Origin of the sequence: Pseudomonas helleri (genome assembly GCF_001043025.1) — a bacterium.
Classification (GTDB): domain Bacteria; phylum Pseudomonadota; class Gammaproteobacteria; order Pseudomonadales; family Pseudomonadaceae; genus Aquipseudomonas; species Aquipseudomonas helleri.
On sequence record NZ_JYLD01000006.1, the window covers coordinates 115,344 to 230,686 of the forward strand.

104 protein-coding genes and 2 pseudogenes (2 of these 106 cut by a window edge) are annotated in these 115,343 nt (G+C 59.8%); 57 read left to right on the top strand and 49 right to left on the bottom strand.

What is annotated here, in order from left to right:
* Nucleotides 1-836 carry the 3' portion of an MFS transporter gene (locus TU84_RS11470; protein ID WP_048369198.1) on the top strand. It extends 508 nt beyond the left edge of the window, so 836 of the gene's 1,344 nt are visible here — the last part of the coding sequence; its start codon lies off the left edge, out of view; the stop codon is at nucleotides 834-836.
* A 4-nt stretch (nucleotides 837-840) separates the two neighbouring features.
* Here the strand turns inward: TU84_RS11470 and TU84_RS11475 are convergent, their stop codons facing one another.
* Both TU84_RS11475 and TU84_RS11480 read right to left on the bottom strand, forming a co-directional pair.
* A complete protein-coding gene (locus tag TU84_RS11475; RefSeq protein ID WP_048369199.1) occupies nucleotides 841-1,794 on the bottom strand; it encodes a LysR substrate-binding domain-containing protein in 954 nt (317 codons plus the stop codon).
* 35 nt (nucleotides 1,795-1,829) lie between these two features.
* Nucleotides 1,830-3,233, bottom strand: coding sequence for an FAD-binding oxidoreductase (locus tag TU84_RS11480; protein ID WP_048369201.1), 1,404 nt, complete (start codon nucleotides 3,231-3,233; stop codon nucleotides 1,830-1,832).
* 755 nt (nucleotides 3,234-3,988) lie between these two features.
* Here TU84_RS11480 and TU84_RS11485 point away from each other — a divergent pair.
* From TU84_RS11485 to kch (TU84_RS11535), 11 genes and pseudogenes are all read left to right on the top strand, one after another.
* Complete coding sequence (locus TU84_RS11485; protein ID WP_048369202.1) at nucleotides 3,989-4,291, top strand: urease subunit gamma; 303 nt, start codon at nucleotides 3,989-3,991, stop codon at nucleotides 4,289-4,291.
* A gap of 51 nt (nucleotides 4,292-4,342) precedes the next feature.
* A pseudogene (locus tag TU84_RS26750) lies at nucleotides 4,343-4,753 on the top strand (urease subunit beta); the annotation flags it as partial.
* Between the two features lie 191 nt (nucleotides 4,754-4,944).
* Nucleotides 4,945-6,663 (top strand): annotated as a pseudogene (locus TU84_RS11495) (urease subunit alpha).
* Nucleotides 6,664-6,767: 104 nt separating this feature from the next.
* Nucleotides 6,768-7,445: an urease accessory protein UreE gene (gene ureE / locus TU84_RS11500; protein WP_048369203.1), complete on the top strand. Its 678-nt coding sequence runs from the start codon at nucleotides 6,768-6,770 to the stop codon at nucleotides 7,443-7,445.
* Nucleotides 7,446-7,466: 21 nt separating this feature from the next.
* Complete coding sequence (locus TU84_RS11505) at nucleotides 7,467-8,153, top strand: urease accessory protein UreF (RefSeq protein WP_048369204.1); 687 nt, start codon at nucleotides 7,467-7,469, stop codon at nucleotides 8,151-8,153.
* Between the two features lie 28 nt (nucleotides 8,154-8,181).
* Nucleotides 8,182-8,838, top strand: coding sequence for an urease accessory protein UreG (gene ureG, locus TU84_RS11510; RefSeq protein ID WP_048369205.1), 657 nt, complete (start codon nucleotides 8,182-8,184; stop codon nucleotides 8,836-8,838).
* Nucleotides 8,835-9,797, top strand: coding sequence for an urease accessory protein UreD (locus TU84_RS11515; protein ID WP_048369206.1), 963 nt, complete (start codon nucleotides 8,835-8,837; stop codon nucleotides 9,795-9,797). The genes ureG and TU84_RS11515 overlap by 4 nt, the downstream gene beginning before the upstream one ends.
* A 60-nt stretch (nucleotides 9,798-9,857) precedes the next feature.
* Nucleotides 9,858-10,841 (top strand): urea transporter, encoded by a 984-nt coding sequence (gene yut, locus TU84_RS11520; RefSeq protein WP_088500380.1) that lies wholly within the window; start codon nucleotides 9,858-9,860, stop codon nucleotides 10,839-10,841.
* Nucleotides 10,842-10,864: 23 nt separating this feature from the next.
* Nucleotides 10,865-11,923 carry a HoxN/HupN/NixA family nickel/cobalt transporter gene (locus TU84_RS11525; protein ID WP_048369208.1) on the top strand — a complete coding sequence of 353 codons (1,059 nt, stop codon included), beginning with the start codon at nucleotides 10,865-10,867 and terminating at the stop codon, nucleotides 11,921-11,923.
* 93 nt (nucleotides 11,924-12,016) lie between these two features.
* Nucleotides 12,017-13,189, top strand: a complete 1,173-nt coding sequence (gene kch / locus TU84_RS11530) for a voltage-gated potassium channel protein (protein ID WP_048369209.1) — start codon at nucleotides 12,017-12,019, stop codon at nucleotides 13,187-13,189.
* A gap of 136 nt (nucleotides 13,190-13,325) precedes the next feature.
* Entirely contained in the window at nucleotides 13,326-14,501 is a 1,176-nt protein-coding gene (gene kch, locus TU84_RS11535) for a voltage-gated potassium channel protein (protein WP_048369210.1), read from the top strand.
* 66 nt (nucleotides 14,502-14,567) lie between these two features.
* Here the strand turns inward: kch (TU84_RS11535) and TU84_RS11540 are convergent, their stop codons facing one another.
* From TU84_RS11540 to TU84_RS11550, 3 genes are all read right to left on the bottom strand, one after another.
* On the bottom strand, nucleotides 14,568-15,197 hold the full coding sequence (locus TU84_RS11540; protein ID WP_048369211.1) for a hypothetical protein: 630 nt from the start codon (nucleotides 15,195-15,197) through the stop codon (nucleotides 14,568-14,570).
* Between the two features lie 96 nt (nucleotides 15,198-15,293).
* A complete protein-coding gene (locus tag TU84_RS11545) occupies nucleotides 15,294-15,674 on the bottom strand; it encodes a RidA family protein (RefSeq protein WP_048369212.1) in 381 nt (126 codons plus the stop codon).
* A gap of 31 nt (nucleotides 15,675-15,705) precedes the next feature.
* Nucleotides 15,706-16,737: a Fic family protein gene (locus TU84_RS11550; RefSeq protein WP_048369213.1), complete on the bottom strand. Its 1,032-nt coding sequence runs from the start codon at nucleotides 16,735-16,737 to the stop codon at nucleotides 15,706-15,708.
* 369 nt (nucleotides 16,738-17,106) lie between these two features.
* Between TU84_RS11550 and TU84_RS11555 the strand changes: the two genes are divergently transcribed.
* Nucleotides 17,107-18,036, top strand: coding sequence for a DHH family protein (locus tag TU84_RS11555; RefSeq protein WP_048369214.1), 930 nt, complete (start codon nucleotides 17,107-17,109; stop codon nucleotides 18,034-18,036).
* A 229-nt stretch (nucleotides 18,037-18,265) separates the two neighbouring features.
* Here TU84_RS11555 and TU84_RS11560 read toward each other — a convergent pair whose 3' ends face one another.
* The 8 genes from TU84_RS11560 to TU84_RS11595 all read right to left on the bottom strand — a co-directional run bounded on the left by TU84_RS11560 (nucleotide 18,266) and on the right by TU84_RS11595 (nucleotide 29,321).
* Nucleotides 18,266-19,168: an EamA family transporter gene (locus tag TU84_RS11560; protein ID WP_048369215.1), complete on the bottom strand. Its 903-nt coding sequence runs from the start codon at nucleotides 19,166-19,168 to the stop codon at nucleotides 18,266-18,268.
* A gap of 726 nt (nucleotides 19,169-19,894) precedes the next feature.
* On the bottom strand, nucleotides 19,895-21,469 hold the full coding sequence (locus TU84_RS11565) for an ABC transporter ATP-binding protein (RefSeq protein WP_048369216.1): 1,575 nt from the start codon (nucleotides 21,467-21,469) through the stop codon (nucleotides 19,895-19,897).
* Nucleotides 21,462-22,493, bottom strand: a complete 1,032-nt coding sequence (locus TU84_RS11570; protein ID WP_048369217.1) for an ABC transporter permease — start codon at nucleotides 22,491-22,493, stop codon at nucleotides 21,462-21,464. Before TU84_RS11570 ends, TU84_RS11565 begins: the two co-directional genes overlap by 8 nt.
* Nucleotides 22,493-23,563: a microcin C ABC transporter permease YejB gene (locus tag TU84_RS11575; RefSeq protein ID WP_048369218.1), complete on the bottom strand. Its 1,071-nt coding sequence runs from the start codon at nucleotides 23,561-23,563 to the stop codon at nucleotides 22,493-22,495. Before TU84_RS11575 ends, TU84_RS11570 begins: the two co-directional genes overlap by 1 nt.
* A complete protein-coding gene (locus TU84_RS11580) occupies nucleotides 23,550-25,400 on the bottom strand; it encodes an extracellular solute-binding protein (RefSeq protein WP_048369219.1) in 1,851 nt (616 codons plus the stop codon). The genes TU84_RS11575 and TU84_RS11580 overlap by 14 nt, the downstream gene beginning before the upstream one ends.
* 17 nt (nucleotides 25,401-25,417) lie before the next feature.
* On the bottom strand, nucleotides 25,418-27,772 hold the full coding sequence (locus TU84_RS11585; protein WP_053225216.1) for a TonB-dependent siderophore receptor: 2,355 nt from the start codon (nucleotides 27,770-27,772) through the stop codon (nucleotides 25,418-25,420).
* An 89-nt stretch (nucleotides 27,773-27,861) separates the two neighbouring features.
* Nucleotides 27,862-28,812, bottom strand: a complete 951-nt coding sequence (locus tag TU84_RS11590; RefSeq protein WP_048369220.1) for a FecR domain-containing protein — start codon at nucleotides 28,810-28,812, stop codon at nucleotides 27,862-27,864.
* Entirely contained in the window at nucleotides 28,809-29,321 is a 513-nt protein-coding gene (locus TU84_RS11595) for a sigma-70 family RNA polymerase sigma factor (RefSeq protein WP_048369221.1), read from the bottom strand. The genes TU84_RS11590 and TU84_RS11595 overlap by 4 nt, the downstream gene beginning before the upstream one ends.
* A gap of 439 nt (nucleotides 29,322-29,760) precedes the next feature.
* Between TU84_RS11595 and TU84_RS11600 the strand changes: the two genes are divergently transcribed.
* Nucleotides 29,761-30,549 carry an IclR family transcriptional regulator gene (locus TU84_RS11600; protein ID WP_048369222.1) on the top strand — a complete coding sequence of 263 codons (789 nt, stop codon included), beginning with the start codon at nucleotides 29,761-29,763 and terminating at the stop codon, nucleotides 30,547-30,549.
* 12 nt (nucleotides 30,550-30,561) lie between these two features.
* Here TU84_RS11600 and TU84_RS11605 read toward each other — a convergent pair whose 3' ends face one another.
* Together TU84_RS11605 and TU84_RS11610 are read right to left on the bottom strand one after the other, a co-directional pair.
* Nucleotides 30,562-32,040 (bottom strand): class I adenylate-forming enzyme family protein, encoded by a 1,479-nt coding sequence (locus tag TU84_RS11605; protein ID WP_048369223.1) that lies wholly within the window; start codon nucleotides 32,038-32,040, stop codon nucleotides 30,562-30,564.
* A 2-nt stretch (nucleotides 32,041-32,042) separates the two neighbouring features.
* Nucleotides 32,043-33,068, bottom strand: a complete 1,026-nt coding sequence (locus TU84_RS11610) for an alcohol dehydrogenase catalytic domain-containing protein (RefSeq protein WP_048369224.1) — start codon at nucleotides 33,066-33,068, stop codon at nucleotides 32,043-32,045.
* Nucleotides 33,069-33,214: 146 nt separating this feature from the next.
* On the opposite strand from TU84_RS11610, the gene TU84_RS11615 reads away from it, so the two are divergent.
* From TU84_RS11615 to TU84_RS11630, 4 genes are all read left to right on the top strand, one after another.
* A complete protein-coding gene (locus TU84_RS11615; protein ID WP_048369225.1) occupies nucleotides 33,215-33,916 on the top strand; it encodes an enoyl-CoA hydratase/isomerase family protein in 702 nt (233 codons plus the stop codon).
* A gap of 92 nt (nucleotides 33,917-34,008) precedes the next feature.
* Complete coding sequence (locus TU84_RS11620) at nucleotides 34,009-36,513, top strand: TonB-dependent receptor plug domain-containing protein (RefSeq protein WP_053225217.1); 2,505 nt, start codon at nucleotides 34,009-34,011, stop codon at nucleotides 36,511-36,513.
* Between the two features lie 6 nt (nucleotides 36,514-36,519).
* On the top strand, nucleotides 36,520-37,884 hold the full coding sequence (locus TU84_RS11625; protein ID WP_053225218.1) for an MFS transporter: 1,365 nt from the start codon (nucleotides 36,520-36,522) through the stop codon (nucleotides 37,882-37,884).
* Nucleotides 37,877-39,061 (top strand): acyl-CoA dehydrogenase family protein, encoded by a 1,185-nt coding sequence (locus TU84_RS11630; protein WP_048369226.1) that lies wholly within the window; start codon nucleotides 37,877-37,879, stop codon nucleotides 39,059-39,061. Before TU84_RS11625 ends, TU84_RS11630 begins: the two co-directional genes overlap by 8 nt.
* A 72-nt stretch (nucleotides 39,062-39,133) precedes the next feature.
* On the opposite strand, the gene TU84_RS11635 is transcribed toward TU84_RS11630, so the two are convergent.
* A complete protein-coding gene (locus TU84_RS11635) occupies nucleotides 39,134-39,955 on the bottom strand; it encodes an AraC family transcriptional regulator (RefSeq protein WP_048387062.1) in 822 nt (273 codons plus the stop codon).
* Nucleotides 39,956-40,121: 166 nt separating this feature from the next.
* On the opposite strand from TU84_RS11635, the gene TU84_RS11640 reads away from it, so the two are divergent.
* Complete coding sequence (locus TU84_RS11640) at nucleotides 40,122-41,270, top strand: MFS transporter (protein ID WP_409348703.1); 1,149 nt, start codon at nucleotides 40,122-40,124, stop codon at nucleotides 41,268-41,270.
* A gap of 78 nt (nucleotides 41,271-41,348) precedes the next feature.
* On the opposite strand, the gene TU84_RS11645 is transcribed toward TU84_RS11640, so the two are convergent.
* Nucleotides 41,349-42,239: a LysR family transcriptional regulator gene (locus TU84_RS11645; RefSeq protein WP_048369229.1), complete on the bottom strand. Its 891-nt coding sequence runs from the start codon at nucleotides 42,237-42,239 to the stop codon at nucleotides 41,349-41,351.
* Between the two features lie 135 nt (nucleotides 42,240-42,374).
* On the opposite strand from TU84_RS11645, the gene TU84_RS11650 reads away from it, so the two are divergent.
* Genes TU84_RS11650 through TU84_RS11660 form a run of 3 tightly spaced genes read left to right on the top strand, consistent with a single transcriptional unit; the run spans nucleotide 42,375 to nucleotide 44,990 of the window.
* A complete protein-coding gene (locus tag TU84_RS11650; RefSeq protein WP_048369230.1) occupies nucleotides 42,375-43,073 on the top strand; it encodes a CoA transferase subunit A in 699 nt (232 codons plus the stop codon).
* A 49-nt stretch (nucleotides 43,074-43,122) separates the two neighbouring features.
* A complete protein-coding gene (locus TU84_RS11655) occupies nucleotides 43,123-43,782 on the top strand; it encodes a CoA transferase subunit B (RefSeq protein WP_048369231.1) in 660 nt (219 codons plus the stop codon).
* 26 nt (nucleotides 43,783-43,808) lie between these two features.
* Complete coding sequence (locus tag TU84_RS11660; RefSeq protein ID WP_048369232.1) at nucleotides 43,809-44,990, top strand: acetyl-CoA C-acetyltransferase; 1,182 nt, start codon at nucleotides 43,809-43,811, stop codon at nucleotides 44,988-44,990.
* 112 nt (nucleotides 44,991-45,102) lie between these two features.
* On the opposite strand, the gene TU84_RS11665 is transcribed toward TU84_RS11660, so the two are convergent.
* Nucleotides 45,103-45,993 (bottom strand): LysR family transcriptional regulator, encoded by an 891-nt coding sequence (locus tag TU84_RS11665; protein WP_048369233.1) that lies wholly within the window; start codon nucleotides 45,991-45,993, stop codon nucleotides 45,103-45,105.
* A gap of 105 nt (nucleotides 45,994-46,098) precedes the next feature.
* Between TU84_RS11665 and TU84_RS11670 the strand changes: the two genes are divergently transcribed.
* Nucleotides 46,099-46,542: a GFA family protein gene (locus tag TU84_RS11670; RefSeq protein ID WP_048369234.1), complete on the top strand. Its 444-nt coding sequence runs from the start codon at nucleotides 46,099-46,101 to the stop codon at nucleotides 46,540-46,542.
* Here TU84_RS11670 and TU84_RS11675 read toward each other — a convergent pair.
* The 7 genes from TU84_RS11675 to TU84_RS11705 all read right to left on the bottom strand — a co-directional run bounded on the left by TU84_RS11675 (nucleotide 46,529) and on the right by TU84_RS11705 (nucleotide 50,654).
* On the bottom strand, nucleotides 46,529-47,278 hold the full coding sequence (locus TU84_RS11675) for an HvfC/BufC N-terminal domain-containing protein (RefSeq protein WP_048369235.1): 750 nt from the start codon (nucleotides 47,276-47,278) through the stop codon (nucleotides 46,529-46,531). The two genes, TU84_RS11670 and TU84_RS11675, sit on opposite strands and share 14 nt — an antisense overlap.
* Nucleotides 47,275-48,126 (bottom strand): MNIO family bufferin maturase, encoded by an 852-nt coding sequence (gene bufB / locus TU84_RS11680; protein ID WP_048369236.1) that lies wholly within the window; start codon nucleotides 48,124-48,126, stop codon nucleotides 47,275-47,277. Before bufB ends, TU84_RS11675 begins: the two co-directional genes overlap by 4 nt.
* 121 nt (nucleotides 48,127-48,247) lie before the next feature.
* The gene (gene bufA2 / locus TU84_RS11685) at nucleotides 48,248-48,520 is read right to left on the bottom strand and encodes a BufA2 family periplasmic bufferin-type metallophore (protein WP_048369237.1); all 273 of its coding nucleotides are present in this window, start codon (nucleotides 48,518-48,520) and stop codon (nucleotides 48,248-48,250) included.
* Nucleotides 48,521-48,555: 35 nt separating this feature from the next.
* Nucleotides 48,556-49,323 (bottom strand): alpha/beta fold hydrolase, encoded by a 768-nt coding sequence (locus TU84_RS11690; RefSeq protein ID WP_048369238.1) that lies wholly within the window; start codon nucleotides 49,321-49,323, stop codon nucleotides 48,556-48,558.
* 32 nt (nucleotides 49,324-49,355) lie between these two features.
* Complete coding sequence (locus TU84_RS11695) at nucleotides 49,356-49,784, bottom strand: DoxX family protein (protein WP_048369239.1); 429 nt, start codon at nucleotides 49,782-49,784, stop codon at nucleotides 49,356-49,358.
* Nucleotides 49,781-50,053 (bottom strand): BufA1 family periplasmic bufferin-type metallophore, encoded by a 273-nt coding sequence (locus TU84_RS11700; RefSeq protein WP_048369240.1) that lies wholly within the window; start codon nucleotides 50,051-50,053, stop codon nucleotides 49,781-49,783. Before TU84_RS11700 ends, TU84_RS11695 begins: the two co-directional genes overlap by 4 nt.
* A gap of 196 nt (nucleotides 50,054-50,249) precedes the next feature.
* Nucleotides 50,250-50,654 carry a COG3650 family protein gene (locus tag TU84_RS11705; RefSeq protein ID WP_048369241.1) on the bottom strand — a complete coding sequence of 135 codons (405 nt, stop codon included), beginning with the start codon at nucleotides 50,652-50,654 and terminating at the stop codon, nucleotides 50,250-50,252.
* Between the two features lie 116 nt (nucleotides 50,655-50,770).
* Here TU84_RS11705 and TU84_RS11710 point away from each other — a divergent pair, with 116 nt between their 5' ends.
* Nucleotides 50,771-51,226, top strand: a complete 456-nt coding sequence (locus TU84_RS11710) for a hypothetical protein (protein WP_048369242.1) — start codon at nucleotides 50,771-50,773, stop codon at nucleotides 51,224-51,226.
* Between the two features lie 50 nt (nucleotides 51,227-51,276).
* Here the strand turns inward: TU84_RS11710 and TU84_RS11715 are convergent, their stop codons facing one another.
* The gene (locus TU84_RS11715; RefSeq protein WP_048369243.1) at nucleotides 51,277-51,768 is read right to left on the bottom strand and encodes a DUF1543 domain-containing protein; all 492 of its coding nucleotides are present in this window, start codon (nucleotides 51,766-51,768) and stop codon (nucleotides 51,277-51,279) included.
* Nucleotides 51,769-51,874: 106 nt separating this feature from the next.
* On the bottom strand, nucleotides 51,875-52,495 hold the full coding sequence (locus TU84_RS11720) for a helix-turn-helix domain-containing protein (RefSeq protein WP_048369244.1): 621 nt from the start codon (nucleotides 52,493-52,495) through the stop codon (nucleotides 51,875-51,877).
* Between the two features lie 169 nt (nucleotides 52,496-52,664).
* On the opposite strand from TU84_RS11720, the gene TU84_RS11725 reads away from it, so the two are divergent.
* From TU84_RS11725 to TU84_RS11735, 3 genes are all read left to right on the top strand, one after another.
* Nucleotides 52,665-53,801 (top strand): NAD(P)/FAD-dependent oxidoreductase, encoded by a 1,137-nt coding sequence (locus TU84_RS11725; protein ID WP_048369245.1) that lies wholly within the window; start codon nucleotides 52,665-52,667, stop codon nucleotides 53,799-53,801.
* 24 nt (nucleotides 53,802-53,825) lie between these two features.
* On the top strand, nucleotides 53,826-54,203 hold the full coding sequence (locus tag TU84_RS11730; RefSeq protein WP_048369246.1) for a RidA family protein: 378 nt from the start codon (nucleotides 53,826-53,828) through the stop codon (nucleotides 54,201-54,203).
* 89 nt (nucleotides 54,204-54,292) lie between these two features.
* On the top strand, nucleotides 54,293-55,348 hold the full coding sequence (locus tag TU84_RS11735; RefSeq protein ID WP_048369247.1) for a YkvI family membrane protein: 1,056 nt from the start codon (nucleotides 54,293-54,295) through the stop codon (nucleotides 55,346-55,348).
* 31 nt (nucleotides 55,349-55,379) lie between these two features.
* On the opposite strand, the gene TU84_RS26055 is transcribed toward TU84_RS11735, so the two are convergent.
* From TU84_RS26055 to mdlC, 4 genes are all read right to left on the bottom strand, one after another.
* Nucleotides 55,380-55,547 (bottom strand): hypothetical protein, encoded by a 168-nt coding sequence (locus TU84_RS26055; protein WP_153326517.1) that lies wholly within the window; start codon nucleotides 55,545-55,547, stop codon nucleotides 55,380-55,382.
* A gap of 716 nt (nucleotides 55,548-56,263) precedes the next feature.
* Entirely contained in the window at nucleotides 56,264-57,727 is a 1,464-nt protein-coding gene (locus tag TU84_RS11740) for an aldehyde dehydrogenase family protein (RefSeq protein WP_048369248.1), read from the bottom strand.
* Nucleotides 57,728-57,739: 12 nt separating this feature from the next.
* Nucleotides 57,740-59,068 carry an MFS transporter gene (locus TU84_RS11745; protein ID WP_048369249.1) on the bottom strand — a complete coding sequence of 443 codons (1,329 nt, stop codon included), beginning with the start codon at nucleotides 59,066-59,068 and terminating at the stop codon, nucleotides 57,740-57,742.
* Nucleotides 59,069-59,148: 80 nt separating this feature from the next.
* Complete coding sequence (gene mdlC / locus TU84_RS11750; RefSeq protein ID WP_048369250.1) at nucleotides 59,149-60,735, bottom strand: benzoylformate decarboxylase; 1,587 nt, start codon at nucleotides 60,733-60,735, stop codon at nucleotides 59,149-59,151.
* A gap of 124 nt (nucleotides 60,736-60,859) precedes the next feature.
* Here mdlC and TU84_RS11755 point away from each other — a divergent pair, with 124 nt between their 5' ends.
* Nucleotides 60,860-61,756, top strand: coding sequence for a LysR family transcriptional regulator (locus TU84_RS11755; protein WP_048369251.1), 897 nt, complete (start codon nucleotides 60,860-60,862; stop codon nucleotides 61,754-61,756).
* 56 nt (nucleotides 61,757-61,812) lie between these two features.
* On the opposite strand, the gene TU84_RS11760 is transcribed toward TU84_RS11755, so the two are convergent.
* Genes TU84_RS11760 through TU84_RS11770 form a run of 3 tightly spaced genes read right to left on the bottom strand, consistent with a single transcriptional unit; the run spans nucleotide 61,813 to nucleotide 64,299 of the window.
* Nucleotides 61,813-62,316: a RidA family protein gene (locus TU84_RS11760; RefSeq protein ID WP_048369252.1), complete on the bottom strand. Its 504-nt coding sequence runs from the start codon at nucleotides 62,314-62,316 to the stop codon at nucleotides 61,813-61,815.
* A gap of 44 nt (nucleotides 62,317-62,360) precedes the next feature.
* On the bottom strand, nucleotides 62,361-62,756 hold the full coding sequence (locus TU84_RS11765; protein ID WP_048369253.1) for a c-type cytochrome: 396 nt from the start codon (nucleotides 62,754-62,756) through the stop codon (nucleotides 62,361-62,363).
* A 13-nt stretch (nucleotides 62,757-62,769) separates the two neighbouring features.
* A complete protein-coding gene (locus tag TU84_RS11770) occupies nucleotides 62,770-64,299 on the bottom strand; it encodes a flavin monoamine oxidase family protein (protein WP_048369390.1) in 1,530 nt (509 codons plus the stop codon).
* Between the two features lie 930 nt (nucleotides 64,300-65,229).
* On the opposite strand from TU84_RS11770, the gene TU84_RS11775 reads away from it, so the two are divergent.
* A complete protein-coding gene (locus TU84_RS11775) occupies nucleotides 65,230-65,868 on the top strand; it encodes a LysE family translocator (protein WP_048369254.1) in 639 nt (212 codons plus the stop codon).
* A 29-nt stretch (nucleotides 65,869-65,897) separates the two neighbouring features.
* Here TU84_RS11775 and glcC read toward each other — a convergent pair whose 3' ends face one another.
* Nucleotides 65,898-66,665, bottom strand: coding sequence for a transcriptional regulator GlcC (glcC, locus tag TU84_RS11780; protein WP_048369255.1), 768 nt, complete (start codon nucleotides 66,663-66,665; stop codon nucleotides 65,898-65,900).
* Nucleotides 66,666-66,899: 234 nt separating this feature from the next.
* Here glcC and glcD point away from each other — a divergent pair, with 234 nt between their 5' ends.
* The 9 genes from glcD (at nucleotide 66,900) to TU84_RS11825 (ending at nucleotide 77,100) form a co-directional block, all read left to right on the top strand.
* A complete protein-coding gene (gene glcD, locus TU84_RS11785; protein ID WP_048369256.1) occupies nucleotides 66,900-68,399 on the top strand; it encodes a glycolate oxidase subunit GlcD in 1,500 nt (499 codons plus the stop codon).
* A complete protein-coding gene (gene glcE / locus TU84_RS11790; RefSeq protein ID WP_048369257.1) occupies nucleotides 68,399-69,463 on the top strand; it encodes a glycolate oxidase subunit GlcE in 1,065 nt (354 codons plus the stop codon). Before glcD ends, glcE begins: the two co-directional genes overlap by 1 nt.
* Before the next feature lie 3 nt (nucleotides 69,464-69,466).
* A complete protein-coding gene (gene glcF, locus TU84_RS11795) occupies nucleotides 69,467-70,684 on the top strand; it encodes a glycolate oxidase subunit GlcF (RefSeq protein WP_048369258.1) in 1,218 nt (405 codons plus the stop codon).
* 24 nt (nucleotides 70,685-70,708) lie between these two features.
* Nucleotides 70,709-71,110: a heme-binding protein gene (locus TU84_RS11800; RefSeq protein WP_048369259.1), complete on the top strand. Its 402-nt coding sequence runs from the start codon at nucleotides 70,709-70,711 to the stop codon at nucleotides 71,108-71,110.
* Between the two features lie 23 nt (nucleotides 71,111-71,133).
* Nucleotides 71,134-73,314, top strand: a complete 2,181-nt coding sequence (locus TU84_RS11805; RefSeq protein ID WP_048369260.1) for a malate synthase G — start codon at nucleotides 71,134-71,136, stop codon at nucleotides 73,312-73,314.
* A 209-nt stretch (nucleotides 73,315-73,523) separates the two neighbouring features.
* Nucleotides 73,524-73,916, top strand: coding sequence for a VOC family protein (locus TU84_RS11810; protein WP_048369261.1), 393 nt, complete (start codon nucleotides 73,524-73,526; stop codon nucleotides 73,914-73,916).
* Between the two features lie 129 nt (nucleotides 73,917-74,045).
* Nucleotides 74,046-74,603, top strand: a complete 558-nt coding sequence (locus TU84_RS11815) for a twin-arginine translocation signal domain-containing protein (RefSeq protein ID WP_048369262.1) — start codon at nucleotides 74,046-74,048, stop codon at nucleotides 74,601-74,603.
* A 12-nt stretch (nucleotides 74,604-74,615) separates the two neighbouring features.
* Complete coding sequence (locus TU84_RS11820) at nucleotides 74,616-76,181, top strand: GMC family oxidoreductase (RefSeq protein ID WP_048369263.1); 1,566 nt, start codon at nucleotides 74,616-74,618, stop codon at nucleotides 76,179-76,181.
* A gap of 130 nt (nucleotides 76,182-76,311) precedes the next feature.
* Nucleotides 76,312-77,100, top strand: a complete 789-nt coding sequence (locus TU84_RS11825; RefSeq protein ID WP_048369264.1) for an ABC transporter ATP-binding protein — start codon at nucleotides 76,312-76,314, stop codon at nucleotides 77,098-77,100.
* A 3-nt stretch (nucleotides 77,101-77,103) separates the two neighbouring features.
* On the opposite strand, the gene TU84_RS11830 is transcribed toward TU84_RS11825, so the two are convergent.
* Nucleotides 77,104-77,889, bottom strand: coding sequence for an IclR family transcriptional regulator (locus TU84_RS11830; protein ID WP_088500384.1), 786 nt, complete (start codon nucleotides 77,887-77,889; stop codon nucleotides 77,104-77,106).
* 257 nt (nucleotides 77,890-78,146) lie between these two features.
* Between TU84_RS11830 and TU84_RS11835 the strand changes: the two genes are divergently transcribed.
* From TU84_RS11835 to TU84_RS11890, 12 genes are all read left to right on the top strand, one after another.
* Entirely contained in the window at nucleotides 78,147-80,237 is a 2,091-nt protein-coding gene (locus TU84_RS11835) for a TonB-dependent receptor (protein WP_048369266.1), read from the top strand.
* Between the two features lie 67 nt (nucleotides 80,238-80,304).
* Entirely contained in the window at nucleotides 80,305-81,624 is a 1,320-nt protein-coding gene (locus tag TU84_RS11840; protein WP_048369267.1) for an NtaA/DmoA family FMN-dependent monooxygenase, read from the top strand.
* Nucleotides 81,617-82,513, top strand: coding sequence for a Fe2+-enterobactin ABC transporter substrate-binding protein (gene fepB, locus TU84_RS11845; RefSeq protein ID WP_048369268.1), 897 nt, complete (start codon nucleotides 81,617-81,619; stop codon nucleotides 82,511-82,513). Before TU84_RS11840 ends, fepB begins: the two co-directional genes overlap by 8 nt.
* 96 nt (nucleotides 82,514-82,609) lie before the next feature.
* Nucleotides 82,610-83,557, top strand: a complete 948-nt coding sequence (locus TU84_RS11850) for a FecCD family ABC transporter permease (RefSeq protein ID WP_082148710.1) — start codon at nucleotides 82,610-82,612, stop codon at nucleotides 83,555-83,557.
* Entirely contained in the window at nucleotides 83,554-84,597 is a 1,044-nt protein-coding gene (locus tag TU84_RS11855; protein ID WP_048369270.1) for a FecCD family ABC transporter permease, read from the top strand. The genes TU84_RS11850 and TU84_RS11855 overlap by 4 nt, the downstream gene beginning before the upstream one ends.
* 293 nt (nucleotides 84,598-84,890) lie before the next feature.
* Nucleotides 84,891-85,745: a MurR/RpiR family transcriptional regulator gene (locus TU84_RS11860; protein ID WP_048369271.1), complete on the top strand. Its 855-nt coding sequence runs from the start codon at nucleotides 84,891-84,893 to the stop codon at nucleotides 85,743-85,745.
* Nucleotides 85,746-85,782: 37 nt separating this feature from the next.
* Nucleotides 85,783-86,334: a D-alanyl-D-alanine dipeptidase gene (gene ddpX / locus TU84_RS11865; RefSeq protein ID WP_262123637.1), complete on the top strand. Its 552-nt coding sequence runs from the start codon at nucleotides 85,783-85,785 to the stop codon at nucleotides 86,332-86,334.
* A gap of 181 nt (nucleotides 86,335-86,515) precedes the next feature.
* Complete coding sequence (locus TU84_RS11870) at nucleotides 86,516-88,087, top strand: ABC transporter substrate-binding protein (RefSeq protein ID WP_048369392.1); 1,572 nt, start codon at nucleotides 86,516-86,518, stop codon at nucleotides 88,085-88,087.
* A 76-nt stretch (nucleotides 88,088-88,163) separates the two neighbouring features.
* The gene (locus tag TU84_RS11875) at nucleotides 88,164-89,180 is read left to right on the top strand and encodes an ABC transporter permease (RefSeq protein ID WP_048369272.1); all 1,017 of its coding nucleotides are present in this window, start codon (nucleotides 88,164-88,166) and stop codon (nucleotides 89,178-89,180) included.
* 1 nt (nucleotide 89,181) lies between these two features.
* A complete protein-coding gene (gene ddpC / locus TU84_RS11880; RefSeq protein WP_048369273.1) occupies nucleotides 89,182-90,066 on the top strand; it encodes a D,D-dipeptide ABC transporter permease in 885 nt (294 codons plus the stop codon).
* 2 nt (nucleotides 90,067-90,068) lie between these two features.
* The gene (locus TU84_RS11885) at nucleotides 90,069-91,058 is read left to right on the top strand and encodes an ABC transporter ATP-binding protein (RefSeq protein WP_048369274.1); all 990 of its coding nucleotides are present in this window, start codon (nucleotides 90,069-90,071) and stop codon (nucleotides 91,056-91,058) included.
* The gene (locus TU84_RS11890; protein ID WP_048369275.1) at nucleotides 91,058-92,017 is read left to right on the top strand and encodes an oligopeptide/dipeptide ABC transporter ATP-binding protein; all 960 of its coding nucleotides are present in this window, start codon (nucleotides 91,058-91,060) and stop codon (nucleotides 92,015-92,017) included. Before TU84_RS11885 ends, TU84_RS11890 begins: the two co-directional genes overlap by 1 nt.
* Before the next feature lie 103 nt (nucleotides 92,018-92,120).
* Here the strand turns inward: TU84_RS11890 and lpdA are convergent, their stop codons facing one another.
* From lpdA to TU84_RS11945, 11 genes are all read right to left on the bottom strand, one after another.
* Nucleotides 92,121-93,512, bottom strand: a complete 1,392-nt coding sequence (gene lpdA, locus TU84_RS11895) for a dihydrolipoyl dehydrogenase (protein WP_048369276.1) — start codon at nucleotides 93,510-93,512, stop codon at nucleotides 92,121-92,123.
* A gap of 10 nt (nucleotides 93,513-93,522) precedes the next feature.
* Nucleotides 93,523-94,737: a pyruvate dehydrogenase complex dihydrolipoamide acetyltransferase gene (locus TU84_RS11900; protein ID WP_048369277.1), complete on the bottom strand. Its 1,215-nt coding sequence runs from the start codon at nucleotides 94,735-94,737 to the stop codon at nucleotides 93,523-93,525.
* Nucleotides 94,737-95,222: a glyoxalase/bleomycin resistance/extradiol dioxygenase family protein gene (locus tag TU84_RS11905; protein WP_048369278.1), complete on the bottom strand. Its 486-nt coding sequence runs from the start codon at nucleotides 95,220-95,222 to the stop codon at nucleotides 94,737-94,739. The genes TU84_RS11900 and TU84_RS11905 overlap by 1 nt, the downstream gene beginning before the upstream one ends.
* Nucleotides 95,219-97,411, bottom strand: coding sequence for an alpha-ketoacid dehydrogenase subunit alpha/beta (locus TU84_RS11910; RefSeq protein WP_048369279.1), 2,193 nt, complete (start codon nucleotides 97,409-97,411; stop codon nucleotides 95,219-95,221). Before TU84_RS11910 ends, TU84_RS11905 begins: the two co-directional genes overlap by 4 nt.
* 63 nt (nucleotides 97,412-97,474) lie before the next feature.
* Nucleotides 97,475-98,287: an SDR family NAD(P)-dependent oxidoreductase gene (locus TU84_RS11915; protein ID WP_048369280.1), complete on the bottom strand. Its 813-nt coding sequence runs from the start codon at nucleotides 98,285-98,287 to the stop codon at nucleotides 97,475-97,477.
* Nucleotides 98,288-98,413: 126 nt separating this feature from the next.
* Nucleotides 98,414-99,655, bottom strand: a complete 1,242-nt coding sequence (locus tag TU84_RS11920) for an OprD family porin (protein ID WP_048369281.1) — start codon at nucleotides 99,653-99,655, stop codon at nucleotides 98,414-98,416.
* A gap of 119 nt (nucleotides 99,656-99,774) precedes the next feature.
* Entirely contained in the window at nucleotides 99,775-100,497 is a 723-nt protein-coding gene (locus TU84_RS11925; protein WP_048369282.1) for an ABC transporter ATP-binding protein, read from the bottom strand.
* Nucleotides 100,494-101,249 (bottom strand): ABC transporter ATP-binding protein, encoded by a 756-nt coding sequence (locus tag TU84_RS11930; RefSeq protein WP_048369283.1) that lies wholly within the window; start codon nucleotides 101,247-101,249, stop codon nucleotides 100,494-100,496. Before TU84_RS11930 ends, TU84_RS11925 begins: the two co-directional genes overlap by 4 nt.
* On the bottom strand, nucleotides 101,246-102,523 hold the full coding sequence (locus TU84_RS11935) for a branched-chain amino acid ABC transporter permease (RefSeq protein ID WP_048369284.1): 1,278 nt from the start codon (nucleotides 102,521-102,523) through the stop codon (nucleotides 101,246-101,248). The genes TU84_RS11930 and TU84_RS11935 overlap by 4 nt, the downstream gene beginning before the upstream one ends.
* Before the next feature lie 3 nt (nucleotides 102,524-102,526).
* Nucleotides 102,527-103,468: a branched-chain amino acid ABC transporter permease gene (locus TU84_RS11940; protein WP_048369285.1), complete on the bottom strand. Its 942-nt coding sequence runs from the start codon at nucleotides 103,466-103,468 to the stop codon at nucleotides 102,527-102,529.
* A 59-nt stretch (nucleotides 103,469-103,527) separates the two neighbouring features.
* Complete coding sequence (locus TU84_RS11945) at nucleotides 103,528-104,769, bottom strand: branched-chain amino acid ABC transporter substrate-binding protein (protein ID WP_088500383.1); 1,242 nt, start codon at nucleotides 104,767-104,769, stop codon at nucleotides 103,528-103,530.
* A gap of 280 nt (nucleotides 104,770-105,049) precedes the next feature.
* On the opposite strand from TU84_RS11945, the gene TU84_RS11950 reads away from it, so the two are divergent.
* From TU84_RS11950 to TU84_RS11960, 3 genes are all read left to right on the top strand, one after another.
* Nucleotides 105,050-105,763 carry a FadR/GntR family transcriptional regulator gene (locus TU84_RS11950; protein WP_048369286.1) on the top strand — a complete coding sequence of 238 codons (714 nt, stop codon included), beginning with the start codon at nucleotides 105,050-105,052 and terminating at the stop codon, nucleotides 105,761-105,763.
* Between the two features lie 88 nt (nucleotides 105,764-105,851).
* Nucleotides 105,852-106,679: a shikimate dehydrogenase family protein gene (locus tag TU84_RS11955; protein WP_048369287.1), complete on the top strand. Its 828-nt coding sequence runs from the start codon at nucleotides 105,852-105,854 to the stop codon at nucleotides 106,677-106,679.
* A gap of 27 nt (nucleotides 106,680-106,706) precedes the next feature.
* Nucleotides 106,707-107,447 (top strand): SDR family NAD(P)-dependent oxidoreductase, encoded by a 741-nt coding sequence (locus tag TU84_RS11960; protein WP_048369288.1) that lies wholly within the window; start codon nucleotides 106,707-106,709, stop codon nucleotides 107,445-107,447.
* Nucleotides 107,448-107,537: 90 nt separating this feature from the next.
* Here the strand turns inward: TU84_RS11960 and TU84_RS11965 are convergent, their stop codons facing one another.
* Together TU84_RS11965 and TU84_RS11970 are read right to left on the bottom strand one after the other, a co-directional pair.
* Nucleotides 107,538-108,893: an amidase gene (locus TU84_RS11965; protein ID WP_048369289.1), complete on the bottom strand. Its 1,356-nt coding sequence runs from the start codon at nucleotides 108,891-108,893 to the stop codon at nucleotides 107,538-107,540.
* A gap of 13 nt (nucleotides 108,894-108,906) precedes the next feature.
* A complete protein-coding gene (locus tag TU84_RS11970) occupies nucleotides 108,907-110,235 on the bottom strand; it encodes an MFS transporter (RefSeq protein ID WP_048369290.1) in 1,329 nt (442 codons plus the stop codon).
* A gap of 210 nt (nucleotides 110,236-110,445) precedes the next feature.
* Here TU84_RS11970 and TU84_RS11975 point away from each other — a divergent pair, with 210 nt between their 5' ends.
* From TU84_RS11975 to TU84_RS11990, 4 genes are all read left to right on the top strand, one after another.
* Complete coding sequence (locus TU84_RS11975; protein ID WP_048369291.1) at nucleotides 110,446-111,483, top strand: LacI family DNA-binding transcriptional regulator; 1,038 nt, start codon at nucleotides 110,446-110,448, stop codon at nucleotides 111,481-111,483.
* Between the two features lie 333 nt (nucleotides 111,484-111,816).
* Nucleotides 111,817-113,757 (top strand): flavin monoamine oxidase family protein, encoded by a 1,941-nt coding sequence (locus TU84_RS11980; RefSeq protein WP_048369292.1) that lies wholly within the window; start codon nucleotides 111,817-111,819, stop codon nucleotides 113,755-113,757.
* A gap of 171 nt (nucleotides 113,758-113,928) precedes the next feature.
* Complete coding sequence (locus TU84_RS11985) at nucleotides 113,929-114,816, top strand: nitrilase family protein (RefSeq protein ID WP_048369293.1); 888 nt, start codon at nucleotides 113,929-113,931, stop codon at nucleotides 114,814-114,816.
* Between the two features lie 13 nt (nucleotides 114,817-114,829).
* Nucleotides 114,830-115,343 carry the 5' end (the start) of a hypothetical protein gene (locus TU84_RS11990; protein WP_082148696.1) on the top strand. The gene runs 677 nt beyond the window's last position, so 514 of the gene's 1,191 nt are visible here — the first part of the coding sequence; it begins with the start codon at nucleotides 114,830-114,832; its stop codon lies beyond the right edge, outside the window.

The window sequence follows — 115,343 nt, forward strand, 5'->3', positions numbered from 1 at the left end:
CCGGTTTCATCATGCAGTACATGCATGGCGTGGCAGGTTACGCAGGCTGGCAGTGGCTGTTTGTGATCGAAGGCTTGCCGGCGGTGGCGCTGGGCATGGCGGTGTTTTATCTGTTGCATGACCGCATCGCCGATGCCAAGTGGCTGACGGCCGAGGAAAAACAAGGCATGCAGGCCGCCATCGAGCGCGACAACCAAGGCAAGCAAGGACACTCGATACGCGAAGGGTTGCTCAACCCGAAAATATGGCTGCTGGGCGGCGTGTATTTTTGCCTGGTCATGGGCCAGTACATCATCAGCTTCTGGATGCCGACCATTATCCGCAACAGCGGCATCGAGCAACCGTGGGTGATCGGCATGCTTTCGGCGATTCCGTTCACCGCAGCGGCGGTGGTCATGGTGCTGGTGGGGCGCAGCTCAGACCGCCATCGTGAGTACCGCTGGCACCTGGCAATTTGCGCCACCCTGGGCGCCGCCGGGGTGCTGTTTGGCACACTGTTCGGCGGCAATCTGCTGCTCGGCATGATCGGCTTGACCATTGGCACGGCGGCCATGGTCAGCAGCCTGCCGGTGTTCTGGAGCATGCCCACCGCAGTGGTCGGCGGGGCTGCCGCAGCGGCAGGTATCGCGCTGATCAACTCCATGGGCAACGTCGCAGGCTTCTTTGCCACCATCGTGGTCGGCTGGATCACCCAAGTCACCGGCAGCACCCAAGCCTCGATGTACATGATGGCGGCGGTGCTGGTGCTGGGCGGCGTATTGGGCCTCTGTGTGCCCAAGGTCAAGGCCGATATCAGCGGGCTGGCCCAGGCCAACCCGCTGCCTCAGCAACCCTGACCGCTCAGGCAGGCCCGGCGGTCAGCACATGGCTGCCGGGCCATTGATCCTGCAGGCACATGTCGCTGACCACCTGACGTATCAGGTCGGCCACGGCCTGCCGCGCCGGGGTCGATGGCATGCGCGTCGACACGCACAACCCTACACGCCGATTCAACCCGGGGCAGTCTATGCGCCGCGCAATCAACCGCCCCTCGTCGACTTCGCGGCGAGCCAGATTGAGCGGCATTATTGTCGGCCCGATCCCCGCCTCCACCGCACTTTTAAGAATGTGTACCGAGTTGACCTCAAGGGCCACCGACTCAACGAACGCACCCTGTTTGGCCAGCGCAGCCTCAACCAGCGCCCGCGTGCAATGCCCGTGGGCCAGCCCCGGCCACACCAGCGGGCGCGCCAGTGCCTGCTCAAGCGTGAGGGCGCCGGTGCCCGGAGGCTGTGGATCGGTCGCCGCGCTGAGCCAGTAAAAGTCCTCTTGCAGCAGCGGGCTGAAGGCGATTTCGGCAGGCAAGCCGACATCGGTAAACAACGCCAGGTCAATGCGCCCGTACAGCAGTTGCTCAAACAGATTGCCGGTCAGTTCTTCATTGAGGTTCAGGCTGATATGCGGATAACGCGCCGCCACCGCACGCAGCAATGGCAAAGCCAGCGGGCTGGCGACGCTCTGCGGCAAGGCCACCACCACCGAACCGCTGAGGGTTTGCGCCGAGTCGAGGACCGCCACGCGGGCGTCCTGCAGATGCTTGAGAATGCCTTGGGCGTACTCGTAGAAGACTTTGCCCGGATCCGTCGCGCTGACGCCGTTGCGGCTGCGGTGCAACAACTGCACCCCGAGTTCTTTTTCGAGTTCCAGGACCTGTTTACTCAGGGCCGATTGGGCCACAAAGACTTCGCGGGCAGCCCCCGAGAGGCTGCCGCAGTCGATAATCGCCACAAAATATTTGAGCTGTCGAATTTCCATGCTGGCGATTCTACAGCCCTTGAGGCGCCCAGGCGTCAGCCAAAAATCTTGCCGGGGTTCATCAAGCCTTTGGGGTCTAGTGCGTGCTTGATTGAACGCATGACATCCACCGCATTCTGGCCATGCTCGACCGCCATGTAGTCCCGCTTGGTCAAGCCAATGCCGTGCTCACCGGTGCAACTGCCTTCGTAGGCAATGGCCCGCTCAGCCAGGCGGTGCGCCACCGCTTCGGCGCGGGCCACTTCATCGGCATTGTCGGGGTCGACGAGGATCAAGGCGTGGAAGTTGCCATCGCCCACATGGCCAAAAATCGGCGCCAGCAGGCCATTTTCTTCAAGGTCTGCGGCGGTCGCTTCAATGCACTCGGCCAGGCGCGAAATCGGCACCACCGAGTCGGTGGTCAAGGATCGGCAGCCGGGACGCAACGCCACCGAAGCAAAGTAGGCATCGTGCCGCGCTTGCCACAGCCGGGTGCGGTCTTCAGGGTTGACCGCCCATTCAAAGTCCTGGCCGCCGTGTTCATCAGCCACCAGGCGCACGGTTTCAATCTGCTCTTTAACCCCGGACTCCGAGCCATGCAATTCAAAAAACAAGGACGGCGCTTCACGCAGTGAGGTCTTGCTGTAAGCGTTGATCGCCCGCACGGTCAGCGCATCGATGAGCTCGATGCGGGCAATCGGCACGCCCAACTGAATGGTCTGGATCACCGCCTGCACGGCTTGATCCACTGAAGGGAAGGTGCAAATGGCCGCCGACACGGCTTCAGGCAAGGGGTGCAATTTAACCGTCAACTCGGCGAAGGTCGCCAACGTACCGCCCGAACCCACCAGCAAGTGCGTCAGGTCATACCCGGCCGAAGACTTGCGGGCCCGGCCGCCGGTCTGGATCACTCGACCGTCCGCCAGTACTGCGGTCATGCCCAGCACGTTCTCGCGCATGGTGCCGTAACGCACAGCGTTGGTGCCCGACGCCCGGGTCGAGGCCATGCCGCCCAACGACGCATCGGCCCCCGGATCAATTGGAAAAAACAAACCGGTGCCGTGCAAAGCGGCGTTCAATTGTTTGCGCGTTACACCCGGCTGCACCGTCACGTCCATGTCGTCCGGGCGGATCTGGATAATCTGGTTCATGCCCGACACATCGATGCACACCCCGCCCTGCACCGCCTGCAGCCAACCCTCAAGTGAGGTGCCGCTGCCGTAAGGAATCATCGGCACATCGTGGGCATGGCACAGGCTCGAGACGCTGATGATCTCCTCAAGGCTCTCGACAAACGCAACCGCATCCGGCGGGACCGGGCCCAACGACGAAATATCGCTGCCGTGGTGCTCGCGCACACTGGCCGACGTCGACAGCCGCGTGCCCAAAAGTTGCCCCAGTGCGAGCAATAAAGACTCGGGCAAGGGCTTGCGGTTCAGCAGCGTTGGAATTGCGTTCATCAGGCCATCCTCGATTATTTTTTTGGCACCACGCGAGCATCTTAAACGCAGCAGGCGCCCTCCTCGCCATTCCAAATACAGAGGGTACTATCTGCTTAAAGCATGGCACATGGTCAATCGCGCCAGCCTGAACTACGGTGGCTGCCCGATCCTTCGCCGTCGTGGGGCTCTCTATGCAATTGGGTAAAGCAACGTACTGGCGGGACGGTATACATGCCGCGCTCTATCGAGAACACGTAGCTGCTCATCGACGTTGAGCGCAAAAAAAACTAAAGACAATTCCTACTTATTAAGTAGGAATTAACCTACTTAAAACTAAGATTCTTTACCGTCTCGTGATTTTTTATAACAACGCGAATTCACGATGAACGCTCTGAAAAAGTCACGAGAAAATAACTAACTGATTGTTTTAAATCAAAAAAAATAAAAAACAAAAACACTCCCTGCCAACACGCTCTGGCAACCCCTGTGCCCAAATAATTGCTCGTGCGCTCACCCCTCAAAAAATATGGTCTAGGCTCAGATCGCCCCCACCGCAATGGATTTGAACGGTCGAGCCGATGAAACACACCTGCATCGGGTATTACGTGCCTACGGCCCGTCAATCGGGGTGGGTAGCCCCTGTAAAACCCTCATTTATTGTCACCACGCCTGAACGGCTCAGCCCGTTACCGGCCTTTTTGTGTGGGCGCAGGTTCATGCCCTGCCCTACACGCCGAACACTCATTTTTACCGCACTGTAGACAGGAGGGCTTATGCAACTCACCCCCAGAGAGATCGACAAACTCATGGTTTACACCCTCTCGGACGTGGCGCTGCGCCGCAAGGCGCGTGGCTTGAAGCTGAACTACCCGGAGGCCGTTTCAATTATCACCGTCACGGCCCTGGAAGGCGCCCGGGACGGCAAGTCGGTTGAAGACGTCATGACAGAAGCCAGCAAAGTGCTGACCAAAGACGATGTGATGGAAGGCGTCAGCGAGCTGATTCCGAACGTTCAGGTTGAGGCGATTTTTACTGACGGCAGCCGTCTGGTGACCGTTCACGACCCGATCAAATAACGGCCTGGCTTGATCGCTCAACGCACACAGCCCTGTTTTGAGGAGCCCGTCATGACCCGCAAAAAAACTGCCGCACCCGCCAGCCCGCACCAGGACACGCATCCTGAGCACAGCATCCCCAACGCCAAAGACCCCGGTGGCGTGCCCAAAAGCCAGGAGGACGATGTACCACTGGGCGGCATTGTCTACGCCAGCACACCGATCACCTTCAACGAAGACCGCCCGGTGACCCAGATCAAAGTGCGCAACACCGGCGACCGCCCGATTCAGATCGGCTCGCATTACCACTTTTTTGAAGTGAACCGCGCACTGGAATTCGACCGGGCTGCCGCCTTTGGCAAACGTCTGAACATCACTTCGACCACGGCGATCCGTTTTGAGTCGGGCGATGAAATTGAAGTGTCGCTGATCCCTTACGGTGGCAAACAGACTGTGTACGGCTTCAACAATCTGGTCGACGGCTGGGCGCCAGACAACACCATCGCCCTGCATGAGCGCGCGGAAAAACTGCAAGCCATACAACTTGCCACCGAGCTGGGTTTCAAGTTTTCCAAGACCGATCCGTAGCCCGCACAGCCCCTCATGCACTCACTTTTTTTGCACCTGCGCAGTGACGCCTTCAGCGCCAGCGCGGCATTAGCAAGGAGCCACCGATGCCCACCATTTCACGCAAAGAATACGCAGGCCTGTTTGGCCCCACCACCGGCGATAAAATCCGCCTGGGCGATACCAACCTGTTCGTCGAAATCGAAAAGGACCTGCGCGGTTACGGCGAAGAATCGGTCTACGGAGGGGGTTAATCCCTGCGCGACGGCATGGGTCACAACAACCATCTGACCCGCGACAACGGCGTGCTGGACCTGGTGATCACCAACGTCACCATCATTGACCCGATTCAGGGCGTGATCAAAGCCGACGTCGGTATTCGTGACGGCAAGATTTGCGGCATCGGCAAAAGCGGCAACCCGGACGTGATGTCCGGCATCAGTACAGACATGGTGGTCGGCGTCAGCACCGATGCCATCTCGGGCGAGCACTTGATCCTGACCGCCGCCGGGATCGATACCCATATTCACCTGATCTCGCCGCAACAGGCTTATCACGGCCTGTCCAATGGCATCACCACCTTTTTCGGCGGTGGCATTGGTCCCACGGATGGCACCAACGGCACCACCGTGACCCCCGGCCCGTGGAACATCCGCAAGATGCTGCGGGCCATTGAAGGCCTGCCGATCAACGTCGGTTTGCTGGGCAAAGGCAACTCTTATGCCCACGCCCCGTTGGCCGAACAAATCATTGCCGGGGTCGCTGGCCTCAAGGTCCACGAAGACTGGGGCGCCACCTCCAATGCCCTGCGTCACTCGCTGCGCATTGCCGATGAAATGGACGTGCAGGTCTCGGTTCACACCGACAGCCTGAACGAAGGCGGCTACGTCGAAGACACCATTGATGCCTTTGAAGGCCGCACCATTCACACCTTCCATACCGAAGGTGCGGGTGGCGGCCACGCCCCGGACATTATCCGCGTGGCCAGCCAGCTCAACGTACTGCCGAGTTCGACCAACCCGACCCTGCCCTATGGCGTCAACAGCCAGGCAGAGCTGTTCGACATGATCATGGTGTGCCACAACCTCAACCCCAACGTGCCCGCTGACGTGTCGTTTGCAGAAAGCCGGGTGCGCCCGGAAACCATCGCCGCCGAAAACGTGCTGCAGGACATGGGCGTGATCTCGATGTTTTCCAGCGACTCCCAGGCCATGGGCCGCGTCGGTGAGAACTGGCTGCGAGTGATGCAAACCGCCCACGCGATGAAAGCCTCTCGCGGCAAACTGCCGGAAGACAGCCCGGATAACGACAACTTCCGGGTGCTGCGCTACGTCGCGAAAATCACCATCAACCCAGCCATTGCCCAAGGTGTGAGCCATGTTCTGGGCTCGGTCGAAGTCGGCAAAATGGCCGATCTGGTGCTCTGGGACCCACGGTTCTTTGGGGCCAAGCCAAAAATGGTGATCAAGGGCGGGATGATCAACTGGGCCGCCATGGGCGACCCCAACGCCTCTCTGCCCACGCCGCAACCGGTGTACTACCGCCCCATGTTCGGCGCCTTCGGCAAAACCCTGCAGGACACCTGCGTGACCTTTGTGTCGCAAGCCGCGCTGGAGGACGGGGTCAAGGAAAAAGCCGGGCTGGACCGCCAGGTCATGGCCATACGCAACTGCCGCACCATCTCCAAAAAAGACCTGGTGCGTAACGACCAAACGCCAAAAATCGAAGTGAATCCGGAAACCTTCGAGGTCAAGGTCGACGGCGTGCACGCCACGTGCAAACCCATCGACGTGGCCGCCATGAACCAGCGCTACTTCTTCGGCTAAGCCACCATCTGACTGTAGGAGCGAGCTTGCCTCGCGATCTTTTAAACGATCAAAAGATCGCGAGGCAAGCTCGCTCCTACAGGGTTCAATAAGGAGTTTTTGACGTGATTTTGATTGAACACATTCTGGGCAATGCCAAGAAAGACCCGGCCTGGAAGCAAAAACTGCAAGGCGCCAACATTGATGTGCTGGTCCTCGATCAGCGTGAAGCGCAAAAAAGCCGCTGCCGCCGCACCAGCGTCGGCGGGCTTGACCTCGGGATCTCGCTGGATCGCAACGTGGTGCTGGCTGACGGCGACGTACTGATGTGGGATGAGCCCACCCGGCATGCCGTGGTGGTGCAACTCAACCTGCGCGACGTGATGGTCATTGACTTGAGAGAACTCAAGCAGCAACCCTTGGACGTACTGATCAAGACCAGCTTCGAACTCGGGCATGCCCTGGGCAACCAGCACTGGAAAGCGGTGACCAAAAACAACGAGGTGTACATCCCGCTCACGGTGGAAACCAAGATGATGGATTCAGTGATGCGCACCCACGGCTTTGAGCACCTGCCCTACGCCTTTATCAGCGGTGCCGCCGTGCTGCCCAACCTCACCCCTTCTGAAGCGCGCCTGCTGTTTGGTGGCGCCGAAGAAACCGCCACCCACGTTCATGTGGCCAGCCCCCAGGACAAACTGGAAGCCGCCGCCCTGCAGATCAAAGGCCAATACCTGCATGACCCGCACAGCCATAGCCATGACAACGGCCTGACGTTTCACAGCCATGACTCTAAGCACTAAACCCGGCATAAGGCGCTTTGGATGAACGCATCAGACCTGATTCGCATCATGCAGTTTGGCGACTCGGTATTGCCCGTCGGCGCATTTTCGTTCTCGAACGGCGTGGAGTCGGCGATTCAGACCGGCATCGTGCACGATGTCGACAGCCTCAAGGGGTTTGTCCTCACCGCCCTCAAACAGGCCGCCAGTTGTGACGGCATGGGCGTGGTCGCGGCGCACCGGGCCGCCGTGGCCGATGACCGTGACGCGATCCTGCGCGCCGACTGGGCGGTGAACAACCGCAAGCTCAATGAAGAAAGCCGGTTAATGGCCACCCGCATGGGCAAAAAACTCGCCGAAATGTCGATCCATGTGGTGGAAAAACCACTGGTGCGCTGGTGGCTCGAACACATCAAAGCCGGTCATGCCGCTGGCACCTACCCCGTCACCCAGGCCGTGGTCATGTCGACCCAGGGCATCGGTGCCCGAGAAGTGGTGGTGATGCACCAGTACGGTGTGGCCATGACCATCCTCAGCGCGGCCATGCGCCTGATGCGGGTCACCCACCTCGACACCCAGCGCATTTTGTTTGAACTGAACCATGACATCGAAACCTTCTGCGACATCGCAGAAATCGGCGACATCGAGCAAATGTCGTCGTATGTCCCCATCGTCGACGTGCTGGCGGCGGTCCACGTCAAAGCCCATGTGCGTTTGTTCATGAACTGAATCCGTTGCACTTTCCAAGGAAGAGCCTGTGAAAAAGATTACCCGTATTGGTATTGGCGGCCCGGTCGGCTCCGGCAAAACCGCCGTCATTGAAGTGATCACCCCGATCCTGATTCAGCGTGGGTACAAGCCGCTGATCATCACCAACGATATCGTTACCACCGAAGACGCCAAACAGGTCAAGCGCACGCTCAAGGGCATCCTCGACGAAGACAAGATCCTCGGCGTTGAAACCGGCGCTTGCCCGCACACGGCGGTACGCGAAGACCCGAGCATGAACATCGCCGCGGTCGAAGAGATGGAAGAGAAGTTCCCGGACAGCGACCTGATCATGATCGAGAGTGGCGGCGACAATCTGACCCTGACCTTCAGCCCCGCCCTGGCCGACTTTTATATCTACGTGATCGACGTCGCCGAAGGCGAGAAAATCCCCCGCAAAAACGGCCCCGGCCTGGTCCAGGCGGACATTCTGATCATCAACAAGATCGACCTGGCGCCTTACGTCGGCGCGAGCCTGGAGGTCATGGAAAGCGACACCCAAGTGGTGCGCAGTGGCCGCCCTTACATCCTCACCAACTGCAAAACCGGGCATGGCATCGAAGCGCTGGTGGACATGATCGAACACATGTTCCTGTTCGCCCACAAACCCTCTTCCCCGGCGACCCAGGCTGAGGTTACGGCATGACCGCGCAGAGCCAGATCGTGAACAACCCTTCACGGCTTCGTGCTCATTCACTCGGCAACGACGCCCCGGAACTCGCGCAGTACCAGGACGAACCCGCGCAGATGCACAGCGGCGCCGTCGGCAAAAGCGGCTACCTGCGCCTGGGTTTTGAACAACGCGGCAAGCGCAGCGTACTGGCAGACATGGAGCGGCGCGTGCCGTCATTGGTGCAACGGGCCTTGTACTGGGACGAAGCACTGCCGCAACTGCCCTGTGTGACCATGATCTCGACCTCGGGTTGCGTGCTCCAGGGCGACCGTCTGGCCACGGATGTGAACGTGGGCGTGGGCGCCTGCGGGCATGTCACCACCCAGTCGGCGACCAAAGTGCACTCCATGAACGCCAACTACGCCACGCAGGTTCAGCACCTGCGAATCGAAGAAAACGGCTACCTGGAGTTTATGCCCGACCCGCTGATCCCTCATCGCGATGCGCGGTTTATCACTGACACGCGCATCAGTATCCACCCGACGGCAACGGCCCTTTACTGCGAGACCCTGATGTCGGGGCGCAAGTATCACCATGTCGATGAGCGTTTCGGCTTTGATGTGTATTCCTCCCGGGTGTCCGCCGAAACCCTCGAGGGCAAGGAGCTGTTTGTCGAGAAATACGTGCTGGAGCCGAAAAAGCAAAGCCTGGACGCCGTCGGCGTCATGCAAACCTTTGACGTGTTCGCCAACGTGGTGTTGCTCACGCCCCAGGAACATCACGACCGCATTGTCGAGCGCATCCCGGCCGTATTTGACAGGCAGGCGGGACTGGCCAGCGGTGTCACACGTTTGCCCAATCAGTGCGGCTTAATCTTCAAAGTACTGGGCAATGACAGCGGCACCGTGAAAGCGCAAATCCGCGCGTTCTGGGCCGTCGCCCGTGAAGAGATCTTGGGCGTGACCTTGCCACCGCCCTTTTTGTGGAAATAAACGCCGCTGACGGGAGCAGGTGAACACGGCTCCCAGCGGGGTTCGATGGAGACAGTCACTATGCACGCGGCGTTATCCAAGTGGTCGCAACTGGCAAACAGCAACGCACTGCTGGGGTTTATTGACGTCACCCTGCGCGGCTGCGCGCAGGTGATGTTCCAGAACAACCCGCTGACCGGCTTGCTGTTTTTTGCCGCGATATTTGTCGGAGCCTTTGCCGAAGGCAATCCGGCGGTCGCATTTGGCAGCGTGCTGGGCACCGTCGCAGCCACGTTTACCGGCATGCACCTCAAGGACCAGACGTCATGGAAAGCCGGTCTGTTCGGCTACAACGGCTGCCTGGTGGGTGTTGGCTTGCCGACGTTTCTGGAGGTCACGCCCATCGTCTGGCTGTGCATCATCCTCGGCGGCGTGGTCTCGGTGATCGTCACCATCTGCATTGCCGACATTCTGAAAACCTGGAAAGTCGCGGCCCTGACGGCGCCCTTCGTTCTGGTGACCTGGACCATGCTGTTGGCCAGCTATGCCTTTGGCGGCCTGAACAGCCACGCACTGCCCCTGCCCAACCTGCCCCACGATCTGGTCGCGCATACACCAGACCTGCTCGACGGCATCGACGTGTTCCATGCCACGTTCTACGGCATCTCCGAAGTGTTTTTGATGAGCACCGTGGTCGGCAGTTTATTATTTTTGGCCGGTCTGGCAGTGTCTTCGTTGTGGGCAGCGCTGTTTGGGCTGGTGGGTTCATTACTGGCGGTGCTGGTGGCAAGCCTGTTGCAGGGCGAGCAGTCGGCCATCAACAACGGCTTGTATGCGTTCAGTGCCGTACTGACCGCCATCGCGCTGGGCTCAACCTTCAACAAGCCGCGCTTGCGGGTACTGATCTACACGCTGATCGGTGTAATTTTCACTGTATTTGTGCAGGGTGCTTTGAATACTGTGTTGGCCCCTGTGGGCATCCCGACCCTGACCATGCCTTTTGTGCTCGCGTCGTGGTTATTTCTGGTGCCGAACAAGGACGTTATGCCCTCTCATCGTCAATAAGTGCAGTGTTTTGAGGAACAACAATGACCCCTGTCGCTCACCCTTCCAGCCTTTCTGACACCAGCGCTACCACTAGGCGGGCCATTTATTTACTGGTAGGCCTGGTGGTCGCCAACCTGCTCGCGTGGGCCTGGGCGTTTATCGAGTTCGGCAGCAACCCGGTACTGATGGGCACCGCGTTGCTGGCCTACGGCTTCGGGTTGCGCCATGCGGTGGATGCTGACCACATCGCGGCCATTGATAACGTCACGCGCAAATTGATGCAGCAAGGCAAGCGACCGATTGCCGTCGGTACGTGGTTCTCCCTCGGACACTCAACCATTGTGGTCCTCGCCTCTTTTGCCATCGCCGCCACCGCCATGGCCTTCAAGGACGACATGGAGTGGTTCCATGAAACCGGCGGTTTGATCGGCACCCTGGTGTCCTCGGTGTTCCTGCTGCTGTTCGGCGTGCTTAACCTGGTGATCCTGCTGTCGGTGTACAAAAAGTTCAAACAGGTCAAGGCGGGCCACACCTTGCCCGCCGAAGAACTGGACCTATTGGTGGCCAACAAGGGCGGGCTGATGGCGCGCATCTTTGGCCGCCTGTTTAACCTGGTCAATAAAAGCTGGCACATGTACCCGGTGGGGTTTCTGTTCGGCCTTGGCTTTGACACCGCCACCGAAGTCGGGCTGCTGGGTATCAGCGCCACCAGCGCCTCACAAGGCATCAACCTGTGGTCAATCATGGTGTTCCCGGTGCTGTTTGCCGCCGGTATGGCGCTGATCGACTCGCTCGATAACTTCGTGATGATCGGCGCCTATGGCTGGGCCTTCTCCAAGCCCGTGCGCAAGCTCTACTACAACATCACCATCACCGCCGCGTCGGTGTTTGTCGCGTTGTTTATCGGCGGCGTCGAAGCGCTGGGCCTGATCGCTGACAAGCTGGACCTGAGCGGCGGAATATGGGCGCCGATTGCGGCGCTTAACGACAACTTTGGAGAAATTGGCTACTGGATCATCGCCCTGTTCGTGCTCTGCTGGCTGATCTCGGGGCTCAACTACTACTTGCGAGGCTATGACCGACTGGGTGCCAGCGTCTAAGGGCACTTGTTAAACTGCGCGAAGCCAGAAAGGTCAGGTGTATTAACCTGACCTACACTCTTGAAACCGCTAAATAGACACGTCGTAGGAATTATGACTTTATTACAGGAAGTTAAATCGCGACTCTCGTTTGCGTATGGGGTAGCCCTGGTGGCTGCCATCAATGGGATGGCCCTGATTCTGCCGGTGCTGCAACGCGGCATCGCCCACTCCGATGCGGCGGGCGGTGTCTTTAACTCGTGGAAGGACGCCTTAAGCTTTTTAGCCTTGCTGGAAATCCCCGGATTTGTCGTCGGGTTTTTGCTGGTGCTGATGTCGATCGGTCTGTTGCTCAAGTCACGCATCAGTTGGTTTTTTTCGCTGCTGTTATTGATCGCCACGGTCTGCGTCGATTTTTTCATCGTGAAAAATCCCAACGGCGTGGCCTACTACTCGTTGTTCACCATCGCCCTGCTGATTTTTTACTGGCGCCGCTTTGATCACCACAGCCTGGCCACCGGCAGCTTCTTTGCGATCGTCAGTATCGCCTCGCTGATTGTCTACAGCACACTGGGCACGCTGTACCTGGGCGATCAGTTCACCCCCGAGGTCAACGACCTGCCTTCGGCGTTCTATTTCTCCATTGTGGTGATGTCGACCGTCGGCTTTGGCGACATCGTGCCGCACAGCACCGATGCCCGGCTCTTCACCGTCACGGTGATTATTCTGGGGATCACCATCTTCGCGGTGTCGGTGGCGTCGATTGCCGGACCTCTGATCAGCAACAACATTCAACGCATTGTCAAAGGCAGGATTACCCACATGGCCCGTAAAAATCATTACATCCTGGTCGGCACTGGCTCACTGGCGCAAAACGTCTATACCGGCCTGATTGATCGTGGCGAGCACGTCACCGTCATCAATGTTCCTGGCACCCAGCACGAACTGCCGGAAACCGCCGACATTATCGAGGGTGATCCGTCTTCAACCGCGACCCTCAAACTGGCCGGTGCCGACGAGGCCAAATACATCGTCACCTTGCGTGAAAACGATGCAGAGAATGTGTTCACCATTCTCGCTGCCAAGGAAGTGGCCGGCGACACCACCAAAATCATCGCGCTGGTCAACGAAACCGACAACATCCCCAAGGTCAAACGCGTGGCTCCGAACATGGTGTTGTCCCTGCCGTTGCTGGGCAGTGAACTGCTGGTGCGCACCCTGCAGGGCGACCAGATCGATAACAACCTGATCACCGAAATCTTCTTCGGCAAGCGCACGTCGCTGTAACCAAACGCCCTTTCGTTTTGCCCCGCAATGGTCTGGAACAAGGCCATTGCGGAGCCCCTCGCCCTGCCAGCGTAAAACATAAAACCTGTCCTACACTCCCCCGAACCTCATAACGGACATGTGGTAGGTGGGAACCATGGCTTTATTACAGGAAGTTAAATCGCGACTCAGTTTTGCCTATGGCGTCGCGCTGCTGGTGGCAATCAATGGCTGTGCAATGGTCCTGCCCGTGTGGCTACGCTGGCTCGCGCAGGCCGAAGCTGCGGGCAACTCGTTTCACTCATGGAAAGAAGCCCTGGGCTTTTTCGCCTTGCTGGAAATCCCCGTGGTCATCACAGGCTTTGTGCTTGTACTGATGTCATTCGGGCTGCTGATCAAGTCACGGATCAGTTGGTTCTTTGCTCTGCTGTTACTGCTGGCGGCGGTCTGCATCGACTTTTTCATCGAGAAAAAGCCCAGCTACGTCACTTACCTTTCGTTAGTCAGCATCGCCGTGCTTTTTTATGACTGGCGACGTTTTGACCACTACAGCCTGGCCACCGGCAGCTTTTTTGCAATCGTCAGCCTGGCCTCGCTGACCGTCTACAGCACGCTGGGCACGTTGTACCTGGGGGAGCAGTTCGCACCGCCGGTCACCGACCTGACCACGGCGTTCTATTTCGCGCTCGAGGTCATGACCACCGTTGCCTTTGGCGACATCCTCCCGCACTCCACCGTGTCCCGGTATTTTTGCCTGACGGTGATTGTGCTGGGCATCACTCTGTTTGCCATTTCCCTGGCGTCCATTGTCGGGCCGCTGATCAGCAACAATATCCAGCGCATCATTAAAGGCCGGATGACCCACATGGCGCGCAAAAAACACTACATCCTGGTGGGCGCCAGTTCATTGGCCCACAACGTCTACAAAGGCCTGACAGCACGTGGCGAGCATGTCACGGTGATCTGCGCTCCGGGCAGCCAGCACGATCTGCCAGACAAGGCCGACATCATCGAGGGGGACCCGTCGGCCACCGCGACCCTCAAATTGGCGGACGCCGGTGCAGCCAAGTACATCGTCACCCTGTCGGACAGCGATGCACAAAACGTATTCACCATTTTGGCGGCCAAGGAAGTGGCCGGCGAAAACACCAAGATCATTGCGCTGGTCAACGACACTCAGAACATCTCCAAGGTCAAACGCGTGAACCCGACCCTGCTGTTGTCACTGCCGCTGCTGGGCAGTGAATTGCTGATACGCACCCTGCAAGGCGACACCATCAACAACGATCTGATCACTGAAATGTTTTTCGGCAAGCGCACGTCACTGGCGTAAAACGTGTGTTCGCTGAAGAGTAAAGCGAGGCTATGACACCCGTCACAGCCTCGCCCTGCAAGCGGATTAAAGCTTCTTCAGGGTTTCCTGAGTAATGGCCTCAAGACCCTCTTCGGTGATGTTCTTCCAGACCGAGTCGGTCACCACCTTAGCGTTTTCGGTGACCAGGGTTTTCACGCTGTACTCAGGCGCGCCTGCGGGTTTGATCTGCAACAGCGACTGATTGCGTACGCCCTTGTCCAGCACCCCGTCGACACCTGACCATGACCAGAACTCAATAATGCGCACCTGCACCTTGTGCACATTACTGCCCGTTGGCGTGCTCACGACCTCATAACCGGCCTGACGGTAAGCACTGGCCACCGCATCACTCACCAACCCGGCCACCGTGCGGCCTTTGGGCAGCAGCACATCGCCAATGGCCCAATTGAAGTTGTTGCGTTTGCGCGCAATCGCCCGTTCGGTAATCGACTTGTCGTCAATATCGTCGTACTTCAGGGAAGGGATATCGAAACTGTCTGGTTTGATCTGAAAAACTCGCTCATCAACGGCACTGACAAACACCTTCTTGCCATTGCTCGGGGCAGACGTTTGCGTATTGCCCGGCGGCAAGACATCCACATCCACTTCTGCCCGATTAGTGGCGCAACCGGCCAGCAATACCAACGCTACAACGCCCAAAAATCTGCGAACCATCTTCATTGCTCCCTTTCTTAGTGTGCCTTCATTGGCACGGCCAAAAACTGGCCAAAAGGGAGTGTAGAAGACCGATCGCAGTTGGGCGTTATTGACTCAGGCCTTGGCCGCCATGGCGGTCACTTCTACACGCATGCCTTCAACCGCCAGAGCCGCTACGCCAACAGCGGCGCGCACCGGCCACGGCTTGGCGAAAAAGCGCTTGTAGACTTCGTTGAACGCCGCGCGGTCGGCCATGTCCGTCAGGTAAATCGTCAGGTGCAACACCCGGTCCATCGAACTGCCGGCCTTTTCCAGGGCAACCTTGAGTGCCTGCAACGTGCACTCGCTTTGCTCAGTGATCCCACCCAGCTCCAGACTGCCGTCAGCGCGGGTCGGGATCTGCGTGGAGACCAGAATCCCGGCAAAACCGGCAACATCCGAAGAGATGGAATCGGCGTCTGGATCAGGGGTGAAGGTAATGTCTTGGTGGGCCATATGAATCTCTGGGTCAGGGTGAATAAAATCTTCAGGTCTTGCTCATGCCCAGGCAATTGAGGCCTTGGGCAGTCAGTCGGTATTTCTGTACCGGGCTGCGCGGCGAAAGCGGATCCGTCATTTCAACGAGCCCGGCTGTCAACGCAGGTGACAAATAGTTACTGCGAAAGGTTGCCCGATGAGTCAGCCGCAACAGAGGCATCAGCTCAGCCGTTTTCAACCCCGTGCTGCCTTTTAATGCGTCAAGCAAGCGGATTACATGACTGCTTACTTGGTCGGTTACTTGATCGGTTACTTGGTCGGTCTGTTCTGCATTCAACAAGGCCTGCTGCAAGGCTTGCAGCATAAACTCCACAAAGGGCGTGGCCTGCGCTTGTTGATCGGCAGCCAGTAGCGCGGCGTAATAAGCCTCTTGCTGTTCGCAAATCACGCTTTCCACCGGTAGCCAGGCCAACACCGGGCGCCATTGACTGAGGATCAGTGTTTGCCATAAACGGCCCATACGACCGTTGCCATCAGCGTACGGATGAATAAATTCAAACTCGTAATGAAAGACGCAACTGGCAATCAAGGGGTGAAGCTCCGTCACCTCAAGCCAGGCCAGCAGATCATCAATGAGTGTTGCCACCCGACTCGGCGGCGGCGCCATGTGTACCAGCTTGTCACCGCGGTAAATCCCAACGCCACCTCGACGAAATTGGCCTGCGTCGTCAATCAACCCCAGCATCAACAACCGATGAGCCGCCAGCACATCAGCACGCGATGACGGACGCCAATCAGGCATGGCTTCATAGGCCGCAAACGCATTGCGGACCTCCTGAATTTCACGGGGCAAACCCAACACGCGTTTACCTTCCAGTACGGCCGTGACTTGCTCGACACTCAGGGTGTTGTTTTCAATCGCCAACGAAGCCTGGATGGTGCGGATCCGGTTACCCCGCCGCAGCTGCGGAGTCAGGGTCGCAGCGTGCAACGCCGACAACCGGCCAATCTGCTCGCTGATCTCGGCCACCAGCCCGAGCATCGGGAGAGTCAGCGACAGGGGTGGCTGGTAGCGGCTCATTGTTGATCCATCATGGGAGTATTCCGGTAAGCAATACGTGGCCTCATTAAAAACTAAAAGCCCGCCTCACGTCTGGCTAACTTAACCAACCGCCGCGCTGGCTTGTTCTACGGCGGGGGCGAGTTTAACACTGGGACGCGCTGCAGGCGGCAATCGACGGGCCGGGCAGAATGCGCCCAGAGCAAGATCTGCACACGCAATAAACCGTAGGAGCGAGCTTGCCTCGCGATCTTTTGATGTTGATCGCAGCCTTCGTGCCTCGTCAGCGACTACAGTCGCTGGAGATCACAAAAGCTGAAACACCGCTGACATCTCTTTGGGCTAAGTTGGCGGGCCTCTATCTTGCTGCTCCCGGACCTGCCCTCGCCCATGATTGTTGTCACCAGCGGCTCTGCCTACCTCGATATCGATGCTTACGCGGGGTGTATTGCTTTCGCCCAGTTGCTTAACCTGCAAGGCCTTGAGGCCAAGGCTATCAGCAGTGCCCCGCTCAACCAGAGCATCAGCCAGACCCTTCGCGAGTGGCCCGTTGCCCTAGATGCACACCCTGTCACTGAGCACGATCATTTCGTGATGATCGACATCAGTGACCCCAGCCATTTCGACACCTGTGTCGATACACGGCGTGTGATTGAAGTGATCGACCATCACCCGGGCTTTGAGTCGTATTGGCAAGAGCGGCTGGGCCCCCGCGCCGCCATCGAAGCTGTCGGCGCCGCCTGCACACAGGTGTATGAGCGCTGGGTCGAAGCCGGTCTGTTCCACGCAATGAATTCAAGCACCGCCGCCTTGCTGGCCACCGCGATTCTCGATAACACCCTGAACCTCAAGGGCCAAATTACCACTGCCCGCGATCTGCAGGCCTACGCAGCGCTGGCCGACAAGGCAGGATTGGCTCAGGACTGGCCAGCCCGTTACTTCAGTGAATGCCAGACCGCGATCGAGCATGACCTGCCTGCGGCGATCAACAAAGACCTCAAGCGCATGGATGCTCAATTGCCGCTGCCACGGGTGATCGGGCAGCTCACAGTATGGAATGCGCAGCACCTGTTGCAGACACAGCGGGCAACGCTGGTATCGCCCCTGCAAGCCCATGACCCGGACTGGCTGCTCAACCTGATCAGCATCGAAGAACACTGCAGCTACCTGTTGGTCGGCAGCCCGGCCAGCGCCGCGCACCTCGCTGAGTTGCTCGACGTTACCTTTGTCGAGCAACTGGCCAAGGTGCCCGGCGCGCTGCTGCGCAAGCAAATCCTGCGCGCGGCGTTGAAATTCGCCGACAAGCCATTGAGCAAGTGATCGACGATCAGCAGAAAATGATTTATTCCTTAAAAAATAACTACGCGTTTCGACAGGTTATTTAGGATATATGGAAAGATTAAAAGATCGCGAGGCAAGCTCGTTCCTACAGAGGGTGCGATACAAGCCAGTTTTGTAGTCGCTGCCGAAGGCTGCGATGTTTTGATCTTGATACATTGTGATTAGGCAAATCCGCTCCGGCCCCACAACGAATAGTTGTACGCGAGATTTATGATCGCCGTTTTATTCGCAAAAACATTTTTATGGGCGACTCCAAAACCACCAAAATCATCCCCAGAAAAATCACTAAAAACGCCACAAGCATTTCAAAATAAATTATTTGTCCATAAAAAATCACTGCAACACAAAACTGAGCCAGTGGTAGCACAAACTGCAACAGCCCCATGACACTCAAAGGGAGATTTTTTGCAGCGAATGCAAAGAGTGCCAAAGGAATCAATGAAACCAGACCACAGCTTAGAAGCAATGACCAATCAATTACAGTTAACCCTACAGGAACCTCTATTCCACCATCAGAATATAAAACCAAGGTAACAACCATAACGGAGAGCAATAAAGATTCAACAAACAATCCAGACACAGGATCTAGACGGGCCATTTTTTTCAACCACGTGTAAGCCCCCCACGTCACACCGATGCTTAAATACACACGAAAATCCAAGCCCGGCACGCTCAAAATCAGAAACAACACGCTCAACAATACAAAGAACAGGGCGACACCTTTAAATATGGATATAAACTCCTTATAAAAAACCAGCCCTAAGCCAATTCCAAACAACGGAGCAATGAGGTAACCCAGCCCACTCTCAAACACCCGAGAATGAATCGAAGCCCAAATAAATACCCCCCAGTTACAAGCCACTAAAATCGCTGCCGCGCCGTGCAGTGATATATCTTTCCACTTGATCTCCAACAACAAGCACTTAAGCTCTTTTCGAGCCAACAAAATCAACGTCACACTTACCGTTGAAAAAACAACTCTATAACTTAATAAAGCAAACGGGGACATTTCATCAAGTGCTTTCCAATAAAGTGAAGAAAGCCCAAGCAGTACATTTGAGATTATCGCCGCGAGCAAACCAGCCTTGGCTCCGGCGCGAGCATAACTCATAACAAAAATTTAGCGCACAACATAGACCCACTCCTAATAACTTAGTGCAACCCCCTTAAAAATATACTCACACTCAGCAGCCCGTTAAAATCGCTACCCCAACACAAAACACCATCCTCCAACGCCACTAACAGGTCAAGATAAAAAGCACCACTAAAACGACACATTACGACACACGAAAACTCAAACCACCACACCCCTTACCCTTAACACTCCAAGCCAACATATAACGACTTTTACAACGAGCACAACCCGAGTAAAACTGACGAACGGCACATATTCCCGCATACAAAACCAAACAAACACTCCATACAAATAAACCATGCAACAAATAGATATTTACGACTAAACACCACACTTTCAACACGCCACGCACAACAATCAAAACCATCAAAAACAAACTCTTATTTCTTAAAAAGAAACCTCGTTGCAAGTTAAAGGAAATGCAGAGTATAAGTTTCAAGACTTTTCCTACGCCAAACCTCGGCTCCTCCTACCCTCTATTTTTCATCACCCACGCATTCCCCCCTTTCTCTCCCACCGCGTTCACCGCTACCCTTACCCGCTCGCAATGGCTCGAACACGCACAGGATTTTAATGGACACTTCTTCACTCCCACTCGCAGCACAGGCCAGCCAGGATAAAGCCGGCAACGACTGACGCGTTCAGGTGATTGACCGTTCGACTATTTTGGCCCGGTAAGCGCCGCGCACCTCGCTGAGTTGCTCAAGCAGCCCCGGTAAACGCCGCCGCCAGTAACTGCTGGGTGTAGGGATGCTGCGGCGCGTCAAAGATGGTCTGTGTCGCGCCCCGCTCCAGCACTTGCCCGTCCTTGATGACCATGATGTCGTGGGCCAGGGCGCGGACCACCGCCAGGTCATGGCTGATAAACAGATACGTCAGCCCGTGTTCCCGTTGCAAACGGCGCAGTAACTCGATGATTTGCTTTTGCACGGTTCGGTCCAGCGCCGAGGTCGGTTCGTCGAGCAGCATCAAGTCCGGCTTGAGCACCAATGCACGGGCAATGGCGATGCGTTGTCGCTGGCCACCCGAGAATTCATGGGGATAGCGGTGGCGCACCGCCGGATCCAGCCCGACTTCTTCCAGCACGCTGATTACCGCAGTCTCACGCTCCTCTGCCGTGAGGTCGGTGTGTACGCGCAAGCCTTCGGCGATGATTTGCAGCACGCTGAGGCGCGGGCTCAAGCTGCCATAAGGATCCTGAAAGACCACTTGCATACGTTTGCGCCACGGGCGCATTTGCCGGGTATCGAGGTTCTCCAACGCTGTGCTGTCAAACTGGATCGAGCCCTGGGCCTCGATCAATTTGAAGATCGCTTGCCCCAAGGTCGACTTGCCGGAACCGGACTCACCGACAATCCCCAGGGTGGTGCCCTGACGCACGTTCAAGTCGATGCCTTGCAACGCCTGCAAGTAAGTTCGACGCCAGAACGGCCCGCCCAGCGCAAAGCGCACAGCCAGTTTGTGCACCTGCAAGAGGTTCGCTGAAGACGCTACCGGCAGCGGATCTCTGCCGGGTTCGGCATCCAGCAACTGCCGCGTGTAGGGGTGCTGCGGATGCGTAAACAGGTCGTCGCAGCTGGCCTGTTCGACCACCTCGCCGCCGCGCATCACCGCCACCCGCTGGGCGATCTGCCGCACCAAGTTGAGGTCATGGCTGATAAACAGCATCGCCATGCCCATTTGCTGCTGGAGATCACGCAGCAGCAGCAAAATCTTGCGCTGTACAGTTACATCCAGCGCTGTGGTGGGCTCGTCAGCAATCAGCAATTGCGGCTCGCAGGCCAATGCCATGGCGATCATCACCCGCTGCCGCTGGCCGCCGGACAATTGATGCGGGTAGGCCTTTAGCCGTTGCGCCGGGTGTTGAATACCTACCCTGTCGAGCAGCTCGATAATGCGCCGACGAATAGCGTGCCCATCCAGAGCCGTGTGCAGCCGCAAGGTTTCGCTGAGCTGACGCTCGATGGTGTGCAGTGGATTGAGCGAACTCATGGGCTCCTGAAAAATCATCGCCACCTGATTACCGCGCAGTTTTCCCAATCGGGCCGCATCCACCCCCAGCAACTCCTCACCGCACAGCCGGATGCTGCCTTCGGTTTGGCTGCTGGCCGGTAACAATTGCAGGATCGAATGCGCGGTCACTGACTTGCCGGAGCCGGACTCACCCACCAGCGCCAGGCATTCGCCGCGCCGTATGTCCAGGTCAATGCCACGGACCACCGGCTGCCCGGCAAAACTGACGCGCAAGTTACGAATTTCGATCAGTTGCTCAGACATTGGCAGCTCTCGGATCAAACGCATCACGACTGGCTTCGCCGATAAACACCAGCAAACTCAGCAACAACGCGAGGGTAAAGAACGCAGTCAGCCCCAGCCAGGGCGCCTGCAAATTGTTTTTGCCCTGGCTGATCAACTCGCCCAGCGATGCGCTGCCCACCGGCATGCCAAAGCCCAGAAAATCCAGGGCCGACAAGGTGCCGATCGCCCCGGTGAGGATGAACGGCAAATAGGTCAGGGTTGAGGTCAAGGCATTGGGCAGCACATGGCGCAGCATCACTTCAAGGTTACTCAGGCCCAGGGCGCGCGCCGCTTTCACGTATTCCAGATTACGCCCGCGCAGCACCTCGGCCCGCACCACGTCAACCAGGGTCAGCCAGGAAAACAGTGCCATGATGCCCAGCAACCACCAGAAACCCGGCTCGACAAACCCGGAGAGGATGATTAGCAGGTACAGCACCGGCAATCCGGACCAGATTTCCAGCAGACGCTGACCCAACAAGTCGACCCAGCCGCCGTAATAGCCCTGCAACGCACCGGCGCAGATGCCGATAAAGCTGCTGATCAGGGTCAGCGCCAGGGCAAACAGCAGCGACAGGCGCACACCGAAAATCACCCTGGCCATCACATCCCGCGCCTGATCGTCTGTGCCCAGCCAGTTTTCCCCACCCGGCGGGCTGGGGGCGGCCGTGCGCAGGTCGTAGTTGACCGTGTCGGCACTGAACTCAATCGGCGGGAACAGCATCCAGCCGCCCTGCTGCTTGATCATCTGGCGAAAATAAGCGCTGCGGTAGTCCGGCTGAAACGGTAGTTGGCCACCAAACTTCTGTTCGGTGTAACGCGACACCGCCGGGAAATACCAATGCCCCTGGCTGACCACCAGCAGCGGTTTGTCATTGGCCAGCAACTCGCCGCCCAAACTGGCGGCAAACACCGCCAAAAAAATCCACAACGACCAATAGCCTCGGCGATTGGCCTTGAAACGCTGCCAGCGGCGCTGGTTCACAGGAGACAGACTCAACATCAATAGCGCCTCGTCGAGAAGTCGATTCGCGGATCAATCAACCGATAACAGAGATCACCCAGCAGTTTGATCAGCAAACCGAACAGGGTAAAAATGAACAGCGAGCCAAACACCACCGGGTAATCGCGCGAGACCGCCGCGTCATAGCTCATGCGGCCCAGTCCATCGAGGCTGAACACCACTTCAATCAGCAATGAACCCCCAAAAAACACGCTGACCATGGCTTGCGGCAATCCGGCGACCACCATCAGCATCGCGTTGCGCAGCACGTGGCCGTACAGCACCTGCCGCTCCCCGGCGCCTTTGGCCCTGGCGGTGATGACGTACTGGCGCGACATTTCATCGAGAAAGCTGTTTTTGGTGAGCATGGTCAACGTCGCAAAACCGCCCACCACCAGCGCCGTGACCGGCAAGACCAAGTGTTTGAGGTAGTCCAGCACCTTGCCGGCGGCGGATAGCGAGGCGAAGTTTTCGGACACCAGTCCGCGCAGCGGAAACCAGTTCAGGCCACTGCTACCGGCGAACAACAGGATCAGCACCAAGGCGAACAAGAAGGCCGGTAAGGCGTAACCGATGATGATCGCCGCGCTGGTCCATACATCGAAGGCGCTGCCATGGGCGACGGCCTTGCGGATACCCAAGGGGATCGACACGCCATAGGTAATCAGCAAAGCCCAGAGGCCGAGCGAGAACGTGACCGGGAGTTTTTCAACGATCAAGTCGATGACCTTTGCGCCACGGAAAAAGCTGCTGCCGAAGTCCAGATGCGCGTATTGAGTGACCATCAGCCACAGGCGCTGCAAGGGCGGTTTATCGAAGCCGTATTGGCGCTCGATGTCAGCTACCAGACGCGGATCAAGCCCATGGCTGGTCGCTGAGCCTGAGGAAACGTCCATGGTTTCAACGTGCCCGCCGCCTACCGCGGAACCACTGCCCAGCCCCTGCAAGCGGGCAATGGCCTGCTCCACCGGGCCACCGGGGGCGGCCTGCACAATGGCAAAGTTAACCAACAGGATGCACAGCAAGGTCGGGATAATCAGCAACAAACGTCTCAGGCTATAAACCAGCATGGCTTTGCTCCTGCTGGCTTTGCATCTGCACGTTGGTCAATGGCTGCGCGCTGACTTGCCACCAGGTGTCCAGGCCGGCGTCGTAAATCGGCGCAGTGGCAGGTTGGGCAAAGCGGTTCCACCACACCGAGCCGGTGCCGCCACTGTAGAAATTCGGCACCCAGTAATAACCCCACTGCAACACCCTATCCAACGCCCGCGCGTAGGTGATCATGGTGCTGCGGTCGTTGGCTTTGGTCAGGCCACCGATCAGTTGATCCACCACCGGGTCTTGCAGCCCCATGTAGTTGTTGGAGCCGGGATTTTTCGCCGCCGCCGAACCAAAGTAATTAAACAGCTCACGCCCGGGGGACGCGGACACCGGGTAGTTCGCCACAATCATGTCGTAGTCCCGGCTGCGCAGTCGATTGATGTATTGCGCAGCGTCAACCGTGCGAAAATCCAGGGTCACGCCGATCTGTTTGAGGTTACGGATATAAGGCAAGACCAGCCGTTCGTAACCGCTGCCGCTGTTGAGAAACGTCAGGCGCAGGGGTTTGCCCGCCGCATTCACCAACTGATCGCCCTGAGGGCGCCAGCCGGCGGCTTGCAACAGGGCCAAGGCCTGCAATTGCTGGTCGCGGATGATCCCGCTGCCATCGGTGGCAGGCGGGTTAAAGATCTGGGTGAAGACCTCTGGCGGCAGTTGACTGCGCAGCGGCTCCAGCACCTCGAGTTCGTCGGCGTCGGGCAGGGTTTTGGCTGCCAGTTCGCTGTTGGAAAAGAAGCTGCGCTGACGGTGGTAGGCGTCATACATCAGGCTGCGGTTGGTCCATTCAAAGTCCCACAACAAGGCCAGGGCCTGACGCACGCGGCGGTCGGCCAAGATCGGGTTGTCGAGGTTGAACACAAACCCCTGAGTACCTTGAATGGCCAGGGGCGCCAGACGTTTTTTTTGCAAGCGCCCGTCATTCAGTGCTGCGCCGTTATAGGCGGTGGCAAATTGCGCCGAAGAACCGACCGTATTGAAGTCGAACACCCCGGCGCGCAAGGCCTCGACATCGACGCTGCCGTTATCGGCAAAGTACTCGATGCGCACCTGATCAAAGTTGTACTGGCCACGGTTGACCGGAAGGTCGGCGCCCCACCAGTCCGGCACCCGCTGCAAATGCACACTGCGCCCAGGATCAACCTTGACCACGCGATACGGCCCGCTGCCGGGCGGGATATCAAAACCCGCGCCATTGGCAAAGTCGTGCTCACGCCACCAATGCGCAGGCAGGACCGGCAAGGTCGCGATGTCCAGCGCCAGGGTGCGGTTATCGCTGCCGACGAAGTCAAAGCGCACCTGCAATGGCGACTCGACCACCACTCTGGCGACGTCGGCAAACTGAATGCGGTACTTCAGCTTGCCGTGGGTGGTCAGTTGCTCGAAGGTGTAGCGCACATCGTCAGCGGTGATGGGCGCGCCGTCGTCAAATCGGGCCTGCGGGTTGAGGGTGAAGCGGATCCAGCTGTGGTCCGGCGCCAACTCCATGCTCTGCGCGACATCGGCATACACCGTATAGGGTTCATCTTTTGAACGTTGGGCCAGCGGCGCGTAAAGCCAGCCATCGAGCTTGTCGACGCCCTGCCCTTTGTCCACATACGGCAGCAAATGATCAAAGGGCGATGTCTGCCCGGACAGGCTGAAGCTCCCGCCTTTGGGGGCATTGGCCTGCACATAGTCAAAGTGCTGAAAACCGGGCGGGTATTTCGGCGCTTCGCCGTAAACCGTCAGCGCCTGTTGTGGCTGGGCATGCGCCAGCGGCGCGCACAGCAACAGCAGCCCGGCACAGTATGCGAGTCGTTCAAACATGGTCGGCGTCCGCTGCGTTAAAGGTCGAAACTGACGTTAAGCGACAGCGTGCGAGGGGCACCGACGAAGATGTAATCCGAAGACAGGATGCCCCAGTACTTGTGGTCGGTCAGGTTGTCGACTGCGCCGCGCAAGGTCACGTTGTGGTTGTCGACCTTCAGGCGATAGCTCGCACCGATCCCGTACAAGGTGTATTCCGAGAGCTTCCAGGTGTTGTTGTCGTCGGCTTCGGAAGAGCCAGTGTAATGGGCGTCAGCATAGACTTTCAGGCCTTCGATCCCGGCCACCTTGTGGCTGACTTGCAGCACTTGCTGGAAGCGCGGCACACCGGACACCCGATTGCCCACCAGGTCGTCTTCGTTTTTGGTAAAGGTAGCGTCCAGCCAGGTGGAACTGCTGCTGAGGGTGGTGTTGTCGGTCACGTCGAGGTGCCCGTTGAGTTCTACCCCTTGGTAGCGCTGCTCACCATCCTGCACGTAATAGTTCTGGCTATTGCCGTATTCCGCGCCGCGTTCAATACGGAAAATCGCCGCCGAGCCGCCCCAGTTTTTACGATCGGTTTTCACCCCGACTTCGTATTGCTTGCTCTTGATCGGGTCGAGCACTTCGTTGGCATTTTTATAGGTGATGCCCGCCGTGCCGCCCGACTCAAGGGCCTCGACATAACTGGCATAGAACGTAGTGTCCGGGCGCGGTTTGTACATCAGCGCAACTGTCGGCGTCAGCGGCGTTTCGTGGTATGTCGAGGTACGGCTGCCGCTTTTGCCATAGGTGTCCTGGGTGTAATCGGTCAGGCGCAGTCCGGCCAGCAGCGACCAGCCATGGGTCAGGTCCAGGGTGTCGCTGGCAAACACGGCACGCTGATCGATGTAGGCCGTGCGGTAAGTGGAGTAATCAAAGCTGCCGTCATAGGTCAGACGGTCGGGGGTGTCGTAGAGGTTGTTGCCGCCGATATCGGCACTCAGGTAATTGAGGCTCGAACGTCGGGTCAGGCCTTGCCATGACACGCCAAACACAGCTTTGTGGTCAATCGGCCCGGTGCTGAAGCTGCCTTGGGCCATCGCCTGCACCTGGTCATAAATCGCGATACTGTGGCCGACGTTCAGGTTGTCCCGAAAATTACCGGCCTTGTCCAGCAGCGACATCCATTCAGCGGCGTACACGCGCTTGTCGCTGAAATGGCTGTAATCCACGCTGGCGGACCAGTCCGGGGTCACGTTCCAGTGCAAGCCGGTAGCGGCCAGCCAAATGCGCGACTGGAAGAAGGTGTCGTCAAAGGCAGACAGATCGGTGCGGCCACTGATGGGCTTGGGCAGTTTATCGCCGGTATAGCTACTGAGGTCGAAGTCTTGAATGCCGCCATTGATGCGGCGTTCCTGGTACAGCGTGTCGGCGGTCCAGGTCAGGTCGGGGGTAATGCGCGCATCGAGCGACAACGACGCCGAGTCGCGGTGCACGTTGGAATGGCTGTAGGTTTCACCTTCTTCGTGCACGGCGTTCAAGCGATAGCCAAATGTGTCGTCCGCCCCGACCCGGCCGCCCGTGTCCACATGCTCGCTATACACGCCATTGGAGCGCATGCCCGCGTCAACACTCAGCGTGGTCTCGTCAGTCGGCTTTTTGGTGACAAAGTTGATCACCCCGCCCGGCGCACCAAACCCGTACATAAAGCCCGAAGCGCCCTTAAGCAACTGCACGGAATCAAAGGCCTCCAGCGGCAGTTCGACGGTGGTCATGTAAATCGGCAGGCCGTTGATCTTGTAGCTGCCGCCGTCATCCAGCGGCAAGCCGCGCACGCTGATGGAGTAAGCGTTCAGCGAAAAGGTATCGCCGTTGGACACCACCGAGGTGTCTTCGGAAAACACCTTGCCCAGCGCCTTGATCTGACGTTCTTCAATCTCGGCACTGCTGACCTGGCGCGTCGAAAATGGCGTATCCAGCTCACTGGCACTGCCCAGCGCCCCGGCAATGATCTTTGGCTGCTCAACCTTCTGCCCGGTAACGGTCACGGTTTTCAGTTGTGGAGTGGTTGAGTCGGTTGGGGCATCGGCTTGCACGCTCAAGCCAATATCGCTCTGTACCCGGTGCAGTCCGGTGCCGCGCAGGGCCTGGTCGATGGCTTCGCTGGCAGTCAGATCACCGCTGACCGGCGCGCTTTTCAAACCGTGCAGCAAACGCTGCTCGAAAGAAATAGGCACCGCGCCCTGACGCGAGATGGTCAGCAATACTTGATCCAGCGGCCCGGTTGGCAACTCGAAATGGGCAACCTTGCCCAGCGCCTGGCCATCGGCCCATGCCGTGCTCAAACCGGCGCTGCCGACAATGCTCAATGCCACACCCAACGCCAACCGCGAAGCCCTTACGTAGCCCATACCCTGCACCTCATTGATTGTCTGATGCAGGTATGTGAAACAGCGCGGGGGAATTTATAGGGGGGGACAGCAAATTTTTTTAAAAAAATTTAAACCCGTGGCTCGATGCTGACCCAAAACGGAGTGTGGTAGCGCACGGTCACGGGCAACGAATGCTCCAGCAGTTGCAAAGTGCGGTCACTGTCATCGAGAAAATACAGGCCGCTGATGCGCAAACTGGCTATTTGCGGGCTAAGCACGATGATCCCGCGGCGATAACTGCGCAGACGCTCAACCACATCGGCGAGCGAACTGTCACGCACCTCCAACTGGCCATCGATCCAGGCGTTCTCGTAGCCGGTTGCCGGAGAGACACTCAGACTGTTTTTGCCATCAAACGTGGCACTTTCACCGGCTTTTACTATCTGTAGAAGCCCTGAGCGCGTGGTGATTTCAACCTGCGAGTGCAGCATGACGATGCGGGTTGAATCGTCGCGGCGCTGCACCACAAACCGGGTGCCCAGGGCCCGCATCCGACCATGCTCGGTTTGCACCACAAACGGCCTGCCGGCATCCCGGGCCACATCCACCAACAACTCACCGCTGCGCAACAGCAACAAACGCTCCAGCGCATCAAAGTGCACCTGCACCAGACTGCGCGCATTGAGGGTCAAGGCGCTGCCATCGTCCAAGGTCAACGAACGGCGCACTGCGGTGCCGGTCAGCAACTCGCCGGGCAATGCCACCAGCCCGTAAAACCGGCAAAGCCCCAGGCTCAACGCGCCCACCCCGACCACGGACAGGGTTTTGCCCAAAAAGCGCCGTCGACTCGAAGGGCTGTTGAGACTGCTCATCAGGCTCTGACGCGGAATCGTCCGCAGCGCATCCACCGGCAAACGGCTCAGACCGCCCCCCATACGTGCACACACCTCGGCGTGTCGCGGGTCACTCTCTCGCCAGGCCGCAAACGCTTGAAACTCCTCAGGGCTGGCATGCCCGGACTGCACCAGCGCCATCCATTGCGCGGCTTCGTTGATCACACGGCTGTCGATCGCACTCATGCTTCATCCATTACGGTGTAGATCCTTTTGAACGCTTGCACCATGTACTGCTGCACGCGGCTGACCGACACACCCAACTGCTGGCTGATCTCGGTGTACGTCATGCCGTCGAGCTGGTGATAGAGAAACGCAGCCTTGGCGTTTGCCGACACCCCATTGAGCAAGCGGTCGACGGTCAGCAGCGTCTCGATAATCAGCGCTTGCTCTTCAGGTGACGGGTGAACATTGCCGATTTGCGCGGCCATGCTTTCGCGATAAGCCTGCTCCAGATCGCGCCGACGCCAGCCTTCGTACATCAGGCGCCGGGCGATTGTGGTCAACAGCGCGCGAGGTTCGCGCACGGTAAACACATCACGCAGGCCCAGCACCTGCACAAACGTCTCCGATGCAATGTCCTCGGCGCCATGTGGGCACCCCAAATCCTTGCCTACCCTGGCACGTAACCAACGGTATTCGCTTCTAAACCATTGGCCGATCAGCAGACTGCGGGATTTATGATCGACATCCATGGATGACTCCAAACGAAGCAAGGTCAGCTGCCCGAAAAAGGGGGCCACTATGCTCCGAGCGGATAAAAACCCAAAAGAACAAAAAAACGTGATTTATTCCTGAAAAGAATAACTACACGTTTCGACAGGTTATTTAGGGTATAGATAAAAATCTCGGTCGGCAGGAGCTGCCGAAGGCTGCGATCTTTTGAAGTGGCGTTAAACCCCACTGTTCACCCCAAAGCGTAATCACCGTTCTTCGGTGTTTGGTCACAGACGCCAGTATTGGGATATTTCAATTGCCAAGATCAAAAGATCGCAGCCTTCGGCAACGCCTACTCATTACCTGTTAGTCCCTACCCTCTATTTTTCATCCCCCACGCATTCCCCCCTTTCTCTCCCACCGCGTTCACCGCTACCCTTACCCGCTCGCAATGGCTCGAACACGCACAGGATTTTAATGGACACTTCTTCACTCCCACTCGCAGCACAGGCCAGCCAGGATAAAGCCGGCAACTGCGGACGCGTTCAGGTGATTGACCGTTCGATTGTCTTGCTCAGGACGCTGGCCCGGCTCAAGCAGGGCGCGTCGGCGCTGGAGCTGGCCAAGCTGACGGGGATTGATCGCACCACGATCCATCGTCTGCTCAAGACACTCAATCACTGGAATCTGATCGAGTCGCACGCCGGTACGTACCGGATCGGCGCCGAGTCATTGATTTATTCGTCGGCTTATCTCAATCGCCTTAACCTGCGCAAGATCGCCCTGCCGTTCACCATTGAGTTGCAGCGTGTGATCGGTGACTTGCAGGCCATTGTCTCGCTGTCGATTCCGGTCGGTGATGAGGTGGTGTTGATTGAGCGGATGTGGACGCCGTCGACGCCGCTGAATGTGATTGTCGATCTGGCGGATCAATTCCCTATCGACGGCAGCCCCAGCGGACGGGCGATACTGGCCACTTACAGCGCCGAGCAGGCGCACGGTTTGCTCGGTGAAGAGCGTTGGCAACGGATCGATCGAGCCTTGCAAAAGATCCGCAGCGAGCAGGACTTTGCCTTCGGCCACGAAGAGTTCAAACCGGGCTTGCACTCGATTGCTTACCCGATTCGCCCCGCCAACGGCCATGCCGTCGGGGCGCTGGTCATCGCCGGGCTGGCCATGGAAGAACAAACCCACCCCGGCTCTGAGCTGGCCAGCCATCTGCGCCGTACCTGTCAGGGCATTGCTGCGCAAATGGCGCCCAACTAACACTGCGCAAGCTCAGCCCAGTTGCTCAAGCAAGCGGTTGAGCTGGATCTTGCCGTAGTGCGAACGCGGCAAGGTCTCCACGAAGTACACGTGGCGCGGCACTTTGAAACGCGACAACACTTGCTGGCAATGGCTTTGCAGTTGCTCACTGGAAGGCGCAGCACCGGGTTTAAGCACGACTGCGGCGCATACCCGCTCGCCCCACTCCAGATCGGCCTGGCCAAAAACATGGGCATCCGCCACCTGCGGATGGTTCAGCAGGCACTCGATGACTTCACCCGGCTGGATGCTTTTACCGCCACTGCGGATGATTTCCTTGCTGCGGCCCATGACCTGCAAATAACCATCAGCGCGGATCCGGCCCAGGTCGCCGCTGCGCAGCCAGCCCTCTTCCAGCACCTGCGCAGTCAATTCGGGCTGCTGCCAGTAACCCGCCATTAACTGCGGACCCGCCAGCATGATTTCACCCATGCCCTGGTCATCAGGCCGGTCTATTCGCAGCCCCGCAGCAAACACCGGGCGCCCGACCAGCCCCTCGGCGCTCTCACCGTCGCGGCGCAACTGGCCCATTTGCGCAGCCGACAAATAGCAGGTCCAGGGGGCTTCGGTCATGCCGTACAACACACTCAAGCGCGGCCCGAACAACTCACAGGCATCGTCCAGAACCGAGGGCGCGATGGCGGCCGCACCGATGTCGATGCTCTTCAACACGCTCAGGTCCGGGTAAGCCAGGCGCGGCTCACGCAGAACCCGCAACAACTGGGTCGGCACCAGCGAACTAAAAGCCGCACGGTGCTGCTGCAACTGGGCAACAAAGGTAGAGGCCTCAAAACGCTCAGCCAGCACCAACTGCCCACCACTGAGCACATGGGCCAGCAATGCCACCGCCGCAATCGGCCACAGCGGCCGCACGTTCAGCAGTACATCACCGGGCAACGCCGCACGGGCCATGATGATGTTCTGCAACACCGCACACAGGCTGGCATGGGTGTGCATCACCGCCTTCGGCGCGCCGGTGGTGCCGCCGGTGTAGTTCAACGACGCCAGCTCCGTGCGTGCCCGGGCAACCCGCAGCGGTGCATCGGCCATGCCACGAACACTCACCGCGTCCAGCGGCAGGCAGACCACGCCCTGCTCCACCAGCGCAGCCGCCACGTGAGCATGGCCTTTGCCGAACAGCAGCAAACGCGCGCCGGCATCGTTGATCTGCGCCAGCAATTCGCCCGATGCCAGCGACGGATCCAGCGGCACGCGGACCCGGCCGTGGGCCATGCAGCCGTAATCGGCCAGCAGATAGTCCAGGCTGGTATCGGCCAACAGGGCAACCCGCTCGCCCGTACCGACGCCGAACTCAACCAGCCCCGCCGCGAAATCATCAAGGGCCTGATCGAGCTCGGCAAAGGTCAGTTCACGAGCGCTGCGCAGGTCTTTGATCGCCAGCGCCTGCGGCCATTTGCGGGCAGCCTGGGTAAACAGTGTGCTGATGTCCATGCTCACCACCCACTGAGGACGATGCGGCCATTGACCTGCCGATTTTCGAGCAAGGCGTGAGCCTGAGCCACTTCGGTAAACGGCAGCACCCGGTCGATCAGAGGCCGGACCTGACCGGCCGCAATCATTGCCAACGCCGTGCGCAAATCCTCCAGCGTGGCGCTGCCGGAGCCAAGCAGGCTCAGGCGTCGGCCAATCAACAGCCCCGGCGACACCGGCACCGTGCCCGGCTGCACATTACCCAGCACCACCACGCGCCCGCCCATCGCCATGCTGCGCAAGGTGTCGTGCAAGGTGTGGCCGACGTTCTCCATGGCCACGTCGACACCCTGGCGCCCGGTCAGTTGCCAGACGGCAGCGCTGTAGCCTTCGCTGCCCGCCACCACCACGTCATGGGCGCCCAAGGTACGCAAAAAGTCCACTTTGTCAGCGCTGCCAGTCACTGCAATCACCCGCGCGCCCAGCGAGCGCGCCAGTTGTAATTGATGCGCACCCAACCCGCCGCTGGCGCCGTTGATCAATACGGTTTCACCCGGTTTGAGCTGCGCTTGCGACACCAGCGCACGCACGCTGGTGGCGATCGGGCAGCACGCCAGGGCGGCATCGGCATAGCCAATGCTGTCCGGCAATTGCACTGCTGAAGCCGCAGGTACGCGCAGGTATTGGGCATATGCGCCTTCGGTGTCGACAGAGGGCAAACCTAAAGCGCGGCACAAGTCCTGACGCCCACGCAGGCAGTCACGGCACTGCCCGCAAAAACGTCGCTGGTACACCACCACGCGGCTGCCGACTTTCAAGTGATGCACCTGGGCACCCACTTCAACCACCTCGCCCGACACTTCATGACCGAGCACCACACCGGTATGCGCCCCCGGCAACTTGCCGGCGCGGTGCATCAAATCGTGATGACACACACCAGCGGCTTCAATGCGCACCAGCACTTCATGGGCGTCTGGCTGTGGCGTCGGCACCGTCTCAAGCTGCAACTGCTCGGGGCCACCGAAATCTTTTAGAACGATTGCTTTCATCTTTTATAACCATATGGAAGTACATAAGAATATGTTCATATAACAAACACATTGTTTGTATTGTGCACATGATTTAAGTTTTGCTCACTTTGACGCAGAGCTCAAGTGGCAATGCGTTTTCCTTAAAACGACACTGAATCGAAGCCATGACTGTCGAGTACGAAATAGTTGAAGACGGCGTTTTACTGGTCACGCTCAATCGCCCGGAGCGCTTGAATGCCTTGAACGGTGCTGCCAAATTGGCCCTCGCGCAGGTCTGGCAGCGTGCGCAAGGCGACTGCGCAGTGCGCGCCATCGTGCTGCGCGGTGCCGGTGAACGGGCCTTTTGCGCCGGTTCCGATCTCAAGGAAATTGCCGCCACGGGTGAGACTGTCAGCACACAGGTACTGGCCAATTCGCTGCCCGGCGTGGGCACCCCGTTGACCAAGCCAGTGATCGCCGCGTTGCAGGGCCATACACTGGGCCTGGGCATCAGCCTGGCGATTCACTGCGATTTTCGCATTGCCCGGCACGACACCCGCTTCAGCTTTCCCGAAGTCGGTCATGGCATGCTCTCTGGTTTCAGCACCGTCACCCTGCCCAGCCTGATCGGCGAAGCGGCGGCGCTGGATATCATGCTCAGCGCACGCCCGTTCGATGCCGCACAAGCACTTGAACTGGGGCTGGTCAATGCTGTGGTCGACGACTCCATCGCCGCCGCACTGGACCTCGCCCGGCGTCTGGCAGCCCATGACTCACGCGCCATGCAATGGACCAAACGCTTGCTGTTGGCCAATCGCAACAACCGCCTGCAACAGCATCTGGCCTTGATCGACGAGGCCCGAACCGACGTAATGCAACCTCACTGACAGCCCCTAACACTTACTCGCCACCACGACCTGTCAGGAACACCCACCACCAGGAATGGAAAGCGGGCGCCAATCATTTTTGGAGCCTCACCATGTTTCGCCCACGTAAAAATTTGTGCCCCAAGCTGAGCCTGCTGACCGTCGGGATTCTCGGTCTGTACGCCAGCCAGCCTGCGCTCGCCGAAGAATCGAGCACGCCTTCACTGCAAACCGTGGTGGTGACCGGTGCCCGTGACGGCGGCCGCACCGTGGCCAAGAGCCTTGCGCCGATTGACGTAATCAGCGCCGACGATTTGATGCGTTCGGGCAAACAAAACCTGCGCGACGCGTTGGCCGCTGCGGTGCCGTCGTACACCAATGCCGCCGGATTTACCGGCGGCACCGGCTTGTCAGTGAAGTCCGCCACGCTGCGCGGACTGGGCGGCAACCATGTGTTGGTGCTGGTGAACGGCAAACGCCGCCATACCACCTCGCTGATCTTCGTCCAGACGGCGGCCACGGCCAGCGGCCAGTCGCCCACCGACCTGGACCTGATCCCGATTTCGGCGGTCGATCACATCGAAGTGCTGCGTGACGGCGCGGCAGCGCAATACGGCTCGGATGCGATTGCCGGGGTGATCAACATCATCCTTAAAAGCAACAGCTCGGGTGGTAGCGGCAGCGCCCTGTACGGCCAGTTCAAAGACCGCGTGGGCGGCAAAGGCAACTTCGGCGCACGCGGTCAGGCGTCGGTGAACCAGGGCTTTGAACTGCCCAACGATGGCTTTTTCAGCCTGAGTGCCGACCTCGGCATTCAAGACAACTCCAACGTGGCCGGTGCCGTACCGGCGCGCACCCGCATCTATTTCCCGGTCAACGGCCAGCCTGATCCACGGGAAAACGGCGAGAGCCGCTACCGCCAGATCATGGGCCAGCCGCGCTCGCAGACCTATAACCTGGCCTACAACATGGAGTTGCCGCTCAACGCGGACTACACGTTGTACTCGTTCTCCACCGCCAGCCATCGCAACTCAGAGAGCTGGGGTACCTACCGCACCGCCAGCTCACCGCAGAACATCGTCTCGGTGTACCCGGACGGTTTCTCGCCGCGTTTTGTGGTTGAAGAGGATGACTTCCAGACCGTGGTGGGCCTGCGCAACGACAACCTGTTCGGCTGGAAGTGGGACCTGAGCACCAGCTTCGGCCAGGACAACGCCAACATCCGCAATGAAAAGTCCATCAACCCGTCTTTCGGGCCCGACAGCCCGCGCAACATGGATGGCGGCAACCTGATAGCCAACCAGTGGACCAACAACCTCGACCTGACCCGCGCCTTTGACACCGGTCTGTTCGAGAAACCGTTGAACGTCTCGACCGGCCTTGAGTTCCGTCGCGAAGGCTTCGAGATCCAGTCCGGCGAACTGGCTTCTTATGGCGACGGCGGCTACGTGTTCCCGGTCGGCAGCCCGTTGGCAGGCCAGCGCCCCAACCCCGGTGCACCGGGCCTGACCGGCTTTACCCCGGCAGATGCGCATAACTATTCGCGCACCAACACTGCAGGCTACGTCGACTTCAGCCAGAGCCTGACCGACAAGTGGGATGCCAGCGTGGCCGGGCGTTTTGAGCATTACAGCGACTTTGGCGACACCGCCAGCGGCAAGCTCTCGACCCGCTATGCCTTCACCCCGCAATTTGCGATGCGCGGCACGGTGAGCAACGGTTTCCGGGCGCCGTCCTTGCAGCAGGAATACTACTCGTCGTCGCTGACAGCCTGGCGCGCCAACACCCTCACCGGGCAACTTGAACAGAACGTGACGCGCTACGTCACCGTCGATGATGCGGCCGGTCAGGCCTTGGGCGCCAAAGCCCTGAAGCCGGAAAAATCGATGAACTACAGCGTCGGCTTTGTCGCCACGCCAACCTCCAACCTGGACATCACTGTCGACCTGTACCAGATCGACATCAACAACCGCATCCTGCAAACCAGCAACCTGCAAGGCCCGGCCGTGTCCAACCTGCTGGCAAGCAAAGGCCTGGACCCGAACCAGATCGTCTCGTACTTCGGCAACCTGGCCGACACCCGCACCCGCGGGATCGACCTGGTGGCCGACTACCGCTACGACTTCGGCCAGTACGGCAAGGTCAAGTGGACCCTGCTCAGCAACCAGAGCTTGCAGACCGTGCGCAAAGTCAAGGAACCCGCCGCACTGGCCGGCACCGGCGTGACCGCCGTGGGCCGCGACAAGATCGGCAACCTGACCAGCGCCTACCCGAAAAACGTCACCTCGTTGAACACCGCGTGGCAACTGGGCGACTTCGACGTCAACCTCAAAGAAACCCACTACACCGGCGTCACCGGCCTGAACCAGGTGTCGCCGACCCGCGACGAAAAAATCGACCCTGCGTTTATCACCGACCTGAGCGTGGGCTACTGGCTGAGCGACGCGGTGAAGCTGACCGTGGGCGGCGAAAACATCTTCAACCGTCGCCCGCAGCAGCTTAACGACGAAGCCAAGAAGTACTACTTCGCCCCCACCGACAACCCGACCTACAGCTGGTACTCACCCTATGGTCTGGACGGCGCGTACTACTTCGCCAAAGTCGACGTGAGCTGGTAATTGCCCATGAATCCGCCCATTGCCTCGCCCGTCACTCACTCCTCGTCGCGTGCGGCCGAGGGTTTTGATCAGGCCCTGTACCGCAAGCTTGCCTGGCGGATCATGCCCTTTTTGTTTCTGTGTTTTGTGCTCAATTGGCTGGACCGGGTCAATATTGGCTTTGCCCACCTGCGCTTCAAAACCGACCTGAACATCAGTGATGCCACCTTCGGCATCATTGTCGGGGTGTTCTCCATCGGCTATTTGCTGTTCGAAATCCCCAGTAATCTGCTGCTGGAAAAGATCGGCGCCAAAAAGACCATGACCCGCATCATGATCCTGTGGGGGCTGGTAACCGTGGCGACGGCCTTTGCCCAGACGCCCGCGCAATTCTATGTACTGCGCGTGCTGCTGGGCGCGGCCGAGGCGGGGTTTTTCCCGGGGGTGATCCTGTACCTGACGTACTGGTTTCCGGCCAGTCACCGGGCGCGGATCACCTCAAGGTTCATCATGGCGATTGCCGTGTGCGGGATTATCGGCGGGCCGCTGTCGACGTCGATCATGAGCCACTTCGACACCGTGGCCGGATTCCACGGTTGGCAATGGCTGTTCGTGTTGACTGGCTTGCCGCCGATTCTGGCCGGGCTCTTCGCCTGGTATTGGCTGGACAACCGCCCGGCCGACGCACGCTGGCTCAGCCAGGATGAAAAACGGCGCATCGAGCAAGCGTTGGCCGAGGAACGCGGACGCCGCCAACCGGGCGGCCATCAGCATTTTCTGGGTGCGCTTAAAGACCGCAAAGTCTGGTTTATCGTGCTCGCCTACTGCCTGACCATCATGAGTACCGGCAACGTAACCAACATCTGGGCACCGTCGATCATCCGTGACTCGGGCATTACCAGCCTCAGCCAGTTGGGCCTGCTCTCAGCCCTGCCCTACGTCATCGCTGTGGGGGTGATGCTGCTGGTGTGTCGCCACTCAGACCAGCAGCAGGAACGGCGCTGGCACTTCACCGTGCCCGGTCTGCTGGCGGCGCTGGCCATGCTGATCTTGCCGCAATGTCTGAGCAGCCCGACCGCGACCGTGGCGACGATGGTCCTGATGACCACCGGCTACCTGAGCGCCACCGCGGTGTTCTGGACCATCCCCACGTACTACCTGTCGGACCGGGCAAAAGCGGCGGGTCTGGCCATGGTCAATTGCTGCGGGCAAATCAGCAGCCTGCTGACCCCGATCATGATCGGCCAGATCAAAACCGCCACCGGCGACATTCGCCTGGCCCTCTATATCGTGGCGGCCATGGTCGCCAGCGGAGCCTTGATCCTGTTCTTCGGCGTACCGCGCAAAGCCTTGCGCGACGCCCCTTCAACCCTGGAAAAAACACATGACTGACTACGTCGCCCTGGCCACACAACTGGCTGCGCAGATCCAGCCCGGCGCTGCGCAACGCGATGCCGAGCGCACCCTGCCGCACGAACAAATCGAGTTGATCCGCCAGTCAGGGCTGGGTGCCGCACGAGTGCCCGCCGAACTGGGCGGTGGCGATATCAGCCAAGTCGATGTGGCGCGGATTTTCATTACCCTGGCCAAGGCTGACCCGTGTGTGGCCCAGGCCATTTTTCCGCACTTCGCCACCGTCGAGCACCTGCGGCTGATCGCCAACCCGGAGCAACAGGCCCGTTACCTGGGGGCTTTCGCAGACCGCCAACTGTCATCGGGTGCGATTGCCGAACGCAGCGGCACTTTTCGCGGCGAGATCCACACCCGTCTCGAACGTCGTGGCGAGCAACTGATCCTCAACGGCAGCAAGTTCTACAGCACCGGCTGCCTGTTTGCCGACCTGCTGAAAATCCAGGCCGTGGACGAGACCGGCGCCGCTCTGTACGTCATGCTCCCGGCCAATACACCGGGCATCACCCTGCTCGATGACTGGGACGGTATGGGCCAGCGCACCACGGCCAGCGGCAGCACTCTGCTGGAAAACGTGCAGGTAGCGCCCGAGCAGGTAATTCCTTTGAGCCAGTGGTATCAACGACGTAATTACATTGGCGCCAGCGCGCAACTGATCCATTGCTCTATCGACATCGGCATTGGTCTGGCAGCGCTGGACGACGCGGTGTCATGGGCCCGCAACGGCTCACGCCCGGTGCGTGAAAGCGGTGTGCAGCGGGCCAGCGATGATCCGTACATTTTGCACACCATTGGCGACCTTGCCGCCTGCATCCACGGCGCTGAAGCGCTGGTAGAAAAAGCCGCAGCGGCAGTCGACTTCGCCGCCCGCAGCCAGTTACAGGGCCTGCTGCAAGGCGATGAACTGGAAGCGTTCCTGGCGAAGGCTTCCATCGAAGTGGCCGAAGCAAAAATCGCTTCCACCCGTGCGGCGCTGCATGTCTGCGAGCGTTTGTATGAAGTCGGCGGCGCAGCCACCACGCAAAGCCTGCACAACTTCGATCGCCACTGGCGCAACGCCCGTACCCACACCACCCATGATTCGCTGGCTTACAAATATAAGGCGATTGGCGAGTTCCTGCTCAACGGCCGCCACCCACCGATCGCGTTTACGTATTAAGCCCTGATTGGCTTCGCGATCTTTTTAAACGATCAGAAGATCGCGAGGCAAGCTCGCTCCTACGGGATGGTGTCACTTGAAGAAATTGCTCGGTGTTTTGCCGAACTGCTTTTTGAACATGGTGGTGAATGCACTCGGGCTGTCGTAGCCCAATGACCCGGCGACATCGATGATTTTTTCGCCGACGGCAATGCGCTCCAATGCCAGCAGCAACCGCGATTGCTGGCGCCATTGGCCAAAGGTCATGCCGGTTTCCTTGTGAAACAGCCGCTGGATGGTTTTTTCATCCAGCGCCAGCCGGGCACTCCAGTCGGCCAGGGTCGAACCGTCGCCAGGGTCACGCTGCAACACGCTGCAAATGCTCTGGATGCGCGGGTCGAGCGGCTGCGGCAGGTGCAACGGCAGCACCGGTAAAATCGCCAGTTCATCCAGAATCAGCTTCATGATCCGGTCTTCTCGCGAGTCGGCCTCGTAAGGCGCACGGATGTCGACCGAGGCCTTGATCAGTTCGCTCAACAGCGCCGAAATACTCACTGCACGGGTCTGCGTCGGCAGTTGCGCCACCACCTCAGGCCGAACATAGACGCTGCGCATTTTCAGCGGGCCAACGCATCGCACCGAGTGCACCTGACCACAGGGCATCCAGATGCCACGACTGGGCGGCACCGTCCACTGGCTCAACGCCGAGTGCACCACCATCACCCCTTCAATGGCATACAGCAGTTGATGCTTGGCGTGGGAATGCGGCGCGATTACCCAGTCGGCCGGGTAATCGGTAGCGCTGCAGCTCACTGTCCAGTGTGCTTCATCGACCTCAAGCAGAAATTCTTTCAGCGGTTTGATCATGATTCCCTTTTTGCGACAGTGAGCTCCCGAATTGCGCGAGACAGGCAATTTCGCGAAACCTAGGATAGCTGCTGGTTTGCCTGCGTGCATCCCGTGTCCTTACTCCCTGCCCGGATGATCTTCGATGTCTATAACAAGTACGACCCCGGCGGCTACCAGCAGCCCCGGCAGCAGTCCCAGTGCCTCAGTCAGCAGCCAGTCCAACCCGTTGGTCATGCGCGTGATCGCCGCTTGCGCGCTTGCCCACCTGATCAACGACCTGATTCAAGCCGTGCTGCCGTCGATTTACCCGATGCTCAAGGCCAACTACGATCTGAGCTTTACCCAAATCGGCCTGATTACCCTGACCTTCCAGCTAACCGCTTCGCTGCTGCAACCGGGCGTCGGCTATTACACCGACCGCCACCCCAAGCCGTGGCTGCTGCCAGCGGGCATGGTGTGCACCTTGATCGGCATTTTGATGCTGGCGTTTGTTGGCTCGTTCATTTCAATTCTGGTGGCATCGGCGCTGATCGGTGTTGGCTCCTCGACCTTTCACCCCGAGACTTCGCGGGTTGCGCGGCTGGCTTCGGGCGGGCGTTATGGCCTGGCACAATCCACCTTCCAGGTCGGCGGTAATGCGGGCAGTGCCTTCGGCCCGTTGCTGGCAGCAGCCATCGTCATCCCTTACGGTCAGGGCAACGTGGCGTGGTTCGGCCTGTTTGCAGCCTTTGCCATTTTGATCCTGTTCGGCTTGAGCCGTTGGTACCGCCACCACCTCAACCTGTTCAAGCTCAAGCAAGGCAGCTTGGCCACCCACGGCCTGTCGAAAAAACACGTGACCGGTGCCCTGGTGGTGCTGGCGTTGCTGGTGTTCTCCAAGTACTTCTACATGTCCAGCTTCACCAGCTACTTCACCTTTTTCCTGATCAAAAAATTTGACCTGTCGGTGGCCAGCTCCCAGCTGTATCTGTTCCTGTTCCTCGGCGCGGTGGCAGCGGGCACCTTCTTTGGCGGCCCGATTGGCGACAAGATCGGGCGCAAGGCGGTGATCTGGTTCTCGATACTCGGCGCAGCGCCGTTCAGCCTCGCGTTGCCCTATGTCGACCTGTTCTGGACCGGCATCCTGAGCATGATCATCGGTTTTATTCTGGCCTCTGCGTTCTCGGCCATCGTGGTGTATGCGCAAGAACTGGTGCCGGGCAATGTCGGCATGATCGCCGGTGTGTTCTTCGGCCTGATGTTCGGCTTTGGCGGCATCGGCGCGGCTCTGCTCGGTCATTTGGCGGACATTCACGGCATTGAGTACGTGTATTCGCTGTGTTCGTACCTGCCGTTGCTGGGCATTTTGACCATCTTGTTGCCGTCAACAAAAAAGGTATAAGCCTTAAATAAACCCCTGTAGGAGCGAGCTTGCCTCGCGATCTTTTCAAGATCAAAAGATCGCGAGACAAGCTCGCTCCTACAGGACAGATTTCCACTCATCCAGCAGGCTGTCGAACAGTGCCTGCGCGGCCGCTGACAGTTCATGCCCGGGCTTGGTCAGCACCCCCATCGCCCGCTCGACGATTGGCTCATGCAAGGTGATGCAACGCGCCCCCAACTCGCGCATTTGCTCGACGCACAGGGCCGGAACGGCGCTCACGCCCAACCCGCTGGCGACCATGCGCCCGACGGTAGCCAGTTGATGGCTTTCGAACTCCACCGGCAATTTCATCTGCCGCGCCTGCAAATGTTCCTCCAGCAGCACCCGCACCGCCGACGGCCGTTGCAGGGTGATAAATGGCTGCTCCAGCAAGGTTTTCCAGTCAATCACTGTGGCATTCGCCAGCGGGCTGTCACTGGGCACCACCGCCACAAAACGGTCGATGTACAACGGGGTGAATGTCAGTGATGACCCCGGCGCCGGCTCAAACGCGACCCCCAGTTCAACCTGGCGATCACGGACCATTTCCAGCACCTGCTCGTTGATGACGTCGTTGACCGTGACATTGAGCTTGGGGTAGCGCAGGCGAAAATGCTTGAGGATGGGCGGCAGCAGGTTGCAGGCAAACGACGGAATCGCCGCCAACGTCACCCGCCCACGCTGCAAGGTGAACAGCTGGCGCATTTCGTCTTCTGCGTTGTCCCAGTCCGCCACCAGCTTTCGCGCTCGCGGCAACAGCGCCTGACCTTCGGGGGTCAGGGCCACGTTGCGCGTGGTGCGGCTGAACAGGCGGCCGCCCAGCCCTTCTTCCAGCGCCTTGATGGTCAGGCTCAAGGCCGATTGCGATAAATGCAGGCGCTCGCAGGCCACGGCAAAGCTCAGGCTTTGCGCCACGGCAAGGAAGGCGCGGATCTGTTTCACCGTCATGGGCGTGCTCTCGTGTTTGATTATTTCGATTTATCTATCAATCAACCGCAAAAATCAATTTAACAAATCAATCCAGTGGAGTAACACTCGTACCATTCGACACACCATCACCCATCAATAATAAAAGAGGTGCATATGGCAGGTTTTGATAAGCGCGTAGCGTCCTACGAGGAAGCGCTGGCCGGGCTCGAAGATGGCATGACCGTGATTTCAGGCGGTTTTGGTCTGTGCGGCATCCCCGAGAACCTGATCAACGAGATCAAACGCAAAGGCACCCGTGATCTGACCGTGGTGTCCAACAACTGTGGCGTCGACGGTTTCGGCCTCGGCATCCTCCTGGAAGACCGCCAGATCAGCAAAGTGATCGCCTCCTACGTGGGTGAAAACGCGCTGTTCGAGAAGCAACTGCTCAGCGGCGAAATCGAAGTCGAACTTACCCCTCAAGGCACCCTCGCAGAAAAAATGCGCGCAGGCGGTGCGGGCATCCCGGCGTTTTTCACCGCCACAGGCGTAGGCACTCCGGTCGCTGAAGGCAAGGAAACCCGCAAATTCAAAGGCCGCGACTACCTGATGGAAGAGTCCATCACCGGCGACTTTGCCATCGTCAAAGGCTGGAAAGCCGACCATTTCGGTAACGTGATCTACCGCCACACCGCGCAAAACTTCAACCCGCTGGCCGCTACCGCGGGCAAGATCACCGTGGTTGAAGTCGAAGAAATTGTCGAACCCGGCGAGCTGGACCCGGCGCAGATCCACACCCCTGGCATCTACGTCGACCGGATCATTTGCGGCACGTTTGAAAAACGTATCGAACAGCTCACTGAGCGCTCTTGATCCCCTGCCCCCAGCCTTAAGCTCTGGATTCAGAGCACGGAGAATAATAATGGCCCTTACCCGCGAACAAATGGCTCAGCGCGTCGCCCGCGAAATGCAGGACGGCTTCTACGTGAACCTCGGCATCGGCATCCCGACCCTGGTTGCCAACTACATCCCCGACGGCATGGAAGTCATGCTGCAATCGGAAAACGGCCTGCTTGGCATGGGCGCCTTCCCGCGCAAGGGTGAAGCCGATGCCGACATGATCAACGCCGGCAAACAAACCGTCACCGCCCGCACCGGCGCATCGATTTTCTCGTCTGCCGAGTCGTTCGCGATGATACGCGGCGGCCACATTGACCTCACGGTGCTGGGCGCCTTTGAGGTCGACGTGCACGGCAACATCGCCTCGTGGATGATCCCCGGCAAGCTGGTCAAGGGCATGGGCGGCGCGATGGACCTGGTGGCCGGTGCCGACAACATCATCGTCACCATGACCCACGCCTCCAAAGACGGCGAATCCAAACTGCTGTCGCGCTGCAGCCTGCCGCTGACCGGCGCCGGGTGCATCAAGCGGGTGCTGACTGACCTGGCCTACCTGGAAATCGAAGACGGCGCCTTCATCCTCAAAGAGCGGGCGCCCGGAGTTAGCGTTGAAGAAATCGTCAGCAAAACAGCCGGTAAATTGATCGTTCCGGACCATGTCCCGGAAATGCAGTTCGCCTGATCCGCCACTATTTAAGGAGAGAAGTCATGCAAGAAGTCGTCATTGTTGCCGCCACCCGCACGGCCATTGGCAGTTTTCAGGGCGCGCTGGCCAACATTCCGGCTGCCGAACTCGGCGCTGCCGTCATTCGTCAACTGCTGGAAACCACCGGTCTCAAAGGCGAGCAGGTTGACGAAGTGATCCTCGGCCAGGTGCTCACTGCGGGCTGCGGCCAGAACCCGGCGCGTCAGGCGTCGATCCTCGCCGGTCTGCCCCATGCCGTACCGGCACTGACCCTGAACAAACTTTGCGGTTCGGGCCTCAAGGCGCTGCATCTGGCCACCCAGGCAATTCGCTGCGGCGATGCCGAAGTCATCATCGCCGGAGGCATGGAAAGCATGAGCCTGGCGCCGTACGTACTGCCGGCCGCGCGCACCGGCCTGCGCATGGGCCACGCCAAAATGCTCGACAGCATGCTGCAAGACGGCCTGATGGACGCGTTCAACGATTACCACATGGGCATCACCGCCGAGAACCTGGTGGACAAATACCATCTGACCCGCGAGCAACAGGACGCCTTCGCCGCCGCATCGCAACAAAAAGCCATTGCGGCCATCGAGTCCGGGCGCTTTGCCGACGAGATCACCCCCATCCAGATTCCTCAGCGCAAAGGCGAGCCGATTTCGTTCAAGGTCGATGAACAACCGCGCGACGGCATCACCGCCGAGGCCTTGAGCAAACTCAAGCCTGCGTTCAAAAAAGACGGCAGCGTCACCGCTGGCAACTCCTCGACCATCAACGACGGCGCTGCCGCCGTGGTGCTGATGAGCGCCGATAAGGCCAAAGCCCTGGGCCTGCCCGTGCTGGCCCGGATCGCCGGTTACGCCAACGCCGGTGTCGACCCGGCCATCATGGGCATCGGCCCGGTTTCGGCAACCCGCACCTGCTTGAAAAAAGCTGGCTGGAGCCTCGACCAACTGGACCTGATCGAAGCCAACGAAGCCTTCGCCGCGCAAGCGCTGGCGGTGAGCAAAGAGCTGGAATGGGACATGGACAAGGTCAACGTCAATGGCGGCGCCATCGCCCTGGGCCACCCGATTGGTGCGTCGGGCTGCCGTGTACTTGTGTCGTTGCTGCACGAAATGATCAAGCGTGACGCCAAAAAAGGCCTCGCGACCTTGTGCATCGGCGGCGGTCAGGGCGTGGCCCTGGCCATCGAGCGCGACTAAAAGGTTCAAACAGCCCGCGTGCAGATCCACGACATCTGCACGCGGGCTGGCAACACACCCGGCGCGGCACAGAGGCTAACTCTGGGTCACGCCGGGTTTTACAAGACTGCGGTCAGGCTGCCAGAAACTCGCTCATAGCCGTTCCCAGCGCATCGAACACCAACCCAATACGCTGCACCCTGCGGCGGTCCTGATGCATGGCGATCCACACCTCCACGGCAAAACCCACTTGCCCGGGCAGCACTCGCACCAACCCGTAGCGCTGGGCCACCTGTTCAGGACACACCCCGATCCCCAACCCCGCCCGCAACGCAGCCAGTTGCGCGAGGTGATCATCGGTGCGAATCAACGCCCGCTCCGGTGCACAGTCAAAGCCCTGCTCACGCAGAAACTCCAGGTCATCCAGATTGCGATCAGGCCCGATCAGCGGGTAGCGGCTCAACTCGCTGGCAGTCGCCAGGCCGCCCTCTTGCGCCAGCAACTCGGGAGCCGCGTACAACCCGACCCGCAACTCCCCGACTTTGCGCGCCACCACCGAGGCTTCAGTAGGGCGGCGGATGCGTACGGCCACGTCTGCCTCTTGCTGCGCCAGTGCGTGCAAGCGGTTGGACACGCTCAGTTCGATGGCCAGTTGCGGGTGCTCGCGGCGCACTGCACGCAGCATCGGCGGCAGCACTTCAACACCCAGCAATTGGCCGCTGGTCAGGCGTACCGTGCCGCTGGCCAGCGCGGCATCGGCGGATGCCGCGCGATTGAAGGCATTGGCCGCCATGGCCATGGCTTCAACATGGCTGATGAGGTCTTTGGCCATTTCAGTGGGCAGCAACCCGGCAGGCGTGCGAATAAACAGGCTGACACCGACACTTTGCTCCAGCGCTTCGATGCGCCGACGCGCAGTGGCCTGGGCGATGCCCAGCAAACGTGCGGCCCCGGACAGGCTGCCGGTGCGTAATACCGCTAAAAAAGCACGTTGGGTTTCCCACTGTAATTGAGGGGGGGTCATACATTTCCTGTGAGCCGCTGGGCAGTTTTGGCGAATGTTTTTTGAGGAGGTACTCGCTCAGACTTGCGAAGAATATCCTACAGACATCCAAGAGGAACCTTACCCATGACACTCACTGGAAAATGCCGCTGCTCGGCCGTGAACTACACCCTCGACACCGACGCTGCGCTGGCGGTGTATGCCTGCCATTGTCAGCATTGCCAAACCTGGAGCGGCAGCAGTTTTGCCCTGCACGCGCTGGTGCCAGCAGATGCCCTGTCGCTGGTCGGCCCGGTGACGCATTACGCGTATGACACCAACAGCCAGCACGCTGATCACGTCGTGTGCAGCCAGTGCCACACTCGCCTCTTCAACACCACCAGTGCTGCGCCCGGTTTACGGGTGTTGCGCGTGGGCACGCTGGACAACAGCCCTGCGTTACAGCCCGTCGCGCACATTTGGGTCAAGCACAAGCAACCCTGGCTGAGCCTGCCGGACACCATTGCGAGTTGGCCCGAAAGCCCTACCCCGCAACAATTCGCCGAGGCGTTGAGTGCTAGTGGTCGGTAACCCCGACGATTAATTCACTGCCAATCCAGCCAGCCAGCATTTCACCGGCCCGGCCTATCCCCTCTTCTTCGCCCAGACGTTCGACTAAAAACTCGCACAACCCGGCAAAGCTGCCGTCGTGTTGCAGGTGCTGCAGCGCGTGCAGTTCCAGCGCGTCGACCTGGCGCAGGCGCGAGGTGTATTGGCGACGCCACACCAGCAACCCGCCCGCCTCGGCCAGCATCGCGGCTTCGGGCGGCGGGGTTTGCTGCCACAAGGCCGACCAGATGGCTTCGGCATTGGTGGTCAACGCGTGGCTGCGCAGCGACGGCGCCAATTGCAGGCGCGCCGTGTCCCAGTCCACCGAAGCCAGCGCCTCCATGCGCAGGGGCGCAGCGTCGGCGGCGACAAACGCCTCGTTCAGTGACCATTCGATCCACGCCAGTTCGTGTACGTCCGGGTTGTCAGGGAAGACTTCATATAAGGTTTTTTGCAAGCCTGCCGGGTAAACATCAAGGGTCCAGGCATGCGGCGGATGGCGGTCGATATGGGTGATGCACGCGGCCAAAAAGGCTTCATCCCCCAGCCATTGGCGCAGGTTGGGAAACGCCCCTTCCAGGCAACCTACCAATTGCGCCCGGTAGTTGTTCTGGTACACCGCCAGACCGGCAACATGATTGCCCAGAAGCGCGGCGGATTCATCCGAAGCGTTCACCAGCCAGTTCTGGAATTCCTGCTGCAAACGGGCCAGGTTCATGCTCGCACCTGCGCACGCTGTTTGGCCGCGCTGGCGCCCAATGCCCGGGCGATGGCGAGTTCATCGAGCAGTTCGGACAAAGGTGGAATCTCATCATCACGCTCGATCATGGTGGCCACCGGGCCCAGCCGCTCAATGGCCTTGGCGTACAAGTGCCAGACGCCGCTGCACACCGGGCTGTCATGGCTGTCAATCAACAGGCTGGGGCCCTGGCTGTGGCCCGCGAGGTGCACCTGACGCACGCGCTCGGCCGGTATGCCGTCGAGAAACGCCAGTGCATCAAAGCCGTGGTTGCTGGCGCTGACAAACACATTATTGACGTCCAGCAGCAGCTCGCAGCCAGTGCGCCGGGACATCTCGGCAATGAATTCCCACTCGCTCATGGACGCGCCCGCAAAGGCCAGATAGCTCGACGGATTTTCAAACAGCATAGTGCGGCCCAGGGCCTCTTGAGCCTGGTGGATATTGGCGCAGACCAGGTTCAGTGCCTCTTCGGTGTAAGGCAGTGGCAGCAAATCGTGGGAGTTGAAGCCGCCGGTGCGCGACCAACTCAAATGGTCGGACACAAACAGCGGTTCAATGTCGTCCACCAGCGACTTGAGGCGCTTGAGGTAGTCAGGGTCCAGCCCTTGGGCGGTGCCGATGGACATGGACACGCCGTGCAGCGCCACCGGATGCCGCTCACGGATCTGGCGCAGGATATGCAGTGGCTGGCCGCCTGCAACCATAAAATTCTCGGAGATCACTTCGACGAAATCCACGGCGACCGAGGTTTCAAGAAAGTCGCTGTAATGTTCCTTGCGCAACCCCAGGCCATAGCCCGAGAAACGTGGATTGGATGTCGCCATGTGATGTGCTCCAGTGCATCGATAGGTCGTTGTACGCAAACACTGCAGGAGCCAACTGTCTCGAGATCTTTTGATCGTTTAAAAGATCGCGAGACAAGCTCGCTCCTGCACCGGGGGCGGGTTACTTGGCCTCGGTGGTGGTGCCGCCCAGTTTCAGGCACTCGGACGGGGTTTTCACCACAACGCCCTGGCCTTTACAGCTATTGAGGCCTTTGCAGTCGTTTTTCGACGTGGCGCACTGGCTTTCGCCTTTACAGCTGTTGACGCCGTAGCAGCGGCCGGGTTTTTCCTGCTGGTCGGCAGCGCTGGCGGCCGTAGCGAAAGAGGCGGATGCCATAGCGATCAGGGCAGCAGCAGTGGCAAGGCTGACGCGGGATTTCAAAGAAGTGCTCATGGGGGTGTCTCCAGGGTGTTTTTTGGTGTTTTGGGTTAGTTAATAACTGATGCAGCGTCTTCGATCACTTTGGCCACCGCTTCGGGCTGGGAAATGTACACGGAGTGGCTGCCTTTTAGTTCAGTGACTTTGGAACCGGCGCGCTTGTACATCCAGCGCTGTAAATCGGGGCTCAAGGCCCGGTCTTCGGTAGAGAGCACCGCATAGGTGGGCTTCTTGTGCCAGGCGGCGTCCCACACGGTGCCGCCGAACAATGCGGTGGTGGCCGGGACTTGCGAGGCCGCCATAAAGTCGGTGCGATTGGTGGTCAGGTCAGCGGCAAAATCATCATGGAACTTGCTGCGGTCCACAAACAGATGGCCGTCTCGGCTCTGCTTGATGTCATTGCTTGGCGCAGGCATGGAGTTCAACAACTGGGACATGTTCTCGCCCACTTCCGGCTGCAAGGCCGAAACGTAGACCAACGCCCTGACCTTGCCCCGGTCACCGGCAATCGAGATCACCCCGCCGCCGGAACTGTGACCCACCAGCACCACCGGGCCGACCTGTTGCTCCAGCACTTCACGGGCTTCGGCTACGTCTGCAGCAAGGCTTTCATGCCCCTGGTGCACCACGGTGACCTTGTAGCCCTGGTGGGACAGGATGTCGTGTACCACTCGCCAGCCGGAGCCGTCGACAAACGAGCCAGGCACAATCACCACGTTTTTACCGGTGCCGGGCAACGCCTGCGGCTTTTCAGCCGCCGAAGCCAGCATGGGCGCCGTCAACGCCATGGCGATGACCAGAGAAGACAGAACACGCATAAAGACACTCCACAGCATTATTGTTAAAGGGTTCACACACACCGACGGCGCAACACGTTGTCCAGCGACCAGGCCCCGCCACCGTAGGCCAACAGCGGTAGCAACAACCCCGCCCAGGTCAAATGCGTCGGCCAGGCGTCGGGGTAGACAAACACCTCGATCACCAGGGTCATGCCCAACAGTGCAGCAGCAGACAGGCGAGTCATCAGGCCCAGCACCAGCAACAGCGGGAACGCATGCTCGGCGTATGCCGCTAGGTGCGCCGCCCATTCCGGGGGGATCACAGGCAAGGCGTATTCCGAGCGAAACAAGGTGTAAGTCGACTGTTTGAGTTCCAGAAAACCGGTGACTTTGGTACGGCCCGAGAGGAAGAACACCGAGGCGATACCGACACGGGCCACCAACAACAGCAGTGCCTCAGGCAATAACCGCTTGAGCACCACCGGGGCCGAGGCAATCACGGTTTTTCCGTCAGGCTGCCATAGCCTTTAGGGGTTTTGATCTGGGTGCAGGTGCCTTTGTCCACCAGGATCCATGCGTTGCCCTGGTAGTCAGCTGTGGCGGTACCGGCGCAAGAGGTGCCTTTACCCGCGGCACAATCATTGGCACCGGCCAGCGACACGCCGAAGCATTTCTCTTGAGGCTTGGCATCATCAGCGTGGGCAGCACCGGCAAAGGCACCGAGGGACAGAGCGAGGGTGGCGGCGAGAGCGGCGTAATGGCGCTTCATTGTTATATCTCCTGGCTTGACTGAATGTGTCCGTAGCGCAAGTTCAGGTGAGTGATCACTTGCGCTATCGGGTAGACAGATTTAAAGCCAGGCGTGTATCTGGTCTGTGTCGCGTTCGACCGTTAACAACCTGCGGGTGTATCAGCGTGGGGTTGGTACACAGTGTGATACACAGCGAGTGCGTTACCCCCCTGAATCAGTTGCCTTCGCCAGCACATCCGCTGTTGCGTTCACCGGCATAAGTCCAGGTAGACGTGTGGGTGAACGTCTCACCCGACATCGAGTCGGTGCAGGGTTTTGGCTCGATCACCAGGCTGAACGCCTTGCCCTGATCGGTGCCGGTGTAGGTCGTGCGATCCCCCGACACCACCTTGTCGGCATGCAATTGCCGACCCTCTAAATGATCCGGGGTAATCCAGGCCAGGGTGTCGCCATTGACCTTGAGGGTCCAGAACGGCTCGTTGCCTCGGGCGACAAACTGCCGGGCCGTACTCGTTGCTTCAGGGGCCGTGGTGCTGACCGAGGGCGCATGCTGGCTGCATGCGCTCAAGAGCAACTGCAACACAAACGCCGCGAGGGGCGCCATCACTTCCTTTTTCATCACGTCATTCCTTAATTGAGTCCGTTGGTCACCCTAGCAAATCAGCATGCAAGACGCATTGTGGCGGCTTAAAAAACCGTGTTACATACGCGCACACCTCGCCATGGACTGCCCGGATGTTTAACTCGACCTCGTCATTAAAAACCTTGAGCGTCAGCTTTTTATTGATGGCCAGTGCCGCACACGCCGACCCGCATGTTGCGCCGGGTGCTGACTGGGCCAAGGTGGTGCAGGCCGTGCTGTCGGTGAGTAGCTGCCAGAACCGGCTGGTAGAGGCCGACCGCGCCAAATGCTACAAAAACAACAGCGCGCAGGCTTGCCGCGACATACCCGAGGGCGTCCAGAAAGAAAACTGCATCATCGAGTACTCATACAATCGCGTACCGCAAAAAACCGGCATGCCTTCCCACCCGCCCCTCGTCACCTCCCCCTTCAAATCAGACGGCCAGGCGCTGAACAACACCGCCTCAGTGAAAGCGACGCCACAGCCGGTGGAAAGCGCGCCGGACGAACTCGATTCGACAATAAAGTTCTTGTTGCATGACCAAGGGCAAACGCCTGTTGTGCAGTAAGCGGTGATTGAACAATTGCCTGCAGGAGCTGCGGCTGTTGCTGATACACACTAAATAACGATGTAGTCGTTGTGCTGAATCACACCCCGGTGCTCGCCCTCAACCAGATGAATGTAGCGCCCGCTCACCTGATCAATCGGCAAGCAATCATCCACATCCAGCAGCGCGTCGGTGTGGGCCTGTTGCCAATGCTTGAGCATGTGCTGTCTGGCCCTGGATTTGGCATGGTTCTTGTCCTGGGCAACCACCAGCAGGTAATGATGGGCCTCACCAAAAGTATTCGCCTCGTAGCCACCCAGGTTGATGAAATACAAACGCGGAGAACCTGGTAGCGGTGCCAGCGGGCTCAGCTCAACCTTCCAGCCATCTACGCCGTCAACCCGCATCCAGGCGTCGATGTGCAAACCTGCCGGGTTGCCAAACCAGCCCTGACGCAGTTGCGGGTAGGTTGCTTCCAGGCTGTCGGCGATGGCAAAAACCACGTCATGAACTTCGATTTTGGCTCGGGGATGCTTGCCCCCGAGCATAACAACAAACAGCATTTCAGCTCTCCAGAAGATCACGACCCGGGCGCCATAGTACGCGGCGTGCGTTGCGCTTTGTGTGATCCGTTTAACGGTGCCATCGCAAGCTCTGGCTTCGCAATTGCTACTCGGACATCACCACCATCACTTGCGCATCTGCCTCGTCTTCACTTTCAGACAGGTAGATATGCCCAACCCCGCTATTGAAATAGGCTGTTTCACGGACACCGATGCTGATCGACTCGCCCGTTTCGAACTGGATGCGCACCCTTCCGGCAAGGACTAAAGCAAACTCTTGACCGGCATGGCGAATGTAATCGTCAAACTGGCTCAATTCGCGGGCAAATACCCTGACGTACATGGGCTCCATGCGGCGCCCCGGAAAGTCCCCCGCCATCGGGTGGTAATCGTAATTGCCGGTGCTGTACCCCGCCGTGTTATCGAGAGGTGAGCTGACCACGGTGGGTTGCAACAGGTCATTGTGCTCTCGGGGCAGGCTGAACAATTGGGCGATGTCCGTGCTCAGCGCCCGCGCAGCAGCCGCCAATTTTTCATAACTCACCGACACTTGCGCCAATTCCATTTTCGACAAGGTCGAGAGTGCGACGCCGGAACGCTCGGAGAGTTGTTTAAGGGTCAATTTTTGATTTTTGCGAATCGCCCGCAGACGTGCACCCACCTGGGTACGGTCAATCAGGGAATGGGCTGTGGCGCTCGAGGAGGAAGGGTCTCGATCGGAACTCATGCAGGCTCTCTGTCGGGCAAATGAAGGCGTCTGGGACTGGTTCCAGGCGCGAGTCTGGATATTACCTCACCCAGAAGGCTTGACTGCTAAATTCTCATATCCTACATTTCTCTTATATGAGAATTTAGAACCCTGCATCACAGGGCACTTTCAAACGGGAGATCCAGGCATGCACGACAACGAATGTTTTGACTACGTCATCATCGGCGGCGGCATAGCCGGAGCCTCGCTAGCCTGGCGATTGTCTGCACATGCCAGTGTTGCAGTGCTTGAGCGCGAACCCCAACCCGGATACCACTCGACCGGTCGCTCGGCGGCGATGTTTATGGAGGCCTACGGCACTCCACAAATCCAGGCATTGACCCGTGCCAGCCGGGCTTTTTACGAGCAACCACCGACAGGCTTCACCGAGCATGCGCTGCTGGAACCACGGGGCTGTTTGTACGTCGCGAATCATGAACAGCGGGCATTGCTCAAGCAGACATTCGAAGCGAGTCGAGCCCACTCTGACAATGTGTCATTGATCGATGCCGAACGTGCGCTGGCACTGGTGCCTTGCCTGCACCCGCGGGTCACTGCAGGCGCCATGCTTGAAACAGCGGCACGTGATCTGGATGTAAACGCTCTACATCAAGGCTTTCTGCGGGCCATGCGCCAGGCCGGAGGGGTGTTGCAGTGTGACGCTGAGCTAAGCACTGCAAGCCGTCAGGGTGCTGTCTGGCATCTGCTGTTGAAGGACGGCCGCGCGTTACGCGCACACAATCTGGTGAACGCTGCAGGCGCCTGGGCCGATCAGGTAGCTCAACAATGCGCCGTAGCGCCCATTGGGTTACAACCCTGTCGGCGCACTGCCTTCACATTCGACGGCCCCAAAGGCATGGATTTCTCGCAATGGCCCGCCGTCATCGGTATTGACGAAAGTTTCTACTTCAAACCGGATGCTGGCCAGTTACTGGGCTCACCTGCCAACGCCGACCCCGTTGCCGCACACGATGTGATGCCGGAAGAACTGGACATTGCCACCGGCATTTACCACATCGAAAACGCCACCACGCTGAGTATTCGCCGCCCACGTCACAGCTGGGCAGGCCTGCGTTCGTTCGTCAGTGATGGAGACCTCGTCGTCGGCTGGGACAACCACCGGGACGGTTTCTATTGGCTGGCGGCTCAGGGCGGTTATGGCATTCAGTCGGCAGCCGGGGTTTCACAACTGGCCTGCGCCCAACTGCTCCATCAAGCCCTGCCCGAAGAATTGCGCAGCCAAGGTGTCGATCCACAACGCCTGGCCCCCGCACGTTTGCGTTAATCCCCCTGACCCAGAGGTCCTCTTATGTCTGACACGATCAAGCGCTACCCCAGCCATCTGCCCTTCCCTTTCTCCAGGGCGATACGCGTGGGTGACTTCCTGTTTCTGTCCGGGCAAGTGCCCATGAATGCGCAGGGTGAAGTAGTACGCGGTGATATCAGCGTACAAACCGAAGCGGTGATGACCCGCATCAGCGAGACACTGGCCGAGTGCGGCGTGGGCTTTGATCAGGTCGTAAAGGCCACGGTGTGGCTATCGGACATGCAGCACTTCACCGGTTTCAATGAGGTCTACAAGCGTCATTTCCCTAACGGCTTCCCGGTGCGCTCCACCGTCGGCGCCCAGCTTGCGCTGGGGGTCGATGTCGAGGTCGAAGTTCAGGCCTGGCTAGGCGCCAGTTAATCCAGGGCATCGACTGTCAATGCGCTACCCCGCAGGTCAGTACCACCGCCTGCTACCAGCATAAAAACAATAAATCGAGGGAAGTCGTCATGAAAGAAAGTCTAAAAATCGCCGGAGCGTTTGTAGGCGTGATAGTCGGTGCTGGATTTGCTTCAGGCCGGGAGCTGATGTTGATGTTCGTCAGCTTCGGCGTCTGGGGACTGGTGGGCGCAGTGATCAGCGCCGCGTTCTTTACGTTTCTCGGGATGGCACTTGCCGGCATGGGCAGCCGATTACAGGCCACGTCGCACAAAGACGTGGTCTATAACCTGTGCGGGCGCTTTCTTGGGACTTTTGTCGACCTGATGATTACCTTTTTCATGTTTGCGGTGACTGTGGTGATGCTGGCGGGCGGTGGCGCGCTGTTGGAGCAGCAGTTCGACATACCGGCGATTCTGGGCAGCATTATCGTGACCGTAATCGTCGTGGCCGTTGTGTGCCTGGATGTGCACAAAGTCATTGGCGTCATTAGTGCAGCAACTCCTTTTCTGATTCTTACCGCAGTAGGAGTAGCACTGTACGGAGTCGCCACTCGCGACCTGAGTTTCCCGGAGCTCAACCAGTTGGCCAGCGAGCAGGAGGCCGGAGCGAATCATTGGTTACTGGGCGCCTTGCTGTACGTGTCCTACAACATTGTTGCCGGAGTGCCCATTTTGGCGATCATGGGTGGCGCCGCAAAAACCGAGAAGCAGGCCATGATGGGCGGCATCATCGGCGGTGCATTGTTGGGTTTGCTGATGCTGGTCATGAGTCTGGGGCTGCTTTCACGCCTGGACAGCGTGGCGGACTTGCCGATGCCGATGCTCTCGATTGCGACTGAAGCCTCGCCTATTCTGGGGCTGCTCATGGCCGTGATCATTTTTTGCATGATCCTCAACACGGCCGTAGGCACGCTGTATTCCTTTTGCGCGCGCGTGCTGCCGGTCGGCACCCACAAGTTCCGCCTCGGCTCCGTCGCCGCCGGCGCAATTGCCTTTGTCGGTAGTCTGGTCGGGTTTATCAGCCTGGTAGGTCAGGTGTACCCGCTGTTCGGCTACCTGGGTTTCCTGCTGATCGGTGCCGTACTGATTGGCTGGTTCCGCGCACGTCGACTGGTCACGGCCTGATCTTGAGCGCCTACTGCAGCGGGCAAAAAACCTATTTTTTGCCCGCTGTCCTGAACAGAGGCAGTGCCAGAAACAGCAGCCCGCCGCCCAGAAGCGTGGTGCCGAAACTGGCATGACCGGCCACTATCATTCCCAGCCCCGCGACGATCCCTGCCAGGCCGACAATTCGAATATTTTTGTCCGGTGATTTCAGTTCCATGCTGTCTGTACTCCCTTTGCGATTACCACACAGACTAGCAAAACTTGAGGCGAGCTTGCCAGACTGCGGTTTTACGCCTGTTTTATGAGGTAACCGACGATTGGTATGACGTTTGTCATGGCAAGGGAACTTGAGTTCTAAACTGAGTCCAATGAGGTTCTTATCGACTCAGGATTGCCAAGATGAACGCCACTTCCTCACACGGCTGGGTCTGGGCTTACCGAAAAGTCCGCAGTTTGCAATGCTCACGCCTGTCGTCTGCCTACAGGGCCACTTTGTATGTTTTACGGGGAGATACCGGCACGTTTCACAGTGACTTCAGTTGGCAGAAGAATCGTATCCGGCGATGAAGCCCTGAATACCCCCATTCCCACTGTAGGAGGGACCGCCCCGTCTACGACGCCGCGCTGTCGCGCAGCAAACAGGCCACCGAATATCTTCAGCATCCCCGAATCGGTTCCCTCTCCTTCGGGAGAGGGCTAGGGTGAGGGGGGCTCTTAGATCAAGATCAAAAGATCGCGAGCAAGCTCGCTCCTACAAAGCCTTTAAAATCAATCACTTATTTTATGTTTGATAGGAGCGAGCTTGACCTTGGGATTTATCGCAGCCTTCGTGCCTCGGCAGCGACTACGGGTTCTGTAGGAGCGAGCTTGCCTCGCGATCTCTTGACCTTAAAAGATCGCGAGGCGAGCTCGCTCCTACAAGGACCCCGGCGTTTAAAACGGGTAGTGCCGTGGCGTGTGTTGCACGCTGATCCAGTGGTCACGGGTGAATTCGTCAATCGCCCAGTCACCATTGAAACGGCCAAGCCCTGAGTTCTTTTCACCGCCAAAAGGTGCGTTGGCTTCGTCGTTGACCGGGATGTCGTTGACGTGGGTCATGCCTGCTCTCACTTTGCGGGCAAAGGTGACGGCGCGTTCCAGGTTGGTACTGAAGACTGCACTGGAAAGGCCGAATTCGGTGGCGTTGGCCAATTCCAGGGCATGGGCTTCGTCGCGGGCACGGATCAGCCCCACCAGCGGGCCGAAAATTTCATTGCGGGCAAGGTCCATGTCGACGGTAACTTCGCCGTAGACATGCGGCGCCATCAAGTTTCCATTACTGCCGCCTTCAAACAGCGGACGGGCCCCTTCAGCGCGGGCCAGTTCGATCTTTTCATGCAGGCCCTGCAGCTGTTTGGCGTTGATGACCGGGCCGATCACGGTGTCTTGCAGGTTAGGGTCGCCCACCTTGAGCCCTTTGACCCGCTCTACAAAACGCTCGGCAAAGGCCGAATACAAACGCTCGTCGATAATGATGCGGTTGATCGCCATGCAGATCTGCCCCTGGTGCAGGATTTTACCAAACACCGCAGCATTTACCGCCTGCTCCAGGTCAGCGTCTTCCAGCACGACAAACGGGCTGTTGCCGCCCAACTCCAACGCGACGTGCTTGAGGTGTTCGCCGCCGCTGGCGATTGCGCCAATACCGCGACCGACCGGGGTCGAGCCGGTAAAGGTGATGAGCGACGGCACCGGGTGCTCGACAAACGCATCGCCAATTTCACTGCCCGCACCCACCACCACACTCAATACGCCAGCCGGCAATCCGGCCTCTTCAAAGATGCGCGCCAGCAGCAAACCGCCACACACCGGGGTGTCGCTGGCCGGTTTGATGACCACAGCGTTGCCCAGCGCCAGCGCCGGGGCAATGGAGCGCTGGGTCAAGTGCAGCGGGAAGTTCCACGGACTGATAACGCCGACCACGCCAAGCGCGCTGCGATACACCCGGCTCTCTTTACCCGGTACGTTGGACTCGACGATGCGCCCGTGAACCCGCGCCGGGAAGGATGCTGACTCCAGCGCAATGGCCCGTGCCGCGCCCCATTCCAGTTGCGCCTTGAGCCGGGTACTGCCTGACTCGCGGATGAGCCAGTCGATGATTTCGTCGCGGCGCCGGTCAAACACCGCCACCACCTCATGCAACACCGCCGCTCGCGCCGAAGGACCAAGCGCAGCCCATTGCGGCTGCACCTCGGCGGCCTTGCGATAGGCAGCGTCGAGGTCGGCCCGGTTAGCCTGAGGGATTTCCAGCAGCAGCGAATCGTCGAACGGGTTAGTCACCCGCAGGTGTTTGCCGCCCGTGCCTTTACGCCACTCTCCGGCAATCGGTTGCAGATGAAAATCGCTGTAATGGGTCATGTCATGCTCCTTTTAAACAGATTCAGAGGCTTGGGTAATGGAAGACGTGGGGCGTACGTGAATGCACACGATGGCCAAAGCACCTATTACTCCGGGCAACGCGAACGCCAAAAAGTTCTGCTGGAAGGGCAAGTCCAGCGCCAACAGGCTGCCACCGAGCATCGGCCCGGCAATGGCCCCGAGGCGGCCAATCCCGGCGGCCCAGCCCACGCCGGTAGAACGGATATGCGCCGGATAAGAAATCGAAGCATAGGCATGAATCACCGCCAGAGTACCGATGGTGGTTGCGCCGGCAATCAGCAACAGCAGGTTAAGCAGGATCGGGCCGGGCTTGAAGCCGAGGGCGGCCAACGACAGCGCCGCCAGAACAAAAAACAACGCCAGAGTGCGCTGCACACCCAGACGGTCCGCCAGCCAGCCGCCGAACAGTGCGCCCACCGTGGCACCCACGTTGAGGGTCACCAGAAACGCGAGGCTCGAACCCAGGGGGTAACCACCGTGCGCCATAAGCTTGGGCAACCAGGTATTGAGCCCGTAGCTCATCAGCATGCACATGGCGAATGCTACCCACAGCAACAAGGTGGCCAGCGCCTGACCTTTGCTGAATAGCTGCGGCAGACGGGCAGCGCGGGTCTGTTTGTCATTGACCGGCAGGCTCAACGCAGTGCCGGGGCGATACGCCGGGTCGACTTTGACCAACAGTTGATCGAGCTCGCCACGGCGCCCCTTGAGGGCCAGAAACGCCGCCGACTCAGGCAGGTAACGCAGCATAAATGGCACCGCCAACACCGGCAGGACGGCCACGTAAAACACCGCCTGCCAGCCCCACTGCGGGATCACCGCAATCGCCAGCAAGGCCGACAGCACCGCGCCCACCGAGTAGAAGCTCGACATCACGGTAATCATGGTGCTGCGCCGCCCTTCGGGGGCGAACTCGCTGATCAGGTTGATCGCACTCGGCACCAGCGCGCCTAAGGCCAGGCCCGTCACCAGACGGCAGGCGCCCAGCTCGAAAGGCGTGGTGGCGTGCCCGGTGAGAAATGCCGCCAGGCTGGCCAGCAAGGTGGTGAGGATGATCAGCTTGCGCCGTCCAAAACGGTCGGCCAAGGGCGCAATCAGGGTGCCGCCGAACAGCATGCCGAACAACGCGCAACTGCCCAGGGTGCCGGCTTCGATCGCAGACAATTGCCAGTCCTGCATCAACTGCGGCACCACCGAGCCATAGATCACCATGTCGTAGCCATCGAACAGCATGATGAAACAGCCCCACATCAGTATCAGCAGGTGCGTGCGATTAAACGGTGCGGCGTCGATCACTTCACTGACGGAAGTTTTGTTCATAACCACCTCTTTTTTTATTGTTGTTGTCGTGCGGTATCAGGCCCGTTTCCCCAGACAAGGCTCGGGCCTGACGTGGGCTGCTAAGGCTCGATGGTGAGCGTCGGCACCTCGATCAAGACCGGGCGCTGGCCCGCCAAGGCCTCAGTGAATGCTGCGGCAAACTGCTCGGCGGTGTCGGTGCGCAAGGCGTGTACGCCGTACCCCTGGGCAATCGCGCAAAAGTCCAGGCCCGGCACATCCAGCCCCGGCGCATCGCTGACGTTTAATACATCGGCAAACCAGCGCAAGGCGCCGTACGTACCGTTTTTAAGGATGATGAACACCACAGGGATGCCATATTGCGCCGCCGTCCACAGCGCCGTAATACCGTAGTTGGCCGAGCCGTCACCAATAATGCCGACTACCCGCCGCTCTGGCGTGGCCAGTTGCACGCCGACCGCCGCAGGCAAGCCAAAGCCCAGGCCACCGGCGGCCGGAAAAAAGTAACTGCCCGGCTCGCGCATTTCGACGCGCTGCCAGAACGCCCCCACGGTTGACGTGGACTCCTTGACGTAGATGGTGTCTTTGGGCGCCAGTTGGTCGATCAGGTCAAAGATGGTTTCCGGGCGCAGCAAACCACCCTCCTCGACAACCGCTGGCGGGCGCGGCAAGGCCTGGGGCATTGCCCGCGCGCCGGGTGCAACCTCAGCCACCAGGGCTTCAAGGGTCAGGGCAATATCCGCCACCAGCGCATCGCCCATCGGCGCACGCGCCGCCTCGCCCGGATCACAGGTGATGTGCAGCAGTTGCGTGCCCGCTGGCAGGTAGTCACCGGGGGCGAACTGGTGATAACGAAACACCGGCGCGCCCACCACTAGAATCACATCATGGTCCGCCAACTGGCGGCTGATCCCGGCAATCGCCGCGGGAAGCACACCGCGAAAACACGGATGACGAGTCGGGAACGGGCAGCGCGATGCCGAAGGGGCCACCCATACGGGCATGCGCAGTTTTTCCGCCAGTTGCACGGCCAGCGCGTTGCTGCCACTGCCATCTACGTCCGGGCCGAGCACCAACACCGGGTTACGCGCGCTCGACAGGCGCTGCCCCCAGTCGTGCAACTGCGCGGGCGACGGCACACCGGCGCTTGCCACGTGGCGCCGGGCCAAGTGCTCAACCCCGGCAGGGGCTTCGCAGGCCCAATCGTCATACGGGATGGACACATACACCGGACCACGGGGCGCCAGGCTGGCCATGTGAATGGCCTGGCTCAGGGTGCGCGGCACGTCCTGCGCCGAGGCCGGTTCGTGGCTCCACTTCACCAGAGGCTTGGGCAACTGCGCGGCATCGACGTTGGCCAGCATCGCTTCGACACCGATCATCGAACGCACTTGCTGCCCGGCGGTAATCACCAGCGGGCTGTGGGAGTACCAGGCATTGGTCAGCGCGCCCATGCCGTTACCGGTGCCTGCCGCAGCGTGCAGGTTGACGAAGGTCGGTTTGCCGGTGGCCAGGGCAAAGCCGTCGGCCATGCCCACCACGGCGCCTTCGTGCAGGCCGAGGATGTAGCTGAAATCTTCGGGGAACCCCTTCAGAAACGGCAGCTCATTGGAGCCGGGGTTGCCAAAAATGGTGGTCAGGCCTTGCTCGCGCAGAATGTCGTAAGTGGCAGAGTGAACGGTTTTCATAGGGACCCTTGCAGCTGTTTTTAGACTTTGGGTTACTCTTGCAGCTGCCAGTTGATTGATCAAATCGATACTATCTCTATTAAAAATAAGCCCCATCTATATCGCTGTAGCCACTTGAGGCGCCATGAGCCACATCGACCTGAACCTGATCCGCACCTTCATCACTCTGTATGAAGCCCGCAGCGTGACCCTGGCCGCAGAACGTCTGTTCGTCACCCAGCCTTCCGTGAGCTATGGCCTGGCCCGCCTGCGCGAGCTGTTCGATGACAAATTGTTCAGCCGCACCCGAGACGGCATTCAGCCGACATTTGTCGCGCAGCAGCTCTACCCCACGCTGCGTGATTGTCTGACACGCATTGAGGGCGCCGTGCAGAGCACTCGCCAGTTTGACCCGGCAACCACTGAGCGCCGCTTTCGCATTGCGCTCTCGGATCTGGGGGAGATGGGCTTTTTATCGCTGATTCTGGCGCGCCTGAATCGCGAGGCACCGCAGGCGGAGGTCGAAGTCATACCGCTGCAGGTCGACCAGGTGGGTGAATGGCTGGCCAGCGCCAAGATCGACGCCGCGATCTGCCGCCATCCGGTGCCCGGCACCCACAACCGGGTGCTGATGCATGAGCGCTATACCTGCTTGCTCAGCGCCAGTCATCCGCGCATCCGCGAGCACATCAATCTGCAACAGTTTCTCGCCGAACGGCACGTCACCGTGACCCGTACCTCCGGCCACGGCAGCATTGAAGACGTCTTGAAGAGCATGAATGTCGAGCGACGGATAAACCTGCACGTGCCGCATTTTTCCGTGCTGCCGAAAATTCTTCCGGGCACCGACCTGCTGGCCGTGCTGCCTGAGCAGATCGCCAGATTATTTGTGCATGACGGGGGGTTGCAAATGCTGGACTTGCCGTTCCAGGTGCCCGAGTTCGATGTCTCGTTGCACTGGAACCCCAACAGTGAGAGTTCGGCGGCGCTGCGCTGGTTTTGCGCAACCATTGCCGATGCGATTATCAGCGGCCAGGTTTAAAGGCCACCCACCCTGGCCAGCGTGTTTGCTGACCAGGGTTTAAGGCACAGATCAGGTTATGGACGAACCGCCGTCACTTCGATTTCTACCAGGTAGTTGGGGTTGGCCAGACCTGCCACCTGGAACGCTGAGCGGGTTGGCAACTTGGGCTGGGCAGCCGTGCCAAAGAACTGGGTGTAGCCCTTCATAAAGCCGGCGAAATCCATCTTGCCGGTTTCAGGCGTGCCCACCAGATAGACCTGCATTTTCACCACATCGCCCATGGTCAGATTGAGGCTTTTCAACGTGCCTTCAATGTTCTTCAGCACATTGACGGTCTGCACTTCGGTGTCGCCATAAGCGGCCAGTGTCTTGGGATCGGCCTTGCTGTCGGCAATTGGCGGCACCACACCACTGAGGTTGACCACGGTGGCCCCTGGCGGAATTTCCACGGCCAGGGAGATCGGGAAATCAGAGTTTGGCAGCTTGTGCCGGATCACTTCAGCAGCGTTAACCTGCGTGGCCATGAGGCCGCCCAACAAAGAGGTCAGCAGGACGGTGGTGATGATGGTCTTCGACATTGTTTATTCCTTTAGGGATGAAAAAACGTAATCCATGGAGACTTTCAGCGCTGGGTGAGAACCCTAACCTCTTCGGCCGTGACCGTATCGGGGTATTGATTACCAAAATGTGTGCGGACATAGTTGACCACCGCAGCAATCTGCTGGTCATCCATGTACTTTTTGAAGCCCGGCATACCGCCTTGCCCGGAGGCCACCATGTATATCGGGTACACCTTGGCGCCTAGCTTGGAGTTGGTCGACAGCGCCGGGTAAGCCCCGGCACCGTGAGCCCCCTGGCCTTGGGCCATGTGGCAGCCCTGGCAGACTTGATTAAACAGCGCTTCGCCGGTCTGTTCTTCGAACTTGCCGGAGGTGGACAGGATCGGAGCGTCAGCGGCAAACGCCGTCGCGCTGCCCATCAGGCCCCACAACACAGCGGTGGACATAATCGTACGCATGGCTAACTCCCTGTCAGGCGGTTTTAGTGCTGGCGATGATGTGGGTGTGCAGGCGCTTGATCGCATCGTGCGACGACAAAATAGCGCCCTCCATCCAGGCTGGAATGTACGAGGCATGCTCACCCGCGAGCACAATGCGGCCGTCGATCTGGCACAGATTTTTGTAGTGCTGCTGGCGCGTCTCGGGCGTCCATAAGCCGTAGCAGCCGTTAGTCCACGGCACACGATGCCAGCCAACGGCGATGCCGTTTTCGAATTCGCTCGGGTATTGCGGGTGAATCTGCGCGCCAAACTCCACAGCCTTTTGCACGCGCATTTGCGGGCTCATGGCGGTAAATTCGTAAGCATTCGGGCCCCAGATATACGCCCCTAGCAGCACGCCCTTGCCTTGCTTGCCATAGTCGGTGCTCGGGTAGCTGATCTTGCTGACGGGCGTGTCGGTGTAGGTGATGCCGCCGTAGATATGCTCGTCCTGTTCCCAGAAACGCCGCTTGAACTGCAAGCCGACCTTCACCGAAGACTCGTAAGGCACGGCGCGAATGGCGCTCATCATCGGCGCGCTGACGTCGATGGGCAGTTGCCCAAGGATCGACAGCGGCAAGGTGCACACGCACCAGTCCGCCTGCTCTTGCTGTGCCCCGCCGCTGCCATCACTGTTTTGATAGGTCACCGTCACGCCGTTGGCATCTTGCTGAATGCGCGTGACCTTGGCGTTGTAATGAATCAGGTCATTCACCTGTTTCTGAAAGGCCTGGGCAATCATGTCCATACCACCCACCGGCTGGAAAATGCTGCTTTGGAACTCGTACTCCTTGCCGCTGGCGATGCTTTGCCAGAGGTTGGAATCGAGCAGCGCCTTGCAGTCAATGGGCTCGGATGGCACTGCCTCGGGCATCAGACCGCCGCCGTCATCCACAGCAAAACCCCGGCGCAGGCTGGTTTCCAGGGACTTCTTGTAGGCGTTGTTGGCATCCAGCGCGCCCCACTTGCGCATCACTTCCAGCAAGCGTTCGCGGTCCTCGCGGGTCAGGGCCTGGTCCAGGCCGTGCTGGTTGACGGCCTTGCTCAGCAGTTCGGCAACATGCCCCTGAAAGTCGGCCTGCACCTCGCGATAACGCTGCGGCTTGCCACCAAACGCCTTGGTGGAATGCACCATGGCGTTGTAATTGACCTGAATAAAGGGCTCCAGCGCGACACCGAACTTATGGCAGTAATCGAGCACTGCATGGTGATGGTAAGGGATACGCCACGGCCCGGGATTGAGGTACAAGCCCTTATCAAACTCGCACTGCTGGGTCGCACCGCCCAACTCGGTAAAGCGGTCGCCGCCGCGCAAGGTCCAGCAACGCCCGCCCGGCTTGGCATTGAACTCCAGGACCTTGACCTGGTACCCGGCCTTACGCAGCTCGTAAGCGGCAGTCATGCCCGCCAGCCCTGCCCCGAGAATCAATACACGGGTGCCCTTGGGCGCGCCGCTCAAGGCAAAATTGCGCTCGTAGGTGGATTCCGCGGCAAAGCTCAAGGCGCTCATTGCCTGATACATCGCAGCGGCACCCGCTGTCACACCGATCCAGTTCAGTACCTTGCGGCGACTCACAACCATTGCTTGCTCTTGCATGATCAGTCCTTTGAAGCGAAAGAAAATATCTGTGCCTGCAAGGGCCTGGAGCAAGGGCTGTGCCAGCCTGTCAAAACCACTAAAAATGAAGAAATTTTCATAAAAATACGCATGCGGATGCATCGGCATCGATCATGCGCGGCTGCTTTTGGTGCGCAGGGGGTGCGCCATCACTGGGCACAATCAGAACGGGCGTGCACGATGAAAACTGTAGGAGCGAGCTTGTCTCGCGATCTTTTGATCAGGCTCTTTTTACGGCCGCTGCGCGCCCGGACGTAGCCTCGCAAAGCTCGTCAACTGCTACGGGGGTACGCGATAAAACTGTAGGAGCGAGCTTGCCTCGCGATCTTTTGATCTAGCTCTTTTTACGGCCGCTGCGCGCCCGGACGTAGCCTCGCAAAGCTCGACAACTGCTACGGGGGTACGCGATAAAACTGTAGGAGCGAGCTTGCCTCGCGATCTTTTGATCTGGCTCTTTTTCGGCCGCTGCGCGCCCGGACGTAGCCTCGCAAAGCTCGTCAACTGCTACGGGGGTACGCGATACAACTGTAGGAGCGAGCTTGCCTCGCGATCTTTTGATCTTGGCTCTTTTTACGGCCGCTGCGCGCCCGGACGTAGCCTCGCAAAGCTCGTCAACTGCTACGGGGGTACGCGATTCAAACTCGCGATCTTTTGATCTGGCTCTTTTTACGGCCGCTGCGCGCCCGGACGTAGCCTCGCAAAGCTCGTCAACTGCTACGAGGGTACGCAATTCAAGCTCGCTCCTACAGATATCCAAGAGATTTATAGAACACAGCACCCGCTCTATGAGAATCTTGCAGCCCCTGCTGTGTGGGTCTTGCGGAGAGTTCCCCTTTGGTTTCATTAAATGATTGGCTGAGCTTCACCTTTATCGCCATGCTCGTGACGCTCACCCCCGGGCCTGCGGTGATCATGTCGTTGTCCAACTCCATCAGCCATGGCCCGTGGCGGGCGATGATCGGTTCGCTGGGCAATGCCATCGGGCTGCTGCTGATTGCCTCGGCCACCAGTGCCGGCCTCGGTGCACTATTAATCGCGTCTGCCACGGCATTCCTGGTACTGAAGGTCGCGGGGGCCAGTTACCTGATTTATCTAGGCATCAAACAGTGGCGCAGCCGCAATCGCGCGTTTGATAACGTGCAGGCCAATCCCTCGGAAAATCTGTCGGGCTGGAAGCTGTTCACCAAGGGCTTCTCGGTCGCGATTACCAACCCCAAAGCCATCCTGTTCTTTGCCGCCTTCTTGCCGCAGTTCATTCAGGGCGGTGACTCCAGCCTGTCTTACCTGGCCGTGCTGATCATCACGTTTGCCGGCTGCTCGATTGTCGCTCACCTGTTTTATGCCCTGCTCGCACAGACGCTAAAAGGCTATTTGGCGACGCCAGCGCGGGCCAAAGCCCTAAACCGCTTGTTTGGCGCCTCGTTTATGGGCCTGGGCATCAGCCTGTTGACCATCCGCGGCAAAGTGGCCTGACCCCGCAACACAGGAGCTGGACGCTATGTTCAGCTCCACCCCTCCAGGCGCATCGTCGCTCGCACCAGCCGCTGTTCTTCGTTTTCGATCTCTTTAAGACTTTCACTGATGCTCTGAATATGGGCGATGGCGGCCTTGCGCGCCTGCTCCGGCAAGCGACCGGTCACGGCGTTGTACAGCCGCGCGTGCTGGCGGTCGATTTGGCGCTTTTGCGGCTCGCGGTGGTAGAGGTTATTGACCGACGCAAACACCGTGTTCAACAACAGATCAGTGAGTGAACGCAGGGTCTGCACCAGCACCGGATTATGCGACGCCTCACAAATGGCCAGGTGAAAGGCATGGTCCAGGCGTGCATGGGCAGACGCATCGAGAGAGCGGTTATGCGCATCGAGCAAGGCGTGATAACTGCGGGTGATCAGCACAAAATCGGCGTCAGTACCGCGCAAGGCGGCCAGCCGTGCAGATTCGCCCTCCAGCAAGCTGCGCACTTCAAACAGGTCATACAGCGTGCGCGGTTGCGAGCTGAACAAGTGCATCAGCGGCGACGCGCTCGCCTCGCCGGAAAGATCAGCAACGAAAGAACCCTTGCCCTGCTCGGTCTTGATGATGCCGCGAGCGCGCAGCAGCTTCAGGCCTTCACGCAGGGCGGTACGGGACACGCCGAGTTTTTCGGTCAGGCGCCGTTCCGAGGGCAGCAACTGCCCGGTCTTGAGGACGCCATCAACGATCAGGCGCTCGATGCGCTCACACACCACATCGGCCACTTGCGGGTTACGCGGTAATTCCATTCTGTCCATAAACCCTCCAACTGGTACGACCAGTTCGGTCGGCACAATCCTGTCGGTTTGCGCATACACCTAACGCATTGTTTTTAAATTTATTTTTATTTGAAACAAACAAGCGGCGCTGCAAAAACTGGTTCGACCAGTTCAACAACGTATGGACAGTAAATCGCCTCGGGCCAATGATGCAAGCCAGCACTCTCCGGCAACGGACCTCTAATAAAAATAAACAGGTGTCGCCCACCGACCATGAATATTCTTTACGACGAAGCCGTCGACGGGGTTCTGCCCGACGTCGACAAAAAAGCGCTGCTGCTGGCCCTGCAAACACAGGTGCCCGACCTGAAAATCCTGCATGAGCCTGAGGAACTGAAGCCCTACGAGTGCGACGGTCTGTCGGCCTATCGCACCACGCCGATGCTGGTGGTCCTGCCCCATCATCTTGAGCAGGTGCAGACCGTGCTGCGGCTCTGCCATGAGCACAAGGTGCCGGTGGTCGCACGCGGCGCGGGCACGGGCTTGTCGGGCGGCGCCTTGCCATTGGAAAAAGGCTTGCTGCTGGTGATGGCGCGCTTCAACAACATCCTCCACATCGATGCCGCCGCCCGCACCGCGCGGGTTCAGCCGGGGGTGCGCAACTTGGCGATCTCCCAGGCTGCCGCGCCCTATGGCTTGTACTACGCGCCGGACCCTTCGTCACAAATCGCCTGTTCGATTGGCGGTAATGTGGCCGAAAACGCCGGTGGCGTGCATTGCCTGAAGTACGGCCTGACCGTGCACAACGTGTTGCAGGTCGAGATCCTCACGGTGGACGGCGAACACCTGACCCTCGGCTCGCAAGCACTCGACTCGCCGGGGCTGGACCTGTTGGCGCTGTTCACGGGTTCCGAGGGCATGCTCGGGGTAATCACCGAAGTCACCGTCAAGCTGCTGCCCAAGCCGCAAACCGCCAAGGTGCTGCTGGCCGCGTTCGATTCGGTCGAGAAAGCCGGGCGCGCGGTGGGCGACATCATTGCGGCGGGGATTATTCCGGGCGGTCTGGAAATGATGGACAACCTGGCGATTCGCGCCGCCGAAGACTTTATCCACGCCGGTTACCCGGTCGACGCCGAAGCCATCCTGTTGTGCGAACTCGATGGCGTAGAGGCCGACGTGCACGATGACTGCGAGCGCGTGCGCCAGGTGCTGGAACTCGCGGGGGCCACCGAAGTGCGCCAGGCCCAGGATGAGGCCGAGCGCGTGCGGTTCTGGGCCGGACGCAAAAATGCGTTCCCGGCGGTGGGCCGCCTCTCGCCGGACTATTACTGCATGGACGGCACCATCCCACGCCGCGAGCTGCCCGGCGTGTTGCAAGCGATCGCTGCACTGTCAGCCGAATACGACTTGCGCGTGGCCAACGTGTTTCACGCCGGTGACGGCAATATGCACCCGTTGATCCTGTTTGATGCCAACCAACCCGGCGAGCTGGACCGCGCCGAAGCGCTGGGCGGCAAGATCCTCGAACTGTGCGTGAAAGTCGGCGGCAGCATTACCGGCGAACACGGCGTGGGCCGCGAAAAAATCAACCAGATGTGCGCGCAGTTCAACAGTGATGAGCTGACCCTGTTCCATGCCGTCAAAGCCGCGTTCGACCCCGGCGGGCTGCTCAACCCCGGCAAGAACATCCCCACCCTGCACCGCTGCGCCGAATTTGGCGCGATGCACGTGCACATGGGCCAGTTGCCCTTCCCTGAACTGGAGCGTTTTTGATGCGCAGTGAACATGATGTCGACAACAGCGCCGCGTTGCTGCAGCAGGTCAACCAGGCCCTGCACAGCGCCACGCCCTTGCGCATTCAGGGGGCTGACAGCAAGGCGTTTCTGAGCCGCCCGATGACTGGCGAAGTGCTCGACACCCGCAGCCACCGGGGCATCGTCAGCTACGACCCGACGGAATTGGTGATCACCGCTCGCTGCGGCACGCCACTGAGTGAACTGGCCGCAGCCCTGGACGCGGCGCAACAGATGTTGCCATGCGAACCGCCGTCTTTCGGCAGCCACGCAACCGTGGGCGGCATGGTCGCCAGCGGGCTGTCCGGGCCACGTCGCCCGTGGGCCGGATCGGTGCGTGACTACGTGCTGGGTACCCGCGTGATCACCGGGCACGGCAAGCACTTGCGCTTTGGTGGCGAGGTGATGAAAAACGTCGCCGGTTATGACCTGTCGCGCTTGATGGCCGCCAGTTATGGCGCATTGGGGGTGATCACCGAGGTGTCGCTCAAGGTTCTGCCCAAACCGCGTCAGGCCTTGAGCATCAGCCTTGAGATCGACCCTGACCGGGCCCTGCAACGCCTGGCGCAATGGGGCCAGGAGCCGCTGCCGATCAGCGCCGCGTGCCACGACGGGCAGCGCCTGCACCTTCGCCTTGAAGGCGGCGAAGGGTCGGTGGCGGCTGCCCATGACAGGCTGGGCGGCGAGTTGCTGGACGCCGCCTATTGGGCGGATTTGAACGAGCAACGCCTGGATTACTTTGCTCAAGGCCAGCCGCTGTGGCGCTTGTCCTTGCCCAACAACACCGCGCCACTGGCCCTGCCCGGCCAGCAGTTGATCGACTGGGGCGGCGCCCAGCGCTGGCTCAAATCGGATGCCGATGCGGCCTTTATCCGCCGTGTGGTTGAAGAAGTGGGCGGGCATGCGACCTGCTACACACCCGGCCTGACTGACAGCCCGTTCCAACCGTTGCCGGCAGCCCTGATGCGCTACCACCGCAATCTCAAGCAACAACTCGACCCCAAGGGTATTTTCAACCCCGGGCGCCTGTACGCGGAGCTTTGAGCCATGCAAACCACTTTGAGCCAAGAGGCCCGGCAACTGCCCCGTGCCGAAGAAGCCGAACGCATCCTGCGGTCCTGCGTGCACTGCGGTTTCTGCAATGCCACCTGCCCGACGTATCAATTGCTCGGCGATGAACTGGACGGCCCGCGCGGGCGGATTTACCTGATCAAGCAAGTGCTGGAAGGCAACGACGTCACCCGCAAAACCCAAGCGCATCTGGACCGTTGTCTGTCGTGTCGCAATTGCGAAACCACCTGCCCTTCCGGGGTCGATTACCACAACCTGCTGGACATCGGCCGGGCGGTGGTGGACGCGGCGGTGCAGCGGCCGCTTGGCCAGCGCCTGTTGCGCGAGGGGTTACGCGCCGTGGTGCCCAAACCGGGCCTGTTTAAAGGGTTGCTGGGCAGCGGTCAGGTGTTTCGCGCCGTGTTGCCCGCGACCTTGCAAAGCAAGCTGCCACACAACGTCGAGCCTGCCAAAGCACGCCCGACCCGCCGTCATGCCCGTCAGGTATTGATGCTCGAAGGCTGCGTGCAACCCGGCTTGTCGCCTAACACCAACGCGGCCACCGCCCGCGTGCTGGACCGGCTGGGCATCAGCATCACGCCAGGCCGTGAGGCCGGTTGTTGTGGCGCCGTGGATTACCACCTCGACGCACAAGCCGCGGGCCTGAACCGGGCCCGGCGCAACATCGACGCCTGGTGGCCAAGCATTGAACAAGGCGCCGAAGCCATCGTGCAAACCGCCAGCGGCTGCGGGGCCTTTATCAAAGAATACGGGCACTTGCTGAGCAGCGATCCGGCGTATGCCGACAAGGCCAAAAAGGTCAGTGCCCTGGTCAAGGACCTGGTTGAGGTGTTGCGCAACGAGCCTCTGGAAACCCTTGCCATCAGCAGCAGCCAGCGGGTGGCCTTCCATTGCCCGTGCACCTTGCAGCACGCACAAAAGCTCGGCGGCGCGGTGGAATCCGTCCTCACCCGCCTGGGTTTTAACCTCACTGCGGTGCCTGACAGCCATTTGTGCTGCGGCTCGGCAGGCACTTATTCGCTGACCCAACCCGAATTGTCGCGGCAACTGCGCGATAACAAGTTGAACGCGCTGGAAAGCGGCAAACCCGAGGTCATCATCACCGCCAATATCGGCTGCCAGACCCACCTTAACGGTGCCGGACGCACCCCGGTGCGGCACTGGATCGAGCTGGTCGAAGCGGCATTGCCTTAACCCCCAACTCACTTGAGACCTGTCATGAAAAGCAAAGCCGTATTGAGCCAGACCGAAGTCCAGCAGATTCTCAAGGCTGCCCGCCTCGAGGCGCAAAACAACCAATGGGCCGTGAGCATCGCGATTGTCGATGACGGCGGCCACCCGCTGGCCCTGGAGCGGCTCGATGAGTGCGCGCCGATCAGCGCCTACATCGCCACCGAAAAAGCCCGCACCTCCGCCCTGGGCCGCCGCGAGTCCAAAGGCTACGAAGACATGGTCAATGGCGGCCGCCATGCGTTTTTGTCCGCGCCGTTGCTGACCTCCCTTGAAGGCGGCGTGCCGATCATCGTCGACGGCCAGGTCATCGGAGCCATTGGCGTGTCCGGGGTCACCTCCGTGCAAGACGCGCAAGTCGCCAAAGCTGGCGCGCACAGCCTCAAATAAACCGAACTGAAGGAGAGATAACAGTGAGCGATTTTGTTAACTGCCACGGCCTCAAGGTTGCACCTGTGCTGCACCACTTCATTGAACACGACGTGCTGCCGGGCACCGGGCTGGATGCACAAGCGTTCTGGAGCGGTTTCGCCGGGCTGGTGCACGAACTGGCGCCGATCAACCGCGCCCTGTTGGCCGAGCGTGATCGCCTGCAAGGCGAACTCGACACCTGGCACCGTGCGCACCCCGGCCCGATCACCGACATGGCGGCGTACCGCAGCTTCCTCAGCGGCATTGGCTACCTGCAAGCGCAACCGGAGCAGGTCAAGGTCAACACGGCCAACGTCGACAGCGAAATCAGCACACAGGCCGGGCCACAGTTGGTGGTGCCTGCCGCCAATGCGCGCTACGCCCTGAATGCGGCCAATGCCCGCTGGGGTTCGCTGTACGACGCGCTCTATGGCACCGATGTGATCGCCAGCGACGGCGGTGCTGAAGCGGGTCGCGCCTACAACCCGCTGCGCGGGGCCAAAGTGATTGCGTTTGCCCGGGCGTTTCTGGATCAGGCGTTCCCGCTGCAAAAGGGCTCGCACGTGGATGCCACGCGCTACCAGATTGAAGGCAGAACCCTGCTGGTCAGCCTCAAAGATGGCAGCCAGAGCGGTTTGGCCAACGCCGCCCAATACCTTGGTTATCAAGGTGCGCCCGCCGAGCCGACGGCCATTGTGCTCAAGCACAATGACCTGCACGTTGAAATCCAGATCGACCGCCACAGCGTCATCGGCCAGTCGGACGCCGCAGGGGTCAAAGACCTGCTGATGGAGGCCGCACTCTCGACCATCATCGACAGTGAAGACTCGGTAGCAGCGGTCGACGCAGACGACAAGGTGCAGGTCTATCGCAACTGGCTGGGCCTGATGAAGGGCGACCTTAAAGAAGACCTGGTCAAAAACGGCAAAACCATCACCCGACGCCTCAACCCCGACCGCGAATACACCGGCACCGACGGCTCGCCGCTGACGCTGCCCGGGCGCTCGTTGCTGTTTATTCGCAACGTCGGGCACCTGATGACCAACCCGGCGATCCTCGATAACCAGGGACTGGAAATTCCCGAAGGGATTCTCGACGGCGTCATCACCAGCCTGATCGCCGTGCATGACCTGCAACGCCGGGGCAACTCCCGCGCCGGCAGCGTGTACATCGTCAAACCGAAAATGCACGGCCCGGCCGAAGTGGCGTTCGCCGAGCAGTTATTCAGCCGGGTCGAAGACCTTCTGCAGCTCAAACGGCACACCCTGAAAATGGGCATCATGGACGAAGAGCGGCGCACCAGCGTCAACCTCAAGGCCTGCATTGGCGCCGCCGCGTCACGGGTGGCGTTCATCAATACCGGCTTTCTCGACCGCACCGGCGACGAAATCCACAGCGCCATGCAAGCCGGGGCGATGCTGCGCAAGGGCGACATGAAAGGCACGCCGTGGATTGCCGCCTACGAGCGCAACAACGTGCTGGTGGGGCTTGATTGCAACTTGCGCGGTCGCGCACAGATCGGCAAAGGCATGTGGGCCATGCCGGACCGGATGGCCGACATGCTGCAACAGAAAATCGCCCACCCCCAAGCCGGTGCCACCACCGCCTGGGTGCCTTCACCCACGGCGGCGACCCTGCATGCGCTGCATTACCACCAGGTGTCGGTACACGACGTGCAAACCACCCTCGAACAGACCCGCTACGCCGACGTCAGCGAATCCCTGCTTGAAGGACTGCTCAGCGTGCCGGTGGTGAGCAAGGCCGAATGGTCAGCGGACGCCATTCGCGAAGAAGTCGAAAACAATGCCCAAGGCTTGCTGGGCTACGTGGTGCGCTGGGTTGAACAAGGCATTGGTTGCTCCAAAGTGCCCGACATTCACGACGTGGGCCTGATGGAAGACCGCGCGACGTTGCGTATTTCCAGCCAGCACATCGCCAACTGGCTGCTGCATGGCGTGATCAGCCGCGAGCAAACCCTCGAAATCTTGCAGCGCATGGCCCGGGTGGTTGACCAGCAAAACGCCGACGATCCGCAGTACACGCCCATGGCGGCAAATTTTGATCAATCGGTCGCGTTTCAAGCGGCGTGCGCGTTGGTGTTTGAAGGGTGCGCGCAACCCAATGGCTACACCGAGCCGCTGCTGCACACGTTCCGGCTGGCGTATAAACAGTCGCAGGGGTAAACCTTGACGCAGCCTCGCGCTGCTCGGCAGCGACTACAGGGATGACAAACGTGTAGTCGCTGCCGAGCAACGCGAGGCTGCGATCTTTAAATCGATCGCAACATGCCAAAACGTAGTACCCCTCTATTACCTGCCCCGCTGCAATTGGTCTCATGATCCATTGGAATGTGCTTATAACAAGAACCAGAATTCCAAGGCAGGATGAGGCAATGGCAAAGTTTATTCATTCCATGATCCGCGTAGGCGATCTCGAAAAATCCATGCATTTCTATCAGCAGGCGTTTGGGCTTATCGAGTCACATCGCCTGGAGTTTGACGACTTCTCACTGGTGTATCTGCGCGACATCGAGAGTGGCGCAGAAATAGAACTCACCTGGAACAAGGGCCAGGCCGAGTACACCCACGGCACGGGCTACGGGCACGCCGCCTTCGTGGTCGATGATCTCGATCAGCAGTTCAAGCGCCTCAGCGACTTGCAGTGGTCGCCCGCCCCCATCAAAGAATTTAAAAGAGACGGCGAACTGCTCGCGCGGTTCTTTTTTATCCAGGACCCCGATGGCTACAAGATCGAGGTGCTGCAACGTGGAGGTCACTATCAATAGAAACACCTGATTGCTTTAAACCGGCGTCCGGCTGGACGGGCTTACTGCTGTCACCCGCTCCCGCCAACCCGCGACCTGTGATTTGCCTGTGACACTGTTACTCCTATAAAAATAACAAGGAGACATTTCATGCAAGACCTAAAGGTCAATCGTCGTCGCTTTCTGCAAGGAAGTGGCGGGCTGCTGTTAGGCACCCTCGTGTTCAGTTCCGGCCCCATCGCGCTGCTGGCTCCCAGCCAGTCCTGGGCCATGGAAATGAACACACTCCCCAGTCATGCAGCGACGCAATTGTTGCTTGTGGTGCGGCGCATTTATCCCCATGACCGCATGGAAGACGCTGTCTACGCCTTTGCTGTGAAGGCGCTGGATGAGCGCGCATCGGCCGACCCTTCAATTCTGCCGCAGCTGGAAAAAGGCCTCGCCGAACTGGACACGCTGGCGGGCGGCAAGTGGGCGAGCCTGGATGAAAACCAGCAAGTGGCCCTGCTTGAAAAAATCCAGAACAGCGACTTTTTCAAGTTGGTGCGCGGCACGTCGGTCAATTCGCTGTACAGCAATGAACTGGCCTACGAGCACTTCGGCTACGAAGGCGCCTCCTTCCCTAAAGGCGGCTACCTGATGCGCGGCTTCAATGACCTGAAGTGGCTACCCGCCGCGCCAGCCGATGCCAGTCCCAGTGCGTTTTGAGGAGCAGCGAACATGACGACTTACAGTTTTGACGACGATTCGGTAGTGATCATCATCGGCTCCGGCGCAGGCGGCGGCACGCTGGCCAACGAGTTGTGCCAAAAAGGCATCCCGGTGGTGTTGCTGGAGGCCGGTGCGCGGCAATCCCCGGCAACCTTTATCAACGATGAATGGCCTTCGTTTGCGCAATTGTCCTGGGGCGACACCCGCACCACGTCGGGCTCGTGGCAGATCGCCAAAGACTTCCCCAACCTGCCCGCCTGGATCTGCAAAACCGTGGGCGGCACCACCACCCACTGGGCCGGTGCCAGTATTCGCCTGCAAGAACACGAATTTCGCGCACGCCAGATGTACGGCGATGTCAAAGACGCCAACCTGCTGGACTGGCCCTTGACCTTGGCTGAACTGGAGCCCTATTACGAACGCGCCGAAAACAAAATGGGCGTCACCCGCACCCACGATATCCCCGGCTTACCGGGCAACAACAATTTCCAGGTGATGTACAACGGCGCCAAAAAGCTCGGCTACAAGGAGTGTTCAACCGGGCACATGGCAATCAACAGCCGTGGCCGGGATGGCCGCGCACAATGCATGCAGCTCGGGTTCTGTTTCCAGGGCTGCAAGATGGGCGCGAAGTGGTCCACGCTGTATACCGAAATCCCCGCCGCCGAAGCCACCGGCAAGCTCGACTTGCGCACCCAGGCCCATGCCGTGCGCATCGAACATGACGCCAAGGGCCGCGCCAATGCCGTGGTCTATGCCGATGCCCAAGGCCAGTTGCACCGGCAAAAAGGCCGTGTGGTGGCGATTGCCGGCAATGCGATTGAAACCCCGCGTTTGTTGCTCAACTCGTCCAGCGCAATGTTTCCCCACGGTTTGGGCAATGGCTCGGGGATGGTCGGCAAGCACTACATGCGCCACACCACCGGCTCGGTATTCGCCGAGTTCAACGACCCGGTGCATTTCTATCGGGGCACGATCATGGCGGGGCTGATCAGTGACGAATCGCGCTTCAACCCGGATCGCGGGTTTGTCGGCGGCTATGAAATGGAGACCATTTCTCTCGGGCCTTCGTTTATGGCGGCGTTTTTTAATCCGGGCGCCTGGGGCCGGGATTTCACCCGTGTGATGGACAACTACACGCATCTGGCGGGCATGTGGCTGGTGGGTGAAGACATGCCCCGCGAGACCAACCGCATCACCTTGAGTGACACCAAGGACCACTTGGGCATCCCCGTGGCCAACGTGCATTACGACGATCACCCCAATGACCTGGCCATGCGTGAGCACGCCTTCAAACAAGGCAGCGCGGTGTACGAAGCGGTGGGCGCGCTGAAGACCCACCGCGTGCCGCCCTACCCTTCAACCCACAACCTGGGCACTTGCCGCATGAGCCTGAAAGAGGCTGACGGGGTGTGCAACAAACACGGCCAGAGCCACGAGGTGCCTAACCTGTTTATCTCGGACGGAAGCCAGTTCACCACCAGCGCGGCCGAAAACCCCACGCTGACGATTGTCAGCCTGGCCATCCGGCAAGCGGATTACATTGCCGAGGCCCTTAAAACCAAGGCCGCGTAACGTTCACATCAAAAGATCGCGGGCCTCGCGATCTTTTGATCTTGATATCGCCCCGCACTTTCCGTATTGCGGAACAAATTCCGCATCTGTGATACTGGCCGCCCTTCTGACTGGCCAGGAACTCTTCTCCATGACCCATCGCTTGCGTGCCGATGCCGTAACGCTGCGTTACGAGCAACGGACGATTTCGACCGATCTTTCGGTCAGCATTATCGATGGCTCGTTCACCGTGATCGTCGGCCCCAACGCCTGTGGCAAGTCGACCTTGTTACGCGCCTTGTCCCGCTTGCTGACCCCGGCCAGCGGCCAGGTGTTGCTCGATCAGCAGGTCATCACGCAGTTGCCGGCCAAGGAAGTTGCCCGCACCCTCGGTTTGTTGCCGCAAACGGCGGTGGCACCCGATGGCATCACCGTGGCCGATCTGGTCGCCCGTGGGCGTTATCCGCATCAGTCTTTTTTGCGCCAATGGTCGCAGGCTGACGAGCAGGCCGTCAGCGCGGCGATGGCGGCAGCGCAGGTCACGGAACTGGCCGGCCGCTTGCTGGACGAACTGTCCGGCGGCCAGCGCCAGCGTGTGTGGATTGCCATGGTGCTGGCGCAGGAAACACCGATCCTGCTGCTGGATGAACCCACCACGTTTCTCGATATTGCCCACCAGATCGAGCTGCTCGAACTGCTTGCCCGCCTCAACCGCGAGGGCCGTACGATTGTCGCCGTGCTGCACGATCTCAATCAGGCCTGCCGTTACGCTTCACACATCATTGCGATGAAGGACGGTGCGATTGTCGACCAGGGCGCTCCCAGTGAAATATTCACCGAAGCGCTGGTCGAGCAAGTGTTCGGCCTGGCATCGGTGATCATTCCTGACCCGATCACCGGCACCCCGCTGGTGGTGCCCAAGGCCCGGGCCATCGACTAAGGTTTACTCGCCACCCTGCCAGGGCAAACCGCCGGTGGACTGATTGACCCGGTTGGCCGCATGGAACAGCGCACGGCGATCTTTGGGCGATTTCAACTGGCCCAGATCGGCCACGGTGGTCATCACGCAGACCAGCTCGCCCTGGGCGTCAAACACTGGAGCGGCCTGCCCGGTCACGTTCGACAGCAGGTGGCTGGTGAGCTCGGACCAGCAAGCACTGCGCACGTCTTCAAGCACCGCCTTGGTTGGCGGCGTGCCGCGAAAATGCGCGGGCTGTTGCTTGCGCGCTGCATCAATCGTGGTCTTCGGCAAAAAGGCTTGAAACACCAGCCCGCAGGCGGTGTTGTCCAGCGGCAAGATATCGCCCAGGGCCAAAGGGCTGATGGAGAAGTAGGCGCTGCGATACCAGCGCACCAGCGTCGGCCCGCGGTCGGTCCAGATCGCCACCCCGCCACTGGCGGCATGCTGGTAGGCCAGGGCTTTCATTTGCGCGGCGGCGATTTCTACCGCGTCCACACGTTTGAGGGCGCCAATGCCAATGCTCAGCGCCGCCGGGCCGAGGTCATACAGGCCGGTGGCCGGGTCCTGTTTGGCCAGGCCTTCCTTGACCAGGCTTTGCAGATAGCGATGGGTCGTGGAACCGCCGGTACTGGTGCGCCGGGCGACTTCACCCAAGGCCAGTTCGCGCTCAGCGCTGGCCAGCACATTCAAAAACCGTGCAGCAATGGCCACCGACTGAATCGTGCCCGAGCGCTTTTCGTTCGGGGTCTCGGGGGCCTCGTCGTCCACGCTGGCCTTCAACTTCTTCAAATAACCTCTCCTCGCCACTGTCTCGCAGCAGTCTCTCAATAGGCATCCATCGACGACGCGATGACGCAACGGCGATGCGCATGATACCGACTTTAGCGTCCCTTACTGCGGACAAAAAAAGCAGCGTAGTTCACACCAACAAATACCGCATAGAGGAATGAATTCTTTATTGAGGAACGTAATGACTACATGCTAGGATCGCCATTAACGAGGATCATTCTCATTTGGAGTATCTCTTGAAGGCCTATCCATCCCGCAAGCTGAGCCGTGGTTTCAGCGTTTTAACCTTGTCTACCCTGCTCGGCGCGTCCTGTGCGCTGGCTGAAGAGAGCGTGGTCAGCGAGAAGAAAACATCGCTGGTGTTCGAGCCGATTACCGTCACTGGCGAGAAACTTGAGCGTGAGTTAAAGAACACCGCCTCCTCGGTCACGGTCATCAGCGGTCGCGAAATCGACCAGCAAAAAACCGGTGACTCGACGGTTCATGAAGTGCTCCAGGGCGTACCCAACGTGATCTACACCGACACCGTGGGCGCTCCGGTCATTCGCGGGATGGACAGCCAGGGGCCGAACAACGGGCAGAACGTGTTCTGGGGCGGCACCGTGCCCCGCGCGACGATCAACCTCGACGGCCACTACCTGAATTACAACGAGATGTTCTTTGGCGCGACGTCGGTCTGGGATCTGGACAGCATCGAAGTGTTCCGCGGGCCGCAAACCACCTCGCAAGGGGCCAACGCGATTGCCGGGGCGATCATCGTCAACACCAAAAACCCGACCTTCACCCCCGAGGCGCTGTACCAGGCCGAAATCGGCAACTACAACCACAAACGCACCTCGATTGCCCTCTCCGGCCCATTGATGGGCGAAGACCTGGCGGGCCGTCTGGCGGTGGATTACTCGGCCCGCGACACGTTTATTGACTACACCAGCCCCAACTTCCAGAAGGGCAAGACCGATCAGGACTTCAGCGCGCTGAACGCCCGCGCCAAATTGCTCTGGCTGCCCAGTTCGATCACCGGGCTGGAAGCCAAGCTGACACTGGTCCATAACGACAGCAACCGCCCCAGCCAGGAAGCGGCCTCCGAGCCTTTCCACAAGCTCGACCACACCACCACGACCATGCCGTCGTGGGAGCAGACCACCAACACCGGGATCCTCGATGTCAGCTATGACTTCGACAACGGCCTCAAACTGTTCAACCAGGCCCAGTACTCGCACTCCAGCGTCAAACGCTACACCGGCATTCGCGGCCAGGGCGACGCCGACGTCAAGCAGAACAACCTGTCCAACGAAACGCGCCTGACCTTTGGTGACCAGCACAGCGAATTCAGCGGCGTCGGCGGCGTGTATGTGGCCCGCACCAAATCCGATGAATCCCTGCTGCTGTCGGGGCTGTCGAGCTTTGATGACACCAAGGAAAACTACGGCGTCTTCGGTGAATTGAATTACCGCCTGAACGACCGCTGGACCCTCAGCAGCGGCCTGCGTTATCAGGAAGACCGTATTGACCGACAGGGCACCTCGGTGCTCGCCCCCGGCCCGCTGGACTACCAGAAAACCTTCTCGGCGTTTCTACCCAAAGTGTCGCTGGCCTTTGCCGCCACCCCGGACTGGACCGTCGGCGCGATGGTCAGCCGTGGCTACAACCCGGGCGGCATGTCGCTTAACCTGAGCACCCGCCAGTGGCAGGATTTCAAGGAAGAATCGGTGTGGAACTATGAACTGTTCACCCGCGCCAACCTGCTCAATGACCGGCTGATCCTCAGCGCCAACCTGTTCTACATGGACTTCAAGGACGCGCAGTACAACATCCCGGTGGTGATCTCGCCCGGCGTCGCCCAGTCGTACACCATCAATGCCGAAAAAGCCCATGGCTACGGGCTTGAGCTGGGTGCGGACTACCAAGTGCTGGACACCCTCAAACTGCGCGGCAGCGTTGGCACCTTGCGCACCCGCATCGACAAGATCTCTAGCAACGAATCGTATGAAGCCAATGAATTTGCCCGTTCCCCCGGCTACAGCCTGAGCTTTGGCCCGAGCTGGGACATCACCGACAAAGCCAACCTGTCGGTGCAAGTGCGGCATTTCGACGGCTACTACTCCGACACCGCCAACACCAAGAGCCTGAGCATCGACTCGTACACCCTGACCGATGCGCGCATGAGTTATCGCTTCAGTGAAGCGGTCGAGCTCTATGGCTACGTGAAGAACGTCTTCGACGACCGCTCCGCTATTTACATGCAGCAAAACCGTGGCATCGGCGGCCTTGAAGCGAGCATGACCACACCCCGGATGTTCGGCATCGGGGTCAAGGGCGCGTTCTGATCCCCCGCCCCTCTGTAGGAGCGAGCTTGTCTCGCGATCTTTTTGTTTAGGTCACAAAGGTTTGATCATGAGTCGCAAAAAACACCTGCATATCGGTCTGTCCCTGGCGCCCACCTGGTTGAGCGGCGACGGCTGGAGACGCGAAAACAGCAACATCGAAGGGATTTTCACCGCTGATTACGCCATTGACCTGGCCCGCCGCGCCGAAGCCGCACACCTGGACTTTGTGTTCCGCCCGGACGTCAGCAGCATGCCCACCGAAATGCTTGCCAGCGGCTCGGGCTTTGCCAGCCTCGATCCCACCGTGCTGCTGGCGGCTGTCGCCCGGGAAACCACGCATATCGGCCTGGTATCAACCGTCTCGACCACCTTTTTTCCGCCGTACGTGGTTGCCCGCCAGCTGCAATCGCTGAACTGGGTGAGCCGTGGCCGCGCGGGCTGGAACATCGTCACCGCGCTGCAAGGCCACGAAAATTTTGGCCTGGAACACATGCCCAGCGCCGAAGAGCGCTATGAGCGCGCCGCCGAATTCACCCAGGTGGTGCAGGCGCTGTGGGCCAGCTTCCCCAGTGAAGCCTTGGAGATAGACCGCGCCAGCGGCCGTTATGCGGACGTGGCCCAAGTCAATCCGATCAACCATGACGGCAAGCACCTCAAGGTCAAAGGCCCGCTCAATTTGCCCGCCTTCCCCGACACCCGCATCCCGCTGATTCAAGCCGGCGCGTCGGACTCCGGGCGCGATTTTGCGGCCTCGGTGGCCGACTTGGTGTTCGCCCCGACGCCCGACATAGAGGCCGCCCAAGACCTGCGCCGCGACCTGTCTGAACGTGCCCTGCGCCACGGTCGCAACCCGGCAGATATTCGTTTGTTGCCCGGCCTCAGCCTGTACCTGGCCGCCACCCGCGAAGAAGCCCGCGCCCTGTTTATGCAAACCCATGCCCGCCTCGACCGCACGCGCAAACTGGCGTCGATCAAAGACATGATCGGCCTCGACCTGAGTCACTGGGCAGCCGATCGCCTGGTAACCAGGGCCGACCTGCCTGAAGTACCACCCAGTGCCGGGAGCCGTACCCATAACAGCCTGCTGCGACGCCTGATCGAACGCGAATCGCTGACCATTGACCAACTGCTGCTGCGCCCGGAAGTGATTTCGGCGGCGCACTGGCAAGTGGTGGGCACCGTCGACGATGCCGTGGAGCAGATCCTTGAATGGGCCGACTCGGGTGCCATCGACGGCTTTATCGCGGCGCCGGGAGGGGCTGTCGAGTCCGTGCATTTATTTCTGCAGCAGGTGATGCCGCGTCTGGTACAAGCCGGGCGTTTCCGCGAGCAATACAGCGGCTCGACCTTTGCCCATCACCTCAACGAGCCATGCACCGATGATTAAACTGCGCGCCCTGCCCTTGTTGTCGCTGGCGGCCTTGCTGCTGGCCAGTGTCGTCCACGCCGCCGACACACCCCGGCGCATCGTCTCGACCACTCCCAGCGTGACCGGCATCTTGCTGGCCATGAACGCGCCCTTGATCGCCACTGCCGCGACCACCCCCAGCCGGCTGTCTGACGCCAAGGGCTTTTTCACGCAATGGGCTGAGGTGGCCGACCAACGCGGGGTGCAGGTGCTGTACAGCAATTTGCTGTTCGACATCGAAGCGGTGATCGGCCAGGACCCGGACCTGCTGGTGCTGTCTGCCACCGGGGCCGACAGCGTGATTCAGCATCAGGGTGAGCTGCAAGCCCAGGGCATCAACACCACCGTGGTCAACTACTCGAACCAGAGCTGGCAGCAAATGGCAGTTGAACTGGGCAAGGTGACGGGCCTGGAACAGCAGGCACAGGACGCGATCAAGCGCTTCGACGACTACACCGCGCAGGTTGCCGCGACCCTGACACCGCCGGCCGAACCGGTAAGCGTGGTCGGCTACAACATTGCCGGGAGTTACTCGGTCGGCCTGCCGAGCAGCCCGCAGGCGCGCCTGTTGTCGGCGCTGGGGTTCAAGGTCGCTGGCTTGCCCGAGGCGCTGGACGCGCAAGTGCGACGCAGCTCGGACGTGGGTTTTATCTCCCGTGAAAACCTGTCCAGAGCGATTGTCGGTGACAGCGTGTTTTTACTCGGCGGCAATGACGCCGACGTGCAAGCGTTTCTCGCGGATCCGGTGCTGGCCAACCTGCCTGCGGTGATCCATAAACGGGTCTACCCGCTGGGAGTCAGCTCGTTTCGCATCGACTACTACTCGGGGCGGCAAATGATCGACACCGTGGCACGGAGTTTTCACTGAGTGAGGCCATTGTCTTTGCAATACACCGCACGCGGTGATGCCCGCCAACGCAAGCGTTACCGGGGGCTGATCGGCGGCGTTGCGTTGCTGTTGTTGATGAGTGTGCTGAGCTTGACGCTGGGCTCACGCTCGATTGATCTGGCGCAGGTGCTGGACGCGCTCAGGCATTACGACCGGCATAACGACTTGCACCTGATCGTGCGCGAAATGCGCGTGCCGCGCACGCTGGTGGCGATCCTCGCCGGGCTGGCCCTGGGCGTGGCGGGGGCGATCATGCAAGCCGTGACGCGCAACCCGCTGGCCGAACCGGGCCTGCTGGGGATCAACGCCGGTGCCGCGCTGGCGGTGATCATCGGCGCGGTGGCGTTCCAGGTGGTCACGCCACTGGCCTATGTCTGGTTTGCCTTTATCGGCGCCGGGCTGGCCGGGATAGCGGTGTTTATCATCGGCCAGGCCCACTCCAGCGGGAACAACCCGGTGCGGCTGGTACTGGCCGGGGCCGGGTTGTCGATCATGCTGACCTCGATCACCGGGATCTTTATTCTCAATGCCCCCACCGAGGTGTTCGATCAGTTCCGCCATTGGGCTTCTGGATCACTTGAGCGCAGCGGGCTGGAGGCAGCCGTCGTCTTGGCCGTGGCGGTCAGCCTCGGCTGCGCGTTGGCCCTGCTGATTGTCAGCAACCTGAACATTTTGGCGTTGGGCAAGGACCTGGGCCTGGCACTCGGCGCCAGCCCGCGCTCGACCTGGCTGCTGGCGTGCCTGGCGGTCATGCTGCTGGCCGGGGCAGCCACGGCCGGGGCCGGGCCGATTGCCTTTGTCGGGCTGGTGGCACCGCACATTGCCCGCTTGCTGGTGGGCCCGGATTATCGCTGGATCCTGCCCTACTCCGGGCTCTACGCGGCAATCCTGCTGCTGGGTGCCGACGTGCTGGGCCGGGTGGTGGTCGCCCCATCTGAAATCGCTGCCGGGATCGTCGCCCTGTTGCTAGGCGGGCCCTTCTTTATTGCTGTGGTGCGCAAGTACCGACTGAGCCAACTATGAAAAACAGCCTGCCCGCCGTGCTTCGTTTCGCACACTGCTCGTTTGTCTGGCGCCCACGGGCGGCGTTGATCGGCGCCGGATTACTGCTCTTGGGACTGCTGCTGGCTGTGCTGTTGCTGGGCATCGGCACCTTGCACCTGAGCCCCGGCGAAGTGCTCGCCAGCCTGTTCGGCCTGGGTGACAACCCGACGGCCGAGCGGATCATTCAGCGGGTGCGTTTGCCCCGCGTGCTCACCGCCGTGTTTGTCGGCGCCGCGTTGGGCATGGCCGGGTCGGTGTTTCAGTCGATCTCGCGCAATGCGCTGGGCTCGCCGGACATCATTGGCTTTACCACCGGCGCAGCCAGTGGCGCCATTGTGCAAATCATCCTGTTCAATGCCGGGCCGTTGGGCACCTCGCTGGCGGCCGTGCTCTCAGGCGTCTGCACAGCCGCCGTGGTGTTTGTCCTGTCGCTGAAAGGCCGCACCACCGGCGGCTATCGTCTGGTGCTGGTGGGGATTGGCGTCGGCGCCATGCTCACCGGCCTCAACACTGTCTTGCTGGTGACCGGCGACCTCGATCAGGCCATGACCGCGCAACTGTGGTTGTCGGGTTCGCTGAACACCCGCACCTGGTCCCACGTGGTGCCGGCTGCAATAGGCTTTGTGCTGATCGTGCCGATTGCGATCTACCATGCGCGGCAATTGAATATTCTCGAGATGGGTGACGACACCGCTTGCCAACTGGGCGTCCCGGTTGAGCGCTCGCGACTGGTGATGGTCATGGCCGCCGTGGGTTTGACCTCGATCGCCACGGCGGCGGCCGGGCCGATCAGCTTTATCGCCCTGGCAGCGCCGCAACTGGCCAGACGCCTGACCGGCTCACCGGACATTCCGCTGGTGTCCGGCGCCATTATGGGCGCCCTGCTGTTACTCAGCGCCGATCTGGTGAGCCAGCGCTTCCCGCTGAACCTCAACCTGCCCATCGGCCTGACCACCGGGCTATTGGGCGGGTTTTACCTGCTGTGGCTACTGACCCGAAGTCGCAAGCCAATCGGCTAACCCTCTGTTGGAATTAACGCTAGTCAAGTGTGGGAGCGGGCTTGCTCGCGATGGCCTTCAGAGCCCCCCATTGAGTCGGTCAGTACGCGTCATCGTTAACGACCATCGCGAGCAAGCCCGCTCCCACAGAGCCTGAATGGCTTAAGTGAGCGGCATTCCCACGCCAAAAATTAATTCCTCTGCAATCCGCAGAAAAGCCGTTGTGTCCGCTCGAAGACTGATGTTATGTTGATAACACAAAGAGTGAAAATGACACTCACATAACACTCATCTGTCGGCGCGCGTTGATCTTTATGGAAAAAAACAATTTTTTTCAGTTGCTGGAAAACGAGTTTTCCAGCATGACGCCGACCGGCAAGCGCATTGCCAGTTACTTGCTCGGCAACCCGCAACAACTCCCTTTCGAGTCCGCGGACAGCATTGCGCTGCAAGCCTCAACCACCGGAATTTCGGTCGGGCGGTTCTTGCGCTCGTTGGGTTATCAGAACCTCGACGACGTCAAACAGAGCTTGCGCGGTGAAGTGCCTGCGTCCTGGTTGATCACCGACCGGATTGCAGCCTTTCGCGCTGAAAGCAACGGCGGTGACGCGCTCGACCGTTCGATGCAACGTGAAATCGAAGCGATCCAGTACGTCTATGAAGTGGCGCGCAGCGAAGCCTTTGCCCAGATCGTCAAACGCATCCACGAAGCCGATGCCGTGTTTATTATCGGCATCCAGTCCACCCGCGGGATTCTCACGGCCTTTCACAGCCACCTTGAGTACATCCGCCCCAAGGTTTACTACGTGGACGGCCTGTCTGGCATTTATGCCGAAACCTTGAACTCAGGCTTCGACAACCCCTACGCGATCATTGCCGACTTTCGCGCGTATTCCAGCGTGACCCAGACCTTCTGCCAGGCGGCCCTGGAAAACTCATTGCCGCTGGCCCTGATTACCGACCTGCAATGCCCGTGGGCCCGTGACTACGCGCTGGATCTGTTGCAGATCAAAACCGATGTTGGCCAATTCTGGGATTCCCCGGCGCCACTGGCATGCCTGTTGAATCTCATGGTTTCAGCTGTTGCGCAGCAATATGGCGAGCATCTGGACGAACGTTTGGCCAAGAACCGTCAACTGCAAAAAGCCTTCGGCCAGTTCGAAGGTTAAGCGCAGTGCCCCAACCGATTTCACCAGGAGTGAGTGTGTGAATCAGAGCGTTACCAGTCCCAGCCCACTGATTGAGATTGATGCCCGGCAGTTTCAGGTGCAGATCAACATGATCTACGCCACTGCCGACAATCTGGCCGGCAAAGTGATCTACCCGACAACCCGTTGCCTGCTGCATCGCGATGCCGCCGCCTGCCTGCGCAAAGCCAGCGAACTGGCGCGACTGGCCGGTTACAGCCTGCTGATTTATGACGCCTACCGGCCGCCTGCTGCGCAGTTCCTGTTGTGGGAAGCCTTGCCCAACGGCGACTACGTGCGCGATCCGCATCTGGGCTCACACCACAGTCGTGGTGTCGCGGTTGACCTGACACTGGTGGACGGCGACGGCGTAGCGCTCGATATGGGCACGGGTTTCGACACCATGGAAGAACCCTCGCACCAGTTCTACCCACACTTGCCCGTGCAGGTGCAACGCAATCGCTTGCTGCTGTTAGGGGTGATGCTCGGAGCCGGCTTCCAGCCGATCGCCAGTGAATGGTGGCATTACGAATTACCCAACGCCGACGACTACCCGTTGATCCACGAGTAACACCTGTTTGAGCCGTAAAGGTCGATGAAACCACAGAGTTTCAGGGCCAACGCACTGCCAGAAAAGAACAACAAAAACGCTGCAAACATGCTTCAACTGCTACTGCCCGGTTATAGATTCCAAAAAAAAACCTGACCCACTTCCAGACATCGAATGTTGAAGGAAACCGGCAATGACCGTCATGAACCCCGTGAACCGCCACACCCCTCCCCGTGCCCGCAGATTGGCGCTGAGTTTTTTGTGTGCCGCCTTGAGCCTCGGTGCCTGGCAGGCTGCTACCGCCGCCGTGGCACAGGACACGCTGATTATCGGCAAACCCGCCGACCCGCAAACCCTCGACCCCGCCGTGACGTTTGATAACAACGACTGGACCATTACCTACCCGTCCTATCAGCGTTTGGTGGGCTACAAGACCGACGGTGACAAGAGCAGCACCGAAGTCGAGGGCGACCTGGCCGAAAGCTGGACCGTGTCCCCCGACAACCTGGTATGGGAATTCAAGCTCAAGCCGGGCAACAAGTTCGATGACGGCAGCGCCGTAGACGCCGCAGCAGTGAAATTCTCGTTCGACCGTTTGATGACCCTCAAGCAAGGGCCGTCCGGTGCATTCCCGGAAGACATGGTGGTCACTGTGGTTGACCCGCAGACCATCCGCTTCACCCTGAAAACACCTTTTGCGCCGTTCCTCTACACCCTGGCCCACAACGGCGCCTCGGTGATCAACCCGCTGGTGGCGAACAAAGGCGCAGACACCAACGCCTGGCTGTCCAGCCACACCGCAGGTTCGGGCCCTTATCGTCTGGCCAACTGGCAAAAAGGCCAGTCGCTGACCCTGGAGCCAAACCCTCACTACGCCGGCCCCGCGCCTGCGTTGAAAACCGTGGTGTTGAAGATCATCGCCGAGCCATCGGTACGTCGCTTGCAACTGGAACGTGGCGACCTGGACATTATTGAGGACATGCCCGAAGACCAGTTGGGGGCGCTGGCCAGCAAGCCAGGCATTGCGGTCAAAGAGTACCCGTCCCTGCGGGTGACCTACCTGTACCTCAACAACAAAAAAGGCCCGCTGACCAACGTTGACGCCCGCCGTGCGATCACCGAAGCGGTGGACTACAAGGGCATCGTCAGCGGCATTCTCAAGGACAAGGCCGAACTGCTGAACGGGCCGATCCCCAAAGGCATGTGGGCGTATGACAGCTCGCTGCCGAACATGAAGCAGGACATGACGGCAGCAGCCGACAGCCTGGCCAAAGTGCCGAAAAAGATCACCAACCTGAGTTACATGTACTCGGACAAGGACGCCAACTGGGAACCGATTGGCCTGACCTTGCAAGCGGCTCTGATGCCGCTGGGTATTAACCTCAAGATGGAAAAAACCGCCAACGCCACCCTGCGCGAACGGGTTGGCCAGGCCGACTATGATATCGCCGTCGGCACCTGGAGCCCTGACTTCGCCGACCCGTACATGTTCATGAACTTCTGGTTCGACTCCAAAATGCAGGGCCTGCAAGGCAACCGCTCGTTCTACAGCAACCCGCAGGTCGACACGCTGATTCGTGAAGCGGCCACCACCAGCGATCAGGCCAAACGCGTCGAGTTGTATCAGGACGCGCAAAAGCTGGCGCTCAACGACAGTGCTTACGTGTACCTCTACCAAAAGAGCTACACCTTGCCGATGCGTGATTCGGTCAAAGGCTATGTGTTCAACCCCATGCTCGAACAGGTCTTCAACCTGGGCAGCATGAGCAAGTGAACCGGTGCTTTCGTGCACGCCGCTAAAGGCGTGCACGGTTTTCTGATATCTGTCGTTTGAGTAACAGAGGTGCCTTATGGCCTTCCTGACGTTGTTGCGCAAGCGCCTGCTTGGCCTGTTGCTGGTCGTGTTCGGTGTTTCGCTGATTACTTTTGCCATTTCCCACCTGATTCCTGGCGACCCCGCCCGACTGATTGCCGGTGACCGTGCCAGCGATGAGCTGGTGGCCGGCATCCGCCATCAACTGGGGCTGGATTTACCGCTGTACCAACAATATGGCCGTTACTTGCTGGACCTGGTGCAGGGCGACCTCGGCACGTCGATCCGCACCAATCGCCCGGTGCTCGAAGACCTGCAGGCGTTCTTCCCGGCGACCCTGGAACTGGCAGTGGTCGCGTTGTTCCTGGCGATTGTGGTGGGCGTACCGCTGGGTGTGTTGTCGGCCGTCTATCACAACCGCGCCATCGACCAGATTGCACGGACCCTGGCGGTCACCGGGATTTCAACCCCGGCTTTCTGGCTGGGGCTGGGCGCCATCGTGCTGTTTTATGGCCACCTGGGCTGGCTGCCCGGTGGCGGGCGCCTGTCCGAAGGGCTTGCCCCGCCAACCACGATCACCGGGTTCTACCTGATTGACGCCCTGCTGGCCGGAAACTTCAGCCTGTTTGTGGATGCGCTCAAACACCTCATCCTGCCCGCCGCCACACTGGGTTTCGTGACCCTGGGGGTGATCGCCCGGCAAATTCGCTCCGCCATGCTCGACCAGCTCGGCGAGGACTATATCCGCACGGCCCGCGCCTATGGCCTGTCGCGCTGGACCGTGATCCTGCGCCACGCCCTGCCCAATGCGTTGATCCCTTCGGTCACGGTGCTCGGCCTGACCCTGGGCGACCTGCTCTACGGCGCAGTGCTCACCGAGACCGTCTTCGCCTGGCCCGGCATGGGCGCCTACGTCGTCAAGTCGATCCAGTCGCTGGATTTCCCGGCGGTGATGGGTTTCGCCATTTTGGTGTCGTTTATCTATGTGTTGCTGAACATGGCCATCGATCTTCTGTATCGCGTGATCGACCCGCGTATCGGCGAGGTGAATTGAAATGTCCGTTCCTCTGACTTCCACCGCCCCCACCCCGCGCTGGCGCGAGCAAACCGCCTACTTGATCCATCAGATCCGCCGCAGCCCGCTGACCATGGCCGGGCTGGCCATCACCCTGATGGTGGTGCTGTGCATGATCTTCGCGCCGTGGCTGGCCAGCCATGACCCTAACGCCCTGAACCTCTCGGCGCGTTTGGCCGCGCCGTCTGCCGAGCACTGGTTCGGTACCGATGAAGTAGGCCGGGACCTGTTCAGCCGGGTGCTGTTCGGCAGCCGTCAATCGGTTGGCGTCGGTTTGTTCGTGGCCTTTTCCGCGTGCTTTATCGGCGGGCTGCTGGGCTGTTTTTCCGGGGTGATTGGCGGGCGTTTCGACGCCGTGACCATGCGCATGATGGACATCATGCTGTCGGTGCCGTCACTGGTGCTGATCATGGCCCTGGCGGCCGCTCTGGGCGCCAGCCTGTTCAATGCCATGCTGGCAATCACTTTGGTGCGGATCCCTTCTTATGTGCGATTGGCCCGCGGCCAGTCTTTGAGCATTCGCCAGATGGGCTACGTCAAGGCCGCCGAAACCTTCGGTGCCGAGCGCTGGCACATGGTCCACTGGCACGTTGCGCGCAACGCCATGCCACCATTGCTGGTGCAACTGAGTCTGGACATCGGCAGCGCTATTCTCATGGCCTCGGCCCTGGGCTTTATCGGCCTGGGTGCGCAACAGCCCACCGCTGAGTGGGGGGCAATGGTCGCCACCGGGCGCAATTACATTCTGGATAACTGGTGGTACTCCACCTTCCCGGGGCTGGCGATTCTGATTACGGCGACGGGCTTCAATTTGTTGGGCGATGGCGTACGCGATCTGCTCGATCCACGCCAGCAGGGGAAATAAGCATGTCTACTTGCAATCCAGTGTTGGCCATCGACAACTTGAGCCTTGAGTTCCCGGCCTACAAGAGCAGCGTCAAGGCCCTCAATGGCGTGTCTTTGCACGTCAACCCCGGCGAAATTGTGGGCGTGGTCGGCGAGTCCGGGTCGGGTAAATCCGTCACCGCGATGCTCAGCATGCGCTTGCTGCCCGAGCGCAGTTACCGGATCACCTCCGGCAGCCTGAGCATGCTCGATCGCGACATGCTCAACACCCCTGAAAAAGAGCTTTTGAAGATTCGCGGCCGTGATGCGGCGATGATCTTCCAGGAGCCGATGACCGCACTCAACCCGACGCGGCGGATCGGTCGGCAAATGCTCGACGTGATCATCCATCACCAAAAAATCAGTACACAACAGGCCCGGGCCAAGGCCATCGAGCTGCTGCGCGACATGCACATCGCCAGCCCCGAGCAGGTTCTGGACAGCTACCCGTTCGAACTGTCGGGCGGCATGCGCCAGCGGGTCATGATTGCCCTGGCGTTTTCATGTGAGCCGAAGTTGCTGATCGCCGACGAACCCACCACCGCACTCGACGTCACGGTGCAACGCCAGGTACTGCTATTACTGCAAGAAAAGGCCCGGCAAAAAGGTACTGCCATTCTGTTGATCACCCACGACATGGCCCTGGTGTCGCAGTTCTGTGACCGGGTGTACGTGATGTACACCGGCGCGGTGGTTGAGCAAGGGCTGACCGCGGATGTAATGCGCAATCCGCGCCATCCCTACACCCAAGGGTTGCTCAGCGGCTTGCCGGAAATGGTCGAGCCGGGGCAGCCCTTGATGACCATTCCCGGGCAAGTGCCGAATCTCTCGCGCCTGCCCGTCGGCTGCACGTTCGCTGAGCGCTGCCAGCATGCGTTGCCAATGTGCAGCGAGCGGCCGGTGTTGACCGCCATCAACCACGATGAACAACGTAAAAGCGCGTGCTGGCTACCGCATAAGGAGCTTTCGTGATGAACAGTGCAGTGTCTGAATCGGTGGCCGTGGTGCCTCACGAGATCCTTCAATTGACCGACGTGCGCGTGCGCTTCCCCGCCAGCAATGACTGGCTGGGTCGGCCCCGCGGCTATGCCCATGCCCTCAATGGCATCGACCTTCAGGTCAGGGCCGGGGAAACCCTGGGCATCGTCGGAGAGTCCGGCTGTGGCAAAAGTACCCTGGCGCAAGTGCTGATGGGCCTGGTTGCCCCCAGCAGTGGCGCGTTGAACTGGGCCAACGGCAACAAAGGCCAGGGCAGCAGCAATGTGCAAATCGTCTTTCAGGACCCGCAATCATCACTGAACCCGAGGTTGCCGATCTGGCGCATCATCACCGAGCCGCTTTATGCGCGCGGCATGCGCTCACGCGAACAGATGCGCGACATTGCCTCGAAAGTGGCAGCCCAGGTCGGTATCCGTCCGGAATACCTCGACCGTTTTGCCCACCAGTTCTCCGGCGGCCAGCGCCAGCGGATCGCCATAGCCAGAGCCTTGTCGTCGGACCCGGACATCATCGTGCTCGACGAGCCCACCTCTGCGCTGGACATCTCGGTGCAGGCGCAGATCCTCAACCTGCTGGCCGAGTTACAACGGGCGCGCAATCTGACCTACATCCTGATTTCCCATAACGTCTCGGTGGTACGGCACATGTCTGACCGGGTGGCCGTGATGTACTTGGGGCAGATCGTCGAGCTGGGCAGCGCGGCGCAAGTTCTCGATCAGCCGCGCCACCCGTACACCCGCCTGCTCTTCGAAGCCGTTCCCCGCCTGGGCGTGCCATTGCGGGCCGAACAGGTGGCGGCGCCCACCGAATTGCCAGGCAACCGAAACCTTCCCCAGGGGTGTTTCTTCCGTGAACGCTGCAGCCTGAGCACCGATGGCTGCCAACAGCCGCAAGCGCTTGAGACGGGTGTACGGTGCCATGTGCAGCAGTGAATGAAGCGCTTTAGCCAGAGTGCTCGCGGTCTTTTGATCGGGTGTTTTGAAGATCAAAAGATCGCGAGACAAGCTCGCTCCTACAGGCGAGGTGTAAGGTTTATTAGCTGTGCAGTGCCCGCTCGTAGGCGGCCAGCACGGCTTCGTGCATGGCTTCGGACATGGTCGGGTGCGGCAGGATGCTGTCGATCAGTTCCGCTTCGGTGGTCTCAAGCCCGCGGGCGATGACGTAGCCCTGGATCATTTCGGTGACCTCTTCACCCACCATGTGTGCGCCCAAAAGTTCGCCGCTGTCGGCGTCAAAGATGACTTTGACGAAACCTTCGGTGGCGCCCATGGCGATGGCCTTGCCGTTGGCCACGAAGGGGAATTTACCGACGTTAAGCGCTTTGCCGGCCCCGCGTGCCTGGGCTTCGGTGTAGCCGACACTGGCCACTTGCGGGTGGCTGTAGGTGCACGCGGGGACGCTGAGCGGGTTCAACGGATGCGGGGTTTGCCCGGCAATTTTCTCCACGCAGATCACCGCTTCGTGGCTGGCCTTGTGCGCCAGCCACGGTGCCCCGGCAAGGTCGCCAATGGCGTACACGCCCGGTTCGTCGGTGCGACAGTAGTCATCGACCTGCACATGGCTGCGCTCGACCTTGACCCGAGTCCCTTCGAGCCCAAGGTCTTCAACGTTGCCCACAATCCCGGCCGCCACCAGCACCACATCGGCCTGTAACGTCTCCTGGCGCTTGCCTTGCAGTTGCACCTGGACGCTGCCCTGCTGGACGTGGCTGCTTTTGACTGCACAACCGGTGTACAAGTTGATGCCTTCGCGGGTCAGCGACTGGGCCACGTGGGCGCTGATGTCCTGGTCTTCGACCGGCAGGATGCGCTCGGCCATCTCCACCACGCTGACGTGGGCACCCAGGGCGTGGTAGAAGCTGGCGAACTCGATGCCGATGGCGCCGCCACCAATGATCACCAAACGCTTGGGTATGCTTTTTGGCACCAGCGCTTCGCGGTAGGTCCAGAAATGTTGGCCGTCTGGCTCCATGCCCGGCAGCACGCGGGCCCGTGCGCCGGTGGCAAGGATGATGTGCGCCGCACTCAGCTGTTGTTCGCCCTGCTCGCCGGTCACGCTCAGACGCTGCGGGCCATTAAGCCGCCCATGGCCGTTGAAGACCTGGACACGGTGTTTTTTCATCAGCCCGCTGACGCCGCGCTGCAACTGCGCCGCCACGTCGCGGGAACGTTTGACGATGGCCTCCAGGTCCGGTTTGGCCTGGCCCACGTCAATGCCAAAGCCTTTGGCATTGCGGATCAGGCGCAAGACGTCGGCACTGCGCAACAAGGCTTTGGTGGGAATGCAGCCCCAGTTCAGGCAGATCCCGCCCAAGTGGGCCTTTTCGACCAGCGCCGTGCGCAGGCCCAACTGGCTGGCACGGATCGCCGCGACGTAACCGCCGGGGCCGCCGCCTACCACGATCACGTCGAAAGTGTTATCGCTCATGGGGACTCCCTCAAATCAGCATGCCCAGCGGGTTTTCCATCAGGCCTTTGAATACGGCCAGCCATTGCGCCGCCAGCGCACCATCCACGGCGCGGTGGTCCACCGACAAGGTGCAGCGCATGACCGCGCCGGCTTTCAGCTCGCCGTCTTCAACCACCGGCTTCTGCTGGGTCGCGCCCACGGCCAGAATAGCTGCGTGAGGCGGGTTGATAATGGCACTGAATTGCTCGACACCGAACATGCCCAGGTTGCTGATGGTAAAGCTGCCGCCCTGATATTCCTCGGGCCGCAGGCGTCCGTCACGGGCACGCCCGGCCAGTTCGGCGACATCGGCGCTGATCTGCGACAAGGCTTTGCCGCCCGCATTGCGCACTACCGGAGTAATCAGCCCGGTGTCCGTGGACACTGCGACGCACACATCGGCCTCGTGGTACTGGCGCAGCGCAGTGTCGGTCCAGGTCACGTTCATGGCCGGTACCTGGCGCAAGGCCACGGCCACGGCCTTGACGATAAAGTCGTTGATCGAGATTTTGCGTGGCGCGCTCTGGTTGACTTGCTCACGCAAGGCCAGCAAGCGCTCCATGCGAATCTCGACGTCCAGGTAAAAATGCGGGACCGTGGCCTTGCTCTCTACCAGGCGCCGGGCAATGGTTTTACGCATGCCGCTGTGGGGGATTTCATCAAAGGCCGGGCCGCTGACCGCTGCCGCAACCACCGGTGCAGGCGCTACGGGGGCGGCGCTGGCGGCTTCGACGTCGCGCTTGACGATACGGCCGTTGGGGCCGCTGCCTTTAAGGCTCGCCACGTCCAGCCCTTTGGCCGCCGCCAGACGGCGGGCCAAGGGGCTGGCAAAGACCCGACCCGTTTTCGCGGGCTGCGCAGCGACAGGCGCAGGTACGACAGGCGCCTCATCGGCTACCGGCGCGGGTGCAGTCTGTTGCGCGCCCGCCTTGGCCAGCAACGCCGCAATGTCGACGTTGCTTTCACCTTTGGCAAACAACACACCGATAGGCGAGCCGACTTCCACTTCGCGGCCCGCCTCGACGAGGATTTTACCCAGCACGCCCTCTTCTTCAGCGGCCAGTTCTACCAGGGCTTTTTCAGTTTCGATCTCGGCGATGCAATCGCCCACGGCAATTGTTTCGCCTTCTTTGATGGCCCAATTCTGGATGGCGGCGTGGGTCGCGTTGGCCGACACCTCGGGCATGTGCAAGAGCTTGGCCATCAGGCACTCCGGTGGTTGAAAAGGTCAGGACGGTAGGCGGCGATGTCGGCGTACTCGACCAACTCCAGCACGTTGCCTTCCGGATCGCGGCAAAACAGCGCTTTCACCTCGGGACGCAGCTGGATCGCCTCGTCACCGGCGAAAAAGCTCGCACCGGCGCGCTTCAGGTCGGCGACCAGGCTGGCGATGTCTTCGACGATAAAGGTCAGGTAACTGGCGTTTTGGCGGTCGAGGATCACCCCGTCGACATGCCGGGTGGGCGTGCGCTCCGGGGCAAGCAATTTGATCCGCTCGCCGTAAGGCGTCTGCAAGCGCACCACGCTGTAACCACCCTCGCTCAGCCCCACGCGTTGCGCTGCGGCGGCGGGCATTTGCACCTGGGCGACAAAGGTAAAGCCCAGCACGTCCTGATAGAACCGGCTGAGGGCCGGCAAGTCGACGCAGCAAATACCGACTTCCATTGGAACCAGCATGTTGACGCTCATGTACGTGCTCCTTTTTCGCGGATGACCTGTTGCAGGCCTTCAACCACTTCTTCGGTGCGGGCACTGGCGGCACGCTCCAGAACTTTGGAAATACTCGGCGAACCTTCACCGCCGGTAACCCGCTGAATCGGCTGGTCGAGCCAGTCGAAGCAACGGCGTTGCAGTTCGTCTGCCAGCCACCCACCGTAGGACGTGCCACGGGCGCCCTGCTCGACAATCAGCACGTTGTTGGTCTTGCGGATACTCGCCTCTACCGTGGCCCAGTCAAAACTGGCGCGGTCGAGAAAGCGCAGGTCGATGACCTCGGCGTCGATGCCGGTCTGCTCGACGGCTTCCATGGAATGCCCGACCATGCTCAGGTAGGTCAGGATGGTCAGCTCGCGGCCTTCGCGGCGAATGGCGGCGGTACCAAACGGGATCTGGTAGTCCAGGTCGTCACTCGGCACTTCACCGGTCTGGCTGTACAAGTCGACATGTTCGATCACCAGCACCGGGTCTTTGCAGGCCAGCGCGGTGTTCATCAGGCCGATGTAGTCAAACGGCGTCGACGCGGCGACGATGCGCCAGCCGGGGCTGGTCACGTAAATACCTGCCGGGTCCATGGAGTGCTGCGAGCCGTAGCCGGTGCCCATGGCGATTTTGGTGCGCAGTACCAAGGGCACGTCGCTTTGCCCGCCGAACATGTGCCGGGCCTTGCCGATCTGGTTGAATACCTGGTCGGCGGCCACCCACATAAAGTCCGGGTACATGAATTCCACCACCGGTTTGAAACGGCCATCGAGGGCCATCCCGCCGCCAAGGCCGCAGAAGGCGTTTTCGCTGATGGGCGTGCCGAGAATCCGCTCCGGGAAACGTTCTTTCAAGCCACGGGTGGCGCCGTTGGTGCCGCCCTTGAGGCGATGCACGTCTTCGCCCATGACCACGATGCTGTCGTCGGTTTCCATGCGCCGGTTCATCACGTCGGCAATCGCGTCGATGAATTTGCGTTTTTCCAGGGTGCCGCTGTAGCTTGCTTGCTCGCACGTGCGGGCATCGGCCAGCTCGCTGAGGTCGCCACGAATGCCCACGTCACGAAAGTCCGCTGCTGGCCACAGCTCGGGGCGAATCCGCCGTTTGCCCGGCTTGCCGGACGGGTCCGCTTCAAGCAATTGCGCCGCGGCTTCAGCCATGGCCGCCTTGATGGTTTCACGCAGCGCGGTCAGACCGGCATCGTCGATCAGCGCGCGTTTTTTCATTTCAGTGGCCAGGCGGTCCAGCGGGTCGCGGGCACGCCAGTGTTGTTCTTCTTCTTTAGTGCGATAACCGAAGGCGCTACCGGGGAACGGACCATTCTGGTGGAAGAAACGGTACACGTCGGCTTCGATCACGGTCGGGCCATTGCCGGCACGCATGTGCGCCAGCGCTTGTTGCATGGCCAGGTACACCGCCAGCGGGTCCATGCCGTCGACTTTCCAGCTCGGGATGTTAAAGCCCAGGCCGCGGGCCGAAAGGCGCGGTTCGGCGGTGGCTTCATCCACCGTGGTCGACACGGCGTAGAGGTTGTTCTCGATAAAGAAGCACAGCGGCAACTTCCAGGCCGCCGCCAGGTTCATGGTTTCCAGCACCGAACCGATGTTGACCGCGCCATCACCGAAATAGGTGACCGCCACGGTGTCGGTCTGCGCATGCCGGTGGGCCCAGGCCGCGCCCGCCGCCAACGGTACACCGCCGCCAACGATCGCGTTGGTGCCCAGGGCGCCCGCCTCGGCCCATTGCAGGTGCATGGAGCCGCCCCGGCCTTTGCAGAAGCCTTGGGCCAGGCCGAGGATTTCTGCCAGGGTGCGTTGCAGCAAATTCTGGATCGACGGGTTGACCGGCGCTTTCGGGTCAATGCCTTCGGGCATCAGGTACACCAGCGCCTTGGCCAGAAACTGGTGGTGGCCACGGTGTGAACCGTTGACTTCATCTGCTGCGCCCAGCGGCACGATCGAACCGACCGCGCCGCCTTCCTGGCCGATGCTGGAGTGCGCCGGACCGTGCACCAGGCCTTCTCCAGCCAGTTCCAGTACGGTTTCTTCAAATGCCCGGATCAGGTGCAACTGGCTGAGCATGGTGCCCAGCAGCGCGGGGTCGGCCTGCTTCCAGTCGGCGTCGGTGGTACTCAGCTCGACCCACGGCGATGCCGGCGACAAGGCAACACTATTCGGCATGTTTACTTCTCCACAAAGAACTCAAAGCGACCGGCCCCTGCGGGCCGGCACAACGAAGGAAAGCTAGAAACCGTTAGCGGTCCAGCCGCCGTCCGAGACGTAGATTTGCCCGGTAATGAAGGTCGCGCTGCCAGAGGCCAGAAACAGCGCCAGCTCGGCCATTTCGCCCGGTTCACCCAGGCGGTGCAGCGGCGTGCGCTTGCTCAGGGCGTCAACATCCAGACGGCCTGCGCGTTGCAGTTCATCGACCAGCGGAGTGCGGGTGTAACCAGGCCCGATGGCGTTGACGCGGATACCGTGGCGCGCCCACTCGACGGCCAGGCATTTGGTCATGGACACCACCGCCGCTTTGGTCGAGCAGTACGCGGTGCGCTCTGCGGAGTGCGACACGCCCCACATCGACGAGGTGTTGATGATCACGCCCGCTTGCTGCTCGATCATGTGCCGGGCAGCCGCCTGGGCGCAGATGAACACGCTGCTGAAGTTGATCTCTACGGCCCGGCGCCATTCGGCCGGGGTGATGTCGAGGGACGGTTTGTTGATGGAAACACCGGCGTTGTTGAGCAGCACGTCAATGCGCCCGAAGCACGCCTTGGCGTGAGCAAAGGCTGCGTCAATGGCGTCTTCGTCAGTTACCGACGCCTCGAAGCATTCAACCCGGGACTCAGGGAATCCTTGCTGGAGCTCGCCCTTGGCATCGGCCATGGCCTGAGCGTTGATATCGATCAGCAGCAAATGTGCGCCGTTGCGCGCAAAGCCTTTGGCGAGGGCCAGACCAATGCCGCTGCCGCCGCCGGTGACCACCACCACTTTGTCCTGGATGCCGGCATAGGCGCTGTGCTGGAAAACAGGTGCAGAGCTATCTGAATGGGACATGAGGTTCTCACTTATTTTTATAGCTGGTCATACATTTGAATTAACTTGTCAGACCAGTGACGAAAAACTAACCCGCAGTAAGGGCTCTGTCAAAGGAAATTGTTACCGGATCAGTCAACTTGCCGATCAAAACAGCGCGAGGCTGTAGCTGACGATCAGGCGGTTATCGTCCACTGACGGGCCGAAACTGGAGCGCACCATGGCGTTTCTCCAGCGCAGGCCCAGGTTTTTCAGGGGGCCGCTCTGGATCACGTACGACACGTCAAAGTCGCGCTCCCATTCCTTGCCGGTGTTGCTGCCCGCCACCAGTACATTGTCGCCACTGACGTAACGCACAAAGGTGGTCAGCCCCGGGATGCCCATGGCGACAAAGTTGTAGTCGTAACGCAGTTGCCAGGCTTTTTCCTGGGCGGAGGCGAAATTGCGCACCTGAACATCGCTGGGCAACACAGTGGTGGTCGGGCTGAGCCAGATGGTTCCGTCATCGCCATACATGCGCTGCCAGGCAGCCATTACCGTGTGCCCGCCATGGGCGGCGCTGAGGGTGGTGAAGAACGAGCGGTTGTCGATTTTGCCGGCCTTGGCATCGCCCTGCTCTTCTGAGTCGAGCAAGCCGATATTGGTGCCCAGGGTCCAGTCGCCTACAGGTTGTTTGTGGGTGAACTGGATAAAGCGCTGCCGGTAAATATCCTCCAGCTCGGCGCCCCACAGGCCGACCATGGTGCGTTCCTGGTTGAAGCGGTATTCACCGCCCAAATAGTTGTAACGGTCAGAGGTGGCGAAGGCGCGGCCATCGATAAACATGTCTTCGCGGTTGCTGGAATTACGCTGGGTGAAGGAGCGCATCTGCCCGGCATTCAGGGTCAGGCCGGTGATTTCCTTGGAGGTCAGCATCGCCCCCTGAAACGTCTGCGGCAGCAGGCGCGCATCGTTGTATTGGAGGATCGGCAGGCTGGGCAGCAGTTCACCGACTTTCAGTTCGGTCTTCGACATCTTTAATTTCAGCGCCGCGCCCAGGCTGGAAAAGTCATCCGCCGAGCCTTTGCCGTCGGCAGGCAGCAACAGCGTGCCCGCACGCCCTCCACCACTGTCGAGCTTGACCCCGAGGCGGCCGATCAGGTCGACGCCCACCCCCACAAGCCCTTGGGTGTAGCCAGACTGCGCATTGAGCAGAAAGCCCTGCGCCCATTCCTCGCTCTTGGCCTGGCTGGCGTTGCTGTCACGAAAGTCGCGATTGAAGTAGAAGTTGCGCATCAGCACGTTGGCCGTGGCGTCCTCGATAAACCCATGCTCCTGCGCCAGAACCAGGCCCGGCAAGGTGCTCAGCAACAGCAGGGGGTGTGCGGCGATGTATTTATTCAGGTTCATTTTTATTGTTTTTCCTGTTGGATTTAAGACGCAGAAACCCCTGGCGAACGCGTGTTTCGCCATACCGTCGGGGGGAATTGGCAGGCGAACCTGCCGGGTTGAATGTTGCGGCTGGCGCTCTAGACCGCCAGCCACTCCTTCATCAAATCGGGGTCGTCGGTCAGCGCTTGCGGCGTGCCTTCAAAAACAATCTGCCCGTGGCCCATCACGCAGACCCGCGAAGACACCTTCAGGGCGATGGTCAGCTTTTGCTCCACCAGCAGGATCGATACCCCGCGGTGGTGGATGTCGCGAATGGCCTCTGCCACCACCGCCACGATCTTCGGCGCCAGGCCTTCGGTGGGCTCATCGATCAGCAGCACCTTCGGGCAACCCAGCAGCGAGCGGCACAAGGTAAGCATTTGCTGCTCGCCGCCCGAGAGGTTGCCCGCGCCGGTGTTACGACGCTCCCGCAGCCTCGGGAAAAACTCGAACATCTGCTCGACCGTCCATGCCGTGGCGCCCGGCGTCGGCTCTTGCTGGCCCATGCGCAGGTTTTCTTCGACGCTGAGGTTGGCAAACACTTCGCGCTCTTCCGGGACAAAACCGACCCCGGCCCGACTGACCCGATACGGCCTGAGCCCGGTCAACTCACGGCCCGCCAGCTGGATGCTGCCCGCGCTGGCAGGCACCAGGCCCATCACCGCTTTCATGGTGGTGGAGCGCCCGGCGCCATTGCGCCCCAGCAAGCTGACCACTTCGTTGTGGCCGATGTTGAGGTTGACCCCGTGCAGCACGTGGCTCTTGCCGTAATGCACATGCAGGTCGCTGATCGACAGCAGGTTTTGCGGGGTCGCACTCATGCGCATTGCTCCTCACCCAGATAGGCTTCCTGTACCCGGCGATCTGCACGGATTTCATCCGGCGTACCGGTGGCGATGACCTGGCCATACACCAGCACGCTGATGCGGTCGCACAGCGAAAACACCACGTCCATGTCGTGCTCGACAATCAGCAAAGATCGGCCTTGGGTCACCTCACGAATCAGCTGCAAGGCGTAGTCGGTTTCTTCGTGAGACATGCCCGCCATGGGCTCGTCGAGCAGGATCACCCGCGGGTCACTGGCCAGGGTCATGCCGATTTCCAGTGCACGCTGCTCGGAGTAAGACAACTCCGCCGCACACACGCTTTGCTTGTCTTGCAGGCGCACTTGCTCCAGCAGCTTTTCGGTCTGCTCGCGCACCTCGGGGTAACGCTGGACCGAGCGCCAGAAGTGGTACTGCATGTGGTGCTTGCGCATGACGGCAATGCGCAGGTTTTCGAACACCGTCAGCCCCGGAAAAATGTTGGTGATCTGAAACGAGCGCGACAGCCCCAAATGGTTGATGTGCTCCGGCGAGCGCCCCTGAATCGGCGTATCGCCCAGCACGATCTTGCCGCTGGTGGGCTGCAACTGCCCGGAGATCAAGTGGAACAACGTCGACTTGCCCGCACCGTTGGGGCCAATCACCGCATGCCGTTCGCCGTCGCGCAGTTCAAGCTCTGCGCCGCGAATGATGTGGGCCTCGCCAAAGGATTTGTGCACGTCGTGTAACTGCAGAATCGCGCGGCTCATGGGGCATCTCCTTCGGCTTGCAGCGTGAGTGCGGCAGGTTTGGACCCGTGTTCATCGTCCAGCAGTCGCAGCCATTGGCGCCGTGCCAGTTTGAGCATCAACAACCCGGCCAGGCCCAGCAGCAGCGGCATGGCCCAGGTCAGTGGCGAACCGGGCAACCAGTCGCGGCCAAACAGGCTGATGGCGGGCCACGGCTGACCGGCAATCAGCAGCGCCTGGTAATCCTGGCTGAACACCCGTTGCAAGGTTTCGATGGCAAACACCACGGCCAGGCTCACCAGCGCAGCCGTCAGCAACGCCGTCACGGCGGCAGGGATCACTGCCAGCCAGCCGTTGCGCCGGATCTGCGCACTCCAGGCCAGCACCAGCCCGGCCAGACCGCTGGGCATAAACATCATCACCAGCACGAACAACAGGCCCTGATAGAGCAACCAGGATTGGGTGAGGTCGGAGGCGGCGTTGCCAAAAAAGGTCATCAAGGCCGCGCCCAGAACCGGCCCGAGGAACACGTTGACCCCACCGATATAGGTGTTGAGGACCACCTCGGCGGAATAGTGCATATCAAACAGCACGTAGTTGGCCGACTCCAGATTCAGGGCCTGCAAGCCACCGGCGATCCCGGAAAACATCGCTGACAGGGCAAACACCAGCACCCGCAAACGGTGCACGTTGTAGCCGAGAAATTGCAGCCGGTGACCGTTCTCGCGCAGGGCGAAAGTCAGGCGGCCCATGGGCGTCAGGGTGAAGGCGTAGAGCAAGGCAATCGACATCACCACCCACACCAGGGTCAGGTAATAGACTTGGGTCGCATCGCCAAAATCCAGGCCCCACGCCGGGCTGCGCATGGACGAAATACCCGCTTCACCGCCAAACAGCGCGCTCAGGTGCGGAGCCAGCGAGTGCAGCAACTCGGCCAGCGCCAGGGTGATCATCGAGAAGTACACACCAGCGCGTTTGGTCGCGAACCAGCCCGCGCACACCCCGCAGATAAAACCACCCAGAGCGCCGATCAGCGGCAGCAAAGGTGTTGGCAGCAGGCCATGACCATTGAGCGCGTTCATCGCGTGCAGCGTGGCAAACGAGCCGACGCCAAAGTACGCCGCGTGGCCAAACGAAAGCATGCCGCCCTGCCCGCACAGCAGGTTAAAGGCGCAGGCAAACAAGGCCGCGATCAGCATCTGAATGGCCGCGTTGACCATCGACACCGGTACAACAGCGGGCACCACGACGAGGGCCAGCAGCAAGACCAGCAGCAGGATTTTTGTGAGTTTCATGGTCTACCCCTTCTCGCCCATTAACCCGGATGGCCGGATCAGCAAAATCAGCAGCATCAGCGCAAATGGAATGGTGGCCGCAACGCTGGACACCTTGAGGGTCATCAAACCGCCCATTTGCTGCGCCCATTCACCGGCACCAAACAGACCGAACACTGACGCCAGGCTGAGGTCCACGCCCACCGCGAAGGATGAAATCAGGCCGATCAACAGCGAGGCCACCATCGCCCCGGCCATTGAGCCCAAACCGCCGACCACCACCACGACAAACACAATCACCCCAAGCTCCAGCGCCATGTTCGGGTTGGTGGTGTAGAAGGCGCCCGCCAGTGCACCGGCCAGCCCGGCAAGGGCCGCGCCGATGCCGAACACCGCCATGAACACCAGCGGCACGTTATGCCCCAGGGCCTCGGCCATTTGTGGGCGATGGATTGCTGCGCGCACCACGATGCCGACCCGGGTGCGGGTCAGCAGCAGATAGATCAGGGCAAATACCAGCAGCGAGACAATGCCCATCAGCAGCCGGTAGAACGGATAGTCGGTGCTGAACACCTGGAACGCGGCGAAGTTGAGGAACTCCGGCACCCGGTATTCCACCGAGAAGTTGCCGTAGAACAACTTGATCAGCTCAACAATGATGAACGTCAGGCCAAAGGTCAGCAGCAGTTCGTGAGCGTGCCCGTACTTGTGCACGCGGCGCAGGAAGAAGCGCTCGACAATCACCCCGATCAGCCCCACCAGCACGGTCGAAAGCAGCACCGCGCCGACAAAGCCGACGTATTTTTGCAGGGTGTAGGCCAGGTAGGCACCCACCATATAAAAGGAGGCATGGGCGAAATTGAGCACGCCCATCATGCCAAAGATCAGCGTCAGGCCAGCTGAAACCATGAACAGCAGCAGGCCGTAGATCACGCCGTTAAGCAGTGAAACTGTGAGGAATTCCATAGGCGACTCCAGCGCTCGCGATGGACAAAAAGGCGTGCCGGGTGGCACGCCAGGCGGCGTCAGTCGGGCCGTTGCATGCGGCAGTCAGCTTGCACCGGCGCTGCGGCTTCATCGGCGCTGAACGACTTGATCGGGACAAAGCCCATGTCAGTGCCGTCAACCTTGTAGCGCGCGTCTTTGGAGACCACCGACACCACGAACGGCATCAACAGTTGGTGGTCTTCGGCGCGCATGCGCACGGCACCCAGCGGGTTGCTGTCGCTGGCTTTTTCCAGGGCCAGGGCGAAGCTGCGGGTGTTGAGGCGGCCGTCTTCAGCCGGCAAGGTTTTCAGCACATTGCCCACCATCTGCAAGGCGAACACGGTTTGCGGCTCGATATAGGCTGGCAGGTGCCCGGTCTTGGCCTGGTACTCGGTGGCGAATTTCTCGCCCTGCTCGCCTGCGGCTTCAATGTTGAACGGGTGCGAAACGTAATGCCCCAACGCAACATCACCGGCGTTCGCCAGGTTGCCTGGCTGATCGAGGAAGGCGGTGCCAAAGCGCAGTTTGAGGCCCGCCGCACGGCTGGCTTTCATCAGCAAGAGCAAGTCGTTGCCCCAGTTACCGGTGAGCACGGTTTCAGCGCCAGAGGCCTGGATACGGGCGATGTAAGGGGCGAAATCCTGAACTTTCTGGGTGTCGTGCAGGCTTTTGCCCACCAACTGATAACCCCCCGCCGCGGCGTTGTCGGTGATGGCTTTTTCCATGTCCTGGCCCCAGCTGTAGTTCTGGTTCATGGAATAGACTTTAGTGCCCAGGGTGCCGGCTTCTTTCATGGCTGCCACCAGGGTTTTGACCCGGATTGGCGCGTTGCCGTTGAAGCGGAAGTGGTAGAAGTGGCATTTGCTGCCGGTGAGTTCCAGGGCCTCACCGCCGACGTTGAGGAACACGACCTCTTTGCCCTTGTTGCGCAGGTTGTACTTGCGCACATCTTCTGTGATTTGCCCGGCCGCCACTGACGAGGCGCCCTGAACGATCATTTGTGCGCCGCTACCAATTGCAGCCTTGAGTTTTTCGGAAGCGCCGGCCGGGGTGCCCTGGCTATCGAATTCGAGCAGCTGGATGGGTTCACCATTCCAGCCACCTTCAGCGTTCAGGCGATCGATCTGGAAGCGCGTGGCAGCCCGGAACATTTGCCCGGTGGCGGCGGAGGGTCCCGACAGGGTCTCGACCAACGCTACTTTCAAAGGATCAGCGCAGGCGATACCGGCGAGCAGGGTCGTGCCGAAGGTGAGCAGACGCAGCGTGGTCTTTGTGTGCATGGAAGCCTCGTTTTTTATTTTTATGTACGATCTGGTCGAACATCATCATCGACATGTCAGACCAGTTGGCGAAAATTACGACAACGCTGCGCCGAAGTCAAAGCACCCACGGGTGAAAAAGTGCATTTATTTCCGATTGATTCACTCAAACACCTTGAAATGTGCAGGCTTGAGCCGATAAAAAAATTTCTAAACTTGTAAGACCACAGCCCATTCCTTCACTATTCTCATCCAATCACTTATGCCCGTACCCGCGCTGCCTCGCGGCAGAGGACTCACAATGAAAAGCGTTAACGTACAAAGCAACCAGCCCTTGCCAATGGAAATCGTCAACTGGCTCAGTGGCGAAATCCACTCCGGGCGGCTGGCCACCGGCGATCAACTGCCCAGCGAGCGGCAGTTGTGCGAACAGTTTTCGGTCAGCCGGGCGGTGGTGCGCGAAGCCTTGTCGCAACTCAAGTTCGAAGAACTGATCACCACCCAGCAAGGCAAAGGCGCTTTCGTGGCCAAGCGCGGCGAGCGTCACGCCTTCCGCCTCAACGAAGTGTCGCTCGACGAAGAAGACTCCCTGCTGCACATCCTCGAGTTCCTGATCACCATCGAGGTGGGCGCCACGCGCCTTGCAGCGTTGCGCCACACCCCCGAAGACCTGAAGAAAATTCGCCAGGCGTTGGTCGGCATGGAATACGCCATGGTCAACGACCAACTGGGCGACGAAGAGGACTATGCCTTCCACCAGGCGATTGTGGCGGCCACCCATAACCCGCACTTCAAATCGCTGAATGAATACCTCGATCACAGTGTCCGGCGCCTGATTCGCGAGGCCCGCAGCAACACGGCGGCGATCTACAACGAGCTGATCCAGGCGGTGCAGGACGAACACCAGGCCATCTTCCAGGCCATTCAGGCGCGCGATCCGGTGCGGGCGGGCGAAGCCGCCGAACGTCATCTGCGCAATGCTGCCAAACGCATGGACATGTACCTGCAGGACTGATCCTCCTGCAGCACCCTTGACACTGAAAAGGGAAGCCTCCTACCATCCTGTCAGACAACAAAAACAAATGTCAGACAGGTTAATCCTCATGATCACTGGCCAAACGCGTTTGATCGGCATCGTTGCTGATCCGATCGCCCATGTAAAAACCCCGCAAGTCATCAATCAGAGTACGGCCAACCAAGGTTTGGATGTGGTCTGCGTACCCCTGCACGTGCACGCCAAAAATCTGCAAAAGGTGCTGGGTGGCGTTGGCGGCTTCGCCAACCTGCAAGGCCTGGTCGTTACCATCCCGTACAAGGAAAGCATCCTTGAATACTGCGACGACCTGACCGACATCGCCCGCCAGGTCGGTTCGGTGAATGCCATCCGCATCAACCCTGACACCGGGCGCCTCACGGGCGGTAATTTTGACGGCGAAGGCATGCTGGCCGGTCTGCACCAACAGGGGCATACGGTTGCTGGCAAACGCGTGTTGCTGGTGGGCACGGGAGGCGCGGGTAAGTCCATTGCCTGGTCCCTCGCCCAGCAGAAACCTGCACGACTGGCCCTCTACAACCGTTCACCGGCCCGTGCGCAAGCGTTGCTGGAGCGTCTGCAAAAAAAGTTTCCTGCGCTCGATCTGGTCATCAGTGACGGCAATGCGCAGGACTACGACGTGGTCATCAACGCCACCTCGCTGGGCCTCAAGGACGATGATCCCCTGCCCCTCGATCCGAACACCTTGCGAGCAGGCGCTTTGGTCTGCGAAGCGGTGATGCGCGCCGACGGCACCGCGCTGCTGGCGGCGGCACGCGAGCGCGGCTGCCGCACTCACCCCGGACAGCACATGATTTACGGGCAGGTGGTGCAGATCTGCCGTTTCCTCGGTGTTGATCTGCAGCCTGAACACGTTGCGCGCATTCTCGGCCACTGACCCCTGCCCTCTCTGGAGACACTGCTCATGTATGACTTCAACAACCGCGTCTTGCTGTTGACCGGCGCCAACGGTGGCATCGGCCGCGAAGTGGCGAAGCTGTTTTATCAATACGGCGCGTCGATGGTGCTGACGGATCTGGACGGTGAAGGGCTGGCTGACTTCGCCCGGACGCTGGACCCGCAGGGTGAGCGTGTGGCCACCTTGCGCATGAACGCTGGCGACCCGGATGACTCGGCAAAAGCAGTGCAACTGGCGGTCGAGCGCTTTGGCGGGATTGATTTTCTGGTGCCGTCTGCCGGGCTGTACCAATCACAACCGATTCGCGAAATGACCGACGAGCAATGGCGCCAGACCCTGGGCATCAATCTCGACGGCGTGTTTTACCTGTGCAGCCGCGCCATCCCTGCCCTGCGCGCCAACAGCGCCATCGTTAACCTGACCTCCGTGGCGGCGCACCGAGGGGCGTATTCCAACGCCCACTACGGCAGCTCCAAAGGCGGCCTGCTAAGCCTGACTCGCGCACTGGCCCGTGAATTGGGGCCACAGACTCGGGTGAATGCGGTGTCGCCGGGCATTATCGAAACCCCGATGACACAAAGCCTGATCGCCACCCGTGGCAGCGACTCAGTGGAACAAACCCCGCTCAAACGCCTTGGCCAGCCGAGTGAAATCGCCTCTGTCATCGCCTTTTTGTGCAGTGACGGATCGAGCTTCATGACCGGGGAAGTGCTGCATGTGAATGGCGGGTTGTATATCGCGGGGTGAGGCAGTTCACCCTGTAGGAGCGAGCTTGCCTCGCGATCTTTTCAAGATCAAAAGATCGCGAGGCAAGCTCGCTCCTACAGGGGTTGGGGGTTATGTGGGGGTGTGATGGGTCAGCCACTGCAATAAACGCTCATCTTCACCCGCCGCTGCAATCACTTGCAGGCCCACGGGCAGGCCTCTTACCTGCCCTGCTGGCAGGCTGATTGCGGGCAGGCCGGTGAGGTTCCAGGGGCTGGTGTAGCTGAGCACGGCGGCGCGGACGTCGATGAGTTGCTCGCCCACGGGTGTCTCCCGTGCGTTCACTGGCGGGGCGATGATCGGTACGCTGGGCGAAACCAGCAGGTCATAGTCTTCGAATAACCGCGCCATCTGCGCTTGATACTGCTGCTGGGCCCGCTGCGCGCGAATGTATTGCCAGCCGCGAACTTCTTGCGACAGTTCAAGGCGCTCGCGCACTTCCTGGTCGAACAATTGCGGCGCCTCTTGCATGCGCTCGGCATGCACGTCGTAGGCCTCGGCGCGTTGCAGTATCAGCAGGGTTTCTTTCATGCCAGCAGCCATGGCCGCCAATTCCGTCACTTCTTGCAGGGTATCGCCAAACACCTGCTTGGCCGCCTGGTAAACCTGTTGATCCACTGCAACGTCGACCGGGCCGAAGCTGCCCGAGCGGATCCAGCCAACCCGCACTGCACGCGGATCACTGGCAGTCGCCGCGCATGCCTTGCCCGATAACACTTCGAACAGCAGGCGCGCGTCTTCAACGGAGTTGGCAATCGGCCCGGCGTGGTCGAGGCTGGACGACAGCGGGAATACGCCTTCCAGCGGCACGGCAGCATAGGACGGCTTGAAGCCGACCACACCGCACAATGCCGCCGGAATCCGGATCGAGCCGCCAGTGTCCGTGCCCAAGGCCAACGGCACCATGCCGCTGGCCACGGCCGCCGCGCTGCCCGCGCTGGAGCCGCCCGTGATGCATTCCGGGGCCCACGGGTTGCGGGCCGCGCCCTGTAGCGAGCGGTCGCCCGTCGGGCCGTAGGCGAATTCATGGGTCAGGGTTTTGCCGACAATCACCGCCCCCGCCTCGCGCAAACGCTGCACACACACGGCATCACGACGCGGCCTGAAGCCTTCGAAATGCGCCGAGCCATAGGTGCTGACGTAGTCCAACGTGTCGATGTTGTCTTTGACCGCCACAGGTATGCCGTGCAGCGGCCCCAGATCCTGGCCTTGGCTCAGAAGCTCGTCGGCCTTGCGCGCCTGGGCCAGTGCAACCGGTGCATCCACTTGAACGAAGGCGTTCAGGGTCGGGTTCAGCCGCTCGATGCTGTCGAGAGCGGCTTGGGTCAGTTCAACGCTGGTCAAGCTGCCGTCGCGAAGGCGTTCAGCCAGCTCGACGACCGATCGACCGAAAAAATAGCCAGCATCGGCAGGTAGTACCGGGCTCATACAAACACCTCAATCAAACAGCAGCAGGAAGGGGGGACGCAGCCGGACGGCCGCCTGGGCGCACCATCAACATGGCGCTCATGCCCAACGCGGTCGCCACTGCGGCGGCCACGAACATCGACGAATAGCCGTAGCGAACGGTCAGGTAGCCGGTCAGCATCGGGGCAATGAACGAAGCGGTGTTGGCAATAAAGTGGGTCATGCCGCTGTAGGCGCCGACACGGTTGGACGGCGCAGTGTCGATGACCACGGCCCAGTACACCGAGTTAGGCAGCGCGTTGAGGGCGTTGGCCAGGGTCATCAGGGCAATCACGCCCCAGACGGTCTGGGCCTGCGAAACCATGATGAAGCACAGCGTGGTCAACAGCAGGCAAGTCGCGGCCAGCCAGCTGCGGGCGACTTTCAGGTTGCCGGTACGGCGCAGCAGCAGGTCGGAGATTTTGCCGCCCAGCAGCACGGTAAAGCAGGCACCGGTCCACGGGATCATGCCCATGTACCACAGCGAGGACAGGTTGTAGTGGAACTCGTCCTGCAGGTATTTGGGGGTCCAGGTCAGCAGCAGGAAGGTCACGTAGACGAACGAGAAGTAGCCGACCGCGTTGAGCAGCAGGTCCTTGTTTTTGAAGAAGTGCCAGACCGGTGTCAGCGTGGTGGTTGGCGTCGAGGCATTGACCGCTTCGGCGCGCTCTTTGCGCAGGTAGTCCAGTTCGGCCTTGGACACTCGCGGGTTTTCATCGGGGGTGTTGGTGAAGCGCGTCATGAAGAAAATCAGCAGCGCCAGGCTGATCACACCCAAAATCACGAACATGCTGCGCCAGTCGCCGGTCAGGGTTTGCAGGCCTACCGCAATCGGCGCCGTCAACAGCGCACCCAGCGGTGTGCTGAGCAAACCCACCGACACCACAAAACCGCGCTCTTTGGGGGTGGCCCAGTTCGCCACGCTCTTGTTGATGACCGAGTAAGCCGGGCCTTCGGCGAAACCGAACATCACCCGGATGGTGACGAAACCGGCCATCGCCGAGCCGCCCAAAAATGCCAGACCGAAGTCACCGGCAAAAGCGGTCGCGATTTCAAAGATCGACCAAGTGGCACCGGCAATCAGCCAGATACGCTTGGCGCCAAAACGGTCGGCCAGAATGCCGCCGATCAACGCCCCCAAAATGTAACCGTAACCGAAGTAACCCAGCACCTTGCCCCAGTCGGCTTTGTCGAAACCGTACTCGGGAAGGATGCTCGCCGATGCGTAGGCAATGGCGCCGCGATCAATGTAATTGAGCAGCGCCATCAGCATGATCAAGAAGAAAATCTGATAGCGGAAGGAAGGGATAGCTGGGTTGTTCATAGGTATCTGACTCTTCAAATGATGGCAGAAGTCAAAAAGTCGGCCGCTTCCGGCGTATTTTTATTTTTTTACCCAAACGTTTGGGTTGACGAAATGTAGAGCGAGTAAAAATTTTAGTCAAACGTTTGGGTAAAAATTTTGTCCGGCCGAAAATCGCCCGTTCAGGTAGAATTCGCGCGCTCATAACAGACAGCAGGAAACCCCTCGAACATGCCGAACCCAGCCCGCCCCGCCACCCTCAAGTCCATGGCGACTGCACTTGGCGTGCATGTGTCCACCGTGTCCAGGGTGCTCAACGGCGATCCGGCGGGCGTCGAACGGGCAGCATCGGCCGAGGTGATTGAGCGTATTCGCGCATTGGCAAAAGAGCTGGATTATCGACCGAACACGCAGGCATCTAACCTGAAACTGCGTAAAAGTGAGGAAATCTGCGTGCTGATGCCGCGCATCACCGACCTGGTGATGGCGACCATTTACGACAGCATCGACAGCAGCGCTGAACAGGCGGGCTACCTCACGTTCGTGTCCAACACCGACGACCAGCCAGTGCGCCAGATGCAACGTGCCGAACACGCCCTGCGCCGCTCGGTGGCCGGGCTGATCGTGGCTGACTCCCACGTGGGGGAAACCCAGCCGCTGTTCGAGTTGTTGACCCGCAAACACATTCCCTACGTGCTGGTCAGCCGCCAGATAGCCGGGCAAGTCGCGTCGTGCAGTAACGATGAGCTGGGCGGCTGGTTGGCGGCGGAGCATTTGTACAACCTGGGCTGGCGCGACGTCGCGATTCTGGCAGGCGAACGCCACGCCTCAACCGGCGCCGATCGCACACGCGGCTTCACCCGTTACTTTCGCGAACAGGGCATCACCTTGCGCCCGGAATGGACCCTCAACGGCCCCTTTGACAGCCTGACCGGGCACCAGCAAGGTGAGCATCTGCTGGGGCTGAACCCGCGCCCTCAAGCGTTTTTCGCGGTCAACGACTTCCTCGCCATCGGCCTGATGGGCGCCGCACGGGACAAAGGCCTGCTGCCAGGCAAAGACATCGCCGTGGTCGGTTTCAACGACATCGCCCTCGCCCACGAACTCACCGTGCCACTGACCAGCGTGCGCTTGCCACTGGCCGAAATGGGCCAGCAGGCGGTGGAGTTATTGCTGAAACGGATCAAGGGCGAAGCCGTTGAATCGATTGTGCTGACCCCACAACTGCAAGTGCGGGCCAGTTCTACAGTGTTGCCCAAACCGCTGTAACTGCTGAGGGCATGTCTCAGCCCTTCATATCGTTTCCCCTTGAGGTGCAGATTCGGAGCTCAGTCAGTTCATTTAGCCGCTGAGCAGCGTAGCGAGGCTGCGAACGAGGACGCAGTCCTCGAAAAGACTGACTGCGCGCGGTGATGCAACCAACCAGTCACAACCTCGCTAAGCCCCTCGACAACTACGTAGAAACCTTCTCTATCCTTGCTTTCATAACCAGAAACATCAGTGCATCAGTTGCACGATGTCGTAAATATCTACCACCCGCGATCCATCGCTGACTCGCAATGTGCGCACTCCACCGCTGAACACAATACGGAGCGCAAAACTGTGACGATTGGATCAACCTATGACTATCCGGCATTCATCGCCAAGCATTTGCCCACGCATGAAGCGTCTTCATGGCGGGGGCGATTTCCAGGCCCTCCCGATTTATGTTTTAACTACCGCAAATTAGTTGAGCAACAGTTCGGTATTGCCAGCGCAACGAAACCCGACCACAAAATTTGCATCATTGGCGCTGGCGTTACCGGTCTCACCGCAGCTCGGGAACTTCTGCGATGCGGTTTCACTCACGTCACTCTGCTTGAGCAGTCTCATCGAATTGGCGGGCGCCACTTGTCTGTAGTTAAGAGCGGACAATCACCCTTAATGGGAAGCACGCCGTTTGAAATGGGGGCAATGCGCATGCCGCTATTTAACACAACAGGCGAAACTCCTACAGAGGGCCAGTCACTCATGGCCTATTACTGCAAACTGTTTGATCTGCAGTTATCTGACTTCCCTAATCCTGGTACCGCACAGGTCCGCAGTACAGGTATATACCTGCGCGAAGGCTTACTGGATGGCCAACCAGAACCACAAATGCTGATCTGGAAAAATCCGCAGGGTCACACGCCACCGCCCACTGAGAAACTTCAACAGGTTTACGGGAAGTGGCGACATTTTGCCGAACTAATGACTCGAGAAGTCGCACGCATCTATGGCTCACCGCAATGGGAAAATCAGTGGGCATCTATCGTCGCTCGCTATCAAGCGCTGTCCTTTCGCGACTTGGTAACACTGCCAGCACTCACTCATTGGGCAGCTGAGAACCCGGGGGATTTCGGCGGGTTTGGCATGAGCCAAGAAGAATCCGCTATTTTCTACTCCATCGGCATAGGTGATGGCAGTTGGGGCGCCTTTTATGATGTTTGCTGCCTGTATCCCTTACGTACTGCAATTTTCGGCTTCAGCAGCCAATTGCAGTTAGTGCATGGTCGCGTAGATACAGATGGCAATCCTATACCTTCGCCATATCTAGGTGTGCCTTCGCTGAAGGATTGTAACGATCTGGACTTTGAGCCACCCCGCTATCTAGGTCTGGCAGCACTTGATGAATGCTTGATGTTCACACAGACCTCGGTCAATGGACTGTCTTTCTACGATCATTGCCGGAATCGAGGTGCAGGCTTCCTGACAGACACCTCAGTGACTCGACTGACCAAGCTGGACTCAGGACAACTTCGCGTAACCTACGACTGGAAAGTCAGTAGTTCGGAGGAAAAATCTGAACGCCATGAAGATTTCGATTCAGTCATCATGACCCTTCCTTCCTGGATCATTGAAACCCATATCCAGCTGGAAAACTTCAGCCAAAACATGCTGCCTTATTCAATCATCAATGCATACAAAACTGCTCACTGGGAAACCAGTTGTAAAGTCTACGCACCACTGAAAAAAAGCTTCTTATCTAAAAACAAAAAAATCCCGCAAGTTATCGTCACTGATAGCTTTGTCCACGATGTATATGCCTACCGCTATCACGATGCTTATCCCTACGATTGCATCTTGCTTAGTTACACTTGGGAAGATGATGCAACTAAACTTGCCTCTTTTGATGACAAGACCTTGGTCGCAAAATGCATCACTGAACTGGATCGTATCCTGCTGCGAGCCTCAAACATAAAGAGCCCAATTTCACCTTACATCGACGCTCAGAATGCTGTTGTTCAACGCTGGATCACGGACAAGAACGCGCTCGGCTGCGCCAAACTGTATCGCGCAGGTACTTATTACGAAGCAGTCAGCCTTATGAAATACAACCGCGACTATGCGCATGTGTCAGGTCTCTACCTTGCCGGTGAATCATTCTCTGTCGATGCCGGCTGGACTGAACCCTGCCTGCGAGGTGCAATTGATGCAGTCATCAACTTGTGCAACACCACGCAGGCCGAGTTCAACGGAGGCTTCTGTATGGATGACTATCCCGAGTACCAAACGCGCCCTTAGCGAACCGTTTAAATTCCCTTCTGACGTAGTCCAATTGGATATATAGCACCGTAGACAAGGCAACGGACTACACACCTAGCGGACACAACCGACATACACCCGCACTGATAAATCCTCTTACTAAAGACCCGCAAACCAGCGGGTCATAACAATAAAAAAGAGGTGTCAGCCATGAACGAAGCGGTCAGTGCAGTGCGCGTTGCGGTTGTGCAATTCGATCCGCAGGTGGGTATTCAACATAGCCAGGCCAATCTGGAGCACAGCCTTGAATTGGCCCGCGAGGCGGCCATTAACGGGGCAAATCTTATTGTGCTGCCGGAGTTGGCCAACACCGGGTATTTGTTCGGCACTCGCCAGGAAGCCTTCCTGCATGCCGAGTTGATTCCCGAGGGTCCGAGCATGCAGGCCTGGCTCGATTTTGCCCGTAAGCATCAGGTGTATCTGGCCGCAGGGCTGGCTGAGCGAGACGGTGTGCAGTTGTTTGACAGCGCGGTGCTGGTGGGCCCGGGCGGATTTATTGGCAAGTACCGCAAGGCCCATTTATGGAACCGCGAGAAGCTCTGGTTTACTCCCGGCAATCTGGGTTTTCCGGTGTTTGACACGCCCATTGGCCGCATCGGCCTGCTGATTTGCTGGGACATCTGGTTTCCCGAAGTGCCGCGCCTGTTGAGCCTGCAAGGCGCCGACATTATCTGCAGTCTGAACAACTGGATCTGGACGCCACCGCCTCTATTCGATGACAGCGGAAAATGCATGGCCTCGTACCTGACGATGACCGCTGCTCATGCCAACAACGTGTTTATTGCCGCCGCCAATCGCATCGGTGAGGAACAAGGCGAGCGCTATCTGGGCTGCTCGCTGATTACCGGGACCAATGGCTGGCCCATCGGCAAGGTGGCCTCAGCGGATGAGCAAACCATTCTCTATGCCGATATTGATCTGACCAGCGCACGCAGCGCGCCGATCTGGAACAGTTTGAACGACCTGCATCGCGACCGCCGGGTCGATGTGTATGAGTCGATGCTCGGCTATACCGACCACCCTCTCCTTCCACGCTGATGAGGACGCCATCATGTCGTCTTTATCACCAAGAGCGTCTTCCACTGCGTCAGTGCGTTACCTGGTTTTGCTTGTAGCCAGCGCGCTGCTAATCATTATTTTGATGGGCGGTTTATCGTGGTTCTACTCAGCATCGGCAACCGGATACTGGCCCGGATATGCCGACATGATGGGCGACTGGCCTTCACCGCTGGCCTGTCTGCGCTGGGTGATCGGTGATATCAGTGAAGTCGCTTTTTACAAGCACGAGTTCGCCTCGCTGGGGCTGTTGTTTGGGGGTGCCCTGGGGTATTGGGCCAGTCGGTACGCCAAAACGTGGCAAGGGTTCAGCATCAGCTATGGCACGGGACTGTGGCCCTGGCTCGTCACCAGTTCACTGCTGGGGTTGGCGCTGAGCAATGCATTGTGGGGCTGGACGTTGACTGCCGACACCTGGCAGCCAACGTTTGCCGCCTTTGTGTCCTTGCCCGCCGCGATGGTGTTGCTGTTTGGTGGCGGCTGGAAAGTCACCCTCAACGGAGCGGTTC

Coding starts and splice junctions, on each gene's coding strand:
- TU84_RS11725 (WP_048369245.1), top strand. CDS start 52,665: ATGCACGACAACGAATGTTTTGACTACGTCATCATCGGCGGCGGCATA.
- TU84_RS11700 (WP_048369240.1), bottom strand. CDS start 50,053: ATGAAGCGCCATTACGCCGCTCTCGCCGCCACCCTCGCTCTGTCCCTC.
- yut (WP_088500380.1), top strand. CDS start 9,858: ATGCACGCGGCGTTATCCAAGTGGTCGCAACTGGCAAACAGCAACGCA.
- TU84_RS11660 (WP_048369232.1), top strand. CDS start 43,809: ATGCAAGAAGTCGTCATTGTTGCCGCCACCCGCACGGCCATTGGCAGT.
- TU84_RS11605 (WP_048369223.1), bottom strand. CDS start 32,040: ATGGACATCAGCACACTGTTTACCCAGGCTGCCCGCAAATGGCCGCAG.
- TU84_RS11610 (WP_048369224.1), bottom strand. CDS start 33,068: ATGAAAGCAATCGTTCTAAAAGATTTCGGTGGCCCCGAGCAGTTGCAG.
- TU84_RS11935 (WP_048369284.1), bottom strand. CDS start 102,523: ATGAAACTCACAAAAATCCTGCTGCTGGTCTTGCTGCTGGCCCTCGTC.
- TU84_RS11970 (WP_048369290.1), bottom strand. CDS start 110,235: ATGAACAACCCAGCTATCCCTTCCTTCCGCTATCAGATTTTCTTCTTG.
- bufA2 (WP_048369237.1), bottom strand. CDS start 48,520: ATGAGCACTTCTTTGAAATCCCGCGTCAGCCTTGCCACTGCTGCTGCC.
- TU84_RS11655 (WP_048369231.1), top strand. CDS start 43,123: ATGGCCCTTACCCGCGAACAAATGGCTCAGCGCGTCGCCCGCGAAATG.
- TU84_RS11950 (WP_048369286.1), top strand. CDS start 105,050: ATGAAAAGCGTTAACGTACAAAGCAACCAGCCCTTGCCAATGGAAATC.
- glcF (WP_048369258.1), top strand. CDS start 69,467: ATGCAAACCACTTTGAGCCAAGAGGCCCGGCAACTGCCCCGTGCCGAA.
- TU84_RS11965 (WP_048369289.1), bottom strand. CDS start 108,893: ATGAGCCCGGTACTACCTGCCGATGCTGGCTATTTTTTCGGTCGATCG.
- TU84_RS11755 (WP_048369251.1), top strand. CDS start 60,860: ATGAGCCACATCGACCTGAACCTGATCCGCACCTTCATCACTCTGTAT.
- TU84_RS11860 (WP_048369271.1), top strand. CDS start 84,891: ATGGAAAAAAACAATTTTTTTCAGTTGCTGGAAAACGAGTTTTCCAGC.
- TU84_RS11910 (WP_048369279.1), bottom strand. CDS start 97,411: ATGCCGAATAGTGTTGCCTTGTCGCCGGCATCGCCGTGGGTCGAGCTG.
- TU84_RS11485 (WP_048369202.1), top strand. CDS start 3,989: ATGCAACTCACCCCCAGAGAGATCGACAAACTCATGGTTTACACCCTC.
- TU84_RS11590 (WP_048369220.1), bottom strand. CDS start 28,812: ATGAGTGCGATCGACAGCCGTGTGATCAACGAAGCCGCGCAATGGATG.
- TU84_RS11975 (WP_048369291.1), top strand. CDS start 110,446: ATGCCGAACCCAGCCCGCCCCGCCACCCTCAAGTCCATGGCGACTGCA.
- TU84_RS11770 (WP_048369390.1), bottom strand. CDS start 64,299: ATGTATCAGGCAATGAGCGCCTTGAGCTTTGCCGCGGAATCCACCTAC.
- TU84_RS11620 (WP_053225217.1), top strand. CDS start 34,009: ATGTTTCGCCCACGTAAAAATTTGTGCCCCAAGCTGAGCCTGCTGACC.
- TU84_RS11560 (WP_048369215.1), bottom strand. CDS start 19,168: ATGAGTTATGCTCGCGCCGGAGCCAAGGCTGGTTTGCTCGCGGCGATA.
- TU84_RS11710 (WP_048369242.1), top strand. CDS start 50,771: ATGTTTAACTCGACCTCGTCATTAAAAACCTTGAGCGTCAGCTTTTTA.
- TU84_RS11580 (WP_048369219.1), bottom strand. CDS start 25,400: ATGTTTGAACGACTCGCATACTGTGCCGGGCTGCTGTTGCTGTGCGCG.
- TU84_RS11600 (WP_048369222.1), top strand. CDS start 29,761: ATGGACACTTCTTCACTCCCACTCGCAGCACAGGCCAGCCAGGATAAA.
- TU84_RS11585 (WP_053225216.1), bottom strand. CDS start 27,772: ATGGGCTACGTAAGGGCTTCGCGGTTGGCGTTGGGTGTGGCATTGAGC.
- TU84_RS11810 (WP_048369261.1), top strand. CDS start 73,524: ATGGCAAAGTTTATTCATTCCATGATCCGCGTAGGCGATCTCGAAAAA.
- TU84_RS11675 (WP_048369235.1), bottom strand. CDS start 47,278: ATGAACCTGGCCCGTTTGCAGCAGGAATTCCAGAACTGGCTGGTGAAC.
- TU84_RS11645 (WP_048369229.1), bottom strand. CDS start 42,239: ATGACGGTGAAACAGATCCGCGCCTTCCTTGCCGTGGCGCAAAGCCTG.
- TU84_RS11670 (WP_048369234.1), top strand. CDS start 46,099: ATGACACTCACTGGAAAATGCCGCTGCTCGGCCGTGAACTACACCCTC.
- TU84_RS11885 (WP_048369274.1), top strand. CDS start 90,069: ATGTCTACTTGCAATCCAGTGTTGGCCATCGACAACTTGAGCCTTGAG.
- TU84_RS11565 (WP_048369216.1), bottom strand. CDS start 21,469: ATGTCTGAGCAACTGATCGAAATTCGTAACTTGCGCGTCAGTTTTGCC.
- TU84_RS11640 (WP_409348703.1), top strand. CDS start 40,122: ATGCGCGTGATCGCCGCTTGCGCGCTTGCCCACCTGATCAACGACCTG.
- lpdA (WP_048369276.1), bottom strand. CDS start 93,512: ATGAGCGATAACACTTTCGACGTGATCGTGGTAGGCGGCGGCCCCGGC.
- TU84_RS11920 (WP_048369281.1), bottom strand. CDS start 99,655: ATGAACCTGAATAAATACATCGCCGCACACCCCCTGCTGTTGCTGAGC.
- TU84_RS11850 (WP_082148710.1), top strand. CDS start 82,610: ATGAGTGTGCTGAGCTTGACGCTGGGCTCACGCTCGATTGATCTGGCG.
- TU84_RS11705 (WP_048369241.1), bottom strand. CDS start 50,654: ATGAAAAAGGAAGTGATGGCGCCCCTCGCGGCGTTTGTGTTGCAGTTG.
- TU84_RS11480 (WP_048369201.1), bottom strand. CDS start 3,233: ATGAACGCAATTCCAACGCTGCTGAACCGCAAGCCCTTGCCCGAGTCT.
- TU84_RS11825 (WP_048369264.1), top strand. CDS start 76,312: ATGACCCATCGCTTGCGTGCCGATGCCGTAACGCTGCGTTACGAGCAA.
- TU84_RS11945 (WP_088500383.1), bottom strand. CDS start 104,769: ATGCACACAAAGACCACGCTGCGTCTGCTCACCTTCGGCACGACCCTG.
- TU84_RS11765 (WP_048369253.1), bottom strand. CDS start 62,756: ATGCGTACGATTATGTCCACCGCTGTGTTGTGGGGCCTGATGGGCAGC.
- mdlC (WP_048369250.1), bottom strand. CDS start 60,735: ATGAAAACCGTTCACTCTGCCACTTACGACATTCTGCGCGAGCAAGGC.
- TU84_RS11630 (WP_048369226.1), top strand. CDS start 37,877: ATGACTGACTACGTCGCCCTGGCCACACAACTGGCTGCGCAGATCCAG.
- TU84_RS11820 (WP_048369263.1), top strand. CDS start 74,616: ATGACGACTTACAGTTTTGACGACGATTCGGTAGTGATCATCATCGGC.
- TU84_RS11800 (WP_048369259.1), top strand. CDS start 70,709: ATGAAAAGCAAAGCCGTATTGAGCCAGACCGAAGTCCAGCAGATTCTC.
- TU84_RS11840 (WP_048369267.1), top strand. CDS start 80,305: ATGAGTCGCAAAAAACACCTGCATATCGGTCTGTCCCTGGCGCCCACC.
- TU84_RS11915 (WP_048369280.1), bottom strand. CDS start 98,287: ATGTCCCATTCAGATAGCTCTGCACCTGTTTTCCAGCACAGCGCCTAT.
- ddpC (WP_048369273.1), top strand. CDS start 89,182: ATGTCCGTTCCTCTGACTTCCACCGCCCCCACCCCGCGCTGGCGCGAG.
- glcC (WP_048369255.1), bottom strand. CDS start 66,665: ATGGACAGAATGGAATTACCGCGTAACCCGCAAGTGGCCGATGTGGTG.
- TU84_RS11720 (WP_048369244.1), bottom strand. CDS start 52,495: ATGAGTTCCGATCGAGACCCTTCCTCCTCGAGCGCCACAGCCCATTCC.
- TU84_RS11745 (WP_048369249.1), bottom strand. CDS start 59,068: ATGAACAAAACTTCCGTCAGTGAAGTGATCGACGCCGCACCGTTTAAT.
- TU84_RS11735 (WP_048369247.1), top strand. CDS start 54,293: ATGAAAGAAAGTCTAAAAATCGCCGGAGCGTTTGTAGGCGTGATAGTC.
- TU84_RS11545 (WP_048369212.1), bottom strand. CDS start 15,674: ATGGCCCACCAAGACATTACCTTCACCCCTGATCCAGACGCCGATTCC.
- TU84_RS11890 (WP_048369275.1), top strand. CDS start 91,058: ATGAACAGTGCAGTGTCTGAATCGGTGGCCGTGGTGCCTCACGAGATC.
- TU84_RS11730 (WP_048369246.1), top strand. CDS start 53,826: ATGTCTGACACGATCAAGCGCTACCCCAGCCATCTGCCCTTCCCTTTC.
- glcD (WP_048369256.1), top strand. CDS start 66,900: ATGAATATTCTTTACGACGAAGCCGTCGACGGGGTTCTGCCCGACGTC.
- TU84_RS11925 (WP_048369282.1), bottom strand. CDS start 100,497: ATGAGTGCGACCCCGCAAAACCTGCTGTCGATCAGCGACCTGCATGTG.
- TU84_RS11615 (WP_048369225.1), top strand. CDS start 33,215: ATGACTGTCGAGTACGAAATAGTTGAAGACGGCGTTTTACTGGTCACG.
- TU84_RS11575 (WP_048369218.1), bottom strand. CDS start 23,563: ATGCTGGTTTATAGCCTGAGACGTTTGTTGCTGATTATCCCGACCTTG.
- TU84_RS11525 (WP_048369208.1), top strand. CDS start 10,865: ATGACCCCTGTCGCTCACCCTTCCAGCCTTTCTGACACCAGCGCTACC.
- TU84_RS11690 (WP_048369238.1), bottom strand. CDS start 49,323: ATGCGTGTTCTGTCTTCTCTGGTCATCGCCATGGCGTTGACGGCGCCC.
- TU84_RS11905 (WP_048369278.1), bottom strand. CDS start 95,222: ATGAGCGTCAACATGCTGGTTCCAATGGAAGTCGGTATTTGCTGCGTC.
- TU84_RS11760 (WP_048369252.1), bottom strand. CDS start 62,316: ATGTCGAAGACCATCATCACCACCGTCCTGCTGACCTCTTTGTTGGGC.
- TU84_RS11985 (WP_048369293.1), top strand. CDS start 113,929: ATGAACGAAGCGGTCAGTGCAGTGCGCGTTGCGGTTGTGCAATTCGAT.
- fepB (WP_048369268.1), top strand. CDS start 81,617: ATGATTAAACTGCGCGCCCTGCCCTTGTTGTCGCTGGCGGCCTTGCTG.
- TU84_RS11855 (WP_048369270.1), top strand. CDS start 83,554: ATGAAAAACAGCCTGCCCGCCGTGCTTCGTTTCGCACACTGCTCGTTT.
- TU84_RS11570 (WP_048369217.1), bottom strand. CDS start 22,493: ATGTTGAGTCTGTCTCCTGTGAACCAGCGCCGCTGGCAGCGTTTCAAG.
- TU84_RS11665 (WP_048369233.1), bottom strand. CDS start 45,993: ATGACCCCCCCTCAATTACAGTGGGAAACCCAACGTGCTTTTTTAGCG.
- TU84_RS11540 (WP_048369211.1), bottom strand. CDS start 15,197: ATGGTTCGCAGATTTTTGGGCGTTGTAGCGTTGGTATTGCTGGCCGGT.
- kch (WP_048369210.1), top strand. CDS start 13,326: ATGGCTTTATTACAGGAAGTTAAATCGCGACTCAGTTTTGCCTATGGC.
- TU84_RS11715 (WP_048369243.1), bottom strand. CDS start 51,768: ATGCTGTTTGTTGTTATGCTCGGGGGCAAGCATCCCCGAGCCAAAATC.
- TU84_RS11815 (WP_048369262.1), top strand. CDS start 74,046: ATGCAAGACCTAAAGGTCAATCGTCGTCGCTTTCTGCAAGGAAGTGGC.
- TU84_RS11875 (WP_048369272.1), top strand. CDS start 88,164: ATGGCCTTCCTGACGTTGTTGCGCAAGCGCCTGCTTGGCCTGTTGCTG.
- TU84_RS11740 (WP_048369248.1), bottom strand. CDS start 57,727: ATGACCCATTACAGCGATTTTCATCTGCAACCGATTGCCGGAGAGTGG.
- kch (WP_048369209.1), top strand. CDS start 12,017: ATGACTTTATTACAGGAAGTTAAATCGCGACTCTCGTTTGCGTATGGG.
- TU84_RS11625 (WP_053225218.1), top strand. CDS start 36,520: ATGAATCCGCCCATTGCCTCGCCCGTCACTCACTCCTCGTCGCGTGCG.
- bufB (WP_048369236.1), bottom strand. CDS start 48,126: ATGGCGACATCCAATCCACGTTTCTCGGGCTATGGCCTGGGGTTGCGC.
- TU84_RS11505 (WP_048369204.1), top strand. CDS start 7,467: ATGAACGCATCAGACCTGATTCGCATCATGCAGTTTGGCGACTCGGTA.
- TU84_RS11515 (WP_048369206.1), top strand. CDS start 8,835: ATGACCGCGCAGAGCCAGATCGTGAACAACCCTTCACGGCTTCGTGCT.
- TU84_RS11595 (WP_048369221.1), bottom strand. CDS start 29,321: ATGGATGTCGATCATAAATCCCGCAGTCTGCTGATCGGCCAATGGTTT.
- TU84_RS11930 (WP_048369283.1), bottom strand. CDS start 101,249: ATGAGCCGCGCGATTCTGCAGTTACACGACGTGCACAAATCCTTTGGC.
- TU84_RS11550 (WP_048369213.1), bottom strand. CDS start 16,737: ATGAGCCGCTACCAGCCACCCCTGTCGCTGACTCTCCCGATGCTCGGG.
- TU84_RS11960 (WP_048369288.1), top strand. CDS start 106,707: ATGTATGACTTCAACAACCGCGTCTTGCTGTTGACCGGCGCCAACGGT.
- TU84_RS11475 (WP_048369199.1), bottom strand. CDS start 1,794: ATGGAAATTCGACAGCTCAAATATTTTGTGGCGATTATCGACTGCGGC.
- TU84_RS11555 (WP_048369214.1), top strand. CDS start 17,107: ATGATTGTTGTCACCAGCGGCTCTGCCTACCTCGATATCGATGCTTAC.
- TU84_RS11900 (WP_048369277.1), bottom strand. CDS start 94,737: ATGGCCAAGCTCTTGCACATGCCCGAGGTGTCGGCCAACGCGACCCAC.
- TU84_RS11955 (WP_048369287.1), top strand. CDS start 105,852: ATGATCACTGGCCAAACGCGTTTGATCGGCATCGTTGCTGATCCGATC.
- TU84_RS26055 (WP_153326517.1), bottom strand. CDS start 55,547: ATGGAACTGAAATCACCGGACAAAAATATTCGAATTGTCGGCCTGGCA.
- TU84_RS11870 (WP_048369392.1), top strand. CDS start 86,516: ATGAACCCCGTGAACCGCCACACCCCTCCCCGTGCCCGCAGATTGGCG.
- TU84_RS11940 (WP_048369285.1), bottom strand. CDS start 103,468: ATGGAATTCCTCACAGTTTCACTGCTTAACGGCGTGATCTACGGCCTG.
- glcE (WP_048369257.1), top strand. CDS start 68,399: ATGCGCAGTGAACATGATGTCGACAACAGCGCCGCGTTGCTGCAGCAG.
- TU84_RS11650 (WP_048369230.1), top strand. CDS start 42,375: ATGGCAGGTTTTGATAAGCGCGTAGCGTCCTACGAGGAAGCGCTGGCC.